The sequence below is a fragment of the Micromonospora sp. NPDC048830 genome, from assembly GCF_043198215.1.
Lineage (GTDB): Bacteria > Actinomycetota > Actinomycetes > Mycobacteriales > Micromonosporaceae > Micromonospora.
The window spans coordinates 109502-224844 of sequence record NZ_JBICUP010000006.1 but is presented as its reverse complement, the minus strand read 5'-3'; the positions used below and the strand labels follow the sequence as shown (position 1 = coordinate 224844).

General features: G+C 73.0%; 98 protein-coding genes and 2 pseudogenes (2 of these 100 running past the window's edge). 64 read left to right on the top strand and 36 right to left on the bottom strand.

Going from position 1 to position 115343, the window contains the following annotated elements:
* Positions 1–324, bottom strand: partial view of a DUF305 domain-containing protein gene (locus ACGFIZ_RS08755; protein ID WP_393417219.1) — the 5' end (the start) only. It extends 330 nt beyond the left edge of the window; 324 of the gene's 654 nt are visible here — the first part of the coding sequence; the start codon lies at positions 322–324; the stop codon falls past the left edge of the window.
* A 1-nt stretch (position 325) separates the two neighbouring features.
* Positions 326–1132: a DUF3105 domain-containing protein gene (locus tag ACGFIZ_RS08750; RefSeq protein ID WP_393417217.1), complete on the bottom strand. Its 807-nt coding sequence runs from the start codon at positions 1130–1132 to the stop codon at positions 326–328.
* A gap of 134 nt (positions 1133–1266) precedes the next feature.
* On the opposite strand from ACGFIZ_RS08750, the gene argS reads away from it, so the two are divergent.
* The 6 genes from argS (at position 1267) to ACGFIZ_RS08720 (ending at position 11857) form a co-directional block, all read left to right on the top strand.
* Positions 1267–2931, top strand: coding sequence for an arginine--tRNA ligase (gene argS, locus ACGFIZ_RS08745; protein WP_393417215.1), 1665 nt, complete (start codon positions 1267–1269; stop codon positions 2929–2931).
* Positions 2932–3051: 120 nt separating this feature from the next.
* On the top strand, positions 3052–4464 hold the full coding sequence (lysA, locus tag ACGFIZ_RS08740) for a diaminopimelate decarboxylase (RefSeq protein WP_393417213.1): 1413 nt from the start codon (positions 3052–3054) through the stop codon (positions 4462–4464).
* The gene (locus tag ACGFIZ_RS08735; protein ID WP_393417211.1) at positions 4461–5801 is read left to right on the top strand and encodes a homoserine dehydrogenase; all 1341 of its coding nucleotides are present in this window, start codon (positions 4461–4463) and stop codon (positions 5799–5801) included. Before lysA ends, ACGFIZ_RS08735 begins: the two co-directional genes overlap by 4 nt.
* 114 nt (positions 5802–5915) lie before the next feature.
* Positions 5916–6965 carry a threonine synthase gene (thrC, locus tag ACGFIZ_RS08730; RefSeq protein WP_393417209.1) on the top strand — a complete coding sequence of 350 codons (1050 nt, stop codon included), beginning with the start codon at positions 5916–5918 and terminating at the stop codon, positions 6963–6965.
* A gap of 239 nt (positions 6966–7204) precedes the next feature.
* On the top strand, positions 7205–10462 hold the full coding sequence (locus tag ACGFIZ_RS08725; protein WP_393417207.1) for an efflux RND transporter permease subunit: 3258 nt from the start codon (positions 7205–7207) through the stop codon (positions 10460–10462).
* 141 nt (positions 10463–10603) lie between these two features.
* Positions 10604–11857, top strand: a complete 1254-nt coding sequence (locus ACGFIZ_RS08720) for an MFS transporter (protein WP_393417205.1) — start codon at positions 10604–10606, stop codon at positions 11855–11857.
* Positions 11858–12101: 244 nt separating this feature from the next.
* On the opposite strand, the gene ACGFIZ_RS08715 is transcribed toward ACGFIZ_RS08720, so the two are convergent.
* Complete coding sequence (locus ACGFIZ_RS08715) at positions 12102–12446, bottom strand: hypothetical protein (protein ID WP_393417203.1); 345 nt, start codon at positions 12444–12446, stop codon at positions 12102–12104.
* A gap of 101 nt (positions 12447–12547) precedes the next feature.
* Here ACGFIZ_RS08715 and thrB point away from each other — a divergent pair, with 101 nt between their 5' ends.
* From thrB to ACGFIZ_RS08700, 3 genes are all read left to right on the top strand, one after another.
* Complete coding sequence (gene thrB, locus ACGFIZ_RS08710) at positions 12548–13492, top strand: homoserine kinase (protein WP_393417201.1); 945 nt, start codon at positions 12548–12550, stop codon at positions 13490–13492.
* 295 nt (positions 13493–13787) lie between these two features.
* Entirely contained in the window at positions 13788–15866 is a 2079-nt protein-coding gene (gene rho, locus ACGFIZ_RS08705) for a transcription termination factor Rho (protein WP_393417200.1), read from the top strand.
* A gap of 291 nt (positions 15867–16157) precedes the next feature.
* Complete coding sequence (locus tag ACGFIZ_RS08700) at positions 16158–16502, top strand: hypothetical protein (protein WP_393417198.1); 345 nt, start codon at positions 16158–16160, stop codon at positions 16500–16502.
* 74 nt (positions 16503–16576) lie between these two features.
* Here the strand turns inward: ACGFIZ_RS08700 and ACGFIZ_RS08695 are convergent, their stop codons facing one another.
* Positions 16577–17512, bottom strand: a complete 936-nt coding sequence (locus ACGFIZ_RS08695; protein ID WP_393417196.1) for an AAA family ATPase — start codon at positions 17510–17512, stop codon at positions 16577–16579.
* Positions 17513–17770: 258 nt separating this feature from the next.
* On the opposite strand from ACGFIZ_RS08695, the gene rpmE reads away from it, so the two are divergent.
* Complete coding sequence (rpmE, locus tag ACGFIZ_RS08690; RefSeq protein ID WP_091450875.1) at positions 17771–17995, top strand: 50S ribosomal protein L31; 225 nt, start codon at positions 17771–17773, stop codon at positions 17993–17995.
* Positions 17996–18108: 113 nt separating this feature from the next.
* The gene (prfA, locus tag ACGFIZ_RS08685) at positions 18109–19197 is read left to right on the top strand and encodes a peptide chain release factor 1 (RefSeq protein WP_393417193.1); all 1089 of its coding nucleotides are present in this window, start codon (positions 18109–18111) and stop codon (positions 19195–19197) included.
* A gap of 35 nt (positions 19198–19232) precedes the next feature.
* On the opposite strand, the gene ACGFIZ_RS08680 is transcribed toward prfA, so the two are convergent.
* On the bottom strand, positions 19233–20783 hold the full coding sequence (locus tag ACGFIZ_RS08680; RefSeq protein WP_393417191.1) for a diguanylate cyclase domain-containing protein: 1551 nt from the start codon (positions 20781–20783) through the stop codon (positions 19233–19235).
* Positions 20784–20918: 135 nt separating this feature from the next.
* Between ACGFIZ_RS08680 and prmC the strand changes: the two genes are divergently transcribed.
* From prmC to ACGFIZ_RS08660, 4 genes are all read left to right on the top strand, one after another.
* Entirely contained in the window at positions 20919–21818 is a 900-nt protein-coding gene (gene prmC / locus ACGFIZ_RS08675) for a peptide chain release factor N(5)-glutamine methyltransferase (protein WP_393417189.1), read from the top strand.
* On the top strand, positions 21818–22462 hold the full coding sequence (locus ACGFIZ_RS08670) for an L-threonylcarbamoyladenylate synthase (protein WP_347669329.1): 645 nt from the start codon (positions 21818–21820) through the stop codon (positions 22460–22462). Before prmC ends, ACGFIZ_RS08670 begins: the two co-directional genes overlap by 1 nt.
* A 1-nt stretch (position 22463) precedes the next feature.
* Positions 22464–23075 carry a phosphotyrosine protein phosphatase gene (locus ACGFIZ_RS08665; RefSeq protein ID WP_393417187.1) on the top strand — a complete coding sequence of 204 codons (612 nt, stop codon included), beginning with the start codon at positions 22464–22466 and terminating at the stop codon, positions 23073–23075.
* A gap of 163 nt (positions 23076–23238) precedes the next feature.
* Entirely contained in the window at positions 23239–25347 is a 2109-nt protein-coding gene (locus ACGFIZ_RS08660) for a transglycosylase domain-containing protein (protein ID WP_393417185.1), read from the top strand.
* Positions 25348–25406: 59 nt separating this feature from the next.
* On the opposite strand, the gene ACGFIZ_RS08655 is transcribed toward ACGFIZ_RS08660, so the two are convergent.
* Complete coding sequence (locus ACGFIZ_RS08655) at positions 25407–26879, bottom strand: SDR family oxidoreductase (protein WP_393417183.1); 1473 nt, start codon at positions 26877–26879, stop codon at positions 25407–25409.
* Positions 26880–26913: 34 nt separating this feature from the next.
* On the opposite strand from ACGFIZ_RS08655, the gene glyA reads away from it, so the two are divergent.
* The 14 genes from glyA (at position 26914) to ACGFIZ_RS08585 (ending at position 39464) form a co-directional block, all read left to right on the top strand.
* Positions 26914–28203, top strand: a complete 1290-nt coding sequence (glyA, locus tag ACGFIZ_RS08650) for a serine hydroxymethyltransferase (RefSeq protein ID WP_393417181.1) — start codon at positions 26914–26916, stop codon at positions 28201–28203.
* Positions 28196–28627: a hypothetical protein gene (locus ACGFIZ_RS08645; protein ID WP_393417179.1), complete on the top strand. Its 432-nt coding sequence runs from the start codon at positions 28196–28198 to the stop codon at positions 28625–28627. Before glyA ends, ACGFIZ_RS08645 begins: the two co-directional genes overlap by 8 nt.
* A 182-nt stretch (positions 28628–28809) precedes the next feature.
* A complete protein-coding gene (locus ACGFIZ_RS08640) occupies positions 28810–29046 on the top strand; it encodes an AtpZ/AtpI family protein (protein ID WP_393417177.1) in 237 nt (78 codons plus the stop codon).
* An 11-nt stretch (positions 29047–29057) separates the two neighbouring features.
* A complete protein-coding gene (atpB, locus tag ACGFIZ_RS08635; RefSeq protein ID WP_393417175.1) occupies positions 29058–29855 on the top strand; it encodes a F0F1 ATP synthase subunit A in 798 nt (265 codons plus the stop codon).
* Positions 29856–29924: 69 nt separating this feature from the next.
* On the top strand, positions 29925–30158 hold the full coding sequence (locus ACGFIZ_RS08630; protein ID WP_347669293.1) for an ATP synthase F0 subunit C: 234 nt from the start codon (positions 29925–29927) through the stop codon (positions 30156–30158).
* Positions 30159–30186: 28 nt separating this feature from the next.
* Positions 30187–30726 carry a F0F1 ATP synthase subunit B gene (locus ACGFIZ_RS08625; protein WP_347669292.1) on the top strand — a complete coding sequence of 180 codons (540 nt, stop codon included), beginning with the start codon at positions 30187–30189 and terminating at the stop codon, positions 30724–30726.
* Positions 30726–31547 carry a F0F1 ATP synthase subunit delta gene (locus tag ACGFIZ_RS08620; RefSeq protein ID WP_393417172.1) on the top strand — a complete coding sequence of 274 codons (822 nt, stop codon included), beginning with the start codon at positions 30726–30728 and terminating at the stop codon, positions 31545–31547. The genes ACGFIZ_RS08625 and ACGFIZ_RS08620 overlap by 1 nt, the downstream gene beginning before the upstream one ends.
* Before the next feature lie 100 nt (positions 31548–31647).
* Positions 31648–33288, top strand: coding sequence for a F0F1 ATP synthase subunit alpha (atpA, locus tag ACGFIZ_RS08615; RefSeq protein WP_393417170.1), 1641 nt, complete (start codon positions 31648–31650; stop codon positions 33286–33288).
* 9 nt (positions 33289–33297) lie between these two features.
* Positions 33298–34227, top strand: coding sequence for a F0F1 ATP synthase subunit gamma (locus ACGFIZ_RS08610; protein WP_393417168.1), 930 nt, complete (start codon positions 33298–33300; stop codon positions 34225–34227).
* Positions 34227–35663, top strand: coding sequence for a F0F1 ATP synthase subunit beta (gene atpD, locus ACGFIZ_RS08605; RefSeq protein ID WP_347669289.1), 1437 nt, complete (start codon positions 34227–34229; stop codon positions 35661–35663). Before ACGFIZ_RS08610 ends, atpD begins: the two co-directional genes overlap by 1 nt.
* 217 nt (positions 35664–35880) lie before the next feature.
* Positions 35881–37026, top strand: coding sequence for an LCP family protein (locus ACGFIZ_RS08600; RefSeq protein ID WP_393417165.1), 1146 nt, complete (start codon positions 35881–35883; stop codon positions 37024–37026).
* Positions 37027–37137: 111 nt separating this feature from the next.
* On the top strand, positions 37138–37422 hold the full coding sequence (locus tag ACGFIZ_RS08595; protein ID WP_145773399.1) for a F0F1 ATP synthase subunit epsilon: 285 nt from the start codon (positions 37138–37140) through the stop codon (positions 37420–37422).
* A 12-nt stretch (positions 37423–37434) separates the two neighbouring features.
* Positions 37435–37890: a DUF2550 domain-containing protein gene (locus ACGFIZ_RS08590; protein WP_393417163.1), complete on the top strand. Its 456-nt coding sequence runs from the start codon at positions 37435–37437 to the stop codon at positions 37888–37890.
* Positions 37891–38864: 974 nt separating this feature from the next.
* Positions 38865–39464 (top strand): hypothetical protein, encoded by a 600-nt coding sequence (locus tag ACGFIZ_RS08585; protein WP_393417272.1) that lies wholly within the window; start codon positions 38865–38867, stop codon positions 39462–39464.
* A gap of 105 nt (positions 39465–39569) precedes the next feature.
* Here ACGFIZ_RS08585 and ACGFIZ_RS08580 read toward each other — a convergent pair whose 3' ends face one another.
* Positions 39570–40037 (bottom strand): VOC family protein, encoded by a 468-nt coding sequence (locus ACGFIZ_RS08580; RefSeq protein WP_393417161.1) that lies wholly within the window; start codon positions 40035–40037, stop codon positions 39570–39572.
* Complete coding sequence (locus ACGFIZ_RS08575) at positions 40013–40585, bottom strand: cob(I)yrinic acid a,c-diamide adenosyltransferase (RefSeq protein WP_393417159.1); 573 nt, start codon at positions 40583–40585, stop codon at positions 40013–40015. The genes ACGFIZ_RS08580 and ACGFIZ_RS08575 overlap by 25 nt, the downstream gene beginning before the upstream one ends.
* On the opposite strand from ACGFIZ_RS08575, the gene murA reads away from it, so the two are divergent.
* Entirely contained in the window at positions 40584–42035 is a 1452-nt protein-coding gene (gene murA, locus ACGFIZ_RS08570; protein WP_393417157.1) for a UDP-N-acetylglucosamine 1-carboxyvinyltransferase, read from the top strand. The genes ACGFIZ_RS08575 and murA overlap by 2 nt on opposite strands.
* Before the next feature lie 136 nt (positions 42036–42171).
* Positions 42172–43020, top strand: a complete 849-nt coding sequence (locus ACGFIZ_RS08565) for a 3-hydroxyacyl-CoA dehydrogenase family protein (RefSeq protein WP_393417155.1) — start codon at positions 42172–42174, stop codon at positions 43018–43020.
* A 44-nt stretch (positions 43021–43064) separates the two neighbouring features.
* Here ACGFIZ_RS08565 and ACGFIZ_RS08560 read toward each other — a convergent pair whose 3' ends face one another.
* The 3 genes from ACGFIZ_RS08560 to ACGFIZ_RS08550 form a co-directional block, all read right to left on the bottom strand.
* The gene (locus tag ACGFIZ_RS08560) at positions 43065–43466 is read right to left on the bottom strand and encodes an alpha/beta hydrolase-fold protein (RefSeq protein WP_393417153.1); all 402 of its coding nucleotides are present in this window, start codon (positions 43464–43466) and stop codon (positions 43065–43067) included.
* 230 nt (positions 43467–43696) lie between these two features.
* A complete protein-coding gene (locus ACGFIZ_RS08555; RefSeq protein ID WP_393417151.1) occupies positions 43697–44539 on the bottom strand; it encodes an ABC transporter permease in 843 nt (280 codons plus the stop codon).
* Positions 44536–45384 carry an ABC transporter ATP-binding protein gene (locus ACGFIZ_RS08550; RefSeq protein WP_393417149.1) on the bottom strand — a complete coding sequence of 283 codons (849 nt, stop codon included), beginning with the start codon at positions 45382–45384 and terminating at the stop codon, positions 44536–44538. Before ACGFIZ_RS08550 ends, ACGFIZ_RS08555 begins: the two co-directional genes overlap by 4 nt.
* A 151-nt stretch (positions 45385–45535) precedes the next feature.
* On the opposite strand from ACGFIZ_RS08550, the gene ACGFIZ_RS08545 reads away from it, so the two are divergent.
* Positions 45536–47542, top strand: a complete 2007-nt coding sequence (locus tag ACGFIZ_RS08545; protein WP_393417147.1) for a protein meaA — start codon at positions 45536–45538, stop codon at positions 47540–47542.
* A gap of 10 nt (positions 47543–47552) precedes the next feature.
* Here ACGFIZ_RS08545 and ACGFIZ_RS08540 read toward each other — a convergent pair whose 3' ends face one another.
* Together ACGFIZ_RS08540 and ACGFIZ_RS08535 are read right to left on the bottom strand one after the other, a co-directional pair.
* Positions 47553–47849 carry a DUF1540 domain-containing protein gene (locus ACGFIZ_RS08540; protein WP_393417145.1) on the bottom strand — a complete coding sequence of 99 codons (297 nt, stop codon included), beginning with the start codon at positions 47847–47849 and terminating at the stop codon, positions 47553–47555.
* Between the two features lie 257 nt (positions 47850–48106).
* Positions 48107–49066, bottom strand: coding sequence for a polysaccharide deacetylase family protein (locus ACGFIZ_RS08535; protein WP_393417143.1), 960 nt, complete (start codon positions 49064–49066; stop codon positions 48107–48109).
* Positions 49067–50190: 1124 nt separating this feature from the next.
* On the opposite strand from ACGFIZ_RS08535, the gene ACGFIZ_RS08530 reads away from it, so the two are divergent.
* Positions 50191–50784, top strand: a complete 594-nt coding sequence (locus ACGFIZ_RS08530; RefSeq protein ID WP_393417270.1) for a hypothetical protein — start codon at positions 50191–50193, stop codon at positions 50782–50784.
* 91 nt (positions 50785–50875) lie between these two features.
* Here the strand turns inward: ACGFIZ_RS08530 and ACGFIZ_RS08525 are convergent, their stop codons facing one another.
* Positions 50876–51493 (bottom strand): DUF4126 domain-containing protein, encoded by a 618-nt coding sequence (locus tag ACGFIZ_RS08525; RefSeq protein ID WP_393417141.1) that lies wholly within the window; start codon positions 51491–51493, stop codon positions 50876–50878.
* Positions 51494–51564: 71 nt separating this feature from the next.
* Between ACGFIZ_RS08525 and nucS the strand changes: the two genes are divergently transcribed.
* Positions 51565–52224, top strand: a complete 660-nt coding sequence (gene nucS / locus ACGFIZ_RS08520) for an endonuclease NucS (protein ID WP_347667506.1) — start codon at positions 51565–51567, stop codon at positions 52222–52224.
* A 114-nt stretch (positions 52225–52338) separates the two neighbouring features.
* On the opposite strand, the gene ACGFIZ_RS08515 is transcribed toward nucS, so the two are convergent.
* Positions 52339–53841: an aldehyde dehydrogenase family protein gene (locus ACGFIZ_RS08515; RefSeq protein ID WP_393417139.1), complete on the bottom strand. Its 1503-nt coding sequence runs from the start codon at positions 53839–53841 to the stop codon at positions 52339–52341.
* Between the two features lie 215 nt (positions 53842–54056).
* Between ACGFIZ_RS08515 and ACGFIZ_RS08510 the strand changes: the two genes are divergently transcribed.
* The 4 genes and pseudogenes from ACGFIZ_RS08510 to ACGFIZ_RS08495 all read left to right on the top strand — a co-directional run.
* Positions 54057–54476, top strand: a complete 420-nt coding sequence (locus ACGFIZ_RS08510) for an FHA domain-containing protein (protein ID WP_393417137.1) — start codon at positions 54057–54059, stop codon at positions 54474–54476.
* A gap of 81 nt (positions 54477–54557) precedes the next feature.
* Entirely contained in the window at positions 54558–55457 is a 900-nt protein-coding gene (locus tag ACGFIZ_RS08505; RefSeq protein ID WP_393417135.1) for an alpha/beta fold hydrolase, read from the top strand.
* Positions 55458–55607: 150 nt separating this feature from the next.
* Positions 55608–56552, top strand: a pseudogene (locus tag ACGFIZ_RS08500) (3-hydroxyacyl-CoA dehydrogenase family protein); the annotation flags it as partial.
* A 108-nt stretch (positions 56553–56660) separates the two neighbouring features.
* A pseudogene (locus ACGFIZ_RS08495) lies at positions 56661–57506 on the top strand (3-hydroxyacyl-CoA dehydrogenase family protein); the annotation flags it as partial.
* A gap of 230 nt (positions 57507–57736) precedes the next feature.
* On the opposite strand, the gene ACGFIZ_RS08490 reads toward ACGFIZ_RS08495, so the two are convergent.
* Genes ACGFIZ_RS08490 through ACGFIZ_RS08470 form a run of 5 tightly spaced genes read right to left on the bottom strand, consistent with a single transcriptional unit; the run spans position 57737 to position 62588 of the window.
* Positions 57737–59017: a dihydroorotase gene (locus ACGFIZ_RS08490; protein ID WP_393417133.1), complete on the bottom strand. Its 1281-nt coding sequence runs from the start codon at positions 59015–59017 to the stop codon at positions 57737–57739.
* Entirely contained in the window at positions 59004–59852 is an 849-nt protein-coding gene (locus ACGFIZ_RS08485; RefSeq protein ID WP_393417131.1) for a hypothetical protein, read from the bottom strand. The genes ACGFIZ_RS08490 and ACGFIZ_RS08485 overlap by 14 nt, the downstream gene beginning before the upstream one ends.
* Positions 59849–61111 carry a Zn-dependent hydrolase gene (locus ACGFIZ_RS08480; RefSeq protein ID WP_393417129.1) on the bottom strand — a complete coding sequence of 421 codons (1263 nt, stop codon included), beginning with the start codon at positions 61109–61111 and terminating at the stop codon, positions 59849–59851. The genes ACGFIZ_RS08485 and ACGFIZ_RS08480 overlap by 4 nt, the downstream gene beginning before the upstream one ends.
* A 21-nt stretch (positions 61112–61132) precedes the next feature.
* Entirely contained in the window at positions 61133–61585 is a 453-nt protein-coding gene (locus ACGFIZ_RS08475) for a hypothetical protein (protein WP_393417127.1), read from the bottom strand.
* Positions 61586–61634: 49 nt separating this feature from the next.
* A complete protein-coding gene (locus tag ACGFIZ_RS08470) occupies positions 61635–62588 on the bottom strand; it encodes a dihydroorotate dehydrogenase (RefSeq protein ID WP_393417125.1) in 954 nt (317 codons plus the stop codon).
* Positions 62589–62712: 124 nt separating this feature from the next.
* Between ACGFIZ_RS08470 and ACGFIZ_RS08465 the strand changes: the two genes are divergently transcribed.
* The 6 genes from ACGFIZ_RS08465 (at position 62713) to ACGFIZ_RS08440 (ending at position 69633) form a co-directional block, all read left to right on the top strand.
* Positions 62713–63327 (top strand): LOG family protein, encoded by a 615-nt coding sequence (locus tag ACGFIZ_RS08465; RefSeq protein ID WP_393417123.1) that lies wholly within the window; start codon positions 62713–62715, stop codon positions 63325–63327.
* Positions 63328–63451: 124 nt separating this feature from the next.
* Entirely contained in the window at positions 63452–64423 is a 972-nt protein-coding gene (locus tag ACGFIZ_RS08460; protein WP_393417121.1) for a ribokinase, read from the top strand.
* Complete coding sequence (locus ACGFIZ_RS08455) at positions 64420–66795, top strand: extracellular solute-binding protein (RefSeq protein WP_393417119.1); 2376 nt, start codon at positions 64420–64422, stop codon at positions 66793–66795. Before ACGFIZ_RS08460 ends, ACGFIZ_RS08455 begins: the two co-directional genes overlap by 4 nt.
* A gap of 66 nt (positions 66796–66861) precedes the next feature.
* Positions 66862–67764, top strand: coding sequence for a carbohydrate ABC transporter permease (locus ACGFIZ_RS08450; RefSeq protein WP_393417117.1), 903 nt, complete (start codon positions 66862–66864; stop codon positions 67762–67764).
* A 4-nt stretch (positions 67765–67768) separates the two neighbouring features.
* Positions 67769–68623, top strand: coding sequence for a carbohydrate ABC transporter permease (locus ACGFIZ_RS08445; RefSeq protein ID WP_393417115.1), 855 nt, complete (start codon positions 67769–67771; stop codon positions 68621–68623).
* Positions 68623–69633 (top strand): nucleoside hydrolase, encoded by a 1011-nt coding sequence (locus ACGFIZ_RS08440; RefSeq protein ID WP_393417113.1) that lies wholly within the window; start codon positions 68623–68625, stop codon positions 69631–69633. Before ACGFIZ_RS08445 ends, ACGFIZ_RS08440 begins: the two co-directional genes overlap by 1 nt.
* Before the next feature lie 494 nt (positions 69634–70127).
* On the opposite strand, the gene ACGFIZ_RS08435 is transcribed toward ACGFIZ_RS08440, so the two are convergent.
* The 4 genes from ACGFIZ_RS08435 to ACGFIZ_RS08420 form a co-directional block, all read right to left on the bottom strand.
* The gene (locus tag ACGFIZ_RS08435) at positions 70128–71405 is read right to left on the bottom strand and encodes an NAD(P)/FAD-dependent oxidoreductase (RefSeq protein WP_393417111.1); all 1278 of its coding nucleotides are present in this window, start codon (positions 71403–71405) and stop codon (positions 70128–70130) included.
* The gene (locus tag ACGFIZ_RS08430; RefSeq protein WP_393417109.1) at positions 71402–71605 is read right to left on the bottom strand and encodes a ferredoxin; all 204 of its coding nucleotides are present in this window, start codon (positions 71603–71605) and stop codon (positions 71402–71404) included. Before ACGFIZ_RS08430 ends, ACGFIZ_RS08435 begins: the two co-directional genes overlap by 4 nt.
* Positions 71602–72315: an MOSC domain-containing protein gene (locus ACGFIZ_RS08425; protein WP_393417107.1), complete on the bottom strand. Its 714-nt coding sequence runs from the start codon at positions 72313–72315 to the stop codon at positions 71602–71604. The genes ACGFIZ_RS08430 and ACGFIZ_RS08425 overlap by 4 nt, the downstream gene beginning before the upstream one ends.
* A gap of 314 nt (positions 72316–72629) precedes the next feature.
* Positions 72630–73388: an IclR family transcriptional regulator gene (locus tag ACGFIZ_RS08420; RefSeq protein WP_393417105.1), complete on the bottom strand. Its 759-nt coding sequence runs from the start codon at positions 73386–73388 to the stop codon at positions 72630–72632.
* Between the two features lie 191 nt (positions 73389–73579).
* On the opposite strand from ACGFIZ_RS08420, the gene ACGFIZ_RS08415 reads away from it, so the two are divergent.
* On the top strand, positions 73580–73906 hold the full coding sequence (locus tag ACGFIZ_RS08415) for a hypothetical protein (RefSeq protein WP_393417103.1): 327 nt from the start codon (positions 73580–73582) through the stop codon (positions 73904–73906).
* 66 nt (positions 73907–73972) lie between these two features.
* A complete protein-coding gene (locus ACGFIZ_RS08410; protein WP_393417101.1) occupies positions 73973–74773 on the top strand; it encodes an alpha/beta hydrolase in 801 nt (266 codons plus the stop codon).
* Between the two features lie 237 nt (positions 74774–75010).
* On the opposite strand, the gene ACGFIZ_RS08405 is transcribed toward ACGFIZ_RS08410, so the two are convergent.
* The 4 genes from ACGFIZ_RS08405 to mce form a co-directional block, all read right to left on the bottom strand.
* The gene (locus ACGFIZ_RS08405; RefSeq protein ID WP_393417099.1) at positions 75011–77281 is read right to left on the bottom strand and encodes a hypothetical protein; all 2271 of its coding nucleotides are present in this window, start codon (positions 77279–77281) and stop codon (positions 75011–75013) included.
* 173 nt (positions 77282–77454) lie between these two features.
* Positions 77455–78720 carry a cell division protein DivIVA gene (locus tag ACGFIZ_RS08400; protein WP_347667496.1) on the bottom strand — a complete coding sequence of 422 codons (1266 nt, stop codon included), beginning with the start codon at positions 78718–78720 and terminating at the stop codon, positions 77455–77457.
* A gap of 386 nt (positions 78721–79106) precedes the next feature.
* A complete protein-coding gene (gene ccrA, locus ACGFIZ_RS08395) occupies positions 79107–80471 on the bottom strand; it encodes a crotonyl-CoA carboxylase/reductase (protein WP_393417268.1) in 1365 nt (454 codons plus the stop codon).
* A 117-nt stretch (positions 80472–80588) separates the two neighbouring features.
* On the bottom strand, positions 80589–81056 hold the full coding sequence (mce, locus tag ACGFIZ_RS08390; protein WP_393417097.1) for a methylmalonyl-CoA epimerase: 468 nt from the start codon (positions 81054–81056) through the stop codon (positions 80589–80591).
* 61 nt (positions 81057–81117) lie between these two features.
* On the opposite strand from mce, the gene ACGFIZ_RS08385 reads away from it, so the two are divergent.
* From ACGFIZ_RS08385 to ACGFIZ_RS08360, 6 genes are all read left to right on the top strand, one after another.
* Complete coding sequence (locus ACGFIZ_RS08385) at positions 81118–82317, top strand: acetyl-CoA C-acetyltransferase (protein ID WP_393417095.1); 1200 nt, start codon at positions 81118–81120, stop codon at positions 82315–82317.
* Between the two features lie 186 nt (positions 82318–82503).
* Positions 82504–83439: a methylmalonyl Co-A mutase-associated GTPase MeaB gene (meaB, locus tag ACGFIZ_RS08380; RefSeq protein WP_393417266.1), complete on the top strand. Its 936-nt coding sequence runs from the start codon at positions 82504–82506 to the stop codon at positions 83437–83439.
* An 84-nt stretch (positions 83440–83523) separates the two neighbouring features.
* The gene (locus ACGFIZ_RS08375; protein WP_393417093.1) at positions 83524–83913 is read left to right on the top strand and encodes an Asp23/Gls24 family envelope stress response protein; all 390 of its coding nucleotides are present in this window, start codon (positions 83524–83526) and stop codon (positions 83911–83913) included.
* A 64-nt stretch (positions 83914–83977) separates the two neighbouring features.
* Positions 83978–85666, top strand: a complete 1689-nt coding sequence (locus ACGFIZ_RS08370) for a methylmalonyl-CoA mutase (protein ID WP_393417091.1) — start codon at positions 83978–83980, stop codon at positions 85664–85666.
* 122 nt (positions 85667–85788) lie between these two features.
* A complete protein-coding gene (locus ACGFIZ_RS08365) occupies positions 85789–86712 on the top strand; it encodes a tetratricopeptide repeat protein (protein WP_393417089.1) in 924 nt (307 codons plus the stop codon).
* Between the two features lie 65 nt (positions 86713–86777).
* Complete coding sequence (locus ACGFIZ_RS08360; RefSeq protein WP_393417087.1) at positions 86778–87935, top strand: arginase family protein; 1158 nt, start codon at positions 86778–86780, stop codon at positions 87933–87935.
* A gap of 409 nt (positions 87936–88344) precedes the next feature.
* On the opposite strand, the gene ACGFIZ_RS08355 is transcribed toward ACGFIZ_RS08360, so the two are convergent.
* Positions 88345–90315: a penicillin-binding transpeptidase domain-containing protein gene (locus tag ACGFIZ_RS08355; RefSeq protein WP_393417085.1), complete on the bottom strand. Its 1971-nt coding sequence runs from the start codon at positions 90313–90315 to the stop codon at positions 88345–88347.
* 284 nt (positions 90316–90599) lie between these two features.
* On the opposite strand from ACGFIZ_RS08355, the gene ACGFIZ_RS08350 reads away from it, so the two are divergent.
* Positions 90600–95645 carry an NAD-glutamate dehydrogenase gene (locus ACGFIZ_RS08350; protein ID WP_393417083.1) on the top strand — a complete coding sequence of 1682 codons (5046 nt, stop codon included), beginning with the start codon at positions 90600–90602 and terminating at the stop codon, positions 95643–95645.
* 61 nt (positions 95646–95706) lie between these two features.
* Here the strand turns inward: ACGFIZ_RS08350 and ACGFIZ_RS08345 are convergent, their stop codons facing one another.
* The 5 genes from ACGFIZ_RS08345 to ACGFIZ_RS08325 all read right to left on the bottom strand — a co-directional run bounded on the left by ACGFIZ_RS08345 (position 95707) and on the right by ACGFIZ_RS08325 (position 100103).
* On the bottom strand, positions 95707–96447 hold the full coding sequence (locus tag ACGFIZ_RS08345) for a class F sortase (protein ID WP_393417081.1): 741 nt from the start codon (positions 96445–96447) through the stop codon (positions 95707–95709).
* Positions 96431–97399, bottom strand: coding sequence for a hypothetical protein (locus ACGFIZ_RS08340; RefSeq protein WP_393417079.1), 969 nt, complete (start codon positions 97397–97399; stop codon positions 96431–96433). The genes ACGFIZ_RS08345 and ACGFIZ_RS08340 overlap by 17 nt, the downstream gene beginning before the upstream one ends.
* A gap of 367 nt (positions 97400–97766) precedes the next feature.
* On the bottom strand, positions 97767–98135 hold the full coding sequence (locus ACGFIZ_RS08335; RefSeq protein WP_347667485.1) for a hypothetical protein: 369 nt from the start codon (positions 98133–98135) through the stop codon (positions 97767–97769).
* A gap of 184 nt (positions 98136–98319) precedes the next feature.
* Entirely contained in the window at positions 98320–99390 is a 1071-nt protein-coding gene (locus ACGFIZ_RS08330) for a hypothetical protein (protein WP_393417077.1), read from the bottom strand.
* 8 nt (positions 99391–99398) lie between these two features.
* Positions 99399–100103, bottom strand: coding sequence for a hypothetical protein (locus ACGFIZ_RS08325; RefSeq protein ID WP_393417075.1), 705 nt, complete (start codon positions 100101–100103; stop codon positions 99399–99401).
* A 420-nt stretch (positions 100104–100523) separates the two neighbouring features.
* Here ACGFIZ_RS08325 and ACGFIZ_RS08320 point away from each other — a divergent pair, with 420 nt between their 5' ends.
* The 6 genes from ACGFIZ_RS08320 (at position 100524) to ACGFIZ_RS08295 (ending at position 107339) form a co-directional block, all read left to right on the top strand.
* Entirely contained in the window at positions 100524–102986 is a 2463-nt protein-coding gene (locus ACGFIZ_RS08320) for a nitrate- and nitrite sensing domain-containing protein (RefSeq protein ID WP_393417073.1), read from the top strand.
* Positions 102986–103408 (top strand): roadblock/LC7 domain-containing protein, encoded by a 423-nt coding sequence (locus ACGFIZ_RS08315; RefSeq protein ID WP_393417071.1) that lies wholly within the window; start codon positions 102986–102988, stop codon positions 103406–103408. The genes ACGFIZ_RS08320 and ACGFIZ_RS08315 overlap by 1 nt, the downstream gene beginning before the upstream one ends.
* On the top strand, positions 103398–103787 hold the full coding sequence (locus tag ACGFIZ_RS08310; RefSeq protein ID WP_393417069.1) for a DUF742 domain-containing protein: 390 nt from the start codon (positions 103398–103400) through the stop codon (positions 103785–103787). The genes ACGFIZ_RS08315 and ACGFIZ_RS08310 overlap by 11 nt, the downstream gene beginning before the upstream one ends.
* A complete protein-coding gene (locus ACGFIZ_RS08305; RefSeq protein WP_347667479.1) occupies positions 103768–104370 on the top strand; it encodes an ATP/GTP-binding protein in 603 nt (200 codons plus the stop codon). The genes ACGFIZ_RS08310 and ACGFIZ_RS08305 overlap by 20 nt, the downstream gene beginning before the upstream one ends.
* Positions 104371–104544: 174 nt before the next feature.
* Positions 104545–105582, top strand: coding sequence for a lactonase family protein (locus ACGFIZ_RS08300; protein WP_393417067.1), 1038 nt, complete (start codon positions 104545–104547; stop codon positions 105580–105582).
* 272 nt (positions 105583–105854) lie between these two features.
* The gene (locus tag ACGFIZ_RS08295) at positions 105855–107339 is read left to right on the top strand and encodes a sugar transferase (RefSeq protein WP_393417065.1); all 1485 of its coding nucleotides are present in this window, start codon (positions 105855–105857) and stop codon (positions 107337–107339) included.
* Positions 107340–107385: 46 nt separating this feature from the next.
* Here the strand turns inward: ACGFIZ_RS08295 and ACGFIZ_RS08290 are convergent, their stop codons facing one another.
* Positions 107386–108516, bottom strand: a complete 1131-nt coding sequence (locus ACGFIZ_RS08290; RefSeq protein ID WP_393417063.1) for a PP2C family protein-serine/threonine phosphatase — start codon at positions 108514–108516, stop codon at positions 107386–107388.
* Between the two features lie 99 nt (positions 108517–108615).
* On the opposite strand from ACGFIZ_RS08290, the gene ACGFIZ_RS08285 reads away from it, so the two are divergent.
* The gene (locus ACGFIZ_RS08285; protein WP_393417061.1) at positions 108616–109230 is read left to right on the top strand and encodes a MarR family winged helix-turn-helix transcriptional regulator; all 615 of its coding nucleotides are present in this window, start codon (positions 108616–108618) and stop codon (positions 109228–109230) included.
* 365 nt (positions 109231–109595) lie between these two features.
* On the opposite strand, the gene ACGFIZ_RS08280 is transcribed toward ACGFIZ_RS08285, so the two are convergent.
* On the bottom strand, positions 109596–110834 hold the full coding sequence (locus tag ACGFIZ_RS08280) for an ROK family protein (protein ID WP_393417059.1): 1239 nt from the start codon (positions 110832–110834) through the stop codon (positions 109596–109598).
* A 66-nt stretch (positions 110835–110900) separates the two neighbouring features.
* Between ACGFIZ_RS08280 and xylA the strand changes: the two genes are divergently transcribed.
* The 4 genes from xylA to ACGFIZ_RS08260 form a co-directional block, all read left to right on the top strand.
* Entirely contained in the window at positions 110901–112088 is a 1188-nt protein-coding gene (gene xylA / locus ACGFIZ_RS08275) for a xylose isomerase (protein WP_393417057.1), read from the top strand.
* A gap of 10 nt (positions 112089–112098) precedes the next feature.
* Positions 112099–113544: a xylulokinase gene (gene xylB, locus ACGFIZ_RS08270; RefSeq protein WP_393417055.1), complete on the top strand. Its 1446-nt coding sequence runs from the start codon at positions 112099–112101 to the stop codon at positions 113542–113544.
* 78 nt (positions 113545–113622) lie between these two features.
* Entirely contained in the window at positions 113623–114723 is a 1101-nt protein-coding gene (locus ACGFIZ_RS08265) for a DUF5925 domain-containing protein (RefSeq protein ID WP_393417053.1), read from the top strand.
* Positions 114724–114787: 64 nt separating this feature from the next.
* Positions 114788–115343: the beginning of an MFS transporter gene (locus tag ACGFIZ_RS08260; RefSeq protein ID WP_393417051.1), read on the top strand. The gene runs 869 nt beyond the window's last position; only the first 556 of its 1425 coding nucleotides appear in the window; it begins with the start codon at positions 114788–114790; its stop codon lies off the right edge, out of view.

The window sequence follows — 115343 nt, the reverse complement described above, 5'->3', positions numbered from 1 at the left end:
TTGCATCTGCCCGATCTGGTTCTGCTGGGTCAGCGCCATGTCGTACGCCATCTGCCGGATCTCCGGGGTCGGGGAGTCCGCATAGGCGATCATCGCCATTTCCACGGCCTGCGCGTGGTGACGCGACATGTCCCGGGCGAAACCCGCCTCGGCCGAGGTGTCGCCCGGCGTACGCACCGGCGGCGAAAACACCCCCGCCCCGTAGCCGAGTACGAAGATGGCGACGGCGGCCAAAGCCAGGAGCGGCGCTCTGTACGCGGCGAATCGCGACCTGACGGCGAAGTCTTCCTCCGCCCTGTCCTCAACCTCCGTTGCGACCGTCATGTCAGTTGCCCATCGAGGCCGGCATGTCGCGGGGCGTGGTGCCGGTGCCGGTGGTGTAGTTGCCCGACGAGCAGGGCACGCCCGGCTCCTGCGAGGCGTTCTGGGCAAGGGTAGTGGCGAACTCCTCGATCCGCGGGTCGTCAGCGTTGTCAACCTTCAGCTGGTAACCCCATGCCTGTAGCGAGATTGGCTTGTCCAGCCCCTCGTACGGGCTCATCAGCATGAAGTCCTTGCCCCGTACGAGGCTGGCCAGCTTCTCGACCTGGTCGTTCGGCAGGTCGGGCCGGTAGGTGATCCACACCGCGCCGTGTTCGAGGCTGTGCACCGCGTGCTCGTTCGCGATCGGGGCGTTGTACACGTCGCCGAGGCAGCGCTGCCAGGTGGCGTTGTGCGGGCCGGCCACCGGCGGGAGGATGTCGTACTTGATCGGGCCCTGCTGGTGGTTGCCGCCCTGGGTGAGCTCCTTGTTCTTCTCGCGGTAGTTCACGATGCCCGCGATGTCGGCGGCCCGGTCCTCCCACGGCTTCGAGCCCTGGAACGCGGCCCACGCGCCGTAGCCGATGATCGCCGCGGCGAGCACGCCGACCGCGGTGAACAGGGCGATCGGACCCCAGGAACGGCCCTGGCTGACCTTGACCGGGGCGATCGGCTTGCGGGGGCCCTTGCCGCCGCCCGAGCGGCCCGCGCCGCCCTTCGGCTTGCCCGCCCCGGCCGTGGCGTCGGACGCCGGCCGGCCCGCCGCCGGCTTCTTGCCGGTGGTGACCACGGTCGGACGGCGCTCCGGGCCGCCCGGGGTGCTGATGCTCATCGTGCCTCGTCAGGTAGCTCGGTCAAAGGACGGTGGCGGGCCGGGATCACAGGAACCTCCGGGCCGGCCGGGGGGCTCCGGCCGCTGCAGGGTCGCCGCCGGACGCCCGAGTCTACCCCCGTTAGCATGGATCAGTGACTCCCGCAGAACTCGCCGAGGTCGTCCTCTCCGCAGCCCACGCCGTCTTCGCCGACCGGGGCCTGGACCGCTCCGCCCTCCCGGAGCGCACCGCCGTGGAGCGACCGCGCAACCCCGAGCACGGGGACTACGCCTCGACGCTCGCCCTCCAGCTGAGCAAGAAGGTGGGCGTACCCCCGCGGGAGTTGGCCGCCGCGCTGGCCGAGCAGCTCGGCCGGGCCGTCGGGATCAAGTCGGTGGAGATCGCCGGCCCCGGCTTCCTCAACATCCGCCTGGACGCGGCCGCCGCGGGCCAGCTGGCCCGGTCGATCGTCGAGGCCGGCCCGGCGTACGGCCGCAGCGCCGCGCTCGCCGGCCTGAAGATCAACCTGGAGTTCGTCTCCGCCAACCCGACCGGGCCCGTGCACATCGGTGGAGTTCGCTGGGCCGCCGTGGGCGACGCGCTCGCCCGGCTGCTGCGCGCCACCGGCGCGGACGTCGGCACGGAGTACTACTTCAACGACGCCGGCTCCCAGATCGACCGGTTCGCCCGCTCGCTGCTCGCCGCCGCGCGGGGCGAGCCGACCCCCGAGGACGGGTACGCGGGTGCGTACATCACGGAGATCGCCGCGGCGGTCCAGGCCGGCCGGCCGGACGTGCTGGGCCTCGGCGACGACGCCGCCCAGGAGGTGTTCCGGGTCGAGGGCGTGGAGCTGATGTTCGCCGAGATCAGGTCCTCGCTGCGCGACTTCGGGGTGGAGTTCGACACCTACTTCAACGAGAAGGACCTGCACGCGCGGGGCGAGCTGGACCAGGCCCTCCAGCGGCTGCGTGAGCAGGGCCACACCTACGAGTCCGAGGGTGCGACCTGGCTGCGCACCACCGACTTCGGCGACGACAAGGACCGGGTGCTGCGCAAGTCCAACGGCGAGTGGACGTACTTCGCCGCGGACTGCGCGTACTACCTCGACAAGCGTGAGCGCGGCTTCGAGCGCGTGGTGATCATGCTGGGCGCGGACCACCACGGCTACGTCGGCCGGATGAGGGCGATGGCCGCCTGCTTCGGCGACGACCCGGACCGCAACCTGGAGATCCTCATCGGTCAGCTGGTCAACCTGGTCCGCGACGGCGCCCCGCTGCGGATGAGCAAGCGCGCCGGCACCGTGGTTACCCTTGAGGACCTGGTCGACGCGATCGGCGTCGACGCCGCCCGGTACGCGCTGGCCCGCTACTCCAGCGACTCCCCGATCGACATCGACGTCGAGCTGTGGACCCGGGCCACCCGCGACAACCCGGTCTACTACGTGCAGTACGTGGCGGCCCGCACGGCCAGCGTGGGCCGCAACGCCGCCGAGGTGGGGCTGACCCGGGGCGCGGGCGACGACTTCCGCCCCGACCTGCTCGACCACGAGAAGGAGAACGAGCTGCTCAAGGCGCTCGCCGAGTTCCCGACCGTGGTGGCGACCGCCGCCGAGCTGCGTGAGCCGCACCGGGTGGCCCGCTACCTGGAGGAGCTGTCCGGGGCGTACCACCGGTTCTACGACAACTGCCGGATCCTGCCGCGCGGCGACGAGGAGGTCACCGACCTGCACCGGGCCCGGCTCTGGCTCAACGACGCCACCCGTACGGTGATCGCCAACGGCCTGCACCTGCTGGGCGTCTCCGCACCCGAGAGGATGTGACGGCGATATGCGAGCGCGAGGAGTGAGCTTGCGAGCCCCGCAGTCGCGAAGCGGAGGTCAGTTCGTGCGAGCGCGAGAAGTGAGCTTGCGAGCCCCGCAGCCGCGAAGCGGAGGTCGGTGATGCGCGCGCACGAGGCCGGGGCGCTGCACGGCGACCTCGGCAACCGGGGGCCGGCGTGGCTGCGTACGCCGGTCGACGTCAACGCCCTGGTGCCGCAGCTGTGGCCCCGCAACGTCGCCCGGGCCGCCGACGGCGCGCTCGCCGTCGCGGGGCTCGGCGTCCGCGAGCTCGCGGACGGGTTCGGCACCCCGGTGTACGTCCTCGACGAGGACGACCTGCGGGCGCGCTGCCGCGAGTTCCGCGCGGCCTTCGCCGACGCCGACGTCTACTACGCCGGCAAGGCGTTCCTGTGCCGGGCGGTCGTGCGGATGATCGCCGAGGAGGGCATGCACCTCGACGTCTGCACCGGCGGCGAGCTGGCCGTCGCGCTGGCGGCCGGGATGCCGCCGGAGCGGATCGGGTTCCACGGCAACAACAAGTCCGTGGCCGAGCTGGGCCGGGCGCTGGACGCCGGGGTCGGGCGGATCATCCTCGACTCGTTCGACGAGATCGACCGGCTCACCGCGCTGGCCCGTGAGCGGGGGGTACGCCCCGGCGTGCTGATCCGGGTCACCGTCGGCGTGGAGGCGCACACCCACGAGTTCATCGCCACCGCCCACGAGGACCAGAAGTTCGGCTTCTCCCTGGCCGGTGGGGCGGCGATCGCCGCCGCGCTGCGGGTCCTCGACGAGGGCGTGCTGGACCTGCGCGGCCTGCACTCGCACATCGGCTCGCAGATCTTCGACGCCAGCGGCTTCGAGGTCTCCGCCCGCCGGGTGCTCGGCCTGCAGGCGCAGATCCGTGACGCGCGCGGCGTGGAGCTGCCCGAGCTGGACCTGGGCGGCGGCTTCGGCATCGCGTACACCACCCAGGACGATCCGGCCGCCCCGCACGAGCTGGCCAAGCGGATGCGCAAGATCGTCGAGGGGGAGTGCCAGGCCGAGCGGCTGGCCGTGCCGCACCTGTCCATCGAGCCGGGCCGGGCCATCGTCGGCCCCGCCGTGTTCACGCTGTACGAGGTCGGCACGGTCAAGTCCGTGCCCCTGGGCACTGGCATCGACGGAGCGGATGGGCGTCGTTCTTATGTGAGCGTGGACGGCGGGATGAGCGACAACATCCGCACCGCCCTCTACGACGCGTCGTACTCGGCGACGCTGGCCTCCCGGGCCTCGGCGGCGGAGCCGATGCTCGCCCGCGTGGTGGGAAAGCATTGTGAGTCCGGGGACATCGTGGTGAAGGATGAATTCCTGCCCGCGGACGTGCAGCCCGGAGATCTTCTCGCGGTGCCCGGCACCGGCGCCTACTGCCGGAGCATGGCCAGCAACTACAACCACGTGCCCCGGCCCCCGGTGGTCGCGGTGCGCGACGGTCGAGCGCGGCTGATCGTCCGGCGGGAGACGGAAGAAGACCTGCTCGCATTGGATGTCGGATGACCTCACCTGTTCGCTTGGCGCTGCTCGGCTGCGGCACGGTCGGCAGCGAGGTGGTACGGCTGCTGCACGAGCAGTCGGCCGACCTCGCCGCCCGGATCGGCGCCCCGTTGGAGATCGCCGGGATCGCCGTCCGCCGGCTCGGCCGGGACCGTGGCGACCTGCCGGTCGACGAGGCCCTGTTCACCACCGACGCGCTCGGCCTGATCAAGCGGGACGACGTCGACGTGGTGATCGAGGTCGTCGGCGGGATCGAGCCGGCCCGTAGCTGGCTGGTCGAGGCGCTGCGCGCCGGAAAGAGCGTGGTCACGGCCAACAAGGCGCTGCTCGCCGAGGATGGCGCCGCGCTGCACGACGCCGCCGCCGAGGGCGGGGCGGACCTCTACTACGAGGCGTCGGTCGCGGGGGCCATCCCGCTGCTGCGCCCGCTGCGCGACTCGCTGCACGGCGACCGGGTCAACCGGGTCACCGGCATCGTCAACGGCACCACCAACTTCATCCTCTCCGCCATGGACGCCACCGGCGCCGGCTTCGCCGAGGCGCTGGAGGAGGCCACCGCGCTCGGGTACGCGGAGGCGGACCCGACGGCCGACGTGGAGGGCTTCGACGCGGCGGCCAAGGCGGCCATCCTCGCCTCCCTGGCGTTCCACACCCGGGTCACCGCGGCGGACGTGCACCGCGAGGGGATCACCGAGGTCACCGCCGCCGACGTGGCCAGCGCCCGGGCGATGGACTGCACCATCAAGCTGCTCTGCATCGCCGCCCGGAGCCGGGACGCCGCCGGGCGGGAGACCGTCAACGTCCGGGTGCACCCGGCGATGATCCCGCGGACCCACCCGCTGGCCAGCGTCGGCGACGCGTTCAACGCGGTCTTCGTCGAGGCCGAGGCGGCCGGGCAGCTGATGTTCTACGGCCGGGGCGCGGGCGGCGCGCCGACCGCCAGCGCCGTGCTCGGCGACGTGGTGGCGGTGGCCCGCAACCGGCTCGCGGGCGTACGCGCGCCCAGCGAGTCGGCGTACGCGGACCTGGCGGTGCGGCCCATGGGGGAGGCGCTGACCCGCTACCACATCAGCCTCGACGTGGCCGACCGTCCCGGTGTGCTGGCGGCGGTGGCCGGGGTGTTCGCCCGGCACGACGTGTCGATCGCCACCGTCCGGCAGGGCTCGGCGGGCGTCGGCTCGACGGGCTCCGGCCCGGCCGGCTCGGGCGAGGACGCCGAGCTGGTCATCGTCACCCACGTGGCGCCCGACGCCGCCCTCGCCGCCACCGTCGGGGAGCTGCGCGGGCTCGACATCGTGCGCTCGGTGACGAGCGTGCTGCGGGTCGAGGGCGGGGCGTAGCCTTCCGTCCCGCCTGATGGTTAAACGAGGGTGTGCCGGCGGCCGGCCGGGGAGGCTGGTCCACGCTGGGTAAGGCCCCGACGTGACCGGGGCGGGCGAGGCGAGGAGAGCGACATGTGGCGGGGCCTGATCGAGACGTACCGTAACCGGCTGCCAGTCACCGACGCCACCCCCGTCGTCACGCTGCACGAGGGGAACACCCCGCTGCTGCCCGCGCCGGTGCTCTCCGCCCGGCTCGGCTGCGACGTCTACCTGAAGGTCGAGGGCGCCAACCCGACCGGCTCGTTCAAGGACCGGGGCATGACGGTCGCCGTCTCCAAGGCGGTCGAGGCCGGCAACAAGGCGATCATCTGCGCGTCGACCGGCAACACGAGCGCCTCCGCCGCGGCGTACGCGGCCCGGGCCGGGATCACCTGCGCCGTCCTGGTGCCGCAGGGCAAGATCGCCCTCGGCAAGCTGGCCCAGGCGCTGGTGCACGGCGCGAAGCTGCTCCAGGTCAACGGCAACTTCGACGACTGCCTCGCGCTGGCGGGCAAGCTCGCCCAGGACTACCCGGTCGCGCTGGTCAACTCGGTCAACATCGACCGGCTGCACGGGCAGAAGACGGCCGCGTTCGAGATCGTCGAGGCGCTCGGCGACGCGCCGGACATCCACTGCCTGCCGGTCGGCAACGCGGGCAACATCTCGGCGTACTGGCTGGGCTACGGCGAGGACCTGCGCGCCGGCAACGCCACCCGCGCCCCGAAGATGTACGGCTTCCAGGCGGCCGGGGCGGCGCCCATCGTCACCGGACGGGTGGTGCCCGAGCCGTCCACGATCGCCACCGCGATCCGCATCGGTAACCCGGCGAGCTGGACGAAGGCGCTCGACGCCCGGGACGCCTCCGGCGGGCTGATCGCCGCCGTCACCGACCGGGAGATCCTGGCCGCGTACCGGCTGCTCGCCCGGGAGGTCGGGGTCTTCGTCGAGCTGGGCAGCGCGGCCAGCGTCGCCGGCCTGCTCCAGCAGGCCGCGGCGGGCCGGGTCCCGTCCGGCGCCACGGTCGTCTGCACCGTCACCGGGCACGGGCTGAAGGACCCGGAGTGGGCCATCTCCACCGCCCCGGCCCCGGTCACCATCGCCAACGACCCCCTGGCCGCCGCCCGCTCGCTCGACCTGGCCTGAGGCGCCCCGGCTCACGATTTGGCGCCTGCGGCCCCTCGGCTCACGACTTGGCGCCTGCGGCACCCTCGGCTCACGATCGGGCGCTCGACCTGGCGCCTGCGGCACCTTCGGCTCACGCGCCGCCTCGATTCCGCCGAAGACGGAGACGGGGCGGCGCGGCCCGTCGACGGCGGAGATTATCGGTCCGGCACACTTTCCATACCGAGCTGTCCGCCTTTCTCCAGGAGTGAGCCACGCCGATGTCGCTGCTCGCCAGATCAAGCCTCGCCAATCGAGGGCTCGTCGCCCTCGTCGCGGTGGTCGTGACGCTGTTCGGGGCGTTCGCCGTACCGTCGCTCAAGCAGCAACTCCTGCCGTCGCTGGAGTTCCCGGGCGCGTTCATCGTCGCGGTCTACCCCGGTGCCGGGCCCGAGATCGTCGAGTCGCAGGTCACCGAGCCGATCGAGAACAGCCTCCAGGGCCTGCCCGGCCTGGAGGCGATGACCTCGACATCCCGCGAGGGCTCCACGGTCGTCCAGGTGCAGTACGAGTTCGGCACCGACCTCGACACCGTGGTCAACAAGATGGAGACCGCGCTCAGCCGGATCGACAGCCAGCTCCCCGAGGGCGTCGACCCGCAGATCCTCACCGGCACCACCGACGACCTGCCCGCCGTGGTGATCGCGGCGGCCGGCGGCGGCGACGAGCGGGCCCTGGCCGAGAAGCTGCGCAAGACCGTCGTGCCGGAGCTGGAGGCGATCGACGGGGTTCGCACGGTCGCGGTGACCGGCACCCGGGACGAGGTCGTCACGATCACCCCCGACCCGGCGAAGCTGGCCGCCGCGCGGCTCGCGCCGACCGCGATCGGCACCGCGCTGAAGACGAACGGCGTGGCCGTTCCGGCCGGCGCCGTGACCGACGGCTCGCGCTCGCTCACCGTCCAGGTCGGCACGCCGATCGCCTCGATCGACGACCTCCGGGGCATCGTCCTGGCCCCGACCGCGCCGAAGGCCGCGCCGGTGCGGCTCGGCGACGTGGCGACCGTCGAGCAGCAGCTCGCCCCGGCGACGTCGTTCACCCGGACCAACGGCAAGGACAGCCTCGGCATCGCCGTCACGGCCGCCCCGGACGGCAACGCCGTCGAGATCTCCCACGAGATCCGCGACCGGCTCGCCGACCTGGAGGCCGGCGTCGGCGCGGACCTGACCGTCGTGTTCGACCAGGCGCCGTTCGTGGAGAAGTCCATCGAGAGCCTGACCACCGAGGGTCTGCTCGGCCTGGTCATGGCGGTCGTGGTGATCCTGGTCTTCCTGCTGTCGATCCGTTCCACCGTGGTCACCGCCGTCTCCATCCCGCTGTCGGTGCTGGTGGCCCTGATTGCGCTCTGGATCGGCGACTACTCGCTCAACCTGCTCACCCTGGGCGCGCTGACCATCGCGGTCGGCCGGGTCGTCGACGACTCGATCGTGGTGCTGGAGAACATCAAGCGCCATCTGGAGTACGGCGAGCCGAAGCGGGACGCGATCATCACCGCCGTACGCGAGGTGGCCGGCGCCGTCACCGCCTCGACGCTCACCACGGTCGCCGTCTTCGCCCCGATCGCGCTCGTCGGCGGCTTCGTCGGGCAGCTCTTCGCGCCGTTCGCGATCACGGTGACGGTGGCCCTGCTCGCCTCGCTGCTGGTCTCGTTGACGGTGATCCCGGTGCTGGCGTACTGGTTCCTGCGGCCGAAGCCGGCCGGCGCCGACGACGCCGCGGTGCGGCGGGCGGCCGAGGAGAAGGAGCTGCGCAGCCCGTTGCAGCGGGCGTACCTGCCGGCGATCGGCTTCGCCATCCGGTCCCGCGGGACCCGATGGATCACCCTGGCGCTGGGCCTGCTCGTGCTGCTGGGCACGTTCGGCCTGTCCAGCGCGCTGAAGACCAACTTCCTGGACGACTCCGGCCAGGACACCCTGACGATCACCCAGGAGCTGCCGCCCGGCTCCGGCCTGGCGGCCACCGACCAGGCGGCCCGCCGGGTCGAGGCGGTGCTGGAGCGGACCGAGGGCGTCGCGACGTACCAGGTGACCGCCGGCGGCAACGACCAGCCCTGGGCGGGCGGCGGGGGCAACGACTCCGCCACCTTCTCCGTGACCCTCGACGGTGACACGGACGCCGCCGAGGCGAGGCGGACGCTGCGCCGGGAGTTCGACGCGCTCGGCGCCGACGCCGGCGAGATCAGCTTCGGCGCCGGCGAGGGCGGCGCCTCGGCCAACCGGCTGGAGGTGGTCGTCGAGGCCGCCGACCAGGAGGCGCTGGCCCGGGCGGCCGAGCAGGCGCGGGCCGCGATGGCGGACCTCGCCGACGTCGAGGACGTCTCGACGAGCCTGGCCGAGCGGGTGCCGCGGGTCGACGTCACGGTGGACCGGCTGGCCGCGGCCCGGGTCGGGCTCAGCGAGGCGGCCGTCGGGCAGTTGGTCGCCCAGTTGTACCGGGGCACCCCGCTGGGGCAGGTGAGCGTGGACGGCGTCCAGCAGGACGTGGTGCTGCGCGGCGCGGGCCAGCCGCCGACGACGGTGGACGAGTTGCGCGCCCTGCCGGTCGGCCCGGTGAAGCTGGACGACATCGCCGACGTCACCCAGGCCGAGGGGCCGCAGGAGGTGACCCGGATCGACGGTGAGCGCAGCGTCTCGGTCACCGGCACGGCGACCGGCGCCAACCTCGGCGCGACCACCCAGGAGCTGCAGAAGAAGCTGGACGCCATCGACGTGCCGGGGGCGACGCTGCGGATCGGCGGCGTCAGCGCCGACCAGGAGGAGGCGTTCGCGGACCTCGGCCTCGCCGTGCTGGCCGCGATCGCGATCGTCTTCCTGATCATGGTGGCGACGTTCCGCAGCCTGACCCAGGCGCTGATCCTGCTGGTCAGCATCCCGTTCGCGGCGACCGGCGCGATCGGCCTGCTGCTGGCCACCGGCACCCCGCTGGGCGTGCCGGCGCTGATCGGCGTGCTCATGCTGGTCGGCATCGTGGTGACCAACGCGATCGTGCTGCTGGATCTGATCAACCAGTACCGGGCGCAGGGCATGGGGGTCCGGGAGGCGGTGGTCGAGGGTGGCCGGCGGCGGCTGCGGCCGATCCTGATGACGGCCGTCGCCACGATCTTCGCGCTGCTGCCGATGGCGTTCGGCCTCACCGGCGAGGGTGGCTTCATCTCCAAGCCGCTGGCGATCGTGGTGATCGGCGGCCTGATCTCCTCCACCCTGCTCACGCTGGTGCTCGTCCCGACGCTCTACGCCATGGTCGAGTTCACGAAGGAGTCGCTGCGGGCCCGGCGCGCGCGGCGGCGTACCGGGGGGTCGACCCCGGAGCCGGCGGCGGACGGCGGCGGGGCGACGGACGACCCGGCCGAGCCCGTGCCGGCCGGTGCGGCGGCCTCGGCCCGGACCACCCCCTCCGGGGCGCTGGTCGACGGCACCGACCAGTTCGAGGTGCTCCGGCTGCCGAGGAGCCGGCAGTCGCCGCTGCCGCCGACCGAGTAGCCGACGCGTACCGCTGACGCCCCCGCCGGGACCCGGCGGGGGCGTCTCCGGCTTCCGCCGCAACGACGGCCACGGCCTTCTGCCGCAACGACGGCCACTGCGGGCGCCGCCCCTGAGTCACGCCGGGTAGGGTTGCCGGACGTGTCGCCCACCCTCTCGGTCCTGGTCCGCAACCGGAACTTCCGCAACCTCTTCCTGGCCGAACTGGTGGTCTTCGGCGCCGACTGGTTCGTCATGGTGCCGCTGCTGGTGCTGCTGCCGAAGCTGACCGGCAGCGGCATCTGGGGGGCCCTGGTGCTCGCCGTGGACACCGGCGTGGTGGCGCTGCTGCTGCCGTTCACGGGGACGGTCGCCGACCGGTTCGACCGCCGGAAGGTCATGATCGCGGCCAACGTCGCGGCCCTGCTCGGCGTGCTGCTGCTGCTCGGCGTGCGGGGCGCCGGAACGGCGTGGCTGGCCATGGTGGCGATCGCCGTGGTGGCGGTGGCGAAGGCGTTCTACTCCCCGGCCGCGCAGGCCGCCCTGCCCAACGTGCTCGACCCGGACGAGTTGGCCGCCGGCAACGCCGTCGCCGGCTCGGCCTGGGGCACCATGACCATCGTCGGCGCCTCGCTCGGCGGCGTGCTGAGCGCCGCCGCCGGCCCGTACGCCGCCTTCTGGGTGGCCGCCGCGGGCCTGGCGCTGGCCGCCGGCCTGGCGGCGCTGATCCGCCGGCCGTTGCAGGCACCCCGGGACGCCGCCGTGCCGGCCCAGCGGACCTGGGCGGCGATCGGGGAGGCACTCCGCTACATCGGGCACCGCCCGCGCGTGCTGGGGCTGGTCACGGTGAAGTCGGCGGTGGGCCTCGGCAACGGGGTGCTCACCGTCTTCCCCCTGCTCGCCGGCCTGTACGGGGTGGGTCCGATCGGCACGGGCCTGCTCTTCGCCGTACGCGGGGCGGGGGCGCTGGTCGGCCCGATCCTGATGCGTCGGGTGCTGACCAACCGGGCCTGGCTGCTGACCGGCCTGGCCCTGTCCATGTCGCTGTACGGGCTGGCGTACGTGGGCGTCTCGGTGGCCCGCTGGTTCCCGCTGGTGCTGGCGCTGGTCTTCGTGGCGCACTTCGCGGGCGGCAGCAACTGGGTGATGTCCAACTTCGCCCTCCAGGGCGAGGTGCCGGACCGGCTGCGCGGACGGGTCTTCGCCACCGACATGATGCTGGCGACGCTCGCCATCTCGGTCAGCCAGCTGGTGGTGGCCGGGGTCGTCGACATCGTCGACGAGCGGGTGGTGCTGGCCGGCTGCGGCCTGGTCACCGTGGTCTACGCGGTCGGCTGGCGGATCGCCACCCGTCGGCTGTCGCTGACCGACCCGGCCGACGAGCCCACCCCGGCCCCGGAGGCAGCTACCCGCTGACCGCCCTCCCGCGTTCCGCCCTCCCGCGTCCCGCCCTCCCGCGTTCCGCCCTCGCGTCCCCGGTGATCAAGAGGTTTGCGTCGCCGTGGAGATCAACGCCGACGCATTTCTCTTGATCACCGCGGACGGGCGGCCGGCGGGGGGCGGGGGCCGACGGGCGGCGGCGGGGGCCGACGGGCGGCGGCGGGGGCCGGCGGGCGGCCGGCTGGCGGCGGGCCAGGGGGCAGGGGGCAGGGACGGGCGGTCAGCGGGGGGTGGACGGCTGTCTGCCGGCGACCGCCGCGGCGAACAGCAGGGCCAGCCCGACCGCACCGAACACGATGCTCAGCAGGCCGATCGCCGTGCCCAGCCCGGTGAGCGTGGAGAACGACACCGCTCCCGACCGGTAGAGGTGGGGCATGGCGAACACCCCGGTCAGGTCGACCAGGACGCCGAGGAACGACGCCAGCACCCCGAAGACCAGCATCGCCACGCACCTGCCGGGCAGCCGCTTGCGCGCCATCAGGGTCACCACCAGCCCGACCACCAGCACCAGCAGGATGGGCAGGCGCAGGGACGCCTGCACGAATGAATTGTTCAGGATCTCCACCGTGGTCCTCCCGCATGATCGTCGGCGGCCAGGTTAGTTCAGATGATCGGATCCCACCGACCGGGCGAACGTCTGTCGGTCCGGCGGCCTAGCATGAGCCCGTGCCGACGACATTCGTAACTGGGCCGGTGCGGGTCCGGGTTCCCGCCACGAGCGCGAACCTCGGGCCGGGTTTCGACGCGCTGGGGCTGGCGCTCGGACTGTACGACGACGTGGCGGCCGAGGTGGTGCCCGACGGTGTCCGGGTGACGGTGACCGGGCAGGGCGCCGGGGAGCTGCCCGGCGACGAGCGGCACCTGGTCGCCCGCGCCATGCGGGCCACGTTCGAGGCGCTCGGGGCCCAGCCGCCGGGCTTCGCCGTCGAGTGCGTCAACCGGATCCCGCAGGCCCGGGGGCTGGGCTCGTCGTCGGCCGCGATCGTCGCCGGCGTCCAGTTGGCGCGGGCCCTGGTCACCGACGGGTCGAGCCAGCTCGACGAGGCGGCGGCACTGCGGCTGGCGGCCGACATCGAGGGTCACCCCGACAACGTCGCGCCCTGCCTGCTCGGCGGCTTCACCGTCGCCTGGACGGAGCCGTCCGGTGCCCGGGCGGTCTCGCTGCCCGTCGCCGAGGCCGTACGGCCGACGGTGTTCGTGCCCGAGCAGCGCGGCCTGACGGCCGCCGCCCGGGCCGCGCTGCCCGCGACCGTGCCGCACGCCGACGCCGCGCTGAACGCCGGCCGGGCCGCGCTGCTGGTGCACGCCCTCACCGCCGCGCCGGCGCTGCTGCTGCCGGCCACGGTCGACCGGCTGCACCAGGACTACCGCGCCGCCGGCATGCCCGACACGGCGGCGCTGGTCGACGCGCTGCGTGCGGCCGGTGTGGCGGCGGTGGTCAGTGGGGCGGGCCCGACGGTCCTGGCGCTGGCCGAGCCGCCGGAGGGCTTCTCGCCGGGAACAGGTTGGCAGACCTGGCGGTTGGGTATAGACGTGCACGGGGCGCGGGTCGCCAGGGGTAGACTTGGACACGCCGAGCGGGATCCTGTTGCCGCAGGTCGGAAGAGTTGATTACGCTCTAGACCTAGCACAGCCGCGAAGCATGCGATCTTCCTGCGGGTCGGCGCACCCCCGAAGCTATCGGCGGTCAGCCCGTCACCCCTGCCAAAGGCTCACGCCGCACCGCAGTTTCCACAGGTCGCCGCAGACGGCGAGACCTGCTCACCGAGGTTGGTGAGTCGGGAAACCGACCGGCTGCTGTGTCACAGACTCCCGCGACGCGTCATGCGAGGCGGGTGCACCGAGGCCGCCCGGCCACCTGCTTGTCGACTCCGGGCAGTCCCGGCCTATCGAGGGAAGGAATCCATTGAGCGACACCACCGACGTGACGTCGGATGTTTCCAACGTCGCTGGCCAAGCCACCGCCGCCCCCGCCCGCCGTCGGCGTAGCGGCACCGGTCTGTCGGCGATGCTGCTGCCGGAGCTCCAGAGCCTGGCCGCGTCGCTCGGCATCTCTGGCACGGCTCGCATGCGTAAGGGCGAGCTGATCAGCGCGATCTCCGAGCGGCAGGGCGGCGCCGCCGCCGGGACCCCTCGACCGCGGGCCGATGTCGCGGCTGCGGCCGCTCCCGTCCGGGAGGAGGTGCGCGCGGAGGTCGCCCCGTCGGGTGCCGAGCGCACTGCCGAGCCGGCGGCCCCGACCGAGGGTCGGACCCGGGCCCGGCGTAGCCGGGCGACCGCCGCCGCGGCTGAGACCCGGGCCGCCGAGGCCGAGAACCGGCCGGCCGAGACCCGTGTCGAGGAGGCCGCACCCGCCGCCGAGCCCGCCGAGCGGGCCGAGCGCGGCGAGGGCCGCCGGGAGCGCGGCGAGGGCCGGGGCACCCGGGACCAGGCCGAGCGGGCCGAGCGTGCCGACCGGGCTGAGCGCGGCGAGCGGGCTGAGCGCGGCGAGCGGGCCGAGCGGGCCGAGCGCGGCGAGCGGGCTGAGCGCGGCGAGCGGGCCGAGCGCGGCGAGCGGGCCGAGCGTGCCGACCGGACTGAGCGCGGCGAGCGTGTCGACCGCGGCGAGCGGGCTGAGCGTGCCGACCGGGGCGAGCGGGCTGAGCGTGCCGACCGGGGCGAGCGGGGCGAGCGGGCCGAGCGCGGTGACCGCAACGACCGTGGCCAGCGCGTCGAGCGCGACACCGACAACGACGAGGACGGCGAGGGCGGCGGCCGGCGCGGCCGGCGCAGCCGGTTCCGGGACCGCCGGCGCGGCCGGGGCGAGCGCGCCGAGGGCGGCGAGGGCGCCCGCGAGCCGCAGGTCGGCGAGGACGACGTCCTCGTCCCCGTGGCCGGCATCATCGACGTGCTCGACAACTACGCGTTCGTCCGGACCACCGGCTACCTGGCCGGCCCGAACGACGTCTACGTGTCGATGTCCCAGATCAAGAAGTACGGCCTGCGCCGCGGTGACGCGATCACCGGCGCGGTGCGCGCGGCCCGCGAGGGCGAGCAGCGGCGGGACAAGTACAACCCGCTGGTCCGGCTGGACACCATCAACGGGATGGAGCCGGAGGAGGCGCGGCGCCGGCCGGAGTTCTACAAGCTCACCCCGCTGTACCCGCAGGAGCGGCTGCGGCTGGAGACCGAGCCGCACATCCTCACCACCCGGGTGATCGACCTGGTCATGCCGATCGGTAAGGGCCAGCGGGCGCTGATCGTGTCCCCGCCGAAGGCGGGCAAGACGATGGTGCTGCAGGCGCTGGCGAACGCGATCACCCGCAACAACCCGGAGTGCCACCTGATGGTGGTGCTGGTGGACGAGCGGCCGGAAGAGGTCACCGACATGCAGCGGTCGGTGAAGGGCGAGGTCATCGCGGCCACGTTCGACCGCCCGCCGCAGGACCACACGACGGTGGCGGAGCTGGCGATCGAGCGGGCGAAGCGGCTGGTCGAGCTGGGCCACGACGTGGTCGTGCTGCTCGACTCCGTGACCCGGCTCGGTCGGTCGTACAACCTGGCGGCACCGGCCTCCGGCCGGATCATGTCGGGTGGTATCGACTCCACCGCGCTCTACCCGCCGAAGCGGTTCCTGGGCGCGGCCCGCAACATCGAGAACGGCGGCTCGCTGACCATCCTCGCCACCGCGCTGGTGGAGACCGGTTCCATGGCGGACACGGTCATCTTCGAGGAGTTCAAGGGCACCGGCAACGCGGAGCTGAAGCTGGACCGGAAGATCGCCGACAAGCGGACGTTCCCCGCGGTCGACATCAACGCCTCCGGCACCCGCAAGGAGGAGGTCCTGCTCGCGCCGGAGGAGCTGGCCATCGTCCACAAGCTCCGCAAGGTCCTGCACTCGCTGGACTCGCAGGCGGCGCTGGACCTGCTGCTCGACCGGCTCAAGCAGACCCGCACCAACATCGAGTTCCTGATGCAGATCGCAAAGTCCACGCCGGGGGAGTGACCCCTCCCGGTCGGGGATCGACGAAGGGCACGGCCGTCAGCGGCCGTGCCCTTCGTCGTCCGCGCGGCCCGCCGGAGGGCGGGGCGCCGATCCGGTACGTCGACGACACGGAGTGTCCCCGGTGGGTCGGGCCGCGCCGGATCACCGGGCGCCGAGCGTCCCCGCCGGTGGAGTTTTCCTTCGGTTAAGGCGTCGCCTATTGAAACTTCTATTCATTGTCCGGTTGACTGTCGCCCATGCGTACCCGCAGATCCGCCCATCTTGCCGGCGTCCTGTTGTTGACGCCGCTGGGTGGCCGCCGAGTTCCACGCCCACGTCGACCGACTCGACCTGGCCGCCCCGGCCAGCGTGGCGGTCGGCGCCCCGGCCCGGGTCACGGCGACGCTGACCCAGCCCGGCGGCCGTACGGTGCCCGTGGCCGCCCCGGTCAGCGCGGACTGGTCCGCCTCGCCGAGCGTCCACACCGGAGGGGTCGACGGGGTGCGCCCCTGGCACGTCGCCCGCTTCGACCCGGCGACCGGCGAGCTGTCGGCGCTGCGCCCCGGCGCGACGGTCGTGCTGGCGGTGACGGTCAACGGCGTACGGGCCGAGGCCACCGTCACCCTCACCGAGGCCGCGCTCGCCCCGGCCGCCTGACCTGCGAGGAGGGCCCCGGTCCGGTGCGGCGACGCCGGACCGGGGCCCGCGTCGGAACCGGACAGGGCCCTCCGTCAGAAGTCGCCCTCGGCCACCTGGAAGACCGTCAGGCCGAGGGCGCGCCACATCCGGACCACCTGCATCCGGTCGTCGAACACCCCGACCACCCGGTAGCGGGGCCGGATCTCGCGTTCGTAGATCTCCTGCTTGACGATCGAGTCCTTGCGGGAGTCGCCGACCGCCCGCATGTGCAGGGCCAGGTAGGGCACCCGGACGTGCCGGGCCAGCCACGCCTCGGTGTCGCCCCGGGCCGAGGCGTCCCGGCCCGAGCAGAAGACCACCCCGTGCCCGGCGGCGTGCATCGCCCGGACCGCCGCGATCACCGCCTCGTTCGGCACGTCCTCGCCCACCCGCGTCATGTCGTAGGGGCTGCGGGAGACGTTCAGCGCGACGGTCCCGTCGATGTCGACCAGGACGATCTCCGGCGGGCCGCCCCGCACGTCGTGCACCCGGGCCGGGCCGCCGGGGGTGACCTCCGGCACCGGCAGCGGCAGCGGCCGGCCGGCCAGGTAGCGGTCGTGCAGCCGCCGGATAGCCTCCTCGCCCACCCGGTCGGCCTCCGGCCGCGCGGCGTCCCGGCGCAGGCACTCGTCCAGGGGTACGTCGGTGAAGTCGTGCACCTCGAAGTCGGCCCCGCAGTCGGCGGCGAGCCGCGCCCAGTCCCGCAGCGTCCGGGCGCGTAGGTTGGTGTCGTCCACGCAGACGCTGACCCGGCCCCGCAGCAGCGCCTCCACCTGCGCCCGCTGCGCCCGGGTGACCTGGGCCTCCGCCCACTGGGTGAACAGCCGCTCGCCGTGCAGCATCCGGCGCAGGTCGTCGCGGTTCACCCGGACGACCGAGGGCTGGAGGGTACGGGCGAAGGTGGTCTTGCCCGAGGCGGGCAGTCCCCGGGTGGCGATCAGCCGGGGCGGTCTCCGCGTCCCGGTCGGTTTCTCGGGCGAACCGGACACCAGACCACGGTACGCCGGGGCGCGGCCGGGTCACGGGCGACGGGGGAATGTGCCCCCGGCCGGGCGGGAATGCAGGGGGGCGCGGGTGCGTTGACGAGGCCGGACCCGCTGTGCGGCCCGCCTGACGGGTCGGCTCCCGCCCATGGCACACTGGTCAATCGGCCACTGGTTCCGGTTCACGCCCGAGCCCGGCGCGCGCGCCCCGCGCGGCCGGCCGTACGGCGACCCGGCGACCACCGACGAGAGGACCGAGGCGACATGAAAGCCAACATCCACCCGGAGTACGTGACCACCGAGGTCACCTGCTCCTGCGGCAACTCCTTCACGACCCGCAGCACCGCCAAGGGCGGCTCGATCCACGTCGAGACCTGCAGCGCCTGCCACCCGTTCTACACCGGTAAGCAGCGCGTCCTCGACACCGCGGGCCGGGTCGCGAAGTTCCAGCAGAAGTACGCCAAGGTTCAGGCCAAGAAGGCCAAGTAACTGCGTGTTCGGCGCCCGCGTCCGGCTTCGTGCCGGGCGCGGGCGCCGTCCGTATTGCACTCTTTTCTCCGGTCGGTTGCCGGCCGTCCCCGTCGTCGAAGGAGCACCCGAGCATGAGCAGTGAGCGCCTGGCCGCCCTCCTCGACGAGCACGCCGAGCTGGAGAAGCGGCTCGCGGACCCGGCCATCCACGCCGACCAGGGCACGGCCCGCCGGGTCGGCCGCCGGTACGCGGAGCTGGTCCCGGTGCAGAAGGCGGCGGCCGAGCTGGAGCAGGCCCGCGCGGACCTGGCCGCGGCGAAGGAGTTGGCGGCCGAGGACCCGTCCTTCGCCGCCGAGGCCGAGTCGATCGCCGCCACCCTGCCGGCGCTGGAGGAACGCCTCGCCGAGCTGCTGATCCCGCGCGACCCGCACGACGCCAAGGACGTGATCGTCGAGATCAAGGCGGGCGAGGGCGGCGAGGAGTCCGCGCTGTTCGCCGGTGACCTGCTGCGGATGTACACCCGGTACGCCGAGCGCCACGGCTGGCTCACCGAGGTCATCGACGCGCAGGACTCGGACCTGGGCGGCGTCAAGGACGTCTCGCTGGCGATCAAGACCAAGGGCGTGCCGGAGGGCGGCAACGGGGTCTGGTCCCGGCTCAAGTGGGAGGGCGGCGTGCACCGGGTGCAGCGCGTCCCGGTCACCGAGTCGCAGGGCCGCATCCACACCAGCGCCGCCGGGGTGCTGGTGCTGCCCGAGGCGGAGGAGGTCGACGTCACCATCGACCCGAACGAGCTGCGCATCGACGTGTTCCGCTCGTCGGGCCCGGGTGGGCAGTCGGTGAACACCACCGACTCGGCGGTGCGGATCACCCACCTGCCGACCGGCATCGTGGTCTCCTGCCAGAACGAGAAGTCCCAGCTGCAGAACCGGGAGCAGGCGATGCGCATCCTGCGGGCCCGGCTGCTCGCCGTGGCCCAGGAGCAGGCTGACGCCGCCGCCTCGGACGCCCGCAAGGCCCAGGTGCGTACGGTGGACCGCTCCGAGCGCATCCGGACGTACAACTTCCCGCAGAACCGGATCACGGACCACCGGATCGGCTACACCGCGTACAACCTGGACCTGGCCCTGGCCGGCGAGCTGGACGGCGTCCTGGACGCCCTCGCCGAGGCCGACCGCGCCGCCCGCCTCGCCGGCGACACGGAGCTCACCCGCCGCTGACCCGGACGCGTCAAGAACGCGGGGCGGGGGCGGGGTCAGCTGGCGCGGGGGCGGATCTTGGCCCGCAGCATCTCCCGGTCGGCGACCTCGAACGCCGTGCCGAGCGCCTCGCGCAGCCCGGGACCCGTGGCGTCGACCTCCGCGAAGCCGATGCTCACGCCGACCGGCGTGCCGGGCACCAGGGTCTCCCAGTCCTCGGTGCGCACCGCCGCCTCGATCCGGCGGGCCACCTCCGCCGCGTCGGTCATGCCCGCGCCCGACAGCACCACCACGAACTCGTCGCCGCCGTAGCGGGCCACGAAGTCGCCCCGGCGCATGACCCGGTTGATCACTCCGGCGATCCGCTGCAGGACGAGGTCGCCGGAGTGGTGGCCGTGCCGGTCGTTGACCGCCTTGAAGCCGTCCAGGTCGCAGACGCCGATCACGACCCGCTCCCCGCGGGCGACCACCGCCGCGATGTAGCGCTCCAGCCGGCGGCGGTTCGGCAGCCCGGTCAGCGGGTCGGTGAGCGCCTCGCCCTCGTAGCGGGCCGCCTCGCGGCGCATCTCCTCGTGGTCGATCCGGGCGGCGATGCCCTCGATGTAGACGTCCCGCAGCCGGTCGTTGCGCTGCGCCGCCAGCCGGAACGCGTGCCGGTCGGCCCGGTGCGCCGCCGCGTGGTCGCCGGCCCGCACGTACGCGATGCTGCGCAGCCGGGCCGGCTCGGCCGCGCCGAGGGTCTCCTTGGACACCCGGGCGGCGTCCAGCAGGGTGACCGCCTGGATGGGGTTGCCGGACGCGATGGCCAGGCAGACCTGGCCGAGTTGGCGCATGTCGCGGGCCCGGGCGCTGTCCGCTCCGTAGGCGAGCAGCCGGCACGGGTCCGCGGCCGTGCCGGTCTCCACCCGGTCGCCCAGCGCCGCCCGGCGCGCGGCGGCGTAGCCGTACGCCGCGAGGCTGCTCGGGCGGAGCTCGTCGGCCCGACCGCCGCGCAGGAACCGGCTCAGGTCGGCGGCGACGTCCCGCAGCACCCGCAGGCAGCCGTCACTGTCACCGGCGTGGTCGAGGGCGACGGCGTTGCGCAGCCGGATGCCCGGGGCGGCGAACGTCTCCTCGGGGATGTCGGCGGCCAGCCCGAGCTGCCGGGCGCGCTCGATCGCGCTGAGGGCGTACCCGTGGAAGCTGAGGTACGAGTACGCCATCGCCAGGTCGTGCCAGGCCCACGCGGTGTCCCGGTCCGCCTCCCCCACGGCGTTCAGCGCCCGGGCCGCCTTGACCAGGTGGGTGACGCACCGGTCGAGGGCCCCCTGGTGGTGCGCTGCCAGCGCGGCCAGTGCGTTGAGGTGTCCGTGCAGGGACGGCTCGGCCAGGTCCCGGACGGCCGCCGACGCCTCCTCGATGGCCCGGGTGTACTCTGCGGTGCGACCGAGATTGATCAACGCGGAGAGGCGCTGCACCAGCGCGTCGGCGCGGGTGTACGGGTCGGTGGTCTCGCGCAGCACCTCGTCGAGCAGGGCGCACGCCTCGGCGGAGCGGCTCACCTCCTGCAGGGCGCGGGCCCGTCGCAGGGCGTCAACCTGGCTGTTGACCCGGTCGAGCCAGCCCACCCGCGACCTCCCTGTCGGTGTGCGGTCGGGTCGACCAGCTCGTGGCGCGACCCGGCGACGCTTCATGATTATGGCGTGGCCCCTTTCCCGCAACACCCGTCCAAAGGGTCAGAACGCCTCCGTCCCTCCGCTGTCGTGGCGCGGGCGGCCCGCGTCCTCGCGGCGGCGGGGATCGAGGCGCCGCGCGCCGAGGCCGAGCTGTTGGCCGCGTACGTGCTGGGGGTGCCCCGCGGCCGGCTCGCGCTGGCCGACGGCGTCACCCCCGACCAGCTCGACCGGTACGACGGCCTGGTCGCCCGCCGGGCGGCCCGGGAGCCGTTGCAGCACCTCACCGGCGGCGCCGCCTTCCGGCACCTGGAGCTGGCGGTCGGCCCGGGCGTCTTCGTGCCCCGGCCCGAGACCGAACTGCTCGCCGGCTGGGGGATCGACCGGGCCCGGCGGGCCGACCGTCCGCTGGTGGTGGACCTGTGCAGCGGGTCGGGGGCCATCGCGCTCTCGGTCGCCCAGGAGGCGCCCGACGCCCGGGTGGTGGCGGTGGAGCGGTCGCCGGCCGCGCTGGGGTGGCTGCGCCGCAACGCCGCCGACCGGGTGGCCGCCGGGGACCGGCCCGTGGCGGTGGTGGCCGCCGACGTCACCGACCCGGACCTGCTGGCGGAGCTCACGGGGCGGGTGGACGTGCTGCTGTGCAACCCGCCGTACGTGCCCCGCGCGGTGGCCGTACCCCCCGAGGTGGCCGCCCACGACCCCGACGAGGCGGTCTTCGGTGGGGCGGACGGGCTGACCGTGATCCGGCCGGTGCTGGCGCGCGCCGCGGAGCTGCTGCGCCCCGGCGGGGTGCTCGGCGTCGAGCACGACGACACGCACGGCGACGCGGTGCCCGCCCTGCTCGCGGCCGACGGCCGGTACGAGGCGGTCGAGGGGCACCGGGACCTGGCGGGACGGCCCCGCTTCGCCACCGCCCGCCGCCGCGCCGACGACTCCCGGGCCGCCGGCGACCGTGCCCGCGCCGCGGCGTGGCAGACTGGCTCCTCGTGATGCTCTACGACTGCCGGTCGCCGGCCGACCGGGACCGCGGTGTCGCCGCCGCGATCGAGGCGGTCAAGAACGGTGAGCTGGTCGTCCTGCCGACGGACACGGTCTACGGGATCGGCGCGGACGCCTTCACCCCGTACGCGGTGAAGGCCCTCGCGGACGCCAAGGGCGGCACCCGGCAGGCGCCGCCGGTGCTGATCGGCTCCCGGCACACCCTCGACGGGCTGACCTTCACGTTGCCCCGGGCGGCCCGCGACCTGGTCGAGGCGTTCTGGCCGGGCGCGCTGACCATCGTGATCGAGCACTCGCCGAGCCTGTCGTGGGATCTCGGCGACGACAGCGGCACGGTCGCCGTGCGGATGCCGCTGCACCCGGTGGCGCTGGAGGTGCTGCGGGAGACCGGCCCGATGGCGGTCGCCTCGGCCAACCGGATCGGCCAGCAGGCCGCGCTCACCGCCGAGCAGGCCCGGGAACAGCTCGGCTACGCCGTCCGGGCGTACCTGGAGGCCGGGCCGTGCCCGGACCCGGTGCCGAGCACGATCGTCGACGTCACCGGGGAGGTGCCCCGGGTGTTGCGCAGCGGGGCGATCGCGCTGGAGAAGCTGCGGGACGTGGTGCCGGACATCGTCGAGAGCCGGGTGGGCTGAGGTGCCGCCGTTCACCGTCCTGCACGTCTGCATGGGCAACATCTGCCGCTCACCGATGGCGGAGCGGCTGCTGGCGCTGGCCGTCCGCGAGCGGCTGGCGCGGCGCGGCCTCGCCCCGGCCGCCGCGGACGAGCTGCTGCACAGCCACAGCGCCGGCACCGGCGGCTGGCACGCGGGCGAGGAGATGAACCCCCCGGCCGCCCGGCAGGTGGTCGCGCGCGGCGGCGACGTCGCCGGGTTCGCCGCCCGCAAGCTGCGCTCCGACCTCGTCGACGCCGCCGACCTCGTGCTCACCGCCACGGCGGACCAGCAGGAGTACGTCGTGGCGCTGCGGCCCGACGCGGCGCCCCGCACCTTCGTGCTGGGCGAGTTCGGCCGGCTGCTGGGCGCCGTCGACGCCGCCGCGCTGCCGCCGGCCGCCGCCGCCCCGGACGCGGTGTACGCCCGGGGGGTGGCCCTGGTCGCCGCCGTGCACGGCGCCCGACAGGGTGCCTCCGCGCTGCACACCGACGATCTCGACGACCCGTGGGGGCGCGGCGACCAGTGCTTCGGCCGGGTCGCCGACGAGATCGAGGAGACGGTCCACCCGCTGGCCGCCGTCCTGCTGCCCTGACACCGCCGCCCGGGCGGCGGGCCGGGGCGCCGTGTCCGGTGCCGTCCCGCTTGTTCTCCCCCGCGAAATCCGTACCCCTTTCGGGAAAATCAGTCAGGTTTGGCCCGGTGCGTGGCCATTCTGGACGGGTCCGCACCTGACTGGGCTCCTACGGGGAGAGCTGATGATCCGGGTCCGTCTCGACAAGCTGTTCACCGTGCTGATCGCCGGCACACTCGCCGGCCTTGCGCTCGCGGTCGCGGCACTGCCCGCCGCGCTGGTCTTCGGGTTCGGCGCCAGCCGGCTCACCCCCGGCGGGCTGCCCGACTCGCTGCTGACACCGCCCACCGCCCAGCGGTCCACCCTCTACGCCAAGGACGGCACCACCCCCATCACCTCGTTCTACGCCGAGGACCGGGTGGACGTGCCGCTGGCCGAGGTGGCGCCGGTGATGCGCCAGGCGATGGTCGCCGCCGAGGACGTGCGGTTCTACCGGCACCACGGCGTCGACGTGCGGGGCGTGCTGCGGGCGCTCACGGTCAACACCCGCGACGGCGGAACCCGACAGGGCGCCTCCACGCTGACCATGCAGTACGTCCGCAACGTGCTCGGCACGGACCCGCGGCTCACCGAGGAGCAGCGGGCCAGCGCCACCGAGATCAGCACCGCCCGCAAGCTCAAGGAGATGCGGTACGCCCTGGCGCTGGAGCAGAAGCTGGACAAGGACGAGATCCTCGGCCACTACCTCAACATCGCGTACTTCGGTGCCGGGGCGTACGGGGTGGCCGCCGCCAGCAAGCGGTACTTCTCCAAGCCGCCGAGCGAGCTCACCCTCGCCGAGGCGAGCCTGTTGGCCGGGCTGGTCCGCTCGCCGCACACCGACGACCCGATCAACGGGGACGCCGACGCGGCGCTGGCCCGCCGGGCGTACGTGCTGGACCAGCTCGTCAAGAGCGGCCAGGTCGCGCCGGACGCGGCGGCGGCGGCCAAGGCCGAGCAGTTGGCGCTGAAGCCGAGCGCGACGCCGAACGACTGCACGGCGGTGCCCGAGAAGCACCAGGACTGGGGCTTCTTCTGCGACTGGTTCACCCGCTGGTGGAGCGAGCAGCCGGCGTTCGGCGCGAACGCGGACGAGCGGCAGCGCACCCTGCGCCGGGGCGGCTTCCGGATCGTCTCCTCGTTCGACCCCACCGTGCAGCGCAGCGCCATGGAGCAGGTGCTGCGGATCTACGACGTCGACGACCGCCGCGCGGCGCCGACCGCCGTGGTGCAGCCGGGCACGGGCCGGGTCCTCGCCCTGGCGGTGAACCGGAACTACAGCGTGGCGGCCAACCCGCCGGGCGCGAAGAACCGCCCGAACACGGTCAACCAGCTCGTCGCCGGGGGCGGGACCATCGAGGGCTACCAGGCCGGCTCGACCTTCAAGGTGTTCACCCTGCTGGCCGCGCTGGAGGCGGGGATGCCGCTGGCCACCGAGTTCGACGCCCCGCACCGCATCGTCACCGGGTACCCGACCGGCGGCGGCCCCGCCGCGTGCGACGGCCGGTGGTGTCCCGCCAACGCCGATCCCTCGATGGACGGCTACCGGACCATGTGGGACGCCTTCGGCCGGTCGGTCAACACGTACTTCGCCTGGCTGATGGAGCGGGTCGGCGCGGACCGGGCGGTCGAGATGGCCCAGCGGCTCGGCATCAGGTTCCGTGCCGCCTCCGACGCCCGGCTGGCCCGCTACGGCGCGAAGAACTGGGGGCCGTTCACCCTCGGCGTCTCCGCCACGACCCCGCTCGACCTGGCCAACGCGTACGCGACGCTGGCGGCGGAGGGGACGTACTGCGCGCCCACGCCGGTCGTCTCGATCGCCGACGCCGCCGGCCGGCCGGTCGCCGCCGGGCGGCCGGAGTGCAAGCCGGTGCTCGACCCCGAGGTGGCCCGGGGCGCGGTGGACGCGGCCCGCTGCCCGGTGGGGGACCAGTCGATGTACCGCGGGTGCGACGGCGGCACGGCCCCCGACCTGCGGGAGAAGCTGGGCCGGCCGGTGGCGGGGAAGACCGGCAGCTCGGAGCACAACGGGACGGAGACCGTGGTCGCCTTCACCCCGCAGCTCGCCGTCGCCTCGATGGCGGCGAACCCCGACGACCCGCAGGACGCCGTCGGCGGGGCCGTCGTGCGCGCTCTGGTCGACGTCGTCGGCCGGGTCCTCTCCGACACCCTCCGCGGCCAGCCGGTACGGGACTTCGTCCCGCCGAGCGAGTCGGTCGCCTACCGGGTGACGGCCGAGCGCGCCGGCAACTGACCCGACCCGGGCGGCGCCGGGCGGGGCGATCCGCGGCTTCGGAGAGCCCGCGCGGGCTCTCAGGAGCCGACGGCGACCTGCTCGGCGCCGCGGGCGATGTTGCGGGCCATGCCGCCGAAGACGACCGCGTGGAACGGGGCCACCGAGCCCCAGTAGGCGTGACCGGCCAGCCCGCGGGGGAGGAACACGGCGCGCTGGACGTACCGGCTGCGGCCCCCGTCGGCCGGCTCGGCGCGCATCTCCAGCCAGGCCCGGCCGGGCAGCCGCATCTCCGCGCGCAGTCGCAGCAGCCGCCCCGGCTCGATCTCCTCGACCCGCCAGAAGTCCAGCGCCTCGCCGACCCGCAGGTGGTGTGGGTCGCGCCGGCCCCGGCGCAGCCCGACGCCGCCGACCAGCCGGTCCAGCCAGCCGCGCACCGCCCAGGCGAGGGGGAACGAGTACCAGCCGTGCTCCCCGCCGACGCCCTCGATCACCCGCCAGAGCACCTCCGGCGGCGCGTCCACGGCGCGGGTGCGTACGTCGGTGTAGGCGGTGCCGCCGGACCACCCCGGGTCGCTGGGCAGCGGCTCGGCCGGGGCGTTCGGCACGCTCGCGGTGGACCACCGGGTCTCCACCGCCGCGTCGCGGACCTTGGCCAGCGCCAGTCGCACCGCCTCGTCGAAGCCGGTCAGCCCGCCCGGCGGGTCCGGGACGTACCGGGCGATGTCGTGCTCGTGGGCCACCGACTCGTGGGTCAGGCTCTCCACCAGCGGGCGGGCGATCGCGTTCGGCACCGGCGTGACCAGCCCGACCCAGTACGAGGACAGCGCCGGGGTCAGCGGCCGTACCCGCACGACGACCCGCCGGCGCAGCCCGGCAACGTGGGCGTACCGCTGCATCATGGCCTCGAAGGTGAGCACGTCGGGGCCGCCGATGTCGAAGGCTCGGTTGACCTCCGGCGGCAGGGTGGCGCAGCCGACCAGGTAGCGCAGCACGTCCCGGACGGCGACCGGCTGGACCCGGCTGCGCACCCAGCGCGGGGTGAGCATCACGGGCAGCCGCTCGGTCAGGTACCGCATCATCTCGAACGACGCCGACCCCGAGCCGATGATCACCGCCGCCCGCAGCACCACCGTCGGCACCCCGCTGGCCAGCAGGATCCGTCCCACCTCGGCCCGCGAGCGCAGGTGCGGCGACTCGGCCCGGTCGGCCGCCGCCGGCTCCGGCCCGCCGAGGTAGACGATCCGGCGTACGCCGGCGGCGCGGGCCGCCCCGGCGAAGTGCTCCGCCGCCTCCCGGTCGGCCTGCTCGAAGCCGGCCTGCCCGAGCGAGTGCACGAGGTAGTAGGCGACGTCCACGCCGTCGAACGCGGCCGGCAGGGTCTCCGGCGCCCGCAGGTCCGCCTCGACGATCTCCGCGTCCGCCGCCCACGGCACGTCGCGCAGCCGGGCGGCGCGGCGGACCAGGCAGCGTACGGTGTGTCCCTCGGCGAGCAGCCGGGGCGCGAGGCGTCCACCGACGTACCCGGTGGCGCCCGTGACGAGGCATCGCACGGCTTCCAGTGTGCGGCCCATAGACTCGTTCGTCGTGGAGAACGCGACAGGCACCTTCTGGGGGCCGGACTTCGACCAGCTCAGAGCGACCGACCCGGAGATCGCCGGGGTGGTGCTCGGCGAGCTGGACCGGCTGCGCGGCGGCCTGCAACTGATCGCCAGCGAGAACCTGACCTCCCCGGCGGTCCTCGCCGCGCTCGGCTCGACGCTGACCAACAAGTACGCCGAGGGCTACCCGGGCCGGCGCTACTACGGAGGCTGCGGCGAGGTGGACCGGGCCGAGGAGATCGGCATCGCCCGGGCGAAGGAGCTGTTCGGCGCCGAGCACGCCAACCTCCAGCCGCACTCCGGGGCGAGCGCCAACCTGGCCGCGTACGCCGCGCTGGTGCAGCCGGGGGACACGGTGCTGGCGATGGACCTGCCGCACGGCGGGCACCTGACCCACGGCAGCCGGGTCAACTTCTCGGGCCGGTGGTTCGCCGCCGTCGGCTACCGGGTCCGCCCGGACACCGAGCTGATCGACTACGACGAGGTGCGCGACCTGGCTCTCGCGCACCGCCCCAAGATGATCATCTGTGGGGCGACCGCCTACCCGCGGCTGATCGACTTCGCCCGGTTCCGCGAGATCGCCGACGAGGTGGACGCCTACCTGATGGTGGACGCCGCGCACTTCATCGGGCTGGTCGCCGGCGGTGCCGTCCCCTCCCCGGTGCCGTACGCCGACGTCGTCTGCTGCACCACCCACAAGGTGCTGCGGGGCCCGCGCGGCGGCATGATCCTCTGCCGGGAGTCGCTGGCCCAGCGGATCGACAAGGCGGTCTTCCCGTTCACCCAGGGCGGCCCGCTGATGCACGCCGTCGCGGCCAAGGCGGTCGCCCTGCGCGAGGCCGCCCAGCCGGAGTTCCGGACGTACGCCGCGCAGGTGGTGGCCAACGCCCGGGCGCTCGCCGACGGGCTGGCCGCCGAGGGGATGCGCCCGGTGTCCGGGGGCACGGACACCCACCTCGCGCTGGTCGACCTGCGGGAGACGGGGGTGACGGGGGCGGAGGCCGAGGCGCGCTGCGACGCCGCGACGATCACCCTGAACAAGAACGCGATCCCGTACGACCCGCAGAAGCCGATGGTGGCCTCGGGCATCCGGGTGGGCACCCCGAGCGTCACCACCCAGGGCATGCGGGAGGCGGAGATGCGGCAGACCGCCGGGCTGATCGCCCGCGCCGTACGCACCGACCCGGCCGCCCCCGGCGGCGCCGACGAGTTGACCCGGATCGCCGCCGACGTGGCCGACCTGGTCGCCGCCTTCCCGGCGTACCCCCGTGGCTGAGCCGACGGCGGACGCGGCGCGGGCCGCCGCGGACCGGGGCTGGCGGCTGCGCCACCTGCCGGTGCTGGTGCTCTCCTCGGTGGCACTGGCGGCGCTCGGCGCGGCCGTCGGCGGCGTCACCGGCGGCGCGGACGCGGCGCTCGGCGTGGCCGCCGGGGTGGCCGTCACCGCGCTCAGCTACACGCTGACCACGGTCGTGCTGGCCTGGGCCGACGCCCGCAACCCGCAGCTCGTGCTCCCGGTCGGCGTCGGCCTGTACGTCGCCAAGATCACCGCGCTCGGCGCGGTGATGGTGCTGGTCGCGTCCACCGGCTGGGCCGGTCTCGTCCCGCTCTGCCTCGGCATCGCCGCCGGGGTGGCGGTGTGGACCGGCGTGCACATCTGGTGGCTGACCACCGTGCACGCCCGCCGCCAGCAGGGCTGACCGGCGGCGCCGTCCCAGGGTTCGGACGACGCGCGAACGTGTCCGGTACCGGTCATTCACTGTGTGGCACAAGGGGAGTAGCGTGCCCACAGACGATTTTTCCGCCCGGCGCCCACACAACGACGGTTGTGCGGGGGGTGAGGCACAGCCTCGTTTTCATGGCTGATATCGTTCGCCCCGTCATGGCTGGTGACCAAACCCCCCGACCCGATGGCCGCCCGGACGAACCTCCGCCCGGAGCCGGCCAGGGTTGGACCGCGCTCAGCTACCTGATCGCGGGCATGCTCGTGTGGGGTTTCATCGGCTGGCTGGTCGACCAGTGGCTCGACACCGGCGGCATCGCCACCGGGATCGGCGTCGTGCTCGGCATGGCCGGGGGGATCGTCCTGGTCGTCCGCCGACTGGGCACGCCTACTTAGGAAGGGACGCGGTGTTCGGACAGGCGAACGTCCTGGCACAGGGCGCGGCAGGTTTCCCACCCAGCGTGGAGGACTTCTACCTGCCCAGCATCCTCCCGTGGGGTGAGCACGACTCGTACTGGTTCACCAAGATCACGGCCATGGTCTGGATCGCCGTCGGCGTCCTGATCATCTTCTTCCTGGCCAGCTACCGGAAGCCGCAGCTGGTGCCGACGAAGAAGCAGTGGATCGCCGAGTCGATCTACGGCTTCGTCCGGAACAACATCGCCGTCGACATGATCGGGCACGCGGGGGTGCGGTTCGCGCCGTACTTCACCACGCTGTTCTGCTTCATCCTGCTGACGAACTTCTTCGCGATCGTGCCGTTCTTCCAGATCTCGCCGAACTCGCACATCGCCTTCCCGGCCTTCCTCGCCGCGATCAGCTACGTGATGTTCAACTGGATCGGCATCCGGCACCACGGCTTCGTGAAGTACTTCAAGAACTCGCTGATCCCGCCGGCCCCGTGGTACATCCTGCCGATTCTGATCCCGATCGAGTTCTTCTCGACCTTCCTGGTCCGGCCGTTCTCGCTGGCCGTCCGTCTCTTCGCGAACATGTTCGCCGGCCACATGCTCCTGCTGGTCTTCACGCTCGGCGGCTTCGCGATGATCAGCGCCAACACCTGGCTGGCCCCGGTCTCGGTGCTGTCCTGGGTGATGACCGTCGCGCTCACCTTCCTCGAGTTCCTGGTGATCTGCCTGCAGGCGTACGTCTTCACCGTGCTGACCGCCAGCTACGTGCAGGGCGCCCTCGCCGAGGAACACTGATCCACCTTCTCGCACCACCCGTTGTCGTCCCGCGTGACCGTCACGCGTGATAACCAGGAGGAACCACTAATGGACGTCTACGCCGCGGTAGAGGGCAGCACCGCCGCCATCGGCTACGGTCTCGCGGCCATCGGCCCGGGCATCGGTGTCGGCCTGGTCTTCGCCGCCTACATCCAGTCGACCGCCCGCCAGCCGGAGTCGTCGCGGATCACCCTGCCGTACGTCTGGATCGGCTTCGCCGTCATCGAGGCGCTCGCGCTGCTCGGCATCGCCTTCGGCTTCATCTGGCAGGGCAACCTCTAAGTCCCGCCCTTAGACCGGGAGGTTTCCCATGTTCCTGCTCGCCGCTGAGGGTGGTGAATCCACCCACAACCCGATCATCCCGCTCTGGCAGGAGCTGGTGGTCGGTGGCATCGCCTTCGTCGTGCTCTGCATCGTGCTGATGAAGTTCGTCTTCCCCCGCATGGAGCAGACGTTCCAGGCCCGGGTCGACGCGATCGAGGGCGGTATCAAGCGCGCCGAGGCCGCCCAGGCCGAGGCCAACCAGCTCCTCGAGCAGTACCGGGCCCAGCTCGCCGAGGCGCGGACCGACGCCGCCCGGATCCGGGACGACGCCCGGGCCGACGCCGAGGGCATCCGCCAGGACATCCTCGCCAAGGCGCGGGAGGAGTCCGACCGGATCATCGCGGCCGGCAAGGAGCAGCTCGCCGCCGAGCGCGCCACCATCGTGCGCGAGCTGCGCACGGAGGTCGGCACGATCGCGGTCGACCTGGCCAGCAAGATCGTCGGTGAGTCGCTGGCCGACGAGGCCCGCCGCAAGGGCACCGTCGACCGGTTCCTGAACGACCTCGAGAGCACGGGGGCCCGCTGATGCAGGCCGCCAGCCGGGAGTCGTACCAGGCCGCGACCGAGCGCCTGGCGGCGTACGCGCGGGGCGCCGAGCCGTCGACGGTGGCCGCCACCGCCGACGACCTGCTCGCCGTCGCCGGCCTGCTGCGGCGCGAGCCGCGGCTGCGCCGGGCGCTGTCCGACCCGGCCCGGCCGGGCTCGGACCGCGCCGGGCTGCTCTCCGGGATGCTCCAGGGCAGGATCGGCGCGGACGCGCTCGACCTGCTCACCGCGCTGGTGTCCGGCCGCTGGTCGGCGCCGTCGGAGCTGCTCGACGGCGTCGAGCGGCTCGGCGTGGAGGCGCTGCTCGCCAGTGCCGACGCGGCCGGCGACCTGGGCGAGGTCGAGGACGAGCTGTTCCGCTTCGGCCAGGTGGTCGCCGGCGAGCCCGCGCTCTCCGCGGCGCTCGGCAACCCGACCGTCCCGGCCGAGCAGCGGGCCGGGCTGGCCCGTGAGCTGCTGGCCGGCAAGGCCCGGCCGGTCACCGTCCGCCTCGTCGAGGTGGCGCTGGGCGGGTTCGGTGGGCGGTCGTTCACCGGTTCGCTCACCCGGCTGGTCGAGCTCGCCGCCGACCGGCGGGACCGGCAGGTGGCGTACGTCACCGTGGCCGCCCCGTTGAGTGACGAGGACGAGCGCCGCCTCGGTGCCCGACTCTCCGCGATGTACGGTCGGGAGGTCTCCGTCAAGCAGACGGTCGACCCCTCGATCCTCGGTGGCGTCAGCGTCCGGGTCGGCTCCGACCTGTACGACGGCACCGTCCTGCGCCGGCTCAACGAGACCCGCAACGCGCTCGCCAAGCGCTGACCGGCACACGTCGGCGACCCGCGAAGCACTGAATGACAGACGCCATTCGGACCGGTCGGTACTAGGTATCCCGGGCCCCTGATACTTAAGGAAGCAGAGGATGGCCGAGCTGACCATCTCGACGGAGGAGATCCGCGGCGCCCTGGAGCGCTACGTCTCCTCCTACTCGCCCGACGTCTCCCGTGAGGAGGTCGGCACCGTCGCCGACGCCGGCGACGGCATCGCCCACGTCGAGGGTCTCCCCTCGACCATGACCAACGAGCTCCTGGAGTTCGAGGACGGCACGCTCGGCGTGGCGCTGAACCTCGACGTCCGGGAGATCGGTGTCGTCGTCCTCGGCGACTTCGGCGGCATCGAGGAGGGGCAGCGCGTCAAGCGCACCAACCGCGTGCTCTCGGTGCCGGTCGGCGACGCCTTCCTCGGCCGCGTGGTCAACGCGCTCGGCCAGCCGATCGACGGCCTCGGCGACATCGCCAACGAGGGCTACCGCGAGCTGGAGCTCCAGGCCCCGAACGTGATGTCCCGGCAGTCCGTCTCCGAGCCGATGCAGACCGGCCTCAAGGCCGTCGACGCGATGACCCCGATCGGTCGGGGCCAGCGGCAGCTGATCATCGGCGACCGGAAGACCGGCAAGACCACCGTCGCGCTGGACACCATCCTCAACCAGCGGGACAACTGGCGCTCCGGCGACCCGAAGAAGCAGGTCCGCTGCATCTACGTCGCCATCGGCCAGAAGGCCTCCACGATCGCCTCGATCAAGGGCACGCTGGAGGAGGCCGGCGCGATGGAGTACACCACCATCGTCGCCTCCCCGGCGTCCGACCCGGCCGGCTTCAAGTACCTCGCCCCGTACACCGGCTCGTCCATCGGCCAGCACTGGATGTACGGCGGCAAGCACGTCCTGATCGTCTTCGACGACCTGAGCAAGCAGGCCGAGGCGTACCGGGCCGTGTCGCTGCTGCTGCGCCGCCCGCCGGGCCGCGAGGCGTACCCGGGTGACGTCTTCTACCTGCACTCCCGGCTGCTGGAGCGCTGCGCCAAGCTCTCCGACGAGCTGGGCGGCGGCTCGATGACCGGCCTGCCGATCATCGAGACGAAGGCCAACGACATCTCGGCCTTCATCCCGACCAACGTCATCTCCATCACCGACGGCCAGATCTTCCTCGAGACCGACCTGTTCAACCAGGGCGTCCGGCCGGCCATCAACGTCGGCACCTCGGTCTCCCGGGTCGGCGGCGCCGCGCAGGTGAAGCCGATGAAGAAGGTCTCCGGCTCGCTGCGGCTCAACCTGGCCCAGTACCGCGAGCTGGAGGCGTTCGCCGCCTTCGCCTCGGACCTGGACAAGGCCTCCCGCGCCCAGCTGGAGCGCGGCTCCCGGCTGGTCGAGCTGCTGAAGCAGTCGAACTACTCGCCGTACCCGGTGCAGGAGCAGGTCGTCTCCGTCTGGGCTGGCACCGAGGGCAAGCTCGACGACATCCCGGTCGGCGAGATCAAGCGCTTCGAGTCGGAGTTCCTCCAGTACCTGCGCCACAAGCACGAGGGCGTGCTGGCGGCGATCGCCGACTTCACGTGGGACGACGAGATCATCGCCTCGCTGGACGCCGCGATCACCGAGTTCAAGAAGCTCTTCCTGGGCAAGGAGGACGAGCCTCGGATCAACGAGGCGCCGGCCGCCCCCATGGAGGGCGAGGAGAACCGCGAGTCGGTGACCCGCTACCGCGACACCGCCGAGAAGCAGTAGGGCTGACGGATGGCGGCCCAGGTACGCGTTCTTCGTCAGCGGATCCGTTCCGCTAAGGGGATGAAGAAGATCACCAAGGCGATGGAGCTCGTGGCGACGAGCCGGATCGCCAAGGCCCAGGCCCGGGTGGAGGCGTCCCTGCCGTACGCCCAGGCCATCACCGGCGTGCTCACGGCGCTGGCGTCCAACGCGCGGATCGACCACCCGCTGCTCACCCCGCGCGAGCGGGTGCGGCGGGCGGGCGTCCTGCTGGTGACCGCCGACCGTGGCCTCGCCGGTGGCTACAGCTCGAACGCGATCCGGACGGCGGAGTCGCTGATCGCCCGGCTGCGCGCCGATGGCAAGGAGCCGGTGCTCTACGTCATCGGGCGCAAGGGCGTGCAGTACTACCGGTTCCGGGACCGGCCGATCGAGGCGAGCTGGACGGGCTTCTCGGAGCAGCCGGGCTTCGGCGACGCCCGCACCGTCGGGGAGACGCTGATCAAGGCGTTCACCGCCGGCGCGGACGACACGGACGGCAGCGCGGGGGCGGACGGGGTGCTCGGGATCGACGAGCTGCACATCGTCTTCACCGAGTTCAAGTCCCTGATGACCCAGAACCCGGTGACGCGGATCATCGGCCCGATGCAGGTCGAGGACCGTCCGCGGTCCGAGGGCCTGCTCCCGGCGTACGAGTTCGAGCCGGAGGCGGAGGCGCTGCTCGACGCGCTGCTGCCGAAGTACATCAACACGCGGATCTACGCGGCGTTGCTGGAGTCGGCGGCCAGCGAGTCGGCGGCCCGACGGCGGGCGATGAAGAGCGCCACCGACAACGCCGAAGAGATGATCGAGAAGTACACGCGTGAGATGAACTCGGCCCGCCAGGCCGGGATCACCCAGGAGATCAGCGAGATCGTCGGCGGCGCGAACGCGCTGGCCGCGTCGGGAAGTGAAGTGTGATGACTGCCCCAGTAGAGACCAAGACGGCCACGGGTCGCGTGGTCCGGGTCATCGGCCCGGTCGTCGACGCCGAGTTCCCGCGCGACGGCATGCCGGACCTGTTCAACGCGCTGCACGTGGACGTGACCCTGTCCGGCGGCCAGAAGACGCTGACCCTGGAGGTCGCCCAGCACCTGGGCGACAACCTGATCCGCGCCATCTCGATGCAGCCGACCGACGGCCTGGTCCGTGGCACCGAGGTGCGCGACACCGGCTCGCCGATCCGGGTGCCGGTGGGCGACGCGGTCAAGGGCCACGTCTTCAACGCCATCGGCGAGTGCCTCAACCTCACCGAGGGCGAGACGCTCAACCCGGACGACCACTGGGGGATCCACCGCAAGGCCCCGGCCTTCGCGGACCTGGAGCCGAAGACCGAGATGCTGGAGACCGGCATCAAGGTCATCGACCTGCTCGCCCCGTACGTCAAGGGCGGCAAGATCGGCCTGTTCGGCGGCGCGGGCGTGGGCAAGACGGTGCTCATCCAGGAGATGATCACCCGCGTGGCCCGGAACTTCGGTGGTACGTCGGTGTTCGCCGGCGTGGGTGAGCGCACCCGCGAGGGCAACGACCTCATCGCCGAGATGACCGAGTCCGGCGTCATCGACAAGACGGCGCTGGTCTACGGCCAGATGGACGAGCCGCCGGGCACCCGACTGCGGGTCGCCCTCTCCGCGCTGACCATGGCGGAGTACTTCCGCGACGTGCAGAAGCAGGAGGTGCTGCTCTTCATCGACAACATCTTCCGCTTCACCCAGGCCGGTTCCGAGGTGTCCACGCTGCTCGGCCGCATGCCGAGCGCCGTGGGTTACCAGCCGACCCTGGCTGACGAGATGGGCGAGCTCCAGGAGCGGATCACCTCCGTCCGGGGCCAGGCCATCACCTCGATGCAGGCGATCTACGTGCCGGCGGACGACTACACCGACCCCGCCCCGGCCACCACGTTCGCCCACCTCGACGCGACCACCAACCTGGAGCGGTCGATCTCCGACAAGGGCATCTACCCGGCCGTGGACCCGCTGGCGTCCTCGTCCCGGATCCTCGCCCCGGAGTTCGTCGGCGCCGAGCACTTCGCGGTCGCCACCGAGGTCAAGCGGATCCTGCAGAAGTACAAGGACCTGCAGGACATCATCGCCATCCTCGGCATCGAGGAGCTCTCCGAGGAGGACAAGCTCGTCGTCGGCCGGGCCCGGCGCATCGAGCGCTTCCTGTCGCAGAACACCTACGCCGCCGAGCAGTTCACCGGCGTGCCGGGCTCGACGGTTCCGATCAAGGAGACCATCGAGGCGTTCAAGAAGATCAGCGAGGGCGAGTACGACCACTTCCCCGAGCAGGCCTTCTTCATGTGCGGCGGTCTGGAGGACCTGGAGCGCAAGGCTGCCGAGCTGATGAAGGGCTAAGACCCTCGTCACACCAACGAAAACCGCCCCGGTACACACCGGGGCGGTTTTCGTTCACGTGGAGGTCCTATGATCTCCGCTGTCCGGTTCACGGGCCGACGGTCCTGTCGGCTGCGAGGTACCGTCGATCCACGCCGTCTCCTCCGGACGAGCGGTGGTCACTGCAACTATTCGGCTGCGTACGCCCGTCTCCTCTTCGTGGGCGTGACGAACGGAGATGATCGTGGGTAAGGCCGGCAAGGACGGCAGGAGAAGGCCGTCCCGGTGGGTGCGCGTGCCGCGCTGGGCCCGGGTGTGCACGGTGTTCGGCGCCGTGCTCATGCTGCTGAGCGGCGCGGTGCTGGTGAGCTACGAGGCGCTGCTGTCGCGCTACGAGGGCGCGATCGGCAAGGGCGACCTCTTCGGCGACCAGGCGGCCGGCGCCCAGGAGCGCAAGAGCGACATCAAGGGCCCGCTCAACATCCTCCTGGTGGGCATCGACCCGCGCAACCCGGAGACCCCGCCGCTGGCGGACTCGATCATGGTGCTGCACGTGCCGGCCGAGCTGGACCGGGCGTACCTGTTCTCGCTGCCACGGGACCTGCGGGTGGAGATCCCGAAGTTCAGCAAGGCGGAGTTCAACGGCGGCACCGACAAGCTCAACGCCGCCATGTCGTACGGCAGCCGGGTGCCGGGGGAGAACCCGGACGCCGCCCGGGGCTTCGAGCTGCTGGCCAAGACCGTGCAGCAGGTGACCGGGATCGAGCGGTTCGACGCGGGCGCGATCATCAACTTCACCGGCTTCCAGAAGATCGTCGACGCGATGGGCGGCGTCGACATGTACATCGAGCGCGAGGTGCGCTCCGAGCACCGGGAGCCGAGCGGCGTGCACCGCAAGGGCAACCCGTACGGCGAGGGATACATCGGCCCGCAGGCGGTCTACACGAAGGGCAACCAGCACCTGAGCGGGTGGCAGGCGCTGGACTACGTCCGGCAGCGCTACCCGAAGAACGGCGTCCCGGACGCCGACTACGGCCGCCAGCGCCACCAGCAGCAGTTCATCAAGGCGATGGTCGACCAGGCGTTCAGCGCCGACGTGGTGGCCAACCCGATCAAGCTGGACAGGGTGCTCCGGGCCGCCGGGCAGTCGCTGATCTTCAACGGCCGGGGCCACGGCGTGGTCGACTTCGCGCTGGCGCTGAAGAACATCCGGTCCAGCAACGTCGAGCTGATCAAGCTGCCGGGGGCGAGCATCGGCACCGGCCGGGCGTACCGGGGGGAGCGGTTGCAGCCGGCCGCGGAGGACTTCTTCACCGCGCTGCGGGAAGAGAAGCTGGACGCGTTCCTCCTGGAGCATCCCGACTTCCGTAACAAGAGCAAGTAGGAGCGCCGGCGGGCCAGACGCGGGGTGGCGCAGCTTACGCCACCCGCGTTGGGGGGCCGAAGGCGGCGCGACTAGACTTTCGACAATCCGCCGCCGCAGCAAGGAGACAGCGTGGCACAGCAGCTTCACGTCGAGCTCGTAGCCGTCGAGGAGAAGGTCTGGTCCGGCGAGGCCGAGATGGTCGTCGCCCGGACGACCGAGGGTGAGCTGGGTGTGCTCCCGGGGCACGCGCCCCTGCTGGGCCAGCTCGCCGAGCCCGGCCAGGTCCGGATCAAGCTGCCCGGCGGCGAGCAGGTGTCGTACGAGGTGGCCGGTGGTTTCCTCTCGGTGAGCAGTCAGGGTGTCACCGTCCTGGCCGAGACCGCCACCCCCGTCTCCGCCGCGCAGAGTCGCTGAGCCCACCCGCCGATGGAGATCGTGGAGGGCATCGGCATCGGCGTCGCCGTCGTGCTCGTCGCTCTCCTGATCCTCTTCGTCCGGCGGGCCGTGGTGACCCGCAGCGGCGGGATCATCCGGCTCAGCGTCCGGGTCTCCACGATTCTCGACGGCCGGGGCTGGTCACCCGGCTTCGGTCGGTTCTCCGGCGAAGAACTCCGCTGGTACCGGATGTTCAGCTTCGCCCTGCGCCCCAAGCGGGTGCTCTCCCGTAAGACGCTGGTCGTGGAGCGACGGCGGCTGCCCGAGGGGCAGGAGCGGCTCTCCATGCCCGCCGACTGGGTGATCCTCCGCTGTAGCAGCCAGCGCGTACCGGTGGAGATCGCCATGGCGCGGTCCACGGTCACCGGCTTCCTCTCCTGGCTCGAGGCCGCCCCGCCCGGGGCGGTCTCGCCGCGTCTGGCCTCCCAGGACTGGCCCGCCGCCTGACCGCCTTCTTGGCTGCGGTTGCTTCGTTGCGGGTCGCTTTCCTCCGTTGCGGTCGGTTGCTCTGTTGCGGTGGGTGGTGGGTTGCGGTTGGGTGGGTCCCGCCGTGCCCGGTTCCGATGGTTGTGGTGGGGGTGGGTCCCGCCGTGCCCCGGCTCTGATGGTTGTGGGGGTGGGTCCCGCCGTGCCCGGCTCGTCGTTGGTCGCGGTGGGGTGGGGCCCGCCGTGACCGGCTCCGGGCGGTCAGGCTTGATCCCTGCGCCGGTCACGGCGGGCCCCACCCGGTCCGTCCCGGTCGCTGTCCGCCGGGCCGTCCCGGTGATGGCCCCATCCGTCCGCTACGCCGCCGATCGTCATCTCCGGTGCACCCCTGCAGCAGGAGCGCCCGCCCGAGGCCGGTCGGGGTGGACACCCGGTGTCGTGATCGACTCCATGGCGGCGACATTGGGGTATCCGAGTGACACGGATGCCCCAATGTCGGTGACACGGAGTGGATCTCCGTAGACAGGCCCCCGGTTCGAGGGTGGCCGCCGTGTCTTGATCGACTCGATGTCGGCGACATGGGGGTGTCCGAGCGCTCCGGATGCCGCCATGTCGGCGACATCGCGTCGATTATCCGGCCCGACTGCGGCGATCCGGTCTGTCTGTCCGGTTCGTGGGGGTCGTGGGGCCTGGCCGGGGCGTCGTGGGGCGGAATCGTGGCCGGGGCGGGGTCGTTACACCTGACGCACGACCGAGGACGGCCCGCTTCCGTGTCCGTGAGGCGGGTGGGGCCGGGCCCGGAATGATGGCGGGCCGCCGGTCGTTGTACATGGTCCCGGCGCCCGTGACGAGGCACCCCCTGCCCCGCGGTCGCGCCGGCCAGAAACTCTTTCCCCCGCTTTTCGAGCTTTCGAGCGCCTGACGGTGCTTGCGCACGCCCGCCCGAGCCCCCTCTCGGCGGTGTGCGCCAACCCCCGAATGGAGCTTTGATCATGATGAACACGATGCTGCGTAAGAGCGTTCTCGGTGTCGCCGGTCTTGCGTTCGCCGGTGGGCTGGCCGCCGGTCCGCTGCACGCCACCGCCGCGCACGCCGCCCCGGCGCAGGTGAAGCCGGTTGCCGTGGCCGTGCAGGCCGACAAGCCCGGTGTGGACAAGGCCAAGTTGATCCCGCACGGGGTGCAGGGCGCGCAGTCGAAGATCGACCTGAACGACGAGCAGGTGGCGAACGCGAAGGCGATCATCGCCGCGACGAGGAAGGCCGGGATGCCCGAGCGGGCCGCGGTGATCTCGGTCGCCACGAGTCTGCAGGAGTCGAAGCTGGAGAACCTGGGGCACCTGGGTGACCGTAACGACCACGACTCGTTGGGCCTGTTCCAGCAGCGGCCGTCGTCGGGTTGGGGTTCGCCGGAGCAGATCACGGACCCGGAGTACTCGACGACGGCGTTCCTGAGAGGTTTGAAGCAGGTGGACGGGTGGCAGGACATGCCGTTGACCGGCGCCGCGCAGACGGTGCAGGTGTCGGCGTACCCGGACGCGTACGCGCAGTGGGAGCAGCAGGCCGCCGACCTCGTCGCCCAGTACTGGAACAGCTGACCCACCGAGCAGGATCGAACGCGCACGACTGAACACGCAGGCAGGACACCGCTGGCCGGCGCCCCAGGAGACGGGGTGCCGGCCAGCGGCGTTCGCTTGTTCGGGTCAGTCGGTCGAGGCGACCAGCTCCACCTCGTAGCCCTGGTCGTCGGCGAGATAGGCGGCGTACGCCTGTGGGCCGCCCGCGTGCGGGTGGCGGTCCGGGAAGAGCAGCGACCAGCCGTGGCCCGACGCGGCCGCGACCAGCCGGTCCACGGCGGCCGGCGGCCCGGCGTGGAACGCCAGGTGGTTCAGGCCCGGGGCGAGCCGGTCGTGGTTTCGTCCGGACAGTGCCGGGGACTCCTCCAGCACCAGGTACGTCGGACCGAGCCGCCACGAGCGGCCGGCCGGCCAGTCCTGGTACGGGCTCCAGCCCAGCTGACCCAGCAGCCAGCCCCAGCTGCGGATCGCCCTGGCCAGGTCCGGCACCCAGACCTCGACGTGGTGCAGCCCGCCGACGGGGGTGGCCGGCGGGCCCGAGGCGTCCGGCGCGGCTGACGCGTCTCCGCTCAGCGCTGACCGCCCGGCGTCCATAGCACATCGCCCGCCGGATTTGCCGTTCTTGACAGGATGAAGAGCAGATCGGAGAGCCGGTTGAGATACTTTGCCGGAAGTGAGCTGGTCCGGTCGGGATCGTGGGCGAGCAGGGCCCAAGCCGCGCGCTCGGCCCGCCGCGCGACGGTCCGGGCCACGTGCAGCAGCGCCGCGCCCGGGGTTCCGCCGGGAAGGATGAAGGAGTCGAGCTTGGTCAGGCGCTCGTTGTACTCGTCGCACCAGCCCTCAAGGCGCTCCACGTACTCCTCGGTGACCCGCAGCGGCGGGTACTTCGGGTCCGGCTCGACCGGGGTGGCCAGGTCGGCGCCGACGTCGAACAGGTCGTTCTGGATCGACCCCAGCACCGCCCGCAGTTCGTCGTCGAGCTGCCCGAGGGCGATCGCGGCGCCGATGGCCGCGTTGCACTCGTCCACGTCGGCGTACGCGGCGATCCGCGGATCGGTCTTCGGGACCTCTTCGTTGTTGTTCAGCCTGGTCGTGCCGGCGTCGCCGGCCCTGGTGTAGATGCGCGTGAGGTGGACGGCCATGACGCACAGCCTACGGATACCGGACCTGACCATCCCCGTACGGCCGGAGCAGTGCCCGCCGGAGCGGGCCCGGCCGGCCGGGGTCGGCCCCGGGGACGCCGGCGACCTGGCGCTCAACGACGTCGACGTCATCCGGGTGGCCGGCGACGCCCGGCTCGGCGGGACGGTGCATGTCGTCGGGGCGAAGAACTCGGCGCTCAAGCTCATGGCCGCCGCGCTGCTCGCGCCCGGCCGGAGCGTGATCACCAACGTTCCCCGGATCACCGACATCGCCATCATGGGCGAGGTGCTGCGCCGGCTGGGCTGCGGCGTACGGTTCGACGCCGACGACCCGGTCGACCCGATGGTGGCGCGGGGCGGGGTGGCCCGCTCGCGCTCGGTCACCATCGACGTGCCGGAGCGGCCGGGCGCGGAGGCCGACTACGACCTGGTACGCCGGCTGCGTGCGTCGATCTGCGTGCTCGGCCCCCTGCTCGCCCGGTGCGGGAACGTGCGGGTGGCCCACCCCGGTGGGGACGCCATCGGCTCCCGTGGACTGGACATGCACATCTCCGGGCTGACCCGGATGGGCGCGGACATCTGCGGCGAGCACGGCTTCGTCATCGCGTCCGCCCCGGACGGGCTGCACGGCGCGGACATCGTCCTGGACTTTCCCAGCGTCGGCGCCACCGAGAACCTGGTGATGGCCGCGGTGCTCGCCCGGGGCAGCACGGTGATCGACAACGCGGCGCGGGAGCCGGAGATCGTCGACATCTGCTCGATGCTGATCAGGATGGGTGCCCGCATCGAGGGAGCGGGCACGTCCACCCTGCGCATCGAGGGGGCGCCCGAGCTGCGGCCGGTGCGGCACGCGACGGTGGGGGACCGGATCGTCGCCGGGACCTGGGCGTTCGGCGCCGCGATGACCCGGGGCGACGTGACCGTGACCGGGATCGACCCGGCATTCCTGGAGGTCGCGCTGGACAAGTTGGTCGCCGCCGGCGGCCTGATCGAGACCCGCGACGATGCCTTCCGGGTACGGATGGACGACCGCCCGAGGGCCGTGGACGTGGTGACGCTGCCGTACCCGGGTTTCGCCACCGACCTGCTGCCGATGGCGATCGGGCTCGCCGCGGTGAGCGACGGCGCCTCCCTGATCACCGAGAACATCTTCGACGGCCGGTTCATGTTCGCCAACGAGATGATGCGGCTGGGCGCGGACATCAAGACCGACGGCCACCACGCGGTGGTCCGGGGGAGGGACCGGCTCTCCGGCGCCCCCGTCCGGGCCACCGACATCCGGGCCGGCGCCGGGCTGATCATCGCGGGGCTGTGCGCCGACGGGGTCACCGAGGTCTCCCACGTGCACCACGTCGACCGCGGTTATCCGGACTTCGTCGCCGACCTGCGGGCGCTGGGGGTCGAGGTCGAGCGCGGCACCGTACCGGACGAGCCGGCCCTGGAGATCTGACCGCGCGCCGACCGAAGGGCTCGACCGAGACGCGCCGGGGTGATCCCGACGGGCCGGGGCAGCCGGCTTAGCCATCGTTCAGCCTTGCCGACTAGGGTGCTGACAGACACTCGAATTCAGGCGAGGGAGAGAGCAGATGGCGGGTCGACTCACGGTCGTCGGGGCCGGGCTGATGGGCTCGGGCATCGCCCAGGTGGCGGCGCAGGCGGGCTGGCAGGTGACGCTGCGGGACCTGGACGACGCGGCCACCGGGCGGGGGCTGGCCGGCATCCGGAAGTCGTTGGAGAAGTTCGCTGACAAGGGCACCATCGACCGCTCCGAGGTCGAGGCGACGTTGGGTCGGATCACCCCGACGACCGACCTGGAGGCCGCGGCGGACGCCGACATCGTGGTGGAGGCGGTCTTCGAGCGGCTGGACGTCAAGCACGAGGTGTTCCGCGCGCTGGACAAGATCTGCAAGGCCGACGCGGTGCTGGCCACGAACACCTCGGCCATCCCGGTCACCCAGATCGCCGCGGTGACCGAGCGCCCCGAGTCGGTCGTCGGCACCCACTTCTTCTCCCCGGTGCCGATGATGAAGCTCTGCGAGCTGGTGCGCGGCTACAAGACGAGCGACGAGACCCTGGCCACCGCGAAGGCGTTCGCCGAGGGCGTCGGCAAGACCGTCGTGGTGGTGAACCGGGACATCGCCGGCTTCGTCACCACCCGGCTGATCGCCGCGCTGGTCGTCGAGGCGGTCAAGCTGGTCGAGTCGGGCGTGGTGTCGGCCGAGGACCTGGACACAGCCTGCCGGCTCGGCTTCGGCCACGCCATGGGCCCCCTGGCCACCTGTGATCTGACCGGCGTGGACGTGCTGCTGCACGCGTCGAGGAACATCTACACCGACACGGCCGACGAGAAGTTCTTCCCGCCGGAGCTGCTCCAGCGCATGGTCACCGCCGGCGACCTGGGCCGCAAAACCGGCAAGGGGTTCTACACCTACTGATCCGACGCGGTTCCTGTCCCCGTCGGCCTCCGGCGGGGACAGGGTCAGCGGGCCGGCCGGGGTGGGGTGAGCGCCCCCGCCAGGAACGGGAAGGCGGCGGGGACGCCCCTCCCCCAGTAGACGAAGTCGTGCCGGCCGTCGGCGTACTCGGCGCGGGCCGGTGGCTCGGGCAGCGCGCGGGCCAGTGCCCGTACCTCGGGCAGCAGGCCGTCCTGCCGGCCGCACCAGAGCCCCACCGGGGTCCCGCGCAGCCGCCGGGCGCCCGCGAAGACGTCGTTTCCGGGCCGTACGGCGGGGGAGAAGGCCGCCACCGCGCGCAGCCAGCCGGGGAACGTCTCGGCGAGCAGCAGCGACCCGAACCCGCCCATCGACCAGCCCCAGGCGGCGACCCGGCTGGTGTCGAAGCCGCGCCCGGCGCACCACGCCGGCAGTTCCTCGCGCACCATCCGTTGCGGATCGTCCGGCCCCGAGCGGCCCGCGCGGCGGACGCCCGCTGGACCAGCCGCTCGTCGCCCGCCGGGGCGTCCGGCAGCGCGGGCGCCGGCCCCGGGCGACGGCGGGTCAGCTCGCGGGCCGTCCAGCCGGCCCCAACGGTCAACGCCGCCGTACCGGCCCCCGCCAACAGCAGCCGCCGCCGGGTGAGTCGAAGCGCCACCGACCCAGCCTTCCCTACGCCTCAGCCGTCGCGCTTGGTGGTCCAGCGGAAGGTGGTCAGGCAGAGGATGAGGCCGATCACGCACCAGAGGGCGAGGACGAGCGCCACCCGGCCCAGCTCGAACCCGCCGGCCGCCTCCCGGGCGCCGAAGCTGTCCGGGAGGAAGACCGACCGCAGGCCCTGGCACATCCACTTGAGCGGGAACAGCGCGGACACCTGCTGCATCCAGGGCGGCAGCTCGGTGAAGACGAAGAAGACGCCGGAGGTGAACTGGAGCACCAGGGCGACGGGGGTGACCACGGCCGAACCGCTGCGAGCCGTACGGGCCAGCGAGGAGATGGCGATGCCGCACAGGGTGCAGGCGGTGACCCCGAGGACGGCGACCCAGCCGAAGGTGAGCCAGCCGCCCGCGTCCGGCAGCCTCAGGTCGAACAGGACGACCGAGACGGCCAGCAGCAGGGCGATCTCCAGCACCCCGATCGCCACCACCATGACCACCTTGCCGGCGAACCACACCCACTTCGGCATGGGCGTGCCCCGGTATCGCTTGAGCACCCCCCGGTCCCGCTCGATCGGGATCCAGATGCCGAGGTTCTGGAAGCTCACCGTCATCAGGCCGGTCGCGATCATGCCGGTGATGAAGTACTGCGTGTAGCTGACCCCCTGGGCGATCTCGTTGTCGAAGATCGAGGCGAAGATCAGGATCATGATGATCGGGAAACCCAGCGTGAAGACGACGGACTCCCGGCTGCGCAGGAACTGGGTGATCTCCAGGCGACCCTGGCGCAGGGCGAGCGCGGCCGGCCCCGGCCGGCGGGCCGGGCCGGCGGCGACGGGGGCCGCCGGCTTCGTGGTGGTCGTCATCGGTGTCCGATCATCTTGAGGTAGACGTCTTCCAGGGTCGGCCGGGTCACCGTCAGGCCGGGCACCTCGCCGCCGTAGCGCGTGGCCAGCTCCGCGACCAGCGCCGTCGGCGTCGCACTCTCCGCGGTCTCGACGCCCCCCTCCGGCGTACGCCAGGAGACCGTCGCCAGCGCCTCCTGGCGGTTGCCGAGGCGGTCCGGCGGCGCCACCTCGACGAGCCGGCCGCCAGCGATCACCCCGACCCGGTCGGCCAACGCCTCGGCCTCGTCCAGGTAGTGGGTGGTGAGCACGATGGTGGTGCCGGCGGCGGCCAGGTCGCGGATCAGCTCCCAGAACTCCCGCCGGGCCTCCGGGTCGAAGCCGGTGGTGGGCTCGTCGAGGAAGAGCAGCTCGGGGCGGCCGATGATGCCGAGCGCCACGTCCAGGCGGCGCTTCTGCCCGCCGGAGAGGGTGTGGGTGCGCGCCCGCGCCTTGGCGCCCAGGCCGACCCGCTCGATCACCTTCGCCGGGTCGTCGGCGTCGGGGTAGAAACCGGCGAAGTGCCCGACCACCTCGGCGACGGTCAGCTCGTCGAACTCGCCCGTGCCCTGGAGCACGATGCCGACGCGGGAGCGCCATGAGGGTTCGGTGCGGGCCGGGTCGCTGCCCAGCACGGACACCTCGCCGGCGTCGCGCTGCCGGTAGCCCTCCAGGATCTCCACCGTCGTGGTCTTGCCCGCGCCGTTCGGGCCGAGCAGGGCGAACACCTCGCCGCGGCGGACGGCGAGGTCCAGGCCCGCCACCGCGACGTTGCCGCCGTACGCCTTGCGCAGTCCCCGGACGGAGATCGCGAGCTGGTCATCCATGCTGTCCAGTGTGCGACTCCCGGGCCGTCCGGCGGCGCCCGGGGTGTGGCGGTCCGCCCCATGTCGGGCCCTCTGCGCCCCCTCGTCCGCGACATGGGCCTGTGCAGTTTTCCACAGCTCGTTCTACCGAACGGTAACTTAGACTCCGGCCATGGACGAGAAGGCTCTTCCCGGCCGGTTGCCCGAGCGTGACCGCCCGTGGGTGATGCGCACCTACGCCGGGCACTCCTCGGCCGCCGCGAGCAACGCGCTCTTCCGCCGTAACCTCGCCAAGGGGCAGACGGGGCTGTCGGTGGCCTTCGACCTGCCCACCCAGACCGGGTACGACCCGGACCACGAGCTGGCCGCCGGTGAGGTCGGCCGGGTCGGGGTGCCCGTCGCCCACCTCGGCGACATGCGTGCCCTCTTCGACGGCATCCCGCTCGCCGAGATGAACACCTCGATGACCATCAACGCGCCGGCGATGTGGCTGCTCGCCCTCTACGGCACCGTGGCGACGGAGCAGAGCGCCGAACTGGCCCGCTGCGCCGGCACCACCCAGAACGACATCATCAAGGAGTACCTGTCCCGGGGGACGTACATCTTCCCGCCGGGCGCGTCCCTGCGGCTCACCGCCGACGTCGTCGCGCACACGCTGAAGACGATGCCGCGCTGGAACCCGGTGAACATCTGCTCGTACCACCTCCAGGAGGCGGGCGCGACGCCCGTGCAGGAGGTCGGCTTCGCCCTCGCCACCGCCGTCGCCGTGCTGGACGCCGTCCGCGACTCCGGTCAGGTGCCGGCCGAACGGATGGGCGACGTGGCCGCCCGGATCTCGTTCTTCGTCAACGCCGGGGTGCGCTTCGTCGAGGAGATCGCCAAGATGCGCGCGTTCGGCGCGCTCTGGGACGAGATCACCCGGGAGCGGTACGGCGTGTCCGACCCGAAGCAGCGCCGCTTCCGGTACGGCGTGCAGGTCAACTCGCTCGGGCTGACCGAGGCCCAGCCGGAGAACAACATCCAGCGGATCGTGCTGGAGATGCTCGGCGTGACCATGTCTCGCGACGCCCGGGCCCGGGCCGTGCAGCTGCCCGCCTGGAACGAGGCGCTGGGGCTGCCCCGCCCGTGGGATCAGCAGTGGTCGCTGCGGATGCAGCAGGTGCTGGCGTACGAGTCGGACCTGCTGGAGTATCCGGACCTGTTCGACGGCTCGCACGTGATGACGGCGCTGGTCGACGGGATCGTCGCCGGGGGCCGGGTCGAGCTGGACAAGGTGCTGGAGATGGGCGGCGTGGTGGCCGCCGTCGAGTCCGGATATCTCAAGAGCGCGCTGGTCGCCTCGCTGGCCGACCGCCGCCGCCGGATGGAGGCGGGCACGGACGTCGTGGTCGGCGTCAACCGGTTCACCGAGACCGAGCCGTCCCCGCTGACCGCTGCCGGCGCCGAGGCGATCGAGCAGGTCGACCCCGCGGTGGAGGCGGCGGCCGTGGCCTCCGTACGCGAATGGCGGGCCGGGCGGGACGGCGCGGCGGTCGCGGCGGCGCTCGACCGGCTGCGGGCGGACGCCGCGACGTCGGCGAACCTGATGCCGGCGACCCTGGAGTGCGTGCGGGCCGGGGTGACCACCGGCGAGTGGGCCGGCGCGCTGCGCCAGGTCTTCGGGGAGTACCGGGCGCCGACCGGGCTGGCCGGCGCGGCCGGGGCGGCCGGCGGCGCGGGACTGGCCGCCGTGCGGGAGCGGGTCACCGCCACCGCCCGGGAACTGGGCAGCGGCAGGCTGCGGCTGCTGGTCGGCAAGCCCGGCCTGGACGGGCACTCCAACGGCGCCGAGCAGATCGCGGTACGCGCCCGCGACGCCGGCTTCGAGGTCGTCTACCAGGGCATCCGGCTGACCGCCGGGGAGATCGTGGCCGCCGCGGTCGAGGAGGACGTCGACCTGGTCGGGCTGTCGGTGCTCTCCGGCTCGCACCTGGCCGCCGTGCCGGCGGTGCTCGACGGCCTGCGTGCCGCCGGCCGGGGGGACCTGCCCGTGGTGGTCGGCGGCATCATCCCGCCGGCCGACGCCGACGCGCTGCGGGCGGCCGGGGTCGCCCGGGTCTTCACCCCCAAGGACTTCGCCCTCACCGACATCATCGGCGACCTCGTCGAGGTGATCCGCGAGGCCAACGCCCTGAGCTGAGTTACCGGGGTCAGCGGCGGTCGTACGTCATGCAGTCGGCCAGGTCGTTGTCCGGCCCGACCCGGATGCCCGGGGCGTGGCACTCCAGCCGCGAGTTGTGCCGGCAGTCCGCCCGCTGGCACGCGCCGACCTGGGCGACCAGCGTGTCCACGCCACCCGACTCGGGCATGCGGATGAAGGTGTGACAGTGGGCGTGGTCGCTGCTGCCGATGGTGATGGCGAAGGCGTGACAGTCGCCGGTGCGGTTGTAGGCGCAGGCGGCCACGACGCACTCCTGGACGCGGGGCCTCTCCATCGACGCGGTCATGACAGACTCCTGATCCTTCGCTGGCTTTCCTCCGATACTAGGCTTTTGCCGGATTGTGTACACCTGGTCAGGCATGGTCGGACCCGTGGACTCAGCCGGCCCGGTCGGGCCCGTGCATCCAGCCGGCCCGGTCGGGCCCGTGCATCCAGCCGGCCCGGTCGGGCACGTGCATCCAGCCGGCCCGGTCGGACCCGTGAACACAGCCGGCTCGGTCGGACCCGTGGCCGCTTTGGAGGCGCGCCGGTTCCGCGGCGGGCTCAGCCGGGCTGGGCGGCGGCGGACCGGTCCGGGCCGAGTACTTCGGACAGCGGGGCCGGCGTGAGGCCGCGCTCGGCCAGCCCGGCCAGGATGTGCGGCAGCGCCTCGTCCGTCATCGGGGCGTTCGCCTCGGTGACGTGCAGCACGACGACCGAGCCGGGGCGTACCCGGGACAGCACGGCGTTCACGATCGGTCGCCACGACTTCGCGAACGGGTCCCCGCTGACCACGTCGCCGTCCACCACCGTCACGCCCAGCGGCGCCAACGCGGTGAGCGCGGCCCGGTCGTGGCACAGCCCCGGGAAGCGGAAGTAGCGGGTCTGCCGGCCGCCGTACGGGGCGACGACGTCGAACGTGCGCGCCACGTCCGCCGCCATCCGGTGGCGGGAGATCGTCGGGAGGCCGTAGCAGTCCGGGGTGAAGGCCAAGTGGCCGTACGTGTGGTTGGCCAGCTCGAAGCGCGGGTTGCCGGCCAGGCGGCGGGTCACCTCGGGGTACTCCTCGACCCACTTCCCGGTCAGGAAGAACGTGGCGGGCACCCGCTCCCGCTCCAGCAGGTCGACGATCGCCAGGTTCGCGTACGACCGGACCGCGCCGCTGCGCAGTTGGTAGCGCATCGCGTCGGTCATGTCGGCGTCGAAGGTGAGCGCCACGCGGTTGCCGGTACGCGGGCCGTGGTCGACCACCGGCGGCCGGCGCCGGGGGTCAGAGGTGCCGGGCCGTGTTTCCGGTGCCGTCGTCCGCCGGGCCGCCTCGGGTGTGAGCGTCGGTCGGGCTGCCTCGGGTGTCGGCGTCGGCCGGGCCGCCTCGGGTGTCGGTGTCGCGGCGTCTGCCGGTATCCGGGCGATCGTCCCTTCGCCGTGCTCCGCTGAAGGTGTCGGCAGGACGAGCAGGGCGAGCATGCCGGTCAGGGCGGCCAGCGTCGCGACGAGGGGGACGCGAGTGCGGTTCACGGACACCGGGCGAATTCTGCTCGGTCTCCGTCGTTGGTTGCGGTGGGGGTGGGTTGCGGTGGGGGTGGGTTGCGGTGGGGTGGGGCCCCGGGGGGGGGGGGGGGGGGGGGGGGGGGGGGGGGGGGGGGGGGGGCCCGCCGTGACCGGCTCCGGGCGGTCAGGCTTGATCCCTGCGCCGGCCACGGCGGGCCCCACCCGGCCCCTGTCCCGGTTGCTGTCCGTCGGCTGGTTCCGGTTGCTGTCCGTCGGCTCGTTCCGGTTGCTGCCCCTTCGGCCTGGTTGCTATCCCTTCGGCCTGGTTGCTGTCCCTTCGGCCTGGTTGCGGTCCGGTAGGCGTGTGCGTTGTTTGTCCCGATGCGCCCTACTCGTGCGATAGGCCGGCGGCTGCCCGACCCGGTGGAGCGTGCGCCCCGGCCCCGGCCCCGGCCGGTCTTTGCCTCGGTGTTCATGTTCGGGTGGCCGGTTCAGGTGGTGATCGACTCGATGTCGGCGACATGGCGGGCATCCCGGGGCTCGGACACCACCATGTCGGCGACATGGGATGAATCAACTCGTCCGCGTGTCCCGTTTGCGTCGAATGTGCGATATGAGCGTGCCGGTGGGCGACCGGGGGCCCATCGTCGGGGCGGAATCCTGGCCGGGGTGGGGGCGTTGAACACGGGTGCACGGCCGAGAAGGGCGCCCCGCGGGATGGGGTGACCCGGGCCCCCTGGAATGATGGCGGGCCGCCGGTCGTTGTGCATGGTCCCGGGCGCTGCGACGAGGCAATCCTCCGCCGAGGGACCACCGCCCGAGGCACGCACCCCCGGCTCGCCCGAGGCACGCACCCCCGGCTCGACCGAGGCACCCCCGGCTCGACCGAGGCACCCCCGGCTCGACCGAGGCAGGCACCTTCGCCGCGACCGAGGCATCCCTGCCCCGAACCGAGGCATCCCCAGCTCGAGCGCAGGTGCCCCGCCTTGGGCGCAGGCATCCTCGCCTTGACCGGGTTGCCGCCCCGCGGTGCGTACCGGGCAGAGCCCCCTCTTCCCCTCAAGCTTTCGAGCGCCCCTGACGGTGCTCACACCCTGCACAGGGCCGTCCCCCATACGGCCCGGCGTGGGTGTCGACCCCCGAATGGAGCTTTGATGATGAACACGATGCTGCGTAAGAGCGTTCTCGGTGTTGCCGGTCTCGCGTTCGCCGGTGGGCTGGCCGCCGGTCCGCTGCACGCCACCGCCGCGCACGCCGCCCCGGCGCAGGTGAAGCCGGTTGCCGTGGCCGTGCAGGCCGACAAGCCCGACAGCGGCAAGCTGATCCCGCACGGGGTGCAGGGCGCGCAGTCCCGCATCGACCTTGACGGCGAGCAGGTGGCGAACGCGAAGGCGATCATCGCGGCGACGAAGAAGGCCGGCCTGCCCGAGCGGGCCGCCGTCATCTCGATCGCCACCAGCCTCCAGGAGTCGAAGCTGGAGAACCTGGGGCACCTGGGTGACCGTAACGACCACGACTCGCTGGGCCTGTTCCAGCAGCGGCCGTCGTCGGGTTGGGGCACCCCGGAGCAGATCACGGACCCGCAGTACTCGACGACGGCGTTCCTGAAGGGCCTGAAGCAGGTGGACGGGTGGCAGGACATGCCGCTGACCGAGGCCGCGCAGACGGTGCAGGTGTCGGCGTACCCGGACGCGTACGCCCAGTGGGAGCAGCAGGCCGCCGACCTCGTCGCCCAGCACTGGAACAACTGACCCAGCACAGCACAACCGAACACGCAGGCACGACGCCGCTGGCCGGCACCCCAGACGACGGGGTGCCGGCCAGCGGCGTACCCGTGGTGGTTCAGACGCGGAAGCCGGCGGCGCGGGCCGCCTGGCGTTCCCGGCGACGGTCCTTGCGCCGGCGGAAGAACCAGAACAGGAAAAGGACCAGGCCGAGCAGGAAGGCCAGCACCAGCACCGGCAGGATGATCGCCACCAGGGACATCGCGATGCTGGTGGCGTCCTCGGCCGTGCTGGCAACCGGGGCGCCGACGCCGGCGGTGGTCGCGTTGATCACCGGGCGGGCGGCGGACTTGAGCGCGTGGACGCCGAAGGCGATCAGGATGCCGGTCACCACCGGCACCCACTGGTTGGACGAGAAGAAGTGGCCGGGGTCGGTGACGGTGACGGTCTCGGAGCTGGAGCCGGCGCCGAAGGCGAGCCCGCCGGCGGTCGGCCGGACCACGGTCTGCACGATGTCGTTGACGTGGTCGACCACGGGGACCTTGTCGGCGACGACCTCGACGGCGAACAGCACCGCGAGGATCATCATGATCCATCCGTTGCCGAGCCACTGCCAGCCGCTGGGCAGCTCGATCAGGTCGGTGTAGCGGGCCAGCAGCCCCATGGTGAGCAGGGGTATGTAGGCGTTCAGACCCGCCGAGGCGGCGAGACCGGTACCCGTGAGCACTTCGAACACCGTCTCAGCATCGCACCGGCACGCCAGTGCCGCTCGGTGGCGCGGGCCGGGGTCTCCGTTACCCTCGTCGGGTGCGGCTGGTGATTGCGAAGTGCTCGGTGGACTACGTCGGACGGCTCTCGGCCCACCTGCCGATGGCCACCCGGTTGTTGATGGTGAAGGCGGACGGGTCGGTGTCGATCCACGCCGACGACCGGGCGTACAAGCCGTTGAACTGGATGAGCCCGCCCTGCCGGCTGGAGGAGGCCCCGGGCGTCTGGCGGGTCGTGAACAAGGCCGGTGAGGAACTGCGGATCACCCTGGAGGAGATCTTCCAGGACACCTCGTACGAGCTGGGGGTCGACCCGGGCCTGCGCAAGGACGGCGTCGAGGCGCACCTGCAGGAGCTGCTGGCGGCCAACCCGGGCACGCTCGGCGAGGGGTACACGCTGATCCGCCGCGAATACATGACGGCGATCGGGCCGGTGGACCTGCTCTGCCGGGACGCCGAGCAGGGCACGGTCGCGGTCGAGGTGAAGCGGCGCGGCGAGATCGACGGCGTGGAGCAGCTGACCCGCTACCTCGAACTGCTGAACCGGGATCCGCTGCTCGCCCCGGTGGCCGGCGTCTTCGCCGCCCAGGAGATCAAGCCGCAGGCCCGGGTGCTGGCCACCGACCGGGGCATCCGGTGCGTGGTGGTCGACTACGACAAGCTGCGCGGCATCGAGCGGGACGAGCTGACCTTGTTCTGAGCAGGCTCGGACCGTGGGCCGGTCCATGTCGGCGACATGGTGGTGTCCGAGCCGAGGGATGCCCGCCATGTCGGCGACATGGAGTGGATCAACGTACCCGGCGGCCAGGGGCGGTCAGTGGCGGCGACCGTACATGAGCTTGGTGGCCTTGACCAGGCGGGCGACGTCGGCCGGCGTGCGCTCGAAGGTCATCGCCGGTAGCAGGGAGCGGGCCCGGCGGCGGGTGACGGCCTTGGCCCGGCCGAACTCGCGCAGCCCGTCCTCGCCGTGGATCCGGCCGAAGCCGGAGTCGCCGACGCCACCGAACGGCAGCGTGGACATCCCGGCGAAGGCCAGGGTCGAGTTCACCGCGGCCATCCCGGAGCGCAGCCGCCGCGCGATGGCCACGGCCCGACGCCGGCCGAAGACCGAACCCCCCAGGCCGTACGGGAGGGCGTTGGCCCGGGCGACCGCCTCGTCGGCGTCGCGGACCCGGTTGACGGTCAGCGTCGGCCCGAAGGTCTCCTCGCGGACGGCGGCCGAGTCCTCCGGTACGTCCACGAGCACGGTCGGGTGCACGTACGGGGGCCGCACGGCGTCGGCACCGCCGAGCACGGCGCGGCCGCCCCGGGCCAGCGCGTCGTCGATGTGCCGACGGATCACGTCGAGCTGGCCGGGCATGGTGATCGGCCCGATGTCGGCTGCCTCGGCGCCGACCGTCAGCCGGCCGGCCCGCTCCACCACCTTGCCGACGAACGCGTCGAAGACGGGCTCGACCGCGTACACCCGCTCGATGCCGATGCAGGTCTGGCCGGCGTTGGTGAGCGCGCCCCAGACGCACGCCTCGGCGGCGGCGTCCAGGTCGGCGTCGCTGTCCACGATCATCGCGTCCTTGCCGCCCGCCTCCACCAGCACCGGCGTCAGCGACTCGGCGCAGGCGGCCATCACCTTCTTGGCCGTGGCCGTCGAGCCGGTGAAGGCCAGCTTGTCGACCCCGGACCGGCACAGCGCCGCGCCGACGTCGCCGAGGCCGTGCACGGCGGTGAACACGGGGTGCTCCGGCACCACCTCGGCGAAGGTGTCCACCAGCCACTGCCCGACGGCCGGGGTGTACTCGCTGGGCTTGAACACGACGGCGTTGCCGGCGGCGAGGGCGTACGCGGCGGAGCCGAGGGGGGTGAAGACGGGGTAGTTCCAGGGGCCGATGACGCCGACCACCCCGTACGGCTGGTATTCGAGGTGGGCGGAGAACTCGGCCAGGATGAGTCGGGAGCGCACCCGGCGCGGCCCGAGCACCCGCCGGGCGTTGCGGGCGGCCCAGTCGACGTGCTCGATCGCGGTGAGGATCTCGACGACGGCGTCGGCGACCGGCTTGCCGCCCTCGGTGTGCACCAGCTCGGCCAGCTCCTCGATCCGCCGGGCGAGCAGGCTCCGCCAGCGCAGCAGCCGTTCCCGGCGGCCGCCGAAGCCGAGGCCGGCCCACCACTGCCCCGCCCCGCGGGCGCGGTCGACGGCCCGCGCGACGTCGGTGGGGGTCGCGAGCGGCAGCCGCCCCGCCTCCGCGCCGGTGGCCGGGCTGGTCGACACCAGTCGGCCGTCCTCGACGACCGGGGTACCCGGGGCATGCACAGCCGTCATGGCCGAAGTCTAGACCCGCAAGCTACCCATCGGTAGGTCCGCCGGCGGCGGGCCGAGGGGCCGACAGCCGGCGGGCGGAAAGGGACGGCGGGTGCCGAACCGGCCAACGGTACCTGTCCGGCCGGTGCCGCCGGGGTGACCTTGTGGTGGTGGGGACGGGTGCGGTGTGATGGCAGTCTGACGCCCGAACCCTGGTGGCTGGAGGCGTACCGTCCATGGAGGACCTTTTTCCGGAACTGCTGCCGTTGCTGACGGTGGCGGGCGGGCCGATGCGGGGGGCGAGCTTCCGGCTCAGCCCGCGACCGCAGGTGATCGGCCGCGGGTCGAGCGCGGACATCGGAGTCGACGACCCGCACCTGAGCCGCCGGCACGCCACCGTGTGGCTCACCGCCGAGGGTGTGTCGCTGATGGACCTCGGCTCGACCAACGGCACCTGGCTCAACGACCGCCGGATCGAGGGCCCGGAGCAGTTGACCGACGGGGACGTGCTCCGGGTGGGCCGTACCGAGCTGCGCTTCTTCGACCCCGGACTGGCCCGTACCGACCCGGTGGGGCTGGCCTTCGGTGGCCGTCGCCGGGACCGACGCACCACCCTGCCGCTACCGCTGCCCGCCCCGCCCGCCGCCCGGACCTGAGGCGCGCACACACCCCGGACCCGGGTGGGCAGTGGGACGGCCACATGGAGTGGACGGGCGGGACGTGGCACGATGCCGCGGATGGAGACGGCACAGCACACCCTCACGGCGAACGGGATCGTCCAGCGGCTTCGGGTCGCCGGACCGCCGGACGGGGTGCCTGTGCTGCTCATCCACGGCAACTGCTCGTCGTCGGCGTTCTGGGAGCCGCTGGTGCGCCGACTGCCACCCACCGTCCGGGTCGTCGCCCCCGACCTGCGCGGGTACGGCGACACGGAGACCGCCCCGGTGATGCTGGAGGCGCCGGTCTCCCCGTACGGCTTCGGCGGCACCCGCGACCTCGACGGCGCGCCGACCACTCCCGACTTCGCGGGCACCGGGGCCGGCACCGCGAACGCGGACTTCGTCGCCCGGCTGGCCGCCGGTGACCGGGGCACGGACGGCCCGACGAGCCCGCGCAACGTGCTGCGGGCGGCGTACGTGGCCGACCCCGCCTCGCTCGGCGAGGACGAGGAGCTGCTGCTGGACAGTGTGCTGTCCACCGCGACCGGGGACGACAACTACCCGGGCACGGCCGCCGGGTCGCCGCACTGGCCGGGCACCGCGCCGGGCGGGCGGGGCGTGCTCAACGCCCTGGCCCCGGCCCACTTCCGGATCGCCGACGAGCTGGTGTCCGTCGCCGCCAAGCCCCCGGTCACCTGGGTACGCGGGGACGCCGACGTGATCGTCTCGGACACCTCGCTGTTCGACCTGGCGTACCTGGGCTCGCTCGGGGCGGTGCCGGGCTGGCCGGGGGAGGCGGACTGCCCGCCGCAGCCGATGGTCGGCCAGACGCGGGCGGTGCTCGAGCGGTACGCGGCGGCCGGCGGGACGTACCGGGAGGTGGTGCTCCCCGGCTGCGGGCACAGCCCGCACCTGGAGCGGCCGGCGGAGTTCGTCGCCGAGCTGCTGGCGCTGGCCGGGGTGCCGGCGACGGTCTGAGCCGGGCGCGGCGGCACCGGCTGTGCGGCAAGCCGGCACGGACCGTGAGATAATCCACCGCGTCTCGACAACCGAGCGTCACGTGGCAGACTCGCGCGCATAACCTTAGTGGCCGTTCATGCGGTCCCGCGGACTTTGGGGAGGCCGGTCGTGGCGCGCGAGTTCACCAGCGTGGGCGTTGTGGGGCTGGGCACCATGGGTGCGGGCATCGTCGAGGTGTTCGCGCGCAACGGCCTCGACGTCGTCGCGGTCGAGATCTCCGACGCCGCCCTGGAGCGCGGCCGGGCGAACCTGACCGGCTCGACCGACCGGGCGGTCGCCCGGGGCAAGCTCGCCGAGGCCGACCGGGACGCGCTGATGTCCCGGGTGCGCTTCGCCGTCGGGCTGGACGCGCTGCGCTCGGTGGACCTGGTGATCGAAGCGGTCCCCGAGCACCTCGACCTCAAGCAGCGGATCTTCGCCGAGCTGGACCGGGTCTGCAAGCCCGAGGCGATCCTGGCCACCAACACCTCGTCGCTGTCGGTCACCGAGATCTCGGTCGCCACCACCCGGCCCAACCAGGTCATCGGCATCCACTTCTTCAACCCGGCGCCCGTGATGAAGCTGGTCGAGGTGGTCCGCACGGTGGTCACCTCGTCCGACGTGGTCGACGACGTGGAGGCGTTGTGCGCCCGCCTCGGCAAGGTCGACGTCACCATCAGCGACCGGGCGGGCTTCATCGCCAACGCCCTGCTGTTCGGGTACCTCAACCACGCCGTGACGATGTTCGAGGCGCGCTACGCCAGCCGCGAGGACATCGACGCCGCGCTGAAGCTCGGCTGTGGCCTGCCGATGGGCCCGTTGGCCCTGATGGACCTGATCGGCCTGGACACCGCGTACGAGATCCTGGACACGATGTACCGGCGGGGCGGGCGGGACCGCCGGCACGCCCCGGCGCCGCTGATCAAGCAGATGGTCACCGCGGGCCTGCTCGGCCGCAAGTCCGGCCGGGGCTTCTACACGTACGAGCGGCCGGGCTCGCCGAAGGTCGTACCGGACGAGCACACGCCCGTGGCGGCGGAGCCGGCGCTGACCGACGGCGCCCGGGCGATCGCCAAGGTGGGCATCGCGAGCGCGAGGAGTGAGCTTGCGAGCCCCGCAGTCGTGAGCAAGGTGGGCATCGCGAGCGCGAGGAGTGAGCTTGCGAGCCCCGCAGTCGTGAGCAAGGTGGGCGTCGTGGGTTCCGGGACGATGGCCGTCGGGATCATCGAGGTCTTCGCCAAGGCCGGGTACGAGGTCGTCTCGGTCACCCGGGGCGCGGAGAAGTCCGCGAAGGTCTGCGAGGCGGTCAGGACCTCGCTGAACAAGGGCGTGGTACGGGGCAAGTTGAGCGAGGCCGACCGGGACGCCGCGCTCGGCCGGGTCACCTGGTCGGCCACCCTGGAGCACCTCGCCGACGTCGACCTGGTGGTGGAGGCGGTCGTCGAGGAGTTGAGCGTCAAGAAGGCCCTCTTCGCCAGCCTCGACGAGATCTGCAAGCCCGGCGTCGTGCTCGCCACCACCACCTCGTCGCTGCCGGTGATCGACGTCGCGATGGCCACCCAGCGGCCGGCCGACGTGCTCGGGCTGCACTTCTTCAACCCCGCGCCGATCATGCCGCTGGTGGAGATCGTGCGGACCATCCGCACCTCGGCGGAGGCCACCGCCACCGCCCGGGCGGTCTGCGCGCGGCTGGGCAAGACCAGCGTGGTCTGCGGCGACCGGTCCGGCTTCATCGTCAACGCGCTGCTCTTCCCGTACCTGAACGACGCGGTGCGGATGCTGGAGGCCAACTACTCCACGGCCGACGACATCGACCACGCGATGAAGCTCGGCTGCGGCTACCCGATGGGCCCGTTCGAGCTGCTCGACGTGGTCGGCCTGGACGTCGCGCTGGCCATCCAGCGCGAGCTGTACCTGGAGCTGCGCGAGCCCGGCTTCGCCCCGGCGCCGCTGCTGGAGCACCTGGTCACCGCCGGCTACCTGGGCCGCAAGACCGGGCGCGGATTTCGCGACCACACCAGTCGCTGATCCGGGTCGCCACCTGATTCCACAGGCGACGGAACCCCAGCCACAGAGGTGGCTGGGGTTCCGTCATGTCTTCGTGGCGAACGCTGATCCTGTGCCCCGGCCCGCTTCCGCTGTCGATCCAAACCCATGCCCGTCCGTCCCTTGGAAGCTCACGCGGGCCAACCACGATGACCCCCGTTGGTCGGAGCTGCGGCTGGGCAACTGAGACGCCGGCTCCCATGGCGCAGTTCCTAGCCACCCCGCCCGTGGTCCCGGTCGGCACGCCCGTGGACGACCCGCCCGTCGACGATCGTGCAGGCGACGCGCTCGTGCGCGCGCCAGCCGAGAAACGGGTTGTTGCGGGACCTGCTCCGGTGCCGGTCGCCCCGGATCACCTCGGAAATCCCGGTCTCGACCACACACAGGTTCGCCGGCTCGCCGATTCGTACCGGCCGGCCGGCCTGGTGGGCGATGCCGCCGATACGGGCCGGAACGGCGGACAGCACCTCGGTGAGCCGCACCCAGTCGACCTCCCCGGTGGTCGGCGCGCGGAGCACGGCGGCGACGACGGGGAGCGCCGTCTCCAGCCCGGTCAGCCCGAACGCGGAATCCGCCCAGCCCTTCGCCTTGGCTGGCGCGGGATGCGGTGCGTGGTCGGTCGCCACGACGTCGACGGTGCCGTCGATGAGGGCTTCCCGGAGCGCGAGGACGTCGTCGCGCGACCGCAGCGGAGGGTTGACCTTCAGGGCCGCTCCCGAGTTGAGCGCCGCCTCGTCGTCCAGCATGAGGTGGTGCGGGGTGACCTCGCAGGTCACCGGAACTCCAGCCTTCTTCGCTTGGCGGATCAGCTCGACGGACCCCCTGGTCGAGACGTGGCAGACGTGCAGGTGCCCACCGGTGTCGGCGGCAATCGAGAGGTCCCGCTCGATGACGCGTTCCTCACCGGCCGGGAGCCACGGCGAGGCGCCGGCCCGTTGCGCCACCCGCGCGTTGACGGCGCCGGAGCCGACGATCGCCGAGTCCTGAGCGTGCTGGCCGAACACGACATCCTGTTCCCGGCAGGCCTGGAGCATCGCGCGGACAAGTCGCGGATCTTCGACGCAGCGGCCGTCGTCCGAGAAGAGGCGTACGCCGGCGGCGGTGAGTGCCGCCACGTCGACGAGCGACCGACCGGCCAGGTCGGTGGTGACGGCGGACACCGGACGGATCCGGGCGGTGCCGCGGGGAGCGCGGCGCAGCAGCTCGGCGACGCGGGACACCCGGTCGGTGGGCGGCGACGTGTTGGCCATGGCGAACACGTCCGAATAGCCGCCGGCAACCGCGGCGGCCGTTCCGGTCCAGAGGTCCTCGGCCTCGGTGAAGCCGGGGTCCCGCAGGTGGGTGTGCAGGTCGACGAAGGCGGGGAGGACGAGGCGGGTCGTCGCTGGCGTGTCGTCCCCGGCTTCCTCGATCGCACGGATGGTCCCCTCGGCGATGGTGAGGTCGACGAGCGGTCCCTGCAGGGACAGCCGTACGGACTCAAGCCGCAGCATGGCCGTCGCTCCGTAGCTGGAAGACGGGGCCGTCGCTGCAGACGAGGGGTCCCTCCCGCGACGGGTCGGCAGTGCCGGGTACCGCGCAGCCGTGGCAGTATCCGAGCCCACAGGCCATGTGCGCTTCGAGCGACACCTGTAACGGTACGTTCCAGCGGGCGGCCAGGGTCATCGCGAGCCCGGCCAGGCGGGTGGAGCCACACACCACGATCAGTCCCGGTGGCAGGTCGTCGAACTCCGCGTCCAACCGTCGGTCGAGTGCCTCCACCGAACTCGAACCGTCGACGTCCGTCACGGTGATGGCCTTCGCGCCGAGTTCGGCGCAGTCGTCCCGACCGATGACGCGGTTGTCGGACCGGGCGCTGAGGACCAGCGTGCTGGCGATTCCGGCGTGTGTGGCGTCCTCGACGAGCGTCATGAAGGAGCACACGCCGATCCCCCGCCCGATGAGCAGCAGCGACTCGGCGGAGCTGGAGAGGTCGAAACCGCGGCCGAGTGGGCCGGTCACCAGGAGTACGTCACCGGCCCGCGCTCTGCTCAGCGCGTCGGTGCCCCGGCCGTGCACGTTGTAGACCACCTCGATGTCACCGGAGGACGCCCGTCGGCGGTGGATCGCCATCGGTCGGGGCAATTGGATGGGTGAGCCTGCGACCTCGGGCACGCTGATCATCACGAACTGTCCGGCCTGAGCTGCCAGGCAGATGCGGGGTACCCGCAGCACCAGCCGGAAGATGGTCGGCGACAGCGGGGCGTGGCTGACGACGACAGCCGACTCGCAGGACGGCTCGGGTCGGTGGCGGGCCGGCAGCACGGCCGGCGGAGGCATGGCCGTCATCGCGCCGAGTCCAGCCGGTACATCGTCTCCAGGAGCACGGCGGCGCCAGCGGCGATCTGACCGGCGTCGGTGAACTCGTCCGGTGAGTGGGAGAGCCCGCCGCGGCTGGGGACGAAGACGATACCGGCCGGCATGAGCCGGCTGATCTGCTGGGTGTCGTGGCTGGCACCGCTGGGGATCACGTCGGCGGCGAGCCCCAGCGCCGCTGCCGCTTCCAGCGCTACCGACCGGACCTCCTCCGACAGGTCGACCGGCGCGGTGTCGGCCAGTTCCTCGACGTCGACGTCGACACCGCGTCGCCGCGCGATCGCCCGGCACTGTCGCCTGACCGCGTCCGCGGCGGCGCGTTGCCGTCGGTGGTCGGTCTCACGGACGTCGACGGTGAATACCACTCGACCAGGGATGATGGTGACCGCGCCCGGCTCGACCGACAGTGCGCCCACAGTGATGCGGGTGTTGGTCTCGGCGCCTTCCACGGCCAACTGTTCGCAGGTGAGCACGCACTCCGAGGCGGCGGCGAGGGCGTCCCGGCGGCCGTCCATCGGCGTCCCTCCGCTGTGCGACGCCACGCCGGTCATCGAGACCCGCAGTCTCGTCGAGCCGGAGACGGTGTCCACGACGCCGATCGGCACGCCGCGGTCCTGCAGTACCGTGCCCTGTTCGACGTGGAGTTCCACGAGGGCGCACCAGTCCGACGGCGTCCACCGGGCGGTCCCGACCCGTCGCGGGTCGAGCCCGCACGAGGACATCGCGGCCGCCATCGTCGTACCCGTGCCATCCCGCAGCCGGTGCAGGTCGGCCTCGCCGGTGAGGCCGGCGACCATCCGGCTGCCGTTGCATGCCTGGCCGAAGCGTGCCCCCTCCTCGGCGGCGAAGGCGACGAACCGCCAGGGGTGCCGTCGGGGGCGGGTGCTGGCGGTGGCGGCGGTCGCCACCGCCAGGGCACCGACCACACCGACGACACCGTCGTACGCGCCGCCGTGCGGAACACTGTCCAGATGCGATCCGGTGCCGATCGCGCCACGACGCGGCGCGGTGTTGGGTGGCAGCTCGCCGATGGTGTTGCCGGCGGCGTCGGTGTGGGCGGCGATCCCGAGATCGGCCAGTTGCGCGGCGAAGAGTTCATGCGCCTGACGTTCGAGACGGGTGTAGGCCAGCCGAGAGACGCCAGCGCCGGGCTCCGACAGGGCGGCGTACTGCCGCAGTGTGTTCTCGAACCACGTGGCCCCGACGATGCGGGAGGTGACCGGTGTCGACATGAGCTTCTCCTGGAGGGTCGGCTAACGGCCGTCGGCCACGGGCGGGAGGAGGTCCGCCGGCGGGACGTGGAGCCGCGGCGGGTGCAGGGTGAGTGCGCAGTCGAACCGGTGCCCCCGCTCCCGCATCATCTCCATCACCGGCAGCATCGGCCGGGAGCTGGTGAGCCGCGTGGCGACGAGCGCCACCGTCGATCCGGCGGGTGGCTCGGCGGAGGTGAAGAGGAGACCGCGTTCCTGTACGACGGTGGCCCGACGCGCTCCCATCGCGGACGCGACCACGTGCGCCAAGACCGCCTCCTCCTCACCCTCCCAACTCAGGACGGTCCCCACCGCGCGGGTGGACAGGATGGCCGCGATCGCGGTACCGAGCCGGTTCGTCTCCTGGGGGTCGCAGCCCAGGTCGAACCAGAGGCCGTTGCCGTCCGTCCTCGTCATCGGCCCGGTCAGCGCGGAGAGATAGGGGAGTTCGTTCATCGGGTGACCTCGTTCCTGGGATACGTACGGCGGTGGCCGGACACGCGGGTCAAGCGAGCGTTGTTTCCCGGCGGAGCAGGGACGTGATGGTGGTGACCCCGGCCGCGTGGCAGCGGGAGCGGAGCCCGCGTACGACGTCGACCATTGCGAACGGCCGGCTGAAGTTCGCGGTGCCAACCTGCACGGCCGACGCGCCGACGGAGAGGTACTCCAGGGCATGGTCGGCGGTGGCGATCCCACCGCAGGCGATGACGGGCAGCTCGACGGCCTTGGCCGCGAGCCACACCAGCCGCAGAACGATCGGCCGGATGTGGGGGCCGGTCAGGCCGCCGACGTAGTTGCCGAGGGCCGGCTTCAGGCTTCCCGGTTCGAGGGGCAGCGCGGGGACGGAGTTGGCGATGCAGACCGCGTCGGCACCGGCTTCCTGGGCCGCCAGGGCGCACTCGGCGATGGAGGCGACCATCACGGGCAGTTTCGCGATCAACGGTTTGTCGGTGACCGCCCGCACCCGCGACACCGTGTCGTGCAGCGCGGCCGGGTCGGATCCGATGTCACGGCCGTCCGCGTCGAGGTTGGGGCACGACACATTGATCTCGTACCCGGCGCCGGCACCGTCGAGCCGCGTCGCGACCTCCTCGTACTCCGCCGGCGAGTGTCCACCGATGCTGATGATCGTGGGGACCGAAAGCGCCTGGTAGGCGGCGAACTGGCCGGCCAGGAATCCGCGCGGGCCGCGACTGGGGATGCCAACGCTGTTGACCACCCCTGCCGGAATCTCGGTCAGTCGGTGGGCGGGGTTGCCGGCCCGGGGCTGGAGGAAGACGGTCTTGGTGACGGCGACCCCGATCTCCGGCATGGGGAGCATCCGGCCCAGTTCAGGTCCGAAGCATCCCGAGGCGGGCATCACCGGGGAGTTCAGCTTGAGCCCCCGGATGTGCACGGACAAATCGACGCCGTCGGCGACGGGATCGAACGGAACCGGATCCGGGGACAGCGGTCGCACTCCAACTCCCTCGTCACGTAGCATGTTTCCGCGTATCGGAAATCACTCTTCCAGAATCAGGGTACGGAGTATCAGCTGACCCGCGCGGGCCTGTCAAGCCCGGCGGGCGACGAGGGAGGCGGCCATGCGGGTCGGGATCTATGCCGGCTCGGCGGCCGGCACCGCCGAACTGCGCACGTGCGTGGTAGCCCTGATCGGCGGGCTCGCCGACCGGGGACACGACTTCGTCTACGGTGGCGGCTCGGCCGGCATCATGGGACTCGTCGCCGACACGGCGATCGCCCGAGGTGCCCCAGTCACCGGCGTCCTACCCCCTCGACGGGAAGGGGGCGAGTCGCCCCACCGGGGGCTGACCCGCATCGAGACCGCGCCGGACCGGCCGACCCGGCGCGCCCGCATCCTCGAACTGTCCGATGTCGTCGTCGCGCTACCCGGCGGCCCCGGCACCCTCGAAGAGCTTGCCGAGGCGGTGAACCTCCGCCGCATCGGCTTCACCACGGTCAAGTGCGCGGTGTTCAACGCGAGCGGCTTCTTCGACCCGTTCCTGCGGCAGCTCGACAACATGGTCAGGAGCGGATTCCTCCGAGAACGCCGGCCCGACCTCGTCGCGGAGATCACCACCGCCTGCGACATCGAGGCGCTCGCCGGATCGGGGCCGACCCGGCGCGACCACGCCGGAGCGGCCCGGCGCGACCGTTCCGACGCAGCCAGAATCCCCTCACATCGATACAAACGCTGACCGGCGCTGATCTTTCGGTGTCAGATCGACACGCCGCGGTGGAAACATCGATTCCACAACCCATTGACCGCCTGTTTCAACGCGCGTAGATTGCGAAACCTCATGCAGGCCGGAAGGGAAACACATGATCGATTCGGCGGGGAGAGAGCCCACAGTCCTGGTCGTCGGCTCGATCCACCACGACCGCTCACTGCTCGTGCCGCGACTGCCGGGCCCGGGCGAGACGGTTATCTCAGGCCGGACCCTGGACGGTCTCGGGGGCAAGGGAGCGAACCAGGCGGTGGCCGTCGCCCGCACAGGTGTCCACTGCGACCTGCTCGGCGTGGTCGGCGACGACGGCAGCGCCGTCGTCGTCCGGAGGGAACTTCTCGCCCACGGTGTCTCGGTCGCGCAGGTGGGTGTCGTCCCCGGCCGGCAGACCGGGCGGGCCACCGTGGTAGTCGAGGACGCGGGCGAGAATCTGATCATCGTCGAGCCCGGTCCGGTGGACCTGATCGCGCGGAACATGATCGACGCGAACCTGTGTGACCGCGACACACCACCGGCGGTCGTCGTCGTCCAGGGCGAGGTGCCTGCGCCGGTCATATGCTGGACGGCCGAGTCGGCGAAAGAGGCGGGTTCGAGGTTTGTCCTGAACCTGGCTCCCGTGCTGCCGGTCGACCTGGCGGCCCTGCGGCAGGCCGACCCCCTCGTGGTGAACGAGCACGAAGCCACTGCCCTGCTCGAACTGCTCGACGGCACCCCGAGGACGGTCGACGGCCTCGACGACGCGCTCGGCGTGGCACGACGTCTCATTGGCACCGGGATCCGCTCGCTCGTCATCACCCTCGGTGCCGACGGGGCGGTACTCGCCGATCGCCACCGGGTCCACCACGAGGCGGCCTTTCCTGCGACGGTCGTGGACACGACCGGGGCCGGCGACTGCTTCACCGGCACGCTCGCGGCCGGGCTCGCGTGCGGGTACCCGTTGGTGGAGGCGACCCGCCGGGGAATGGCCGCCGCGTCCATCGCCGTCGGCCAGACCGGCGCCGCCACGGCCTACCCGACCCGGGCGCAGGTCGACGCCGTCCTCCACTCCGGGGCGGTGTTGCGATGACGAACCCGCGTCGGGTGACCCGACAGGACGTCGCCCGGGAGGCCAGAACCTCGGTGGCGGTGGTGAGCTACGTCATCAACGACGGACCGCGTCGGGTCGCACCAGCCACCCGCCAGCGCGTCCTAGACGCGATCGAGAAGACCGGCTACCGACCCAACGTCATCGCGCAGGCTCTGGCCGGAGGACGTTCCGGCGTGCTCGGCCTGGTCGTTCCCGACATCTCCAACTCTTTCTTCTCCGCCCTGGCGAAGTCGATCGAGGACGAGGTGTTCCGGGAAGGCCAGGTCCTCCTCGTGGGCAACTCGGCGGAGAGCGCCGTCCGGGAGGCCCGGCTGATCACCAGTTTTGTCGAGCGACAGGTCGACGGGCTGCTCTACGTGGGGGTGGGTCATCACTCACCCGTCGAGGAGGCGATCCGCGCGGGGATACCCGTCGTCGCCCTCGACCGACGGGACAGGTTCTCGGACATCTCCTCGGTGGTGGTCGACAACTTCGACGGTGCCGCCATGGCCACCGATCATCTCGTCGGGCACGGGCACCGCCGGATCGCCATCATCGCCGGCCCGTCGAACCTCTTCACCTCCGTCGAGCGGATCGGCGGCTGGCGGAAGACCCTGAAGGCACATGGCTTGCCCGACGACGAGAGCTTCTTCTTCGAGGCGCCCTTCTCCCGTGCGGGCGGCTACCAGGCCGCCGTCTCGTTGTTCCGACGCGGTACGGCTGACGCCGTGCTGGTGGCCGACGAGATGCAGGCCCTCGGCGTCCTCGCCGCCGCGGCCGACGCCGGGGTACGAGTACCCGGAGACCTGGCCATCGTCACCTTCGACGGCACCGAGCAGTCGATGTTCAGTGTGCCACCGCTCACCACCGTCGGTCAGCCACTGACCGACATCGCGCGTCACGCCGTCGCTCTGGCGCGCTCCACGAACGCGGACGGATCGAGGCACATCGTCTGCGATGTCGAACTCATCCGTCGCCGCTCCTGCGGCTGCACCGATCAGATCAGAGAGAACCACCAGGCGCCGACTCAGATTGCAGTCCACAGCGGCACCTGGGAGTCCCCACCAGAAGAGGATCATAACATGACAAAGAAGGTCGGCCGGATCGCCGGCGCTTCGCTGGCGATCGCCGCACTGTCACTGAGCGCCTGCGGCTCATCCCCCGGCGACGACCCCAACGAGGACGTCACCATCACCTTCGTCACACCGCACAAGGGGGTCTTCGACGAGGCCGTGGCGGCCTTCGAGGAGGAGCATCCCAACATCAACGTCGAGGTGCAGATCATTCCGTTTGCCGAGATCGCCGCCCAGACCCAGGCCCGGCTCGGCGCGAAGGACAGTTCCATCGACGTGATCGCGGTGGATCCGCCCCGCCTGCCCAGCCTGGCGACACAGGGCTTCCTCAAGGATGTCTCCGATGACGCCGCGGACCTGAAGGAGGCGCTGACCGCGGGCGGCATCGAGTCCGTCACCTGGGACGGCAAGCAGTACGGCTACCCGCTGTGGACCAGTGACAACTTCCTCTTCTACAACAAGAGCCTGCTGGCAAAGGCCGCGATCGCGGAACCGGGGGCGGACAACGCCAGCCGGTGGACGTGGGACCGGACCCTCGCTGCGGCCGAGAAGGCGAAGGCCGCCGGCGCCCAGTATGGGTTCGCCTTCGAACAGGTCGACGCCTACTACGCGCTCCAGCCCGTGATCATGTCGATGGGTGGCGGCACCGGCCTGGAGGGGAAGGACAACCTCACGCCCGCCGTGGACAACCCGCAGTGGATCGACTTCGGCAGGTGGTACGCCCAGCTCTACTCGTCCGGCCTCGCACCGCGCGGTGTCGCTTCGGCGCAGATGCCCGACCTGTTCAAGAACGGATCGGTGGCGTTCTACATCGCCGGGACGGCGCGGATCACCGACCTGCAGAAGAGCGGCCTGGCCGACAAGTGGGGCATGGCCCCGCTGCCGTACGCGGCCGGCGGCAGGGTCGTCACCCCGACGGACTCGTGGGCGGTGAGCGTCAGCAACTTCAGCGAACACCAGGCCGCTGCGCGCGAGTTCGCCCGCTACCTGTCCCTGTCCCCTGACGGCGCGACGTCCACCGCCACGAAGTTCAACCTGCCGCCGGTCAACCAGAAGGCCTACCCGAAGTACATCCACTACATCGACGGCATCGCGCCGAAGCAGACGACCCAGTACGGCACGCTCCTCACCACCGACACCGACGAGCACGCGGTCCGGCGGCCGCCGTCGGTCGGGTACGTCGACTTCGAGACGATCGTGAACAAGGCGTTCTCTGACATCCGCAACGGTGGCGACCCGGCGAAGATCCTCGCCGCCGCGCAGGACGCCCTCGACCGGCAGTTGTCCCAGTACAGGTAGCACGTCCGGCCCCGGGCGACGGCCCGTCGCCCGGGGTTGCGTGATGTCTATCGGAAAGACACGAACGTGACCCAAGTACACTCACGCCCCGGTCGGCTCCTCCGACAAGGTCGGACGAGACTCCACGGCCGCCTGCGGAACCTCGCCACTGCCGGCCTGTTCCTCCTACCAGCCCTGGTCGGCCTCGTCTTCCTGCGACTCATCCCGTCCGCCGAAGCCGTCCTCTCGTCGTTCACGAACCGGCTCGGGGAGCTTTCGCTCTCGAACTTCACCCGCGTCTTCAGCGACCCCGATTTCCTCGGCTCGCTGAAGGTAACCCTGCTGTTCTCGTTGGTCGTCAATCCGCTTCAGATCGGGTTGGCCCTGTTCCTGGCCGTCGCGCTGACCAGGCACGTCCCCCTGGTCGGTGTCTGGCGGACGCTCATCCTCCTGCCCATCGCGGTCCCGCAGACGGTGTCGGCCATAGTCTGGGGTGTCCTGTTCCGCCCGGACGGCCCGCTCAACGGCGTCCTCGACGCGGTCGGCATCCCGGCCGTCCCCTGGCTGGTCAGTCCCGACACGGCGCTGATGTCGATCGTCATCCTCTGCAGCTGGGTCGGTGTCGGATACTGGATGACTTTCCTCGTCGCCGGCATTCACGAGATTCCCCGGAGCCTCTACGAGGCTTCGGACCTCGACGGGGCAACCGGGTGGAAGCAGTTCGTCCACATCACGCTTCCCGGCGTACGACGACCGCTGTTGTTCGTTCTCGTCGCCGACACCGTCGCCAACTTCCTCGTGTTCGCCCCCGTGCGCATCCTCACTCAGGGCGGGCCGGAGGGTTCCACGAACCTGATCATGAACTTCATCTTCGAGCGTGCCTACACCCTGGCCGACACCGGCAGTTCCGCGGCGGCGACGGTCGTCCTGGTCAGCATCGTCATCACGGTGGTTGCCGTGCAGTTCCGGCTGCTCCCCGGAAAGGACTGAGGACATGGTCGATACCGTCCCCAGGCAGCACGAACGGCGCATCGGACGCCGTACGCTGCTCATCGTCGTCCCCGCCGCGGTCCTGGCGGTCGCACCGTTGCTCTGGGCCGTCGTCTCCTCGCTCCGACCGGGTGACGAGATCTTCCGCTACCTCTCCCCGGTGTCCGTCTGGACGGTCGTGCCGACCACGGTCTCGCTGGACAACTACCTTGCGGTGCTCGACAGCAGCTTCACCCTCGCGCTGCTGAACTCTATCGTGGTGACGACCGTCAGCGTGGCAGCCGGCCTCGCAGTGTCGTCGTTGGCCGCGTTCGCGCTGGCCATGATTCCGTTCCCCGGCCGCGCCGCGCTGTTCGGCGTCATGGTCATGAGCTTCCTCGTGCCCTTCGAGGCGATCGCGATCCCGCTCGCGTCGACGTTCCGGGAGGCGGACCTGCAGAACACGCTGACCGGGCTGATCCTGCCGGCGGTGGGCAACGGTCTGGCGATCTTCCTGCTCCGGCAGTTCTTCCTCGGGATCCCGATCTCGCTGAGCGAGGCGGCCCGGATGGACGGACTGTCCTGGTTCGGTATCTACCTGCGGATCTATCTGCCGCTGTCCCGCGCCTCGATGGTCGGCGCCGGGCTGATTCTCTTCGTCTTCCAGTGGCAGTCGTTCCTGTGGCCGCTGCTCATCGCGCCGGCACCGGCCGTACGCGTGGCGCCGGTTGCCATCGCCGACTTCGCCCAGGAGTCGGGGGTGGACTACGGCCAGATGTTCGCCGCCGCCACCCTCACCGCCCTCATCCCGCTGCTCGTCCTCCTCTTCGCGCAGCGACAGTTCACCTCGTCACTGGCGTCCACCGGGGAGCGGGAGTGATGGACATCGTCACCGCCCCGCGGCGGGTCATCATCGACTGCGATCCCGGCAACGGGATTCCCGGCGCCGACATCGACGACGGCCTCGCACTCGCGCTCGCCGTCTCCTCCGCGACGATCCACCTTGACATGGTCACCGTCGTCTCCGGCAACACCCACCGGGACCAGGGCTTCGACGTGGCCCGCACCTTCCTCGACCTCGTCGGACTGGACGTCCCCGTGTTCGCGGGAGCCAGTGTCGCCCTGCTGGAGCCAAGCGCGCCGTGGCGGACCCGGCAGGACCGCAACAGCCGCGACCCGGCGGTGGTCGCGGCCTGGTCCGCCGTTCCCGCGCCACGCTCGTACGAGGCACGGACCGCACTGGGCGCGGCGGCCGAGATCGTCCGGCTCGTCCGCGCCAACCCGGGCGAGATCACCATCGTGGCGATCGGCCCGCTGACGAACATCGCGCAGGCCCTCCAGATCGACCCGGGGATCGCGGACCTCGTCCGCGAGGTCGTGGTCATGGGTGGGGCCTTCGACGTTCCCGGCTTCCTGCAGGAACTCAACTTCGGTATCGACCCGGACGCCGCGCGGATCGTCCTGACCTCGGGCTGCCCGATCACGCTACTGCCGCTGGACGCGACGTCACAGACGCTGCTCAGGCATTCCGACCTCGATCTCGTGGACCCCGATCGTTCCGCGTTGACCCGGTACGTCGTGGAGACGACCCGTCCATGGATCGACCTCGCCGCTGCATGGCGGAACATCGACGGCTGCCTGCTGCACGATCCGCTCGCCGTGGCACTGCTGATCGACCCCGGCATCGTCACCACCCAGGAAATGATGGTCGACGTCGAAACCCGGGGAACGCTCACCCGTGGGCGACCCGTCGCGTGGACGAGAGAGAACCTACGCCTGCACGTCGGCCTCGATGTCTCGCGGGCCAGACCGGTTCGGGTGGTGAAGACGGTCGACAACGACCGACTCCTGCGGACCATGCTGTCGGCGTACCACAGTTGGCCGAGGTGAGCTAACCAGACGGCGACGGCGACGGCCGCCCGGCCAGCGTGACCGCTGGCCGGGCGGCCGAATGCCCAGGCGTGGAAGGGGACCCACCCCCAGGCCGGACCACCCCCAGCAACATCGTGGGCCCCGTCGTCGGCGGCCTCGTGCTGGCTACAACGCGGTCACCGTGGTGTGTGGCGGCCGAGGCGGGCGGTCTGGTTGCCTCGTCCCCGGTGGCCCTGGCCGGTCCGACCGTTGTCGGCGGCCTGCACCTGATCTGACACGACGCGATGACGCATCCCGGTGGCCGGTCAGGCCGGGATTGCCAGGCCCGACCACATGACGAACTGCGCCGTCTTCCACCTGGGTGTCGGGTCGCGGGCCCGATGGGTCCCGCGCATCCGGCCCCCGCCCGTGCCGTCAGCCGATCTCCGGCGTCGTGACGGTCGTCACCGGCGGCACGCCGCTGGCGGACCGGCCTGACGGGCTGACCGGACCGGTGCCCGCCCCGGCGCCAGTCAGCAGCCTGTGGCCCCGAGGACCGGCGCGGCGGCGGGGGCGGGAAACACCGGGAACACCGGTAGGTCGGGCAGGAAGCCGAGCGAGTCGAGGGCCACCGGTCCACCTTGCCTCTGAAGTTCACGCCGGAACTGCCCGGCGGCCCTCGCGTTGTCGAGGAAGAAGCCGCCCGCCACCGAGCCCCGACCGTCCAGATAGAGGCAGTAGCACCGTCGGTCGGATGTCTCCCAGTTCGCCGACACGACCTCGCGCATCGCCGAGGACACCTCGCCGACGATCTGGATCTTCCTGTTGTGCTGGTCCGACCAGCCGTAGGGGACGAAGGCGAGGGGCTCCGCGGCCATTCCGTCGACCAGGGCGCGGGCGACGATCTTCGACTGCTCGACGGCGTACGACCAGTGCTCCGACCGCCGGAACCCCGGGTCACCGTCGCACGGCCAGGCCGACACGTCGCCGACCGCGAAGATCACCTCGTCCACGGTCCGACCGTGGTGGGACACCCGCACCCCCTCAGGCCCGGCGAGGCCGGTGCCCTCCAGCCACTCCACGTTCGGGATGCCCCCGATCCCGGCGACGACCAGATCCGCGTCGAACACCCGTCCGTCAGTGAGTACGGTCGACGTGGCCCCGCCGGCTGTCTGACCGATCGACTGGACGTCCGCGCCGAGCACCAGCTCGACACCGGCGTCCCGGTGCATGGCCATCAGGCGGTCGGAGACGCGCGGACCGAGGTGGGGCATCAGGACGGGCTCGCGAGCCACGAGGGTCACGAACGCACCTCTGGCGACCGCCGACGAGGCGACCTCGCAACCGATGAAGCCTCCGCCGATGACGAGCAGACGCCGTCCCGGCTTCAGCTTCGCGGCGATCTGCCGCGCGTCGTCGAGGGTCCGCAAGGTGTGCACGTCGTGGCAGCCAACACCTCGACCCGCGACCGCGCGTGCTCTCGACCCGGTGGCGATGACTAGGGAATCGTAGGAGAGACGCGTGCCGTCGGCGAGCGTGACGAGTTTCCGCCCCCGATCGAGCGCCGTCGCGGGCACTCCGAGGCGGAGGTCGATTCTCAGTTCGGCCAGTCGCCCTTCGGTGACGAGGTAGATCTGACTCTCTGGCCATTCACCGAGGAGCATCTGCTTCGAAAGCGGCGGACGGTCGTACGGAAGGTGCCGTTCAGCTCCGACAAGAGTTAGCCGGCCGTCGTAGCCCCTGGCACGGAGCTGTTCCGCCGTCCGCAGTCCAGCGAGGGCGGCACCGACGATCAGCGTTCCCGCGTTCACCGCGTGACCTGTTCGAGGCGGATCGCGCCGGCGGGGCAGGACTCCGCTGATTCCCGCAGGTCGGCGAGGTCGGAATCGGGGAAGGTCTCGCCCAACGCCAGCGCCTTGTTGTTCTCGTCGATGTCGAAGAAATCCGGCGCCACCATCACGCAGTTGGCGAATCCCTGACAGAGGTTGAGGTCGACATGCACCCGGATCATGAGATCTCCCTGTGGTCAACTGGCGAGCCTTTGGCCACCCGCTCCCGGAGCTCGGCCTTCTTCGCTTCCGCGAGCGAGCCGACCGCGAGAAGAGCCGCGGCGCCCTTGATGTCTTTTCGGTCGAGAAGGATCTGATTGGCGTCGGCGATCGTGTAACCGTGGTCCTCCCGGGCCGTGAGGCGCATGCTGTCGCCGACCCGGACGACCCCTTCCTCGATCACCCGATAAAGAATTCCGGTCCGGTGGCTCCGCGCGACCTCGATGGCGAACTTCGGCCGGCGGTAGCGCGCCGCCACCTTGTGACACGGGGAACGCGGCTGGGCCGCCTGGATGACGGCCTCACCGACGGCGAAGACGTCACCGACGTGAACGTCGAACTCGGTCAGCCCGGTGGTGGTGAAATTCTCGCCGAGGGCCGCATAAAGCGGGAGGTCGAGTCCGAGGGTCTCCCGCCAGAACGCGTAGTTCTCGGTCGAGTAGCTCAGCACGACGCGGTCGGGACCGCCGTGAGTTTCGTAGACCTGCTCGTCCCCGGGGAGCCCGGTCCTCGACACCCGGACCTCGTCGACCGGCTCCTTGAGGTAACCGGTGAGGATCTCCTGATCGCCGCTCCGGAGCACGGACGCGGTCCCGACACAGAGCCACTCGATCCGTCCCGCGAGCGCGACCTCGTCGGGCCGCAGACCCCGATCATTCGTCACCATGGCCATCCTTTCGCGACGTGGAATACATGTTTCCACGTCAGCCGTTCATGCGCCAGATCGTTTCGTCCCTTCCAGTACCTGTCACGGCTTTCATGCCCACATTTCCAGACTGGCGAAAGCGGCGGCCCATCGCGACCGTGGTCGTTCTCCACGCGACAGGTCGCCACGGAGCATGCGGATGGGCGCCGTGCCGCCGGATCGTCGGCGCGGCGGTCGCGGTCGGCCGACGCGGTGGTGATGTCGAAAACCCGGACCGCCGGGCCGGCGACAACAGAAAAGGTCGCCGGGGCGGCGACTGGCGTGCCCGGAAAACGCGCGCGCTACTGGTCGGGATTCCAGCCCAAGAGCGTGGACATCCTGGCCGCGGTTTCCTTCACCTTCTCGACGGTGGAGGTCCGGCGGTCGTCGGTGGCGAACCGGCTGGACGATCCCGCGAGGGTCACGCTGGCCGTCACCCGGCCGGTCGATGTGAAGACCGGTGCGGCGACCGCCCAGACACCCTCGTCCAACTCGTCCGCGGCGATGTCGTATCCCCGATCCCTGATGACCGGGAGACGTTCGAGTACGGAGTCGACCGTGTGCGGGCTCGAAGGGGTGAACTCGTCGAGATCGCGGGATTTGAGCAGTTCAGTGGCAACCTCGGAACTCAGGAAGGCAAGGAGAATACGCGCGGCAGCAGCGGCGTGCATCGGCATGACCTGCCCGAGCCGCACGAAGAGCCGCAGCGGATAGGTGCCCTCCACCAGGGACACACAGACCGCCTCACTGCCGTGCAACTCGGTCAGGAAAACGGTCTCGCCGGTCGCCCGCGACAACTCGCGGACCATGTTGGCGAGCGACTGCATCCCGCCCGTCTCGCTCACGTTTTTTTCCGTCAGATCGCGTACCGCTGGGCCGAGGAAATACCGGAGGTCGATCGGTGACCGGCTGACGAACCGCTGCTCACGGAGCACTCCGAGAACGCGGTGCATGCTCCCCAACGGGATGTCGAGCGCCAGACGTAGCTCCTGGAGGGTCATGCCGTCAGGCCGGTTGGAAAGTGCCTGGAGGACATGGAGCGCACGGACGACGGGTTGCATCCCTCCACCCTAGCCTCGGCCTTCCGTAAGGCCGGCGCAGGCCGGCAGGAGGATGATCGTGCGGCACTTGGAGGTACCACGCGTGGCGCGAGGCAGAACCAGGGTTTTGCCAGGTTCCTAACCTGGCTTTAGTGTGCTTTGTGAGGTAGGGACGAGTCCGGTCCGGACGCTGGCCCGTACGCTTGTTGACCGTGAGCCCCCGTCGCAACCGTCCCCGGCGGGACGAGCACGCCCACCTGGACGCCGAGCGGGCCCGGCAGGGCGTGCCCTCGGTGCAGCAGTGGCGCGACGGCGACTGGCAGGTACGCGGAATCTCGGGCGGCGCGTCGGTCAAGACGTACCGCTGTCCGGGCTGCGACCAGGAGATCCGGCCCGGGGTGGCGCACGTGGTGGCCTGGCCGGCGGACGACCGGGGGGACCTGACCGACCGCCGGCACTGGCACAGCGGGTGCTGGCGGGCCCGGGACCGGCGCGGCCCGGGGATCCAGCGGGGCCGCGGCGCTCCCCGGTACGGCTGAGCGATCTGGGTCACCCCGTTTCCGCCCCGGCGGGCGGGACGCGCGGCGGCGCGCGAGACTTGGGCGGTGAGCACACCGATCCGCGCGTCGTCGATCCTGCCCGGTCTCCGGGAGGACATCGAGCTGCACACCGCCGACGGGCTGCGCCTGGTCGGTGAGCTGGCCCGGCCGGTGGACCGGGAGCCGGTCGGCACCCTGGTCTGCCTGCATCCGCTGCCCACCCACGGCGGGATGATGGACAGCCACGTCTTCCGCAAGGCGGCGTGGCGGCTGCCGGCGCTGGCCGGCCTGGCCGTGCTCCGGTTCAACACCCGGGGCACGAGCAGCGTGCGCGGCACCAGCGAGGGCGAGTTCGACGCGGCGGTCGGCGAGCGGTTCGACGTCGCCGCCGCCATCGAGTACGCGGAGTTCGCCGAGCTGCCGAACATCTGGCTGGTCGGCTGGTCGTTCGGCACCGACCTGGCGCTGAAGTACGGCTGCGACCCGGCGGTGGCCGGTGCCGTCCTGCTCTCCCCGCCACTGCGCTTCTCCACCCCCGACGACCTGGGCAACTGGGCCGAGGCGGGCAAGCCGCTGACCGCCCTGGTGCCGGAGTTCGACGACTACCTGCGGCCGGACGAGGCCCGGCGGCGGTTCGCGGCGGTGCCGCAGGCCGAGGTGGTCGGGGTGCCCGGCGCCAAGCACCTCTGGGTGGGCGACGCCGAGGCCGTGCTCGACGAGATCGTCCGCCGGGTCGCCCCGGGCACCCCGCTGCCCCTGCCGCGTACCTGGGACGGCCCGATGGAGACCGGCGACGTCAGCGCGTACGCCGACCGCACCGTCGCCGCCTTCGCCGACACCCCGGTCCCCGGCCCCCGGCCCACCTGACACCCCGCGCGCTCCACGAGGCCCCGCGAGGCACCCACCCGCGATCTTGCACTTCGCGCCCCTGTTATGGGGCGTATGCCAGTATTGCCGGGGCGGAACTGCAAGATCGCGGGACGCTGAGCGCCCGACGCGGGCGGGATGGGCCAGGTGGGGCCCGCCGTGCCCGGCGTAGGGATCAAGCCTGACCGCCCGGAGCCGGGCACGGCGAGCCCCACCCCGACCGCACCCACCCGAGGACTACTCGGACTCGACTGTCACCTTGCTCGGCTTGGCGCTGCGCTCGTCGGTGGTCGGCTTCGTCGGGCGCTTGCCGTTCTCGCCGGTGCTGGTGATCTTCGTGGGCGTGGCCTCCCGGCCACCCTCGCCGGGCACCGCGGCGATCGTCGGCTCCCCGTCCACGCCGGCGCTCGCCGCTCCGCCGTCCACCGTGGTGACCGGCTCGCCCACCGGCCGGGCCTTCGCGGGCCCGGTGCCGTCCGCCGGGGTGGCCTTCGTCGGCGCGCCGTCGTCGGCGGGGGCGAGCTTCGCCGGCGCCGAACCGTCGGCCGTGGGCGTCGTCGCCGGCGCGGCGGCGTCGGCCGGGGAGATCTTCGCCGAGCCGGCGTCGGCGGTCGCCCTGATGGCCGTGGTGGGGGGCCCGGCCGGGGCGGCCCCGGCCTTGGCGGGCTCGTCGGCCGGCTCGGCCCTGACCGGCCCGGCGGTCGGGTCCGTGGGGCCGGTGCCGGTGGCGGCTCCGGTCGGTACACCGTTGACCCGGGCGGGGGCGTCGACGGCCCCGGCCCGTGCGGCTTCGGCCAGGGCGGCGGGGGCCGGGCTCGCCGGGCCGACCCGGGCCGGACGGGCGCCGTCGGCGGACAGTCCCGCCCCGGCGGCCTGCTGCCGCAGGTCGAGCAGCTGGCGCTGGAGCTCGTCGGACTCCTGCCGGGACTGCCAGGTCTCCTGCCGCAGGTCGGCCAGCTGCTGCTGGGCCTTGGCGATGTCCAGCATCACCTGCGCCAGCTGCTGCCGGCCGGCGGCCACCTCCTGCTGCGTCGCCGCGAGGTGCTGCTGCGTCGTGGCCAGGTGCTGCTGCGTCGTGGCCGCGTACTCCTCGAACTGGCGGCGGGAGGCGGAGACGTGCTCGTCGGCCTTGCGGCGCCTGTCGTTCGCGTCGTCCTCGGCCCGGCGCAGCAGCTCGGCGGCCTCCTCCTCGGCCTGCTGACGCATCGCCAGGGCGTCCTGCTCGGCGGCGCGACGGATCTCCGCGGCGCCCTCCTCGATCTCCTCCCGCCGGGCCGTGTACTGCCGCTCCAACTCGGCCTGCCGGGCGGTGAACTGCTGCTCCAGCGAGTCGCGGCGCTCGGCGTACTCCCGCTCCGCGGCCGCCTTGCGCTGGACCAGCTCGCGGTCGGCGGCCTCCCGGCGGCCGTTGACCTCCCTCTCGACGCCGGCCCGCCACGCGCCCAGTTCCTCCTGGGTCTGGGACCGGGTCTGCTGCACGTACGCCTCGGTCTCCGTGCGCATCCGCTGCACGTACGCCTCGGTCTCGGCGCGCTGGCGCTTCGCCGCCTCACCGGCCTGCGTGGTGAGCCGCTCCGCCTCCTGCCGGGCCCGGTCACGGGTGCCTTTCGCCGCCGCCTCGGCGTCGTCGGTGATCCGCTTCGCCTCCTGCAGCGCCTTGGCGTGAGTGGCCCGCCCGGCCTCCGTGGCCGCGTCGGTGAGCCGCTTGGCCTCCTGCTGGGCCTTGACGTGCACCTCCTTGGCCGCCTCGCGGAGCTGGGTGGCCTCCTGCTGGGCCTTGGCGTGCGCCTCCTTGGCCGCCTCGCGCAGCTTGGTCGCCTCCTGCTGGGCCCGGGTGTGGATCTCCTTGGCCGTGTCGCGGAGCTGGGTGGCCTCCTGCTGGGCCTTCGTCAGCGCCTCCCGGGCGGCCGCGCGGTGCCGGGCGACCTCCTCCTCGGCGGTCGCGCGGAGCCGGGCGACCTCCTTCTCGGCGGTCGCGCGGAGCCGGGCGGCGTCCTCCTTGGCGGCCTTGAGAGCGGCGTCCGCCTCGTCGCGCCGGGCCTTGCTGTGCCGCTCCTCCTCGGCCCGCCGGGCGGCGAGGGCGATCTCGAAGTCCTTCAGCGCCTGGGCCGCCTGCTCCTTGGCCTCGGCGACGATGTGCTCCGCGGCGGCCCGCCGCGCCTCGATCTCCTCGTTGGCGGCGATCAGGATGGCGTCGGCCTGCTCCTCGGCGAGGGTGAGGATCTGCTCGACCCGGGGGCCGAGGTGGCGGAACGAGGCGCGGTCCACCACCCCGATCTGCTTGCGCACCTGCGCGAGGTCGCGTTGCAGCACCTCGACCTGGCCGGCGAGCTTGTGGATCTGCGTGTACGCCTGTTCCCGCTCGGCCGTCAGGGTCGCGATCTCGTGCTCGGCGCGAGCGACGTACCGGTCGACCTGCCGTTTCTCGTACCCCCGCAGGGCGGACTCGAAGCTGGGCTCCGTGGTCACGTCCCCGCCGAGGGCGAACAGTTCCTCGCCGTGCGACATGCCCCCCATCCTCACACGCATCCGGCTCTGCCGGGGCGATACGGACGCGCCTGTTGGGACCTACTTCACCCGGTTCGTACCCGGGCATGCCAGGGATTGGGAAACGCACACGGCGCGGGGTCCACCGGTGACCCGGTGTCGCCCCGCGCCGTTCATGCCCCGGCCGCGCGGTGTCAGCCGGCGGACTCCGTGCTCACCGACTCGTCCTTGGCGTCGGCCTTGGCCTCCGGCTTGGCCGGCGCAGCCGCGGGGGTCGCCGCCGGCACGCCCGGCACGATGCCGGCCAGGCCGGAGAGCATCTGGCCGAGCTGCGCGGTGACCGCGTCCTTCTGTCGGGTGAGGTCCTCGACCTCGCGGCGCGCGGCCTGCGTGGTCAGGTCGGCCTCGGTGCGGGCCTCGGTGACCAGGCGGTTCGCCTCGGCCTTGGCCTCGTTGAGGGTCTTCTCGGAGAGCGCCTTGGCCTTCTCGATCGTCTCGTTGGCGGTGCGCTCGGACTCGACCCGGCGCGCCTCGGCGCGCTGCTCGATCTCCTTGGCCCGCTCCTGGGCGGCCCGGGCCCGCTGCTCGGCCTCGCTGACCAGCTTCTGGGTCTGCGCGACCTGGGCGGCGTGCCGCTCGGACTCCTCGCGCTCGGCCTTCTCGCGCCGCTCGGCGAGCTGCAGCTCCAGGGCCTGAAGGTCCTTGTCGCGCTTGTCGCGGGCGTCGGTGAGCAGCTTGGTCGCCTCGGCGCGCTTCTCCTCGGCCTCCCGAGCCGCCTTCGCCCGCTGCTGGGTGATCTCCCGCTCGGCGGTCGCCCGCAGCGTCGCCACCTCGCGCTCGACCGTCGACTTCAGCTCGGCGACCTCGTGTGCGGTGACGGTGCGCAGCTGCTTGGTCTCGCGCTCGGCGTCCGCCCGCAGGGTGTCCGCCTCCCGGCGGGCCTGCACGCGCACCTCGGCGGCCTCGCGCTCGGCGGCGGTGCGGACGCTGCCCGCCTCGCGCTCGGCGGTGGCCTTCATCGCGGCGGCCTCGGCGCGGGCCTTGTCGGTGATCTCGCGGGCCTCGAGGCGGGCCGCGGAGAGGATGCCCTCGGACTCGCGCTTGGCCTCGTTGCGGTGGTCGTTGGCCTGCTCCTCGGCCAGCCGCAGGATCTGCTCGACCCGGGTGCCCAGGCCGGAGAGGGTCGGCCGGCTGTTCTCCTCGAGCTGCTTGTTGGTCTCGGCGAGCTTCTGCTCCAGCGCGCTCTGGCGCTGCTCGGCCTGGCGGAGCCGACGCTGGGCGTCGTTCATCCGCTGCTCGGCCTCGGCGCGGGCCTGCTCTGACTGGGTCAGCGCGGCGGTCAGCCGACCGATGAAGTCATCGACCTGGCCGACGTTGTATCCGCGCAGGCCAACGGTGAAGTCTGGCTGCGAGTTCGCGTTATCGAAGAACGCAAGAGGGGAGGACTGCTGCTGGGGCATTGGGACATAGTGGCAGACGCCCCGGGGTGGTTCGCAAGACCGGTGCGCGGCTTTCGGGTCCTCTTTACATGGTCAACTCGCTGCCTTTACCCGGCCGGCCCCGCGGCCGCGCGCAGGGCCGGTGCCGGACGACGATCCCGCAGGTCCGGGCCGGGTCGGGCGGCCGGGCGAGCGGACGGGAACAAGGGGTCGCCCGGCCTCCCCGCGACCCTTTGTCGATCACTGACGGTTCTTTCCTGAAACGGCGTACGGCGGCCTGTGCCGAAAGGCACGCGCCAAGCACCGGACGGCCGTCCGGGCATCGCCCGGACGGCCCGTGCCGCGGGGCGGCCGTCGCGTCGCGCGACCCGCCGGGCCGCCCGCCGGCCCGGCGCGCGGCGGCGCGGTCAGCGCCCCCGGAACCGGTTGATCGCCTCGTCGTGCCGGGCGCGCAGCTGCGGGTCGCGTACGCCGAGGCCGTCGGCCGGGGCCAGGCAGCGCACCCCGACCTTGCCCTGGTGCAGGTTGCGGTGCACCTCGTACGCCGCCTGGCCGGTCTGCTCCAGCGGGTACGTCCGCGACACGGTCGGGTGGATCCGGCCGAGCGCCACGAGCCGGTTGGCCTGCCACGCCTCGTGGTAGTTGGCGAAGTGGCTGCCGACGATCCGCTTGAGGTGCATCCAGAGGTACCGGTTGTCGAACTGGTGCTGGTAGCCGCTGGTCGACGCGCAGGTGACGACGGTGCCGCCGCGCTTGGCGACGTAGACGCTGGCGCCGAAGGTCTCCCGGCCCGGGTGCTCGAAGACGATGTCCGGGTCCTCGCCGCCGGTCAGCTCCCGGATCCGCTCGCCGAAGCGCCGCCACTCGTCCTGGTCCTGGGTGTGCTCGTCCCGCCAGAAGCGGTAGCCCTCCCCGGTGGCCTCGGACCGGTCGATGACCAGCTCGGCGCCCATCCGGCGGCACAGCTCGGCCTTGTCGGGCGAGGACACCACGCAGACCGGGATCGCCCCGCCGTTCAGGGCCAGCTGGGTGGCGTAGCCGCCCAGGCCGCCGGACGCACCCCAGATCAGCACCACGTCGCCCTGCTTCATGTTCGCCCCGTGGTGCGAGACCAGCTGCCGGTACGCGGTGGAGTTGACCAGCCCGGGGCTGGCCGCCTCCTCCCAGCTCAGGTGGCGCGGCTTCGGCATGAGCTGGTTGGCCTTGACCACGGCCAGCTCGGCGAGCCCGCCGAAGTTGGTCTCGAAGCCCCAGATCCGCTGCTGCGGGTCGAGCATCGTGTCGTCGTGCCCGGCCGCGTCCTCCAGCTCCACCGACAGGCAGTGCGCCACCACCTCGTCGCCGGCCTTCCAGCGGGTCACCCCGGGGCCGGTACGCAGCACCACGCCGGCCGCGTCCGACCCCACGACGTGGTACGGCAGGTCGTGCCGGGCCGTCAGCGGGGAGATCCGGCCGTAGCGCTGGAGGAACCTGAAGGTGGAGACCGGCTCGAAGATGCTGGTCCAGACGGTGTTGTAGTTGACGGCGCTGGCCATGACGGCGACCAGCGCCTCGCCGGGCCCCAGCTCCGGGGTCGGGACCTCCTGGACGTGCAGCGCCTCGCGCGGGTCCTTGTCGCGGGTCGCCACGCCCTCGAACATCCGGGTCTCGTCGGCGCGTACCACCACGCCCCGGTAGCTCTCGGGCACCGGCAGGCCGGCGACGCCCGCGAGGTGCCGCTCGGGTTGGTCGGAGCCCTCCGCCGCCATGATCGCTTCGAGGATGTCCTGCACGGTGATCTCCCGTTCGTCGGCGCCGGTCGCGCTCCTGTTGGGCGGGGTCGTGTCGGCGACATGGCGGTATCCGGGGCGTATGGACACCGCCATGTCGGCGAAACGGCCGTGGATGAATCAGTGGGCGGGCTCGACCAGCTCGACGAGGACCCCGCCGGCGTCCCTGGGGTGAACGAAGTTGATCCGGGAGTTCGCGGTGCCCCGGCGGGGGGTCTCGTACAGCAGCCGCATCCCGCGCTCGCGCAGCGCCGCGCAGGCCGCGTCGACGTCCGCCACCGTGTACGCCACCTGCTGGATCCCCGGGCCCCTGCGATCCAGGAACTTCGCGATGGTCGACTCCGGGGTCAGCGGGGCGAGCAGCTGCACGCAGCCGCCCTCGGCGGTCGGACCGACGGCCAGCATCGCCTCGCGGACGCCCTGCTCGGCGTTCGTCTCGACGTGCACGCAGCGCATCCCGAACGTCTTCCGGTAGAAGTCCATCGCGGCGTCCAGGTCGGCGACCGCGACCCCGACGTGGTCGATGCGGAGCAGGCCGATGTCTGTGACATAGTCGGCAGCGGTCTCGACGGGGGAGTTCTCAGTCATGGCGCTAGTCTGACCGAACAGTCGTTAAGGCGTACAGGTCGGCACCCCCTCGGAGGCAGGCATGGCTTCGGTGATCGTCAGCGGCGCGCGGACCCCCATGGGGCGCCTGCTGGGCAACCTCAAGGACCTTCCGGCGACGAAGCTCGGCGGCGTCGCGATCAAGGCGGCCCTGGAGCGCGCCGGGGTGGCCCCCGAGCAGGTGCAGTACGTCATCATGGGCCAGGTGCTGCAGGCCGGCGCCGGGCAGATCCCGGCCCGGCAGGCGGCCGTCGAGGCCGGCGTCCCGATGTCGGTGCCGGCGCTGACGATCAACAAGGTCTGCCTCTCCGGCCTGGACGCGATCGCCCTGGCCGACCAGCTCATCCGGGCCGGCGAGTTCGACATCGTGGTGGCCGGCGGCATGGAGTCGATGACCAACGCCCCGCACCTGCTGCTCGGGCAGCGGTCCGGCTACAAGTACGGCGACGTCACGGTCTCCGACCACATGGCGCTCGACGGGCTGACCGACGCCTGGGACTGCTGCTCCATGGGCGAGTCCACCGAGCGGCACGGCGCGAGGCACGGCATCACCCGCGAGGAGCAGGACGCGTTCGCCGCGGCCAGCCACCAGCGGGCCGCCGCCGCGCAGAAGAACGGCCACTTCGCCGACGAGATCACCCCGGTGGTGATCCCGCAGCGCAAGGGCGACCCGCTGGTGATCAGCGAGGACGAGGGCATCCGCCCGGACACGACGGTCGATTCGCTGGCCAAGCTGCGTCCAGCCTTCACCTCCGACGGCACGATCACCGCCGGCAGTTCCTCGCCGATCTCCGACGGTGCCGCCGCCGTGGTCGTGATGAGCAAGGCGAAGGCGAAGGAGCTGGGGCTGACCTGGCTGGCCGAGGTCGGCGCGCACGGCAACGTGGCCGGCCCGGACAACTCCCTGCACTCGCAGCCCTCGAACGCGATCAACCACGCGCTGCGCAAGGCCGGCCTGGGCATTGCCGACCTCGACCTCGTCGAGATCAACGAGGCGTTCGCCGCCGTCGGCATCAAGTCCACCCGCGACCTGGGCATCAGCCCGGACAAGGTGAACGTCAACGGCGGGGCGATCGCGCTCGGCCACCCGATCGGCATGTCCGGCGCCCGGCTGGTGCTCACCCTCGCGCTGGAGCTGAAGCGGCGCGGCGGCGGCACCGGCGCGGCGGCGTTGTGCGGCGGCGGCGGCCAGGGCGACGCCCTGATCATCCACGTCCCGGCCCCGGGCGAGACCGGTCAGTAAGGGACGCAGTGAGCGCGAGGAGCGAGCCGGTTTTGCGAGCCCCACAGTCGCGAACAGAGAAAGCCCCGTGAGCGCGAGGAGCGAGCCGGTTTTGCGAGCCCCGCAGTCGCGAACAGAGAAAGCACAGTGAGCGGCGAACAGGTGGAGCGGGTCGCCGTCCCGGTGCGGCGCAGCCGGGACGTGCCGATGCTCGTGGAACGGGCCCGCGCGGGAGACCCCCGCGCGGTGGCCCGGCTGATCACCCTGGTCGAGTCCGGCGACGAGGTGCTGCCGCGGGTCGCGGCGGCCCTCGCCCCGTACGCCGGGCAGGCCCAGGTGGTGGGGTTGACCGGCTCGCCCGGGGTGGGCAAGTCGACCACCACCAACGAGCTGGTCCGGGCGCTGCGGGCGCGCGGACGCCGGGTCGGGGTGCTGGCCATCGACCCGTCCAGCCCGTTCACCGGCGGGGCGATCCTGGGTGACCGGGTGCGGATGCAGGACCACGCCACCGACCCGGGCGTCTACATCCGCTCGATGTCCAGCCGGGGCCACCTCGGCGGCCTCTCCGCGGCCACGCCGCAGGCGGTGCGGGTGCTGGAGGGCGCCGGCTGCGACGTGGTGCTGGTCGAGACGGTCGGCGTGGGGCAGGCCGAGGTGGAGGTCGCCTCCCTGGCGGACACCACGCTCGTGCTGCTCGCCCCGGGCATGGGCGACGCGATCCAGGCGGTGAAGGCCGGCATCCTGGAGATCGCCGACGTGTTCGTGGTGAACAAGGCCGACCGGGACGGCGCCGACGCCACGGTCCGCGACATTCAGGGCATGATCGCCCTGGGCGAGCGCGGCCCCGGCGAGTGGCGGCCCCAGGTGGTCCGCACGGTCGCCGCGCGCGGCGAGGGGATCGACGACGTCGCCGCCGCGATCGACAAGCACCGCGACTGGCTGGAACGGCACGGCGAACTGCGCCGCCGTCGGGAGGCGCGGGCCGCCGCCGAGATCGAGGCGATCGCGCTGGGCGCCCTGCGGGCCCGGATCGGCTCGCTACGCGACGGTACGGAGCTGCCGGCGCTCGCGGCGAAGGTGGCCGAGGGGTCGCTCGACCCGTACGCCGCCGCCGACGAGCTGCTGTCCCAGCTGGGCTCCTGAGCGCCCGTCCCGCCGGCCCGGAACTAGTACGCTCGCACCGCTCCACGCACCCGTGGGGCGGTGCGAGCCTGTGGGAGAGAGAGCATGGCTGACGAGGTGACCCAGGAGCTGTCGGTGACGCCGGACGCGGTGGCGGGCGGTAGCACGCTCGTCTCCGACGAGGTGGTGGAGAAGATCGCGGTGGCCGCCGCGAAGTCCGTGCCCGGGGTGGCCGAGCTGGGCGGCGACGTGGCCCGGTTCTTCAACGCCGTGCTGGACAAGGTCGGGCTGGACCAGGTGGGCGACGCCCGGCGGGGCTGCTCCGCCCATGTCACCAACGGGGCGGCCGTGGTCAACCTGGTGATCGTGATCGACGCCGGCCAGCCGGTGCCGCAGGTGACCGACGCGGTCCGGGTGAAGGTCACGGAGGCCGTCGAGGCGTACGGGCTGCGGGTCGACGAGATCAACATCCGGGTCGACGACGTGGCGTCTTAGCGATCGTTCAGGACGGGGCTCTACACTCGGTCATCAGACGAGGACTCGAGGAGGAGCCCTGCCCATGAACGCCGACGAGATTGCTGCCGGACGGGCGCGCTGGCAGGCCCGCTACGACGCCGCGCGCAAGCGGGACGCCGACTTCACCACGCTCTCGGGGATGACCGTCGACCCGGTGTACGGCCCGCCGGAGGGCACCGCGTACCCGGGCTTCGAGCGGATCGGCTGGCCGGGCGAGTTCCCGTACACCCGGGGTCTCCACCCGACCGGTTACCGCGGGCGGACCTGGACCATCCGGCAGTTCGCCGGCTTCGGCAACGCCCGGCAGACCAACGAGCGCTACAAGATGATCCTCGGCGCCGGCGGCGGTGGGCTGTCGGTGGCGTTCGACATGCCCACCCTGATGGGCCGCGACTCCGACGACCCGCAGTCGCTGGGCGAGGTCGGGCACTGCGGGGTGGCCGTGGACTCCGCCGCCGACATGGAGGTGCTGTTCGACGGCATCGACCTCGCCGGGGTCACCACGTCGATGACCATCTCCGGCCCCGCCGTGCCGGTCTTCTGCATGTACCTGGTGGCCGCGGAGCGGCAGGGCGCCGACCTGTCCACCCTCGACGGCACCCTGCAGACCGACATCTTCAAGGAGTACATCGCGCAGAAGGAGTGGCTGTTCGACCCGGAGCCGCACCTGCGCCTGATCGGCGACCTGATGGAGTACTGCGCGCACCAGATCCCCAGGTACAAGCCGCTCTCGGTCTCCGGCTACCACATCCGCGAGGCCGGGTCGACCGCCGCGCAGGAGCTGGCGTACACCCTGGCCGACGGGTTCGGGTACGTGGAACTGGGCCTGTCGCGGGGCCTGGACGTCAACGTCTTCGCCCCGGGGCTCAGCTTCTTCTTCGACTCGCACGTGGACTTCTTCGAGGAGATCGCCAAGTTCCGGGCCGCCCGCCGGATCTGGGCCCGCTGGCTGCGCGACGTCTATGGCGCGACCAGCGAGAAGGCGCTCTGGCTGAGGTTCCACACCCAGACCGCCGGGGTGTCGCTGACCGCCCAGCAGCCGGTCAACAACGTCGTACGCACCGCCGTGGAGGCCCTCGCCGCCGTGCTCGGCGGGACGAACTCGCTGCACACCAACGCGCTGGACGAGACCCTGGCCCTGCCCACCGACGAGTCTGCCGAGATCGCCCTGCGTACCCAGCAGGTGCTGATGGAGGAGATCGGGGTGACCAACGTGGCCGACCCGCTCGGCGGCTCCTGGTACGTCGAGGCGCTCACCGACCGGATCGAGGCCGAGGCGGAGGAGATCTTCGCCCGGATCCGGCAGCTCGGCGGGGACGGTCCGCACCGGATCGGCCCGATGACCTCCGGCATCCTGCGCGGCATCGAGGACGGCTGGTTCACCGGCCAGATCGCCGAGTCCGCCTTCGCCTACCAGCAGGCGCTGGAGAAGGGCGAGAAGAGGATCGTCGGCGTCAACTGCCACACCGGCACGGTCGCCAAGGACCTGGAGATCCTGCGCATCTCGCACGAGGTCGAGCTGGAGCAGCGCCGGGTGTTGACCGAGCGCAAGGCAGCCCGGGACGACGCCGCCGTCAAGGCGGCGGTCGAGCGGATGGTGGCGGCCTCCCGTACCGGCGAGAACATGATCCCGGCCATGCTGGACGCCGTCCGCGCCGAGGCGACCCTCGGCGAGATCTGTGACGCGCTGCGCGCCGAGTGGGGCGTCTACCGGGAGCCGGCCCGGTTCTGACCGGGCGCGCGTCGGCGGTGCCGGACGAGCCCCGGCACCGCCGACGACCAGCCGCGAGAGTCACATTTGTCGCCGCCGCGGTTGATCTGACTTGGGCGGCGTCCGTGCGAGACTAGGTAACCATGAGCGACCCACGGATCACCTCGTCGATCTTCACCCGCGGCGCGGTCGACCTCAGCGCACTGCGCAGCACCGCGCCCGCCCCCGCCCGTCCCAGCACACCGGCCCAGGCCGGTCCGCCCGCCGGTCTGCCCGGCGGCGCCGCCACCGGTGGCGGGGTCACCGTGATCGACGTGACCGAGGCGACCTTCCAGTCCGAGGTCCTCGAACGGTCGCTCAGCACACCCGTCGTCGTGGACTTCTGGGCCGAGTGGTGCCAGCCCTGCAAGCAGCTCTCGCCGGTGCTGGAGCGGCTGGCCGCCGAGGGCGGCGGCGCCTGGGTACTCGCCAAGGTGGACGTCGACGCCAACCCGCGTCTCGCCCAGATGTTCCGGGTGCAGGGCATCCCGATGGTCTACGCGGTCGTCGGCGGGCAGCCGGTCGACGCCTTCTCCGGGGTGGTCCCCGAGGCCCAGCTGCGGCAGTGGATCACCGCGGTGCTCCGGGCCGGCGGCGTCGGAGCCGCCGAGCCGGTGGACCCGCGCCTCGACGAGGCCGACGACGCCATGATGAGCGGGGACCTGGACGTCGCCGAGCAGGCGTACCGGAAGATCCTCGCCGAGACGCCGGGGGACGCCGCGGCCGAGGCGGGCCTCGCCCAGGTCGGGCTGGCCCGCCGCGTCGCCGGGGCCGATCCCGGCGCCGCGCTGGCCGCCGCCCAGGCGGACCCCGACGACGTCGAGGCCCAGCTGCTCGCCGCCGACGTCGAGGTGCTCAGCGGCCAGGCCGAGGCGGCGTACGCCCGCCTGGTCGGCCTGGTGCGCCGCACCGCCGGCGACGACCGGGAGAAGGTTCGCCAGCACCTGGTCGGCCTGTTCACCCTCGCCGGGCCGGACGACCCCGCTGTCGCCGCCGCCCGCCGGGCCCTGGCCAGCGCCCTGTTCTGAGTTCCGCCGTACGCCAGCGCGGGCCGGCGTCGCCGGCCCGCCCGACCCACCGAGGACGGGAGCCCATGACGCGCCGCATCGCCGTCCTCGACGCGCCGTCCAACCTCGGGCTGCGCCCGCCGACGTTGACCTCGGTCCCCGGCTGCGCCAAGGCCCCGGGGGCGCTGCGCGACCAGGGCCTGCTCGCCCGGCTGCGGGCCCGGGACGCCGGTTGCCTCACCCCGCCCCGGTACGACCCCGGCGACTGGCGCCCCGGCGACGGCGTCTGCCACGCCCGGGGGATCGCCGCGTACTCGGCGGCGCTGGCCGACCGGATCGGCTCGATCATCGACCGGGGGGAGTTCCCGCTGGTCCTCGGCGGCGACTGCTCGATCCTGGTCGGCTCGGCGCTGGCCATGCACCGGCTCGGCGAGGCGGTCGGGGGCCGGATCGGGCTGGTCTTCGTCGACGGGCACTCCGACTTCCGGCACCCCGGCAACGCCTCGTACGTCGGCGCGGCGGCGGGGGAGGACCTGGCCCTGGTCACCGGGCGGGGGCAGGCCGACCTGACCGCCATCGAGGGGCGGCGCCCGTACTTCCGCGACATCGACGTGGTGGTCCTCGGCATCCGGGCCCAGGACGAGTACCGCCTCGACCTGCAGGCCGCCGGGATCACCACGCGGCCCGTGCCGGCGCTGCGCGCCGAGGGCGCCGCCCGTACCGCCCAGTGGGCGCACGAGGAGTTGGCCGACTGCGCCGGCTACTGGGTGCACATCGACGTCGACGTGCTCGACCCGGCGGTGATGCCGGCGGTCGACGCGCCCGACCCGGGCGGGATCGCCTTCGCCGAGCTGGAGATCCTGCTGGCCGGTCTGGTGGGCACGCCGCACTGCCTGGGCGTCGAGCTGACCGTCTTCGACCCCGACTACGACCCGGACGGCGCGTACGCCGCCGAGATCGTCAACACCCTGGTGGCCGGGCTGGCCCCGGTCACCGCCCCGGCCGCGGTGCCACCCCACCTGCTTCCGTCCGCGCCGCCCGTCCCGCGCCGGGCCCCCGCCCGTCGTCCCACCCTCGCCGATGGCCTCGCCGAGCCCGCCGAGCCCGCCGAGCCCGCCGAGCCCGCCGAGCCCGCCGAACCGGCCGGCGGGACGGCGGAGGACCCGGTCGAGCCGCCGCAGCCCCTCGGGCTCGCCGTTCCCACACCGCTCGAACCGCCGCATTCCGCCGCCGGCATCGCCTGACGCGCGCCCATCGTCGCCGGGCCGGCGCTGTCCCGGCCAGCCGGGCCATCCGTTTCCGGCGGCCTGTGGAGCTGCCCCGTCCGTGCGCCCGCCCGTCGGCGCTGGGTTACGACCAGTGGCGGGCCGGCGTCGGGGGCGGGTGCTGCGGGGCCGTCGGGGGCGGGTGCTGCGGGGCCGTCGGGGGTCCGACGCGCGGGCCGGGGCGCCTGGTGCCCGGAGTGCGAGCCGCGGCGGTTGCCCCGTCCATGCGGGCAGCTCCACAGGACTCGCCCCGGCAGGGTGGCTCCGGGCAGCTCCACAGGGCCCGTCCGACAGGTGGCTCCGGGCAGCCCCACCGGGCGCGGCCAACGGTTCCGGGGCAGCCGCGCAGGGCTCCGCCCCACGACGCGGCTCCGGCCGCGGCGGGCGGTCAGCGGGCGGCGAGGGCGCGCAGGAAGCGTTCGGTGATCGGCACGGCGCTGGCCGTGCTCGCCCCGCCCCTCTCGACGAAGACCGCGAACGCCACGTCGCCCTGCCAGCCGATGAACCAGGCGTGGGTGTGCGCCGGGTTGTCGTCGTACTCGGCGGTGCCGGTCTTGCCGTGCACCGGTGCGCCGGGGACGTCCTTCAGCGCCGTGCCGCTGCCCGCGGTGACCACCTCGCGCATCATCGTCCGCAGCGGCTCGACCGACTCGGCCCGCAGTTGCGGCCCGGCGGGGGCGGGCTTGGCCGGGGCGGGGTCGAGGAGGAGCTTCGGCTGCTCCCAGCGGCCCCTGGCCATGGCGGCGGTGGCGGCGGCCATGGCCAGCGGGCTGACCACGGTGGTGCCCTGGCCGAACGCGGCGGCGGCCTGCTCGACCGGGGAGCCGTTGGCCGAGACCTTGCCGGTGAACGCGTCCATGCCCAGGTCCCACTCGCCCCCCAGCCCGAGCGCGCGGCCGGCCTGGGCGAGGCCGTCGGGCCCGAGCTTCGGGGCCAGCGCCGCGAACGCCGTGTTGCAGGACCTGGCGAAGTCGGTGCGGAACGGCACCGTGCCCAGCTCGAAGTTGTCGGAGTTCTTGAACGAGCGGCCCTCCACCGTGAACGCCTTCGGGCAGTCGACCGGGCCGTCCAGGGTGACCGCGCCCCGGTCGAGCAGGCCGAGGGCGCTGACCATCTTGAACGTCGAACCGGGCGGTACCTGGGCGGTGAAGGCGAGGTTCTCACCGGCCGGGCCGGGGCCGTTGGCGGCGGCCAGCACGGCGCCATCGCTGATCCGCACCGCCACCAGGGCGGCGCGGCGCTTCTCGCCCCGCAGCGCGGCGTCGGCGGCGTTCTGGGTGGCCACGTCGAGGGTGGTCTTCACCGCCTGGCCGGGCTTCGGCTCCTGGGTGAACAGCTCGGTGCCGGTCGGCTTCAGCGTCCCGTCCGAGTCGCGGCGCTCGACGAGCACCGTCAGCCCGGGGGCCCCGCGCAGCCGTTCGTCGTACCGGCCCTGGAGTCCGCCGTGGCCGACCAGGTCGCCCAGCTGGTACCGGTCGGGGTGGGCGGCCAGGTCGTCGGCCTGGGCCGGGTCCACCGAGCCGAGCAGGGCCCGAGCGAACTCGCGGGTGGGGGCCAGGTCGAGCTTGTCGGCCTGGAACCTCGTGCCGGGCAGGTCGTAGATGCGCGACTTGATCTGCCGGTACGCCTCCTCGCGCAGCGTCACCACCTCGACGAACGCGCCCTCGTCGGCCTCGGCGAGGCGCTTCGGCAGGCCGGAGAGGTCGACCGGCGGGGTGATCGCCGGCCGGATCGCGCGGAACGCGGCGTCGAGTTGTCGGATGACCGACCTGGCGTCGGTCACCTCGCCCGGCTGGAGGCCGACCCGGACCACCGGGCGGGGCGCCACGATGGGCGCGCCGGCGCCGTCCAGCACGCCGGCGCGGGGGCCGGTGTCGCGGCGCAGTCCGAGCCGGTCGCCCCGGGTGAGCTGCTCGTGGACCACCCGCGGCTCCCAGATCACCTGCCACTGGCCGTCGCGGCCTCGGGCGAGGCGCACCTCGCGGTCGTACCCCCAGTGGATCCCGCCCGGCAGGGTCCACTCCACGCGTACGCCGGCGGTCGCGATGTCGGCCGTGATCTTCGGGCCCCCCGTGCGGCGCAGCGCCGGCGGTGTGGCCACCAGCTCGCCGGAGAGCTGCCTGATCTCCTGGGTCACTTCCGCGGCCGGGACCTTGACCCGGGTCGGGTCGATGAAGCCGACGGACTGGAGGTCGCCGGTGCGCCAACCGGACAGGAAGGCGTCCAGGGTGCGTTCCGGGCCGTCGGAGTCCGAGCACCCGACCAGCGCGCCGGCGACCAACGCGGTGGCGGCCAGCGCCGCGAGGGGCCGGCGGGAGCGTGGTGGGCGGAGGCGGCGGAGCGGGTACGACAGACGCATGACTGTCCTTCCGGATCTCGGACTGCCCGTCACCGTAGTACGGCGGCGCCTCGCGCACGGCCCCGTCGGGCCGCCGACGTGCGGGAAGACGGCCGCGACAGGGTGATGAACATCCCGAGTCGGGGTACTCAGAATGCGGCCAACCTCGTACCCGCAACGGGTGAAAGGACGGAGTCCGGATCCGGACGTCCGGCCAGTGGTCCCCTGATGAACGATCTGGCCGGGGGCCTAGGCTTGGGCGGCAGAGTGACCCACAACGTTGTGGGTCGAGGGGAGTGGCACCGATGGACCGGCGTCCGGCGATCAAACCGGGACCCGACCTCCGGCAGGCTGACACCAGCCGGGCCGACGACAGCTTCGACACGGCGACCGACGGGGACGGTTACGGCCGACTCGACACCGGGACGACCGGGGTGACCGGTTCGAGCATAGACACCATTTTCGATCTCGGCCTGCCGGCGGAGGCGCTGGCCGACGCCGTGGAGGACGCCGAGCTGGACGAGCCGGTCCCGAACGCGGAACGGCTGATCGCCCAGGCCGTCTCCCTCGCCGGCGACGACCACGACGTGGCGACGCTGGTCAGCCGGTTCTGGCGGTTCGCGCCCGACGAGGAGCTGATCGGGTTCACCGCCGAGGAGATGCTGGCGGCGGCCCGGGCGCACCAGGACCTGGCCCAGCAGCGGGTGCCGGGCGAGTTGAAGCTGCGCATCCACGAGCCGGACGCCGACCAGCACCACACGGTCGTCGAGATCGTCACCGACGACATGCCGTTCCTGGTCGACTCGGTGACCGCCCTGCTCAACTCGCACCACCTCGACGTGCACCTGCTGGTCCACCCGCTGATGGTGGTGCGCCGCGAGCCGCTGGGCCGGCTGACCGAGGTCTCGGCGGACACCGAGCCCGACGACGCGATCGCCGGGGACATCGTCGAGAGCTGGATGCGGATCGAGATCGACCCGGTCCGCGACGCCGGCGAGCGGGAGCGGCTGCGGCGGGAGCTGCAGCGGGTGCTCACCGACGTCCGGGAGGCCGTCGAGGACTGGCCGAAGATGCGCCAGCGTGCCCTGGCGCTGGCGGACGAGCTGGCCGCGGCCCGTACGTCGGACAGCCGCCCGCCGGTGCCGGAGAAGGACATCACCGACTCGGTCGAGCTGCTCCGCTGGCTCGCTCATGATCATTTCACGTTCCTCGGGTACCGGGAGTACCGGCTGGTCGACAGCGACGGCGGCCCGGCGCTGGAGGCGGCGCTGGGCACCGGGCTGGGCATCCTGCGTTCGGACTCCCCGGAGGCGCGGTCGCTGGCGTCGATGACGCCCGAGGCGCTCGAGAAGGTGATGGAGAAGCGGCTGCTGATCATCACCAAGGCCAACTCGCGGGCCACGGTGCACCGGTCGGCGTACCTGGACTACATCGGTTTCAAGATCTTCGACGACGCCGGCGAGGTGGTCGGCGAGCGGCGTTTCCTCGGGCTGTTCTCCACCGCCGCGTACCGCACCAGCGTGCGGGAGCTGCCGGTGGTGCGCCGGAAGGTCGCCGAGGTGCTGGACCGTTCCGGCCTGAGCCAGCGCAGCCACTCCGGCAAGGACCTGCTCCAGATCCTGGAGACCTACCCGCGCGACGAGCTGTTCCAGATCAAGACCGAGGACCTGTACCACGCGGTGATCGGCGTGCTGCGCATGGCCGGCCGCCGGCAGCTGCGGGTCTTCCTGCGCCGCGACGCGTACGGGCGGTTCATCTCCTGCCTCATCTACCTGCCCCGCGACCGGTTCACCACGCAGAACCGGCTGCGCATGCAGGACATCCTGCTGCGGGAGCTGAACGGTCTCGGGGTGGACTACACGACCCGGGTCACCGAGTCGATGCTGGCCCGGGTGCACTTCATCGTCCGGACCGACCCGACCAACCCGCCGGGCGAGATCGACGCCGACCTGCTCGCCGAGGAGCTGGCCGACGCGACCCGGCTCTGGGACGACGACTACCGGCTGGTGCTGGAGCGCAAGCTCGGCGACGAGCAGGCCAAACACCTGTTCCGCCGGTACGCCGACGCGTTCCCGGAGGGCTACAAGGACGGGCACACGCCGTACGAGGCGATGAAGGACCTGGCCAAGCTGGAGCTGCTGGAGGAGCCCGGCCAGCTCGAGATGCACCTGTTCCGCAAGCAGTTGGGGCCGCGCACCGACGGCCACGCGGAGCCCGCCGAGGCCATGGACGTGCGGTTCAAGGTCTACCGGTACGGCGAGCCGATGATGCTGTCGGCGGTGCTGCCGGTGCTGCACTCCCTCGGCGTACGGGTGGTCGACGAGCACCCGTACGAGGTGGAACGCGTCGACGGCCGGATCTGGCTGTACGACTTCGGGCTGCGGCTGCCGGAGGTCCACCAGGACCTGGCCGAGGTGCGCCCGCACGTGGAGAACGCCTTCGCGGCGGCCTGGCGGGGCGAGGCCGAGGTCGACGGCTTCAACGAGCTGGTGCTGCGCGCCGGGCTCACCTGGCGCCAGGTGGTGGTGCTGCGGGCGTACGCGAAGTACCTGCGCCAGACGGGCACCATCTTCTCCCAGGAGTACATGGAGCAGACCTTCATCACGTACCCGCGGATCGCGGAGCTGCTGGTGCAGCTGTTCGAGACCCGCTTCGAGCCCGGGGAGTCGACCGCCGAGCAGCGCCAGCAGCGCAGCGGCGAGCTGGTGGCCGCGATCGGCGCGGCGCTGGACGACGTGGCCAGCCTCGACCAGGACCGGATCCTGCGCTCGTACCTGACGCTGATCCAGGCCACGCTGCGTACCAGCTTCTACCAGAAGCCGGTCGGCGGCCGGCCGAAGGCGTACGTGGCGTTCAAGCTGGACCCGCAGGCCATCCCGGATCTGCCGGCCCCGCGCCCGAAGTTCGAGATCTTCGTGTACTCGCCGCGGTTCGAGGGCGTGCACCTGCGCTACGGGCCGGTGGCGCGCGGCGGGCTGCGCTGGTCCGACCGGCGGGAGGACTTCCGGACCGAGGTGCTCGGCCTGGTCAAGGCGCAGATGGTGAAGAACGCCGTGATCGTGCCGGTGGGCGCCAAGGGCGGCTTCGTGCTCAAGCAGAAGCCGGGGGACCGGGACGAGGCGGTCGCCTGCTACAAGGAGTTCGTCGGGGCGATGCTCGACATCACCGACAACATCGCGGCCGGCGAGATCGTGCCGCCCGAGGACGTGGTCCGGCATGACGGCGACGACCCGTACCTGGTGGTGGCGGCCGACAAGGGCACGGCGACCTTCTCCGACATCGCCAACGAGATCTCCGCCGGGCACGACTTCTGGCTGGGCGACGCGTTCGCCTCCGGCGGCTCGGCCGGCTACGACCACAAGAAGATGGGCATCACCGCCCGGGGCGCCTGGGAGTCGGTGAAGCGGCACTTCCGGGAGCTGGGGCACGACACCCAGACCCAGGACTTCACGGTGGTCGGCGTCGGCGACATGTCCGGCGACGTGTTCGGCAACGGGATGCTGCTCAGCGAGCACATCCGGCTGGTGGCCGCGTTCGACCACCGGCACATCTTCCTGGACCCGGATCCGGACGCGGCCAGCTCGTACGCCGAGCGCCGGCGCCTGTTCGAGCTGCCGAGGTCGTCGTGGCAGGACTACGACACGAAGCTGATCTCGGACGGTGGCGGGGTGTACCCGCGGACCGCGAAGTCGGTGCCGGTCTCGCCGCAGGTCCGCGCCGCGCTCGGGCTGGCCGACGACGTGAGCCAGCTGTCGCCGCAGGAGCTGATGCGGGCGATCCTGACCGCGCCGGTCGACCTGTTCTGGAACGGCGGCATCGGCACGTACGTCAAGGCGTCCAGCCAGACCAACGCCGAGGTGGGCGACAAGTCCAACGACGCGATCCGGGTGGACGGCAGGAGCCTGCGCTGCCGGGTGGTCGGCGAGGGCGGCAACCTCGGCTGCACCCAGCTCGGCCGGATCGAGTACGCCCAGGCCGGCGGCCGGATCTACACCGACTTCATCGACAACGCGGCCGGGGTGGACTGCTCCGACCACGAGGTGAACATCAAGATCCTGCTCAACACGGCGGTCGCCGACGGGGCGCTGACCGTGCCCGAGCGCGACGAGCTGCTCGCCGAGATGACCGACGAGGTCGCCGAGCTGGTGCTGCGGGACAACTACGACCAGGCCCGGGCGATCAACAACTCGCAGGCCCAGGCCGCCTCGCTGCTCCCGGTGCACCGCCGGATGATCACGGAACTGGAGCGCTCCGGCGCGCTGGACCGGGCGCTGGAGGCGCTGCCGCCGGACGAGGAGCTGGCGGTGCGCACGGAGTCCGGGCTGACCGCGCCGGAGTTCGCGGTGCTGCTCGCGTACACCAAGATCGTGCTGGAGCGGGAGATCCTCGCCGAGGGGCTCGCGGACGACGAGTGGACGACCGACGTCCTGGTCAACTACTTCCCGACCCCGATGCGGGAGCGGTTCGCCGACCGGATGGGCCGGCACCGGCTGCGCCGGGACATCGTCACCACGGTCCTGGTCAACGAGGCGATCAACCGGGGCGGCATCACGTTCGTCTTCCGGGTCGTCGAGGAGACCGCGGCGTCGGCGGCGGACGTCCTGCGGGCGTACGTGGTGGTCCGCGAGGTGTTCGGGCTGGGCGAGCTGTGGGACGCGGTCGAGGCGCTGGACAACAAGGTGGCGCCGGAGCTGCAGACCAACGTCTACCTGGACACCCGGCGCCTGCTGGACCGGGCGGTGCGCTGGCTGGTGACCAACCGGCGCTCGCCGATCGACGTGCCGGCGGAGATCGCCCGGCTGCGCGACGGGGTGGCGCGCCTCCTGCCCAACCTGGAGAACCTCTTCGTCGGCAGCGAGCGCGAGGGCATCGCCGCCCACATGGACGCGATGACCGCCAAGGGGCTGCCGCGCGGGCTGGCCGAGCAGGCGACCCGGCTGATGTACAGCTTCGGCCTGCTCGACGTGGTGGAGACGGCGGCCGGCACCGGTCGGGACGTGGGCGAGGTGGCGTCGGTCTACTTCGTGCTCTCCGACCTGTTCCGGGTCGACGCGCTGCTGTCGAAGATCTCCCTGCTGCCGCGGGAGGACCGCTGGCAGACCCTGGCCCGGATGGCGCTGCGCTACGACCTGTACGCCGCCCTGGCCGCGCTCACCGCGGAGGTCCTCGGCTCCACGCCCGACGACCTGTCCCCGCAGGAGCGGGTGCAGCAGTGGGAGCAGTCGAACGCCACCTCGGTGCACCGGGCGCGCCGGGCGATGGGTGAGTTCGACGAGTCGCGGGCGGACCTCGCCGCCCTGTCGGTGCTGCTGCGCCAGATCCGTACCCTGGTGCGCACCTCGGCGGCCTGAGCGTCGTCCGGACACGCCACGGCCGGTCGGTTGTCCCGACCGGCCGTGGCGCGTCGCGGCGTCAGCCCGTCATCGTCGCGAAGACGATCACGTTGTTGAGGTAGCTGCCCGAGCCCCGGTCGAACTGGCCGCCGCAGGTGACGACCCGCAGGCCCGCCTGGTCGTTGGGGCCGTAGACCACGTCCGCGGGGAACTCCGTCTTCGGGTACGACTTCACGGCGTCGACCGTGAAGGAGACCTGCCGGCCGTCGGACCGGGACACCGTGATGACGTCGCCCGGCTGCATGGCGCCCAGCTCGAAGAAGACCGCCGGCCCGAGCTTGGCCGAGTCGACGTGTCCGACGATCACCGCGTTGCCGGTCTCGCCCGGGCTCGGCCCGGGGGAGTACCAGCCGGCGTTCTGGGCCTGGTCGAGCGGGGGGACCTCGACGCTGCCGTCCGGGTTGGTCCCCAGCGTCATGATCGACGCGTGCACCCCGATCCGGGGGATCGAGATGGTGGTGGGTGTGGCCCGGCCCAGGCTCGGGGCGGCCGACCGGCTGGCCTCCGGGCCGCCCGCGGTGCCCGCGGGCTGCTGCTGCTCCCGGATCGTCCCCGTGGAGCCGGGGGCGGTCGGAAGGTCGGGGGCGGCCTGGGCGAGCGGCTGCGGCGGGCGGGGGGCCGGGACCGTGCGGTGCGAGGCGCCGAGCAGCCAGGCCCCCGCCATGGCGATGAGGACGACGACGGAGGCGCCGACGGCGCGCCACGGTGTCCCGTGACGGCCGCCGGCCCCTGTCGCCGTCGCCTCAGGCCACAGACCCATCGGTCCGACGCCGCCGCAGCAGCACGAGCCCGCCGAGCGCCGAGGCGCCCAACAGGCCGGCCCCGGTGGTGGCCATGGTGCGGTTGGTGCTGGTGCTCGTCATGCCCCCGTCACCGCCGTCGACGTGACCCTTCGGAAGGACCACCAGTTCGCCCTCGCCGCAGGAGCCGTGGAGCTCGTAGCGGCCCGGACGGGCGTCCTTGTCTACCTTGGCCTCGCCCAGGTAGACGAAGTCCCGGCCGTGCTCCCAGCTGTCGTCCTCGTCCTTGCCCCACTTGTCGTCCTCGTGGCGGCCCTTGTCGTCGTCCTTGCCCCACTTGTCCTCGTCCTTGGCCGACTTGTCCTCGTGGCGGCCCTTGTCCTCGTCCTTGGTTCGCATGTCCTCGTCGCGGCCCTTGGCGCCCTTCTCGTCCTCGGGCTTCTGGCCGTGCTCGTAGCCGCCCCAGTCCTCGCGGCCGGACGCGTCGGCGCCGCCGCCCCAACCGCCGGGCCGGCCCTCCTCACCCTTGCCGTGTTCGTCCTTGCCCTTGTCCTTGTCCTTGTCCTCGCCCTTGCCGTGCTCCTCGCCCCGGCCCATTTCGCCCTTGCCGTGCTCGTCCTTGCCCTTGCCGTGCTCGTCCTTGCCGTGCTCGTCCTTGCCCTTGCCGTGCTCGTCCTTGCCGTGCTCGTCCTTGCCCTTGCCGTGCTCGTCCTTGTCCTTGTCGACCTTGTGCAGCTCGACCCGGCCGGTGACCTTGGACCAGACGAAGGCGTCCTGCTGCGACTCCTCGCAGACCTCGATCAGCGTGACCTCCTCGCCGGCCCGGACGACGTGGGGCTTGGCGAAGACCTTCCCCCCGTCGCCGTCGTGGTGGCCGCTGTCCGCGAACGCGATCCCCGGCGTGAACACCAGCAGGGACGCACCGCCGAGGGCGGCACCCGCAACGACCTTTCCGAGCTTCTTGTTAGCCATGACCTGCGTCACTCCATCCCCTGTTGTCCTGAGCCCGACGTCAGTCGAGCTACGAGAGACGTTAGACCGTTTCGCGACCTATCAGAGGAAATATTCGTGTTTTAGAGTTTGTGAACGTGAAGCGTTCTTGGGGTGCTAAAGCCATTTCGCGGCTTTTGTCGCTCATGTCGGGATCGCGCTGCCCGTTGCGTCTCGGCCCAGCCGTCCGGCTCCGGGTGAGGCCCGTCCGTCGGGCCGTGGTTGTCGAAGCGCTCCCATGTCAAAAGCCCTGGCCCGACCGATGACCGGTCGGGCCAGGGCTACCGCCCGGCAGGGCCGTGGTGACCCGGGCCAGGGCTACCGCCCGGCAGGGCCGTGGTGACCCGGGTCAGGGCACCGTGCGCTCCACCGCCGCCCGCCCCAGCTCGGCCAGGTCCCGGCGGGCCCGCTCGATGTTCTCCGGGGTCAGATCCTGGCCCCGTGCCGCCACCAGGTCCTCGGGGTCCCACGGCTGCTCGGCGCCGGTGCGGATGGTGGGCCCGGCGGCGCCCGTGCCGGCCCCGAACGGGGCACCGAGCTGGTCCTCGGTCCTTCCGGCGTCGGCCGGCCGTTCCCGGGGCTCCGCGAAGGACGGGGTGTCCCGGTCGGGCCCGCCGTCGGTCATGAGCTGCGGCACCGTCGTCTCGTCGTCCACCGCCGCGGCCACCTCGGGGCGCTCCTCCAGCGGCCGCGCGGCGTTCGGGTCACGATCGGTCATGGTGCTGCCCTCCTGTCCCAGGTGCTCCTGATCCCACCGGCGTACCCCGCGGGCCCCCGCGCATGCCGGCGGCCCGGATCCCGGCGATGCCCACCGGCCTGTGACACGGCTTACCAACGGCCCGCGTGTGCCTGAACCCGGCGGACGCCCCGACCGGTCGGGTCGGGGCGTCCCGCGCCGGGCGTCAGCGGCCGAGCACCCGGTCCAGGAAGTCCCGGTAGCGGCGTACGGCCACCCGGAGCTGCTCGGTGTCGTCGGCGCCGGCGCGCTGCCAGTCACCGAGCCGGTTCTTCTGCTCCGCGAGCGCGTCGGCAAGCGCCTGGATGGCCTCCTCGACCAGCGACTGGGCCTCGGCGGCGGCGGCCTTCGGGTCGTCGACGAAGCGGAGCTGGACATCGCGCCAGCGATCCCGGAACCCCTGGGCGGCGGCCGGCTCGAACAGGGTGGCGGCGTCGTCCGGCACCGCGCGGCCGGTGGGCCGCGCCGCCGCCGCGACGCCAGCCGCGCCGGCCCCCGCCGCGCCGACCAGGCCCGCACCGGCAGCGGCCGAGGCGTCCGGGGCCGTGGTGTCCGGGTCCACCATGGTGGGGGCGGCGCTGCCGTACCCGGCGGCGCCGGCCGCCGCGGCGGCGCGCGGGTCGCGGTCGGCCCCCTCCGTCCCTCCGGCCCCGCCGGCCCGGCCCGACCCGCTGATCCGGCCCGACCCGCTGATCCGGCCGGTCTCGCTCGTCTCGCCGGCCCGGCTGGCCGCGCCGGGCCGGTCGTGCCGGGCGGCGGTGGGGGTGCCGGCCGACCAGCGGGCCGGGTCGTGCAGTCGGTCCGCCGCCGTCGGGTCGGCCCGAGCGTCGTCGAACGCGTCGGTCCGCCCCGGCGCCCCGTCGCCCGGCCGGGCCATCTCCTCGCCCCGCGGGTCCCGCTCGTCCTCCGGGCGGCCACTCGCCATCGCCGACGCCGCCACCGCGTCACCCACGCTGGTGGCGCCGAAGGCGGTCGGCAGCGGCGCCGGCTGGTGGAACTCGGGCTTCCCGTCGGCGTCCGCGTCGGGGCGCTGCCCGGCCGGTCGGCTGTCGGCCCGCTCGCCGGTCCCGGCCGGGTCGTCGAAGGTGCCCCGCTCGTCGAGCACGTCCTCGGGCACGTCGGCCCGGCCCTCGGCGTCGCGGCCCTGGTGGGTGGGCGGCTGGCCGCCGGGCACCGGCGCCGACCGGACGGCCTCCGGGTGGTCGCTGGTCACCTGCTGCTGATCCTGGCGCATCATGGCTCCCCTCAACGGCTCGTGACGTCGTGCGGTCGGTCGGCGGGCGCGGCGTCCTGCTGGTGCTGTTCGGGCTGGTGCCGCTCCGGCTCGCGCTGTCGCGGCGTGGTGCTCACCGCATCCGCGTCCGGTCGGTCGGCGGGCGTGGCGTGGGGCTGGCGCTGCTGCGGGGTGGGGCCCACCGGAGCCGTGCCGAGCAGGTCGGCGAAGAGTTCCCGGTAGTGGACGAGGGCCTGGCGCAGGCCCTCGGTGCCGGCCTCGCCCCGCTCGTCGCGCAGCCGGATCTCGTGCGCGTCCCGGTAGTGCGAGAGCGTCCGGGCGTGTTCGACGGAGAGCCGGGCGATCTGGTCGTCGAAGTCACCGATGGGATAGCCGCGTTCCGCGATGAGCCGGCTGACCAGCTCGTCGGCGTCGCGCAGCGTCTCCGCCGGGGAGTCGACGAAACGGACCTGAAGCTCCTCCCAGGCCGCGGCGTATCGCGCCCGGGACTCGGGGGTGAGCGGGGTGAGGGTCAGCTCGGCGTGGCGGCGTTCCCGGTCCCGCAGCTCCCGCTCGGCGGCCGCGCGGCTGTCGCGCTCCGCGACCACCCGGTCGTACTCGGGCCCGAACCGGGCGCGCAGCGCGCGGCGGCGGGCGGCCTGCCGGCCGACGACGGCCAGCGCCGCGAGCACCGCGAGCACGACCAGGACGATGACGACTACCTGCGTGGGCGACATGGCTCCTCCTTCGTCACCCGGTATTCCCTCCCGACACGGATGGCCAATCCCGATCCGGGCGACTTTCCTGGTCTTTCCCGCCCGGCGGCGCCGCGCGTGGTCCCGCCCGGCTTGTTCCCCGTCGGCCACCCCGGCCCCGATGACCAGGACGCAGGTCCGGCCGGAGCAAAGACTTGACTCGTTCCAGGAAAGGTGTCGGGGTTGCCGACGGAAGGCCGTCGGGATTGCCGCGTGTCCGCGTCCGGCGCCTCCACAGCGGAGCGTGCCGGGGCGAGCGCGCCCGGCGAGAGGCCGGTACCGGAACGGGCGTTGATTACGTATCCTGCCCAAGGCGCCCGTGCCGGTGCCCCGTCAACCATGGCGGGGCGATGCCCGGCCGGTGCGGCGCCATCCACTGCCACACCTTCCGGGCGAGGTCTGATGAACACCCGCGACTGGCCGATCCGCTCGAAGCTGACCGCGCTGGTCGTCGCCCCGGTGAGCGCGCTGCTGGCGCTCTGGATCTTCGCGACCACGCTCACCTTCGGTCCCGCCCTGGACCTGCTCTCCGCCCGCACGCTGTTCTACGACCTCGGCCGGCCGGGCGAAGCCGTCGTCGTCGAGCTGCAACGGGAGCGCCTGCTCACCGTGCAGCAGCTCGCCGGCAACGACGAGCTGCCGGCCCTGAGCGAGCAGCGGCAGCGCACCGACCGGGCGCTCGCCGAGCTGCGGCACCGGGTCGCCGGCGAGCGGCTGCGCGACGCGGCCGACGACCTGCTCGACAGCCGCGTCGACCACCTGCTCGGTGAGCTGGACGCGCTGCCCGCCGGCCGGGGGTTCGTCGACGGTCGTCAGGTCGACCGGGCCGGAGCGATCGGGCTGTACAGCGGGATGATCGACGCGGCCTTCCACACGTTCGCCGCGATGGCCAACCTGCCCGACCACGATGTCAACCGGCAGGCCCGGGCGTTGACCGCTATCGGCCGGTCGCGGGAACTGCTCACGCGGGCGGACGCGTTGCTCGCCGGCGTGCTGGCCAGTGGGCGCTACGCCGAGGGCGAGCACGCCCAGCTCGTGCAGACCATCGGCAACCAGCGTTTCCTGACCGACACGGCGGTGGCCGACCTGCCGGCCGCAGCCCGGAGCGCGTACCAGCGGCTGGCCGAGGGCGAGGACTTCGTCCGGCTGCGCGCCCTCCAGGACGCGCTGGTCCGGGCCGACCCCGCCGAGCCACCCGCGGTGGACGCCGGCGCCTGGCAGGCCAGCCAGGGCGCCGTCCAGCGCGACCTGCGCGACTTCGAGCTGGCCCAGTTCGACGGGCTGGCCGAACGGAGCGTCCCCGTGGCCGTCGGCATCCTCGCCCGACTCGGCGCCGCCGGCGTGCTCGGGCTGGCCGCCGTGGTGGTGTCGGTCCTCGTGGCGCTGCGAGGGGGCCGGTCGCTGGCCGAGCGGCTGTCCGGGGTGCGCACCGCCGCGCTGGAGATGGCCGAGCACCGGCTGCCGGACGTGGTCGCCCGGCTGCGTCGCGGCGAGGAGGTCGACGTGGCCCGGGAGGCGCCTCCGCTGGAGTACGGGCGCGACGAGATCGGCCAGGTGGGGCACGCCTTCAACGAGGTCCGCCGCACCGCCGTCCGGGCCGCCGTCGACGAGGTCACCCTCCGGCGCGGGCTCAACGAGGTCTTCCTCAACATCGCCCGGCGCAGCCAGGGGCTGGTGCACCGGCAGCTCGCCCTGCTGGACAAGATGGAGCGGCGTACCGAGGATCCGGACGACCTGGCCGAGCTGTTCCAGGTGGACCACCTGGCCACGCGGCTGCGCCGGCACGCCGAGGACCTGGTCATCCTCGCCGGCGCCGCGGCCGGCCGGGGCTGGCGCAACCCCGTCGCCATGCTCGACGTGATCCGGGGCGCGATCTCCGAGGTCGAGTCCTACGACCGGGTCGACGTCGTCGAGGTGCAGCCCGCGGCCACGGTCGGTCCGGCGGTCGGCGACATCATCCACCTGCTCGCCGAGCTGATCGAGAACGCCACCGCGTTCTCCCCGCCCGGCACCCGCGTCACCGTCCGGGGCCAGCGCCTGCCCAACGGGTACGCCGTGGAGATCACCGACCGGGGGCTGGGCCTGTCCGACCCGGCGATCGAGGAGGCCAACGAGCGCCTGGCCACCCCGCCGGAGTTCGATCCGGCCGACAGCGCCCGGCTCGGGCTGTTCGTGGTGGCCCGGCTCGCCGACCGACACGGCGTCCGGGTGCGGCTGCGCCGCGCCGTGCCGAACGGGACCACCGCGGTGGTGCTGGTCCCGGCCGACCTGGTGACCGCCGAGCCGTCGCCCGACCTCGGACCCGAGGGCTCGGCCGACAGCCGGCGGATGGCCAAGGTGACCCGGCTCAGCGCCGTGCCCCGGAGCCGGGCCGCCGGCCGGACCACCCGCGAGCGCGGGGACGCCGAGACGGCGGTGCTGCCGCTGGTGCCCAGCCGCTCCGTGCCGGCGGATCCGACCGCCGGCGGTGACGGCCTGCCCCGCCGGGTGCGCCAGCGCGGTCCCGCCGTGCATCCCCGACCGGCCGACCCCGACGCCCCGGCGCCGCGCGCCCCCGAGGAGGCCCGGCGCCTGATGTCCGCGCTGCAGGCCGGCACGGCCCGCGGCCGGCGCGACGGCGCCGTGCCAGTGCCGCCCGTGTCGGCGTCCGCCGACGGTGCCGTGCCTGTGCCGCCTGTGCCGGCGTCCCAGCCGCCCGGTCCGGTGTCCGCCGGCCCCGTTCGCCCCGCCAGCGTGCCCGCCGCGCCCGGGGCCAGCGCCGCTCCCGCCGCGCCGCCCGCTCCCGCCGCGCCGCCCGCTCCCGCCGCGCCGCCCGCTCCGGCGGCGCTGCCGCAATCCCCGACCGCAACTGAGAGGGACGCCTAGTGGTGCAGACGACAAAGCCGAACGTGGATCTCGACTGGTTGCTCGACGACCTGGTGGGACGGGTGCCGGCTGCCCGCCAGGCGGTGGTGCTGTCGGCGGACGGGCTGCCGCTCGGCTCCTCCGCCGGCCTGGACCGCGCCGACGCCGAGCACCTCTGTGCCCTGGCCTCCGGCTTCTCCAGCCTGGCCAAGGGCGCCAGCCGCCACGTCGCCGGAGGTGGCGTCCGGCAGACGGTGGTGGAGATGGAGTCCGCGTACCTGTTCGTCACCGCGGCCGGGAAGGGCGCCTGCCTGGCGGCGGTCTGCGAGGCCGATGCCGACATCGGCCTGGTGGCGTACGAGATGGCGAGGCTGGTGATCAGGGTGGGCGAGTACCTCACGGCCCCGCCCCGGACCCGGGCGGGTGCCCGCGATGCGGGCTGAGTTCCCGGCACGACAGCACGAGTGGCTGGACGCCGACGCGGGCCCGGTGGTCCGCCCGTACACCCTGACCGGCGGCCGCGTCCGGCCGACGGTCGGGCTCGACCTGGTGGCGTTCGTGCTGGCGGCCCGGGGCGCCGACCCGTCCGCCCACCCGCAACTGCACCCGGAGCATCGGCGCCTGGTCGAGCTGACCCGGCGGCCGGTCCCGGTCGCCGAGTTGGCCGTCGAGCTGGACCTCGCCGTGTGCGTGGTCCGGGTGCTGGTCGGCGACCTGCTCGCCCGCGGCCTGGTCACCGTGCACCAGCGGCAGGCGGGCGCCGCGTTCCTACCCGACGACAACATCCTCAAGGCGGTGGTCAATGGACTCCGTGCGCTATGACCGTGACGGATCCGGGCCGCGGATCCCGCTGGCACTGAAGATCCTCATCGCCGGGGGCTTCGGCGCGGGCAAGACGACACTGGTGAGCGCGTTGAGTGAGGTCCGGCCACTGCAGACCGAGGAGGTCCTCACCGGGGCCGGTATCGACATCGACGACGTCTCCGGTGTGGAGGGGAAGTCCACCACGACCGTGGCGATGGACTTCGGCCGGATCACCATCAACGAGGACCTACAGGTCTACCTGTTCGGCACCCCCGGGCAGGACCGGTTCTGGTTCCTCTGGGACGAGTTGGCCTTCGGCGCGCTCGGGGCGGTGGTGCTCGCCGACACCCGGCGCCTGGCGGACTGCTTCCCGTCCATCGACTACTTCGAGCAGCGGGGCATCCCGTTCGTGGTCGGGGTCAACTGCTTCGACGGCAGCCGGCGGTTCAGCCTGGACGCCGTACGCAACGCCCTCGACCTGGACCCGGACGTGCCGCTGGTGTTCTGCGACGCCCGGGACCGCCAGTCCTGCAAGCTGGTGCTGATCTCCCTGGTGGAGCACGTCGCCCGGCAGCGCGGCGAGCCGGTGCCGGCGGCCTGAGCCGCCCCGCGACGTCGCCCGGGCCGGGAGGTCGCGTCCCGCCACGGCGGGGCGCGACCCGGGGGCCGCCGGCCCGGCCGCCGCCCGGCGGATCCGGCGGAATCACGGCTGGCGGGCCGGCTGGCGGGTACACCTCTGGTTGGATCGACGGAAGACCGGCGAAAGGTGGTTCGGGTGACCGGGCAGCAGGCGATCGTCCACATCGGGGGGTACACGGCGGCCAGCGGCGGGCGGGGCGAGGGCATCGTCGCCGCCCGGCGCGACCCGGCGACCGGCGCGCTGACTCCGCTCGGCACCGTGGCGGTCACCCCGTCGCCGTCCTTCCTGGCCCGGCACCCCGCGCTGCCGGTCCTGTACGCCGTCAACGAGCTGCCCGAGGGGCAGGTCAGCGCGTTCCGGGTCGGGCCGGACGGCGCCCTGACCCCGCTGGGCGTACGGGCCACGGGCGGTGCGGAGCCCTGCCACCTGGCGGTCACCCCGGACGGCGGGCACCTCGTCGTCGCGAACTACGGCGGTGGGAGCGTGACGGTCCTCCCGCTCGACCCGGAGGGCGTCCCGGGGGACCGCAGCGACCTGGTGGTGCACGAGGGGCGCGGGCCCGACCCGGAGCGCCAGGGCCGGGCGCACGCCCACATGGTCGACCCGGCACCGGACGCCGGGCCGCTGTTCGCCGTCGACCTCGGCACCGACTCGGTGTACCGGTACGACCTCGACGCGCCGTCCGGCCGGCTGGTGCCCCGGGCGCCTCGGGTACGCGCCGTGGCCGGCAGCGGCCCGCGCCACCTGGCCCGGCACTCCGACGGGCGGCGCTGCTGGGTGGTCGGCGAGCTGGACGGCACGGTCACCGCGTACGACCTGACCCCGGACGGGGCGCTGCACCAGCGGGGCAGGGTGGACGCCAGCGGCCGGGCCGGGCACGTCCAGCCCTCCGAGATCGCGGTCGGGCCGGACGGCCGATTCCTCTACGTGGCCAACCGGGGCGTCGGCACGGTGTCGGTGTTCGCCCTCGACGGCGAGCTGCCGGAGCTGGTCGCCGAGGTGGAGACCGGCGGGGGGTGGCCGCGGCACTTCGCCCTGGCGGGGGAGCACCTCTACGTCGCCGACGAGCGCGCCGACATGATCCGGGTGCTCCGGGTGGACGCCGCCACGGGCGTCCCCACGCCGGTCGGCGAGCCCGTCGCGGTGCCCAGCCCGACGTGCGTGCGGCCGTGAGAGGCGCCCGCGCCGATGCTGGTCGGGGCCGCGCCCGCCACACCGCCGGAGCCGACCGGTAACTGGAAGTGACAAAAGCCCGTCGCGCCGGGGAGCCGGCACGGCGGACGGATTCCCTCGGGACGCCGGGTCCAGGGAACTGACGGCAATCTGTCCGAAACGATCGGCGGACACGTTCTTGGGACAAGATGTCGGGGTGCTCCGGCGCCGCCGGTTCCGTTCAGAGGGCCGGCCATCGACCGGGGCCGTCCTCAGCAGGATGGGGAGGGCCGGTGACGTCGGCGACGCTGTTGACCCCCACCAGTACGCCGTCACGGCCTGGTGCTGATCGACCGGGGCCGCTGGCCCGCGTCGACGAGCGGGCGTACGTCCGCATGCTGGTGGTCCTGGACACGGCCGTGCTGGCCGTGGCGGTGCTCGTCGGCTACGTGACCCGCTTCGGCGACGAGGAGCCGGTCGGCTCGGAGATCCCGTACGTCCTCGTGGCCCCCGCGCTGGTGGTCACCTGGCTGCTCTCGCTGAGGGTGCTGCGCTGCTACGACGACCGGGTGCTCGGCTATGGTGCCGAGGAGTACCGGCGGGTGAGCGCGGCCAGCCTCCGGCTCGCCGGCGGCACCGCCATCGCCGGGTACATCGCCGACGTCGGCGTCTCCCGGGGTTTCCTGGCCATCTCGTTCGCGGTCGGCACGCTGGGGCTGGAGGTGGCCCGGTTCGCGGCCCGCAAGCGGCTGCACCGGGCCCGGTCGCAGGGCCGCGGGTGGTCGCGCCGGGTCCTGGTCGTCGGCGACACGGCGCACGTGCTGGAGCTGGTGCACCAGCTGCGCCGGGAGCCGTACGCCGGCTACCACGTCGTGGGCGCGTGCATACCGGACGCGCTGCTGGCGCCGGTGCCGCAGCGGCTGGGCGACGTGCCGGTCGTCGGGTCGTTCCGGGGCATCCCCGAGGCGGCCACCGCGATCGGCGCGGACACGGTGGCGGTCACGGCCTCCGGCGAGCTGACCGCGACCCGGCTGCGGCGGCTCGGCTGGCAGCTGGAGGGCACCGGCGTCGACCTGGTCGTCGCGCCCGCGCTGACCGACGTGGCCGGCCCCCGCATCCACACCCGGCCCGTGGCCGGCCTGCCGCTCATCCACGTCGAGGCGCCCGAGTTCCGGGGCGCCCGCAAGCTCGTCAAGGGCTTCGTCGACCGGGCCGTCGCGTCGGTGGCCCTGGCCCTGGCGTTGCCGCTGCTGGTGGCCATCGCGCTGGCCGTCAAGCTCGACAGCCGGGGGCCGGTGCTGTTCCGCCAGACCCGGGTCGGTCAGGGCGGCCGGGAGTTCGGCGTGTTCAAGTTCCGCACCATGGTCGTCAACGCCGACGCGCTGCTGGCCGAGCTGGCCGCCCGCAACGAGACCGACGGCCTGATGTTCAAGATGCGCGACGACCCGCGGGTGACCCGGGTGGGCCGGGTGCTGCGCAAGTGGTCGCTGGACGAGCTGCCCCAGCTGGTGAACGTGCTGCTGGGCCAGATGAGCCTGGTCGGCCCGCGCCCGCCGCTGCCCTCCGAGGTGGCCCGCTACGACGGCGACGTCGCCCGCCGGCTGCTGGTCAAGCCCGGCATGACCGGCCTGTGGCAGGTCAGCGGCCGGTCCGACCTGAGCTGGGAGGACGGCATCCGGCTCGACCTGTACTACGTGGAGAACTGGTCGCTCGCCGCCGACCTGACCATCCTGTGGAAGACCTTCGGCGCCGTGGTGCGCAGCCGGGGCGCGTACTGACCGCGGCGCCTCGCCTGCGCGGGGGCGGGCGGCCGGTGCGGCCCGGTCAGGGTTGGGGGCCGGTCCAGTCGAGGCAGACGACCACCGCGTCGTCGACCAGGTCGCCGGCCACGAACGCCCGCAGCTCGCCGATCAGGGACCGGACCGCCTCCAACGGCTCCATGGACCCCGTCCGGCGCAGGAACCGGGTCAGCGCGTGCTCGCCGTACCGGACGTTCCCGCCGGTCGCCTCGGCGACGCCGTCGCTGACCACGAACAGCCGGTCGTCGCGGCGGAGCGTGAACCGCTGCCCGCGGTAGTCCGTGCCGTCGAACATGCCGAGCGGGAACTGCGCCTCCAGGGGCTGCTCGACCACCCGTCCCCCGCGCAGCAGCACCAGGTGGGGCGAGCCGGCGTCGACCACCGTCGTCACCCCGCTGGCGAGGTCCAGCTCCAGCAGCAGGGCCGAGACGTGCTGCGCGCCGCGGTGCGCGGCGTACACCGCCTGGTCGGCGAGGGCGGCCTGGTCGGCCAGGGGAATCCCGGCCCGCCGGGCGTTGCGCAGGGCGTGGGTGGCCAGCGCGGTCAGCATGGCGGCGGCGACCCCCTCGCCCGTGCCGTTGATGACCGACAGCCACAGCCGGTGCCCGTCGTCGGACCAGTCGAAGCTGTCGCCCCGCACGGCGTACGCCGGTTCGAGCTGTCCGGCCAGGCTGAACGAGGGGCGTACCCGGCTCCGTCCGGGCAGCAGGTCCCACTGCATCTCGGCGGCCAGGGTGAGCCGCCGGCTGCGCCGGGCGGTCCGGTAGCGGTCGGTGGTGTCGTTCACCGCGGTCAGCTCGTGGCCGAGGGCGGTGGCGACGCCGAGCAGCTCGCCGACGGCGGCGGGATCGTCCGGTACGGGTGCCACCCGCAGCACCCCGCGTCGCTCGCCCCGCATACCGACCGGCAGGTAGCCGGCGTCGCCGGCGACGACCGGCTCCTGGTGGTCGAAGCATCGCCACGCGGGGTGCCCCGGGTCGGTCACCGGTTCACCCTCGGTGAGCGGCAGCAGCGCCGAGAGTCGGTAGTCGACCTGAAGGAGTTCGACGTCCGTGATCGCGTACGACGCCTCGAGTTCCGCGGTGACGTGGTCGACCAGCAGGTCGGCGGGCGCGTCGGCGAGCGCCCGGCGGACCCGGTCTTCCACACCGCTCATCGTCTCTCCTTGGTTTCGGACGGGCCGGTCAACCCCGACGCGGGTAGTCTCGTGGCCACCATGGCCGAAGAACACGGTCCACGTGGACCAGAAGCGAGTATGGCCGCCGCCCTGGAAACGGCGGCCGGTGCCCTGCTCACGGTCTTCGAGGCGGCACGCGAGCGGACCACCAGCCGGCTCTCCGGGGCGCAGCTGCGCGCGGTGATGATGGTCGAGCAGCACGACGGGATCAACCTGCGCCGGCTGGCGACGCTGCTGGACATGCTGCTCTCCTCGGCCAGCCGCTTGTGCGACCGGCTGGTGGCGGCGGGGATGCTGGAGCGTGAGCCGGGCCGCTCGGACCGGCGCGAGATCTCCCTGCACCTGACGTCGGAGGCCGAACGACTCCTGGCCGAGCTGCGCGCCGACCGCCGGCAGCGGCTGGCCGCGATCCTGACCGGGATGACCCCCGAGGGCCGGGCGGCCCTGCTCGCGGGCATGCGGGAGTTCGACGAGGTGGCGCGGCTCCGGCACCCGCCGGAGCCGGAACTGCCGGCGGAGGCCCGGCCGGACCGGTGGGTGGCGGAGCCCGGCGGCTGGGCGGCGGGGGAGTCCGGCTGGCCCGCCGGGGGCGCGCCGCGCGTCCGGGCGACCGACGCGGGTCCGGGCTGGTCCGGTGAGCCGGCCGGCGGCGGCTGGCCGGGCGGCGAGCCCTCGATGGGGCGTACGGCCTGACGCGCACCCGGCCCGGCCGGTGACGCTCCGCCCCTGGCGTGGGCCCGCTGTGGGGCGCCTGGCTGCGGACCGCTCCGCCCCTGGCGTGGGCCCGTTGTGGGGCGCCTGGCTGCGGACCGCTCCGCCCCTGGCGTGGGCCCGTTGTGGGGCGCCTGGCGGTGGACCGGGCTCGGGGCGCCTGTGGAGCTGCCCGCACATCCGGGGCGGGCGGCGCGGACAGGTGACGCGACCGCCACCCCAGGTGCTGCCGAGACCGCAACTCGGCGATGGGCGGGGGCGGGCGCATAACCGGGGCAGCTCCACAGCCCGCCGGTGAAGGTAACCCGTCGGCCCGCCCCGCCCGCGGCCCGGACCCGTGGCGGGGGTCAGCCGGCGCGGCCGAGCCAGCCGACCGGGTCGGCGACGATGCGCCGCACGACCGAGCCGGCGGCGCCGACGACGGCGGCCTCCGGGCCCAGCGCCGAGGGCCGTACGGTCACCGGCGACCAGGCGGCGGTCAGCACCCGCTGGGAGACCTCGGCCAGCACGGGCGGCCGCAGCCACGGGGCGAGCAGGGCGTACCCGCCGCCGAGGACCACGGTGTCCAGGTCCAGCAGGTTCACCACGCCCGCGACGGCCACCCCGAGCGCCCGTCCCGCCTCGGCGAGGGCGGCCCGGGCGGCGGGGTCGTCGGCGGCGGCAAGGTCGGCCAGCCGGGCGGCGGCGGTGTCGGCGGGCAGGTCCACGCCGGCCAGCCCGGCGGCGGCGAGGACGGCCTCCTGGCCGGCGTACTGCTCCAGGCAGCCCCGGCCGCCGCAGCGGCAGGGCCGCCCCTCGGGTTCGACGGGCAGGTGGCCGATCTCGCCGCTCCACCCCCGTACGCCCCGGAACAGGGCCCCGTCGAGCACGATCCCGGCGCCGATGCCCACCTCGCCGGAGACGTGCAGGAAGCTGGTCGGCCCGTCCGGGGCGGCGTGCAGCTCGCCCAGGGCGGCCAGGTTGGCCTCGTTCTCGACCACCAGGGGCGGAACGCCGGGGACCGGTTCGACCAGCGGCGGGTGCCCGGCCAGCAGTTCGGGGACGGCGACGTCCCGCCAGCCGAGGTTCGGGGCGAGCCGGACCAGCCCGGCGGCGTCGACCAGGCCGGGCACCGCGAGGGCGGCCCCGGCGAGGGTGAGGCCCTGCCGCTCGGCGTCGGCCCGGGCCGCGGCGGCCAGCCGGGCGAGCCGGGTCAGGGCGTCGGCGGGGGAGGCCGGGCGCAGGTCGGCGCGGCGCACGGTGTGGTGCCGGACCCGGCCGGCCAGGTCGACCACGCAGGCGGCCAGGTAGTCGACGTTGACCTCCAGGCCCAGCCCGGCCGGCCCGTTGTCGGCCAGCACCAGGCCCCGCGCCGGCCGGCCGGCCCCGGTGCGGGGCGCCGGGTCCGACTCGGTCACCAGCCGGCCGGAGATGAGGTCGTCGACCACGGCGGAGACGGTGGCCCGGGTCAGGCCGGTCGCGGCGGCCACGTCGGCCCGGGAGGGCGGACGCGGCGCCGCGGCGATCCGGCCGAGCACCACGGCGAGGTTCAGCTCACGCAGGCTGCCCTGGCGGACGGCCGAGTTCGGGGCGGCGGGGCGGGTCACCCCTTGACAGTGCCACAGCCCGGCCAAATAATTCAACCACTGAACAAATAGCTCCGGAGGTCTGCCATGGCACCCCGTCCCACTCCCGCCGACAAGTTCTCCTTCGGCCTCTGGACGGTGGGCTGGCAGGCCCGCGACCCGTTCGGTGACGCCACCCGCCCCGAGCTGGACGCGGTCGAGGCGGTGCACCGGCTCGCCGAGCTGGGCGCGTACGGGATCACGTTCCACGACGACGACCTGATCCCGTTCGGCGCCGACGCCGCCACCCGCGACGCCCGGCTGACCCGGTTCCGCAAGGCGCTCGACGAGACCGGCCTGGTGGTGCCGATGGTCACCACCAACCTGTTCACCCACCCCGTGTTCAAGGACGGCGGCTTCACCAGCAACGACCGCGACGTCCGGCGGTACGCGCTGCGCAAGGTGCTGCGCAACGTCGACCTCGCCGCCGAGCTGGGCGCCCGCACCTTCGTGATGTGGGGCGGCCGGGAGGGCGCCGAGTACGACGTGGCCAAGGACGTCCGCGCGGCCCTGGAGCGCTACCGCGAGGCCGTCGACGTGCTGTGCCAGTACGTCCTCGACCGCGGCTACGATCTGCGCTTCGCCATCGAGCCGAAGCCGAACGAGCCGCGCGGCGACATCCTGCTCCCCACCGTCGGGCACGCCCTGGCGTTCATCTCCAGCCTCGCCCACCCCGAGCTGGTCGGGCTCAACCCCGAGGTCGGCCACGAGCAGATGGCCGGGCTCAACTACGCCCACGGCATCGCCCAGGCGCTCTGGCACGGCAAGCTGTTCCACCTCGACCTCAACGGCCAGCGGGGAATCAAGTACGACCAGGACCTGGTCTTCGGCCACGGCGACCTGCTCAACGCGTTCGCCCTGGTCGACCTGCTGGAGCACGGCGGCCCCGACGGCGGCCCGGCGTACGAGGGCCCCCGGCACTTCGACTACAAGCCGTCCCGCACCGAGGACGTCGCCGGGGTGTGGGCGTCGGCCGAGGCGAACATGCGCACGTACCTGCTGCTCAAGGAGCGGGCCGCGGCGTTCCGGGCCGACCCGGAGGTGGCCGAGGCGTTGGCCGCGAGCAGGGTGACCGAGCTGGCCACCCCGACCCTGGGCGCCGGGGAGGGCTACGCCGACCTGCTCGCCGACCGGTCCGCCTTCGAGGACTTCGACCCGGACGCGGCCGGTGCGCGGGGCTTCGGCTTCGTCCGGCTCAACCAGCTGGCCGTCGAGCACCTGCTCGGCGCCCGCTGAGGCCGCCGCCATGCCCCTGGTCGCCGGGTTCGACTCGTCCACCCAGTCCTGCAAGCTGGTGATCCGCGACGCGGAGACCGGCGCGCTGGTCCGCGAGGGCCGCGCCCCACACCCCGACGGCACGGAGGTCGACCCGGCGGCCTGGTGGACCGCCCTGGAGGCGGCCACCGGGGCGGCCGGCGGGCTGGCCGACGTCGCCGCCGTCTCGGTCGCCGGCCAGCAGCACGGCATGGTCTGCCTCGACGAGGCGGGCCGGGTGGTGCGCCCGGCGCTGCTGTGGAACGACACCCGGTCGGCCGGTGCGGCCGACGACCTGATCGCGGAGGCGGGTCGGGGAGGGGCCGGCCGGCGGTTCTGGGCCGAGGCGGTGGGCAGCGTGCCGGTGGCCAGCTTCACCGCCACCAAGCTGCGCTGGCTGGCCCGGCACGAGCCGGCGAACGCCGACCGGGTCGCGGCGGTCTGCCTGCCGCACGACTGGCTGACCTGGCGGCTGGCCGGCGCGCCGGGCCTGGCCGCGCTGCGCACCGACCGCAGCGACGCCAGCGGCACCGGCTACTGGTCCCCGGCCACCGGGGAGTACCGCCTCGACCTGCTCGAACGCGCCTTCGGCCGGCGGGTGGGCGTACCGGCGGTGCTCGGGCCGGCGGACCGGGCGGGCGTGGCGCACCCGGCCGCGCCCGGCCAGCCGACCGGTGCGGCGCTCGGCCCCGGGGCCGGGGACAACGCCGCCGCCGCGCTCGGCGTGGGCGCCCGGCCCGGCGACGTCGTCGTCTCGATCGGCACGTCCGGCACCGTCTTCAGCGTCGCCGACGTCCCGGCGGCCGACCCGGGCGGCGCGGTCGCCGGGTTCGCCGACGCCACCGGCCGGTACCTGCCGCTGGTCTGCACGCTCAACGCGGCCCGGGTGCTCGACGCCGCCGCCGCGCTGCTCGGGGTGGGCCTGGACGGCCTGTCCGACCTGGCGCTGTCCGCGCCGCCGGGCGCGGACGGGCTGGTCATGGTCCCCTACCTGGAGGGCGAGCGGACCCCGAACCGGCCGTCGGCCGCCGGGGCGGTGCACGGGCTGACCCTGCGCACCTCGACCCCCGCCCACCTGGCCCGGGCGGCGGTCGAGGGGATGCTCTGCGCGCTCGCCGACGGCCTCGACGCGCTCGCCGCGCAGGGCGCCCGGGCCGACCGGGTGATCCTGGTCGGCGGCGGGGCGCGCTCGGCCGCCGTGCGCCGGATCGCGCCGCAGGTGTTCGGCTGCCCGGTCGTCGTCCCGCCGCCCGGCGAGTACGTGGCCGACGGGGCCGCCCGCCAGGCCGCGTGGGTCGCCCTGGGTGGCGCGGCCCCGCCCGAGTGGTCCCCGGCGGGCACCCGGGAGTACGCCGCCGAGCCCGTCCCCGCCGTCCGGGAGCGGTACGCCGTGGCGCGCGACCGGGTCCTCGACCGCGCCGACGCGGCGGGGGCATAGCGGCCGCCCGGGAGACAGCCCTTCGGGGAGGACGGGAGGGGGGCTGTACGCGGGCGCTCCCACTGCGATCATCGACTGATGCGCGCCACCCCTGCCGACGACACCCACGACCTGCCGTCCGTCCTCCAGTACGACGACGCCGACACCCCGTGCGACGTGATCGACGCGCTGGCGCTGGCGGACTTCGTCACCGGCCGGCACCCCTGGTCACACACCGTACGGCTGTCCCGGGTCCGCCCCGAGGCCACGCTCACGGCGGCGGGCGGACGCCTGCTGCGCACGGCCGTCGAGCCCCGGCAGACCTCCCGCCTGCTCGCGGGCGACGGCTGGACGGCCCGGGTGGTCACCTGGAAGGGCCGGGGCGCCGAGGTGACCGTCACCGCGGTCGGCGACGAGGTCGGGCAGGCCGCCCTCGCCCAGATCGTCGAGGGCGCGGGCGAGCCGGAGGACCCGGACACCGGCCGGATCGGCTTCTGGCACCACAACCCCCGCCGTGGTGCCCAGCGCGACCCGCGCTCGATCGCCGCCCCGGAGTGGTCGCAGATCCGGGGCAACTACACCGCGAGCGCGCGGACCGCGCTGGACGCGCTGATGGCGGTCACCCCGCAGACCGTCACCGGGCGGCTGGTGCTGCTGCACGGCGCGCCGGGCACGGGCAAGACCACGGTGCTGCGGGCGCTGAGCCGGCAGTGGCGGCGGTGGTGCCAGGTCGACTGCGTGCTCGACCCCGACGTGCTCTTCGCCGACGCGGCGTACCTGTCGGAGGTGGCCGTCGGGGAGGACGAGGACGACGACGAGGGCGGCGCCGGCCACCGGTGGCGGCTGCTGGTTTTGGAGGACTGCGACGAGCTGATCCGCGGCGAGGCGAAGCAGGCCGCCGGGCAGGCCCTGTCCCGGCTGCTCAACCTCACCGACGGCCTGCTCGGCCAGGGCAAGGAGGTGCTGGTCGCGATCACCACCAACGAGGACCTGTCCCGGCTGCACCCGGCGGTGGTACGCCCCGGCCGGTGCCTGGCCCGGATCGAGGTGGGCCCGCTGTCGTACGGGGAGGCCACCGACTGGCTGGGGACCACGGCCGGGGTGCCGGCTGCGGGGGCGACCCTGGCCGAGCTGTACGCGCTGCGCGCCGGCGCCCCCGTCGGGCCCGCCGTCCCGGTGGAGATCGGCGGTTACCTGTGAACCCGGGCCGGCCTGCGCCGCCGCCGTCACCGGGTCGTTATCCGCGTTTGGTTGGCTGCCCGGCATGACCTCGACCAGGAGCGGGCCGTGGCCGGCCCGCGGCGGCGGCCCGGCGCACCGGTACTACAGCGTGGTGGTCTTCGTGGTGCTCGCCTCGCTGGACAACGTGGCGATCGGCCTCGTCCCGCCGCTGTACGGCCCGATCTCCGGGGCGCTCGCCGTGCCGCAGCGCCTGCTCGGCCTCGTCACCGCGGTCGGTTTCCTGGTCAGCGCCGTGGCCGCGGTCGGCTGGGCGTACGTCGGGGACCGGACCGACCGCAAGCCGCTGCTGATGGTCGGCACCCTGATCTGGGCGGCCGGCACCGGCGGCAGCGCGCTCGCCCAGAACTACCCGACGTTCCTGGCCGCCCAGCTCGTCGCGGCGGTCGGCCTCGGCGCGGTCGGCTCGGTCGGCTTCTCCGTGGTCACCGACCTGATCTCGCCGCGCCGGCGGGGCCTGGTGATGAGCTTCTGGGGGCTGTCCCAGGGGATCGGCACGCTGGCCGGCACGCTGGCCGGCGGGCTGCTCGGCGCCACCGACTGGCGGCGGCCGTTCGTGGTGCTCACCGCGGTCGGGCTGG

Coding starts and splice junctions, on each gene's coding strand:
- ACGFIZ_RS08360 (WP_393417087.1), top strand. CDS start 86,778: ATGACGCGCCGCATCGCCGTCCTCGACGCGCCGTCCAACCTCGGGCTG.
- ACGFIZ_RS08420 (WP_393417105.1), bottom strand. CDS start 73,388: ATGCAACCCGTCGTCCGTGCGCTCCATGTCCTCCAGGCACTTTCCAAC.
- ACGFIZ_RS08590 (WP_393417163.1), top strand. CDS start 37,435: ATGGAGATCGTGGAGGGCATCGGCATCGGCGTCGCCGTCGTGCTCGTC.
- ACGFIZ_RS08510 (WP_393417137.1), top strand. CDS start 54,057: ATGGAGGACCTTTTTCCGGAACTGCTGCCGTTGCTGACGGTGGCGGGC.
- ACGFIZ_RS08370 (WP_393417091.1), top strand. CDS start 83,978: ATGAACGCCGACGAGATTGCTGCCGGACGGGCGCGCTGGCAGGCCCGC.
- ACGFIZ_RS08485 (WP_393417131.1), bottom strand. CDS start 59,852: ATGACGGCCATGCCTCCGCCGGCCGTGCTGCCGGCCCGCCACCGACCC.
- rpmE (WP_091450875.1), top strand. CDS start 17,771: ATGAAAGCCAACATCCACCCGGAGTACGTGACCACCGAGGTCACCTGC.
- ACGFIZ_RS08320 (WP_393417073.1), top strand. CDS start 100,524: ATGAACACCCGCGACTGGCCGATCCGCTCGAAGCTGACCGCGCTGGTC.
- ACGFIZ_RS08610 (WP_393417168.1), top strand. CDS start 33,298: ATGGCGGCCCAGGTACGCGTTCTTCGTCAGCGGATCCGTTCCGCTAAG.
- ACGFIZ_RS08340 (WP_393417079.1), bottom strand. CDS start 97,399: ATGGCTAACAAGAAGCTCGGAAAGGTCGTTGCGGGTGCCGCCCTCGGC.
- ACGFIZ_RS08425 (WP_393417107.1), bottom strand. CDS start 72,315: ATGGCCATGGTGACGAATGATCGGGGTCTGCGGCCCGACGAGGTCGCG.
- murA (WP_393417157.1), top strand. CDS start 40,584: ATGACGCACAGCCTACGGATACCGGACCTGACCATCCCCGTACGGCCG.
- ACGFIZ_RS08385 (WP_393417095.1), top strand. CDS start 81,118: ATGGCTTCGGTGATCGTCAGCGGCGCGCGGACCCCCATGGGGCGCCTG.
- prfA (WP_393417193.1), top strand. CDS start 18,109: ATGAGCAGTGAGCGCCTGGCCGCCCTCCTCGACGAGCACGCCGAGCTG.
- ACGFIZ_RS08735 (WP_393417211.1), top strand. CDS start 4,461: ATGACCTCACCTGTTCGCTTGGCGCTGCTCGGCTGCGGCACGGTCGGC.
- ACGFIZ_RS08405 (WP_393417099.1), bottom strand. CDS start 77,281: ATGTCGCACGGCGAGGAACTGTTCGCCCTCGGCGGGGACGTGACCACG.
- ACGFIZ_RS08265 (WP_393417053.1), top strand. CDS start 113,623: ATGCGCGCCACCCCTGCCGACGACACCCACGACCTGCCGTCCGTCCTC.
- lysA (WP_393417213.1), top strand. CDS start 3,052: ATGCGCGCGCACGAGGCCGGGGCGCTGCACGGCGACCTCGGCAACCGG.
- ACGFIZ_RS08325 (WP_393417075.1), bottom strand. CDS start 100,103: ATGTCGCCCACGCAGGTAGTCGTCATCGTCCTGGTCGTGCTCGCGGTG.
- ACGFIZ_RS08750 (WP_393417217.1), bottom strand. CDS start 1,132: ATGAGCATCAGCACCCCGGGCGGCCCGGAGCGCCGTCCGACCGTGGTC.
- ACGFIZ_RS08565 (WP_393417155.1), top strand. CDS start 42,172: ATGGCGGGTCGACTCACGGTCGTCGGGGCCGGGCTGATGGGCTCGGGC.
- ACGFIZ_RS08355 (WP_393417085.1), bottom strand. CDS start 90,315: ATGCGTCTGTCGTACCCGCTCCGCCGCCTCCGCCCACCACGCTCCCGC.
- ACGFIZ_RS08330 (WP_393417077.1), bottom strand. CDS start 99,390: ATGATGCGCCAGGATCAGCAGCAGGTGACCAGCGACCACCCGGAGGCC.
- ACGFIZ_RS08560 (WP_393417153.1), bottom strand. CDS start 43,466: ATGGTGCGCGAGGAACTGCCGGCGTGGTGCGCCGGGCGCGGCTTCGAC.
- ACGFIZ_RS08345 (WP_393417081.1), bottom strand. CDS start 96,447: ATGGGTCTGTGGCCTGAGGCGACGGCGACAGGGGCCGGCGGCCGTCAC.
- ACGFIZ_RS08505 (WP_393417135.1), top strand. CDS start 54,558: ATGGAGACGGCACAGCACACCCTCACGGCGAACGGGATCGTCCAGCGG.
- ACGFIZ_RS08290 (WP_393417063.1), bottom strand. CDS start 108,516: ATGAGCGGTGTGGAAGACCGGGTCCGCCGGGCGCTCGCCGACGCGCCC.
- ACGFIZ_RS08515 (WP_393417139.1), bottom strand. CDS start 53,841: ATGACGGCTGTGCATGCCCCGGGTACCCCGGTCGTCGAGGACGGCCGA.
- ACGFIZ_RS08305 (WP_347667479.1), top strand. CDS start 103,768: ATGGACTCCGTGCGCTATGACCGTGACGGATCCGGGCCGCGGATCCCG.
- xylB (WP_393417055.1), top strand. CDS start 112,099: ATGCCCCTGGTCGCCGGGTTCGACTCGTCCACCCAGTCCTGCAAGCTG.
- ACGFIZ_RS08480 (WP_393417129.1), bottom strand. CDS start 61,111: ATGTCGACACCGGTCACCTCCCGCATCGTCGGGGCCACGTGGTTCGAG.
- ACGFIZ_RS08545 (WP_393417147.1), top strand. CDS start 45,536: ATGGACGAGAAGGCTCTTCCCGGCCGGTTGCCCGAGCGTGACCGCCCG.
- mce (WP_393417097.1), bottom strand. CDS start 81,056: ATGACTGAGAACTCCCCCGTCGAGACCGCTGCCGACTATGTCACAGAC.
- ACGFIZ_RS08620 (WP_393417172.1), top strand. CDS start 30,726: ATGCAGGCCGCCAGCCGGGAGTCGTACCAGGCCGCGACCGAGCGCCTG.
- ACGFIZ_RS08310 (WP_393417069.1), top strand. CDS start 103,398: ATGCGGGCTGAGTTCCCGGCACGACAGCACGAGTGGCTGGACGCCGAC.
- ACGFIZ_RS08575 (WP_393417159.1), bottom strand. CDS start 40,585: ATGGCCGTCCACCTCACGCGCATCTACACCAGGGCCGGCGACGCCGGC.
- ACGFIZ_RS08660 (WP_393417185.1), top strand. CDS start 23,239: ATGATCCGGGTCCGTCTCGACAAGCTGTTCACCGTGCTGATCGCCGGC.
- ACGFIZ_RS08430 (WP_393417109.1), bottom strand. CDS start 71,605: ATGATCCGGGTGCATGTCGACCTCAACCTCTGTCAGGGATTCGCCAAC.
- atpA (WP_393417170.1), top strand. CDS start 31,648: ATGGCCGAGCTGACCATCTCGACGGAGGAGATCCGCGGCGCCCTGGAG.
- ACGFIZ_RS08630 (WP_347669293.1), top strand. CDS start 29,925: ATGGACGTCTACGCCGCGGTAGAGGGCAGCACCGCCGCCATCGGCTAC.
- ACGFIZ_RS08400 (WP_347667496.1), bottom strand. CDS start 78,720: ATGCCCCAGCAGCAGTCCTCCCCTCTTGCGTTCTTCGATAACGCGAAC.
- ACGFIZ_RS08490 (WP_393417133.1), bottom strand. CDS start 59,017: ATGCTGCGGCTTGAGTCCGTACGGCTGTCCCTGCAGGGACCGCTCGTC.
- ACGFIZ_RS08670 (WP_347669329.1), top strand. CDS start 21,818: ATGCTCTACGACTGCCGGTCGCCGGCCGACCGGGACCGCGGTGTCGCC.
- ACGFIZ_RS08455 (WP_393417119.1), top strand. CDS start 64,420: ATGACGAACCCGCGTCGGGTGACCCGACAGGACGTCGCCCGGGAGGCC.
- ACGFIZ_RS08445 (WP_393417115.1), top strand. CDS start 67,769: ATGGTCGATACCGTCCCCAGGCAGCACGAACGGCGCATCGGACGCCGT.
- ACGFIZ_RS08580 (WP_393417161.1), bottom strand. CDS start 40,037: ATGGACGCCGGGCGGTCAGCGCTGAGCGGAGACGCGTCAGCCGCGCCG.
- ACGFIZ_RS08540 (WP_393417145.1), bottom strand. CDS start 47,849: ATGACCGCGTCGATGGAGAGGCCCCGCGTCCAGGAGTGCGTCGTGGCC.
- atpD (WP_347669289.1), top strand. CDS start 34,227: ATGACTGCCCCAGTAGAGACCAAGACGGCCACGGGTCGCGTGGTCCGG.
- ACGFIZ_RS08550 (WP_393417149.1), bottom strand. CDS start 45,384: ATGGATGACCAGCTCGCGATCTCCGTCCGGGGACTGCGCAAGGCGTAC.
- thrC (WP_393417209.1), top strand. CDS start 5,916: ATGTGGCGGGGCCTGATCGAGACGTACCGTAACCGGCTGCCAGTCACC.
- ACGFIZ_RS08285 (WP_393417061.1), top strand. CDS start 108,616: ATGGCCGCCGCCCTGGAAACGGCGGCCGGTGCCCTGCTCACGGTCTTC.
- ACGFIZ_RS08600 (WP_393417165.1), top strand. CDS start 35,881: ATGATCGTGGGTAAGGCCGGCAAGGACGGCAGGAGAAGGCCGTCCCGG.
- meaB (WP_393417266.1), top strand. CDS start 82,504: ATGCTCGTGGAACGGGCCCGCGCGGGAGACCCCCGCGCGGTGGCCCGG.
- ACGFIZ_RS08530 (WP_393417270.1), top strand. CDS start 50,191: ATGAACACGATGCTGCGTAAGAGCGTTCTCGGTGTTGCCGGTCTCGCG.
- ACGFIZ_RS08725 (WP_393417207.1), top strand. CDS start 7,205: ATGTCGCTGCTCGCCAGATCAAGCCTCGCCAATCGAGGGCTCGTCGCC.
- ACGFIZ_RS08585 (WP_393417272.1), top strand. CDS start 38,865: ATGAACACGATGCTGCGTAAGAGCGTTCTCGGTGTCGCCGGTCTTGCG.
- ACGFIZ_RS08375 (WP_393417093.1), top strand. CDS start 83,524: ATGGCTGACGAGGTGACCCAGGAGCTGTCGGTGACGCCGGACGCGGTG.
- xylA (WP_393417057.1), top strand. CDS start 110,901: ATGGCACCCCGTCCCACTCCCGCCGACAAGTTCTCCTTCGGCCTCTGG.
- ACGFIZ_RS08555 (WP_393417151.1), bottom strand. CDS start 44,539: ATGACGACCACCACGAAGCCGGCGGCCCCCGTCGCCGCCGGCCCGGCC.
- ACGFIZ_RS08335 (WP_347667485.1), bottom strand. CDS start 98,135: ATGACCGATCGTGACCCGAACGCCGCGCGGCCGCTGGAGGAGCGCCCC.
- ACGFIZ_RS08440 (WP_393417113.1), top strand. CDS start 68,623: ATGGACATCGTCACCGCCCCGCGGCGGGTCATCATCGACTGCGATCCC.
- ACGFIZ_RS08640 (WP_393417177.1), top strand. CDS start 28,810: ATGGCTGGTGACCAAACCCCCCGACCCGATGGCCGCCCGGACGAACCT.
- ACGFIZ_RS08460 (WP_393417121.1), top strand. CDS start 63,452: ATGATCGATTCGGCGGGGAGAGAGCCCACAGTCCTGGTCGTCGGCTCG.
- ACGFIZ_RS08465 (WP_393417123.1), top strand. CDS start 62,713: ATGCGGGTCGGGATCTATGCCGGCTCGGCGGCCGGCACCGCCGAACTG.
- ACGFIZ_RS08625 (WP_347669292.1), top strand. CDS start 30,187: ATGTTCCTGCTCGCCGCTGAGGGTGGTGAATCCACCCACAACCCGATC.
- ACGFIZ_RS08475 (WP_393417127.1), bottom strand. CDS start 61,585: ATGAACGAACTCCCCTATCTCTCCGCGCTGACCGGGCCGATGACGAGG.
- ACGFIZ_RS08365 (WP_393417089.1), top strand. CDS start 85,789: ATGAGCGACCCACGGATCACCTCGTCGATCTTCACCCGCGGCGCGGTC.
- ACGFIZ_RS08350 (WP_393417083.1), top strand. CDS start 90,600: ATGGACCGGCGTCCGGCGATCAAACCGGGACCCGACCTCCGGCAGGCT.